Annotated in this window: 78 protein-coding genes, 1 tRNA gene and 9 pseudogenes (1 of these 88 running past the window's edge); 44 read left to right on the top strand and 44 right to left on the bottom strand. The window is 70.6% G+C overall.

The features are described from left to right. Nucleotides 1-247: 247 nt before the first annotated feature. From ACQ614_RS00700 to ACQ614_RS00685, 4 genes are all read right to left on the bottom strand, one after another. Complete coding sequence (locus ACQ614_RS00700) at nucleotides 248-817, bottom strand: hypothetical protein (RefSeq protein WP_431676081.1); 570 nt, start codon at nucleotides 815-817, stop codon at nucleotides 248-250. A gap of 607 nt (nucleotides 818-1,424) precedes the next feature. Next, a complete protein-coding gene (locus ACQ614_RS00695) occupies nucleotides 1,425-3,077 on the bottom strand; it encodes a glycoside hydrolase family 27 protein (RefSeq protein ID WP_431676080.1) in 1,653 nt (550 codons plus the stop codon). 141 nt (nucleotides 3,078-3,218) lie between these two features. Next, a complete protein-coding gene (locus ACQ614_RS00690; protein ID WP_431676078.1) occupies nucleotides 3,219-4,772 on the bottom strand; it encodes an alpha-L-arabinofuranosidase B in 1,554 nt (517 codons plus the stop codon). Between the two features lie 140 nt (nucleotides 4,773-4,912). Continuing rightward, nucleotides 4,913-6,466, bottom strand: a complete 1,554-nt coding sequence (locus ACQ614_RS00685; protein ID WP_431676076.1) for an alpha-L-arabinofuranosidase B — start codon at nucleotides 6,464-6,466, stop codon at nucleotides 4,913-4,915. A 232-nt stretch (nucleotides 6,467-6,698) separates the two neighbouring features. Between ACQ614_RS00685 and ACQ614_RS00680 the strand changes: the two genes are divergently transcribed. Further along, on the top strand, nucleotides 6,699-7,652 hold the full coding sequence (locus ACQ614_RS00680) for a hypothetical protein (protein WP_431676074.1): 954 nt from the start codon (nucleotides 6,699-6,701) through the stop codon (nucleotides 7,650-7,652). 709 nt (nucleotides 7,653-8,361) lie between these two features. Continuing rightward, nucleotides 8,362-9,006 (top strand): hypothetical protein, encoded by a 645-nt coding sequence (locus ACQ614_RS00675; protein WP_431676073.1) that lies wholly within the window; start codon nucleotides 8,362-8,364, stop codon nucleotides 9,004-9,006. A gap of 316 nt (nucleotides 9,007-9,322) precedes the next feature. Here the strand turns inward: ACQ614_RS00675 and ACQ614_RS00670 are convergent, their stop codons facing one another. Continuing rightward, nucleotides 9,323-10,132 carry a leucine-rich repeat domain-containing protein gene (locus tag ACQ614_RS00670; protein ID WP_431676071.1) on the bottom strand — a complete coding sequence of 270 codons (810 nt, stop codon included), beginning with the start codon at nucleotides 10,130-10,132 and terminating at the stop codon, nucleotides 9,323-9,325. A gap of 235 nt (nucleotides 10,133-10,367) precedes the next feature. Continuing rightward, nucleotides 10,368-11,606, bottom strand: coding sequence for an IS256 family transposase (locus tag ACQ614_RS00665; RefSeq protein ID WP_431676069.1), 1,239 nt, complete (start codon nucleotides 11,604-11,606; stop codon nucleotides 10,368-10,370). Between the two features lies 1 nt (nucleotide 11,607). On the opposite strand from ACQ614_RS00665, the gene ACQ614_RS00660 reads away from it, so the two are divergent. Further along, nucleotides 11,608-12,294 carry a helix-turn-helix domain-containing protein gene (locus ACQ614_RS00660; protein ID WP_431676068.1) on the top strand — a complete coding sequence of 229 codons (687 nt, stop codon included), beginning with the start codon at nucleotides 11,608-11,610 and terminating at the stop codon, nucleotides 12,292-12,294. A 96-nt stretch (nucleotides 12,295-12,390) separates the two neighbouring features. Continuing rightward, nucleotides 12,391-13,134 (top strand): SAM-dependent methyltransferase, encoded by a 744-nt coding sequence (locus tag ACQ614_RS00655; RefSeq protein WP_431676067.1) that lies wholly within the window; start codon nucleotides 12,391-12,393, stop codon nucleotides 13,132-13,134. Between the two features lie 644 nt (nucleotides 13,135-13,778). Here ACQ614_RS00655 and ACQ614_RS00650 read toward each other — a convergent pair. Next, the gene (locus tag ACQ614_RS00650) at nucleotides 13,779-14,372 is read right to left on the bottom strand and encodes a TetR/AcrR family transcriptional regulator (RefSeq protein WP_431676066.1); all 594 of its coding nucleotides are present in this window, start codon (nucleotides 14,370-14,372) and stop codon (nucleotides 13,779-13,781) included. Between the two features lie 162 nt (nucleotides 14,373-14,534). Between ACQ614_RS00650 and ACQ614_RS00645 the strand changes: the two genes are divergently transcribed. Then, nucleotides 14,535-15,482, top strand: coding sequence for an alpha/beta hydrolase family protein (locus ACQ614_RS00645; protein ID WP_431676064.1), 948 nt, complete (start codon nucleotides 14,535-14,537; stop codon nucleotides 15,480-15,482). A 557-nt stretch (nucleotides 15,483-16,039) separates the two neighbouring features. On the opposite strand, the gene ACQ614_RS00640 is transcribed toward ACQ614_RS00645, so the two are convergent. The 6 genes from ACQ614_RS00640 to ACQ614_RS00615 all read right to left on the bottom strand — a co-directional run bounded on the left by ACQ614_RS00640 (nucleotide 16,040) and on the right by ACQ614_RS00615 (nucleotide 25,248). After that, entirely contained in the window at nucleotides 16,040-16,459 is a 420-nt protein-coding gene (locus ACQ614_RS00640; RefSeq protein ID WP_431676063.1) for a hypothetical protein, read from the bottom strand. Between the two features lie 337 nt (nucleotides 16,460-16,796). After that, entirely contained in the window at nucleotides 16,797-17,081 is a 285-nt protein-coding gene (locus ACQ614_RS00635) for a hypothetical protein (RefSeq protein ID WP_431676061.1), read from the bottom strand. Continuing rightward, complete coding sequence (locus ACQ614_RS00630; protein WP_431676060.1) at nucleotides 17,078-19,618, bottom strand: Hsp70 family protein; 2,541 nt, start codon at nucleotides 19,616-19,618, stop codon at nucleotides 17,078-17,080. The genes ACQ614_RS00635 and ACQ614_RS00630 overlap by 4 nt, the downstream gene beginning before the upstream one ends. 27 nt (nucleotides 19,619-19,645) lie before the next feature. Next, nucleotides 19,646-20,464, bottom strand: a complete 819-nt coding sequence (locus tag ACQ614_RS00625; RefSeq protein WP_431676059.1) for a nucleotide exchange factor GrpE — start codon at nucleotides 20,462-20,464, stop codon at nucleotides 19,646-19,648. Nucleotides 20,465-20,469: 5 nt separating this feature from the next. After that, on the bottom strand, nucleotides 20,470-20,889 hold the full coding sequence (locus ACQ614_RS00620) for a hypothetical protein (protein ID WP_431676058.1): 420 nt from the start codon (nucleotides 20,887-20,889) through the stop codon (nucleotides 20,470-20,472). 123 nt (nucleotides 20,890-21,012) lie between these two features. Next, nucleotides 21,013-25,248, bottom strand: coding sequence for a hypothetical protein (locus tag ACQ614_RS00615; RefSeq protein ID WP_431676056.1), 4,236 nt, complete (start codon nucleotides 25,246-25,248; stop codon nucleotides 21,013-21,015). Between the two features lie 188 nt (nucleotides 25,249-25,436). On the opposite strand from ACQ614_RS00615, the gene ACQ614_RS00610 reads away from it, so the two are divergent. From ACQ614_RS00610 to ACQ614_RS00600, 3 genes and pseudogenes are all read left to right on the top strand, one after another. Continuing rightward, complete coding sequence (locus ACQ614_RS00610; RefSeq protein WP_431676055.1) at nucleotides 25,437-27,230, top strand: serine/threonine protein kinase; 1,794 nt, start codon at nucleotides 25,437-25,439, stop codon at nucleotides 27,228-27,230. Nucleotides 27,231-27,288: 58 nt separating this feature from the next. Next, nucleotides 27,289-27,775 (top strand): annotated as a pseudogene (locus tag ACQ614_RS00605) (IS6 family transposase); the annotation flags it as partial. Nucleotides 27,776-28,191: 416 nt separating this feature from the next. Then, on the top strand, nucleotides 28,192-30,021 hold the full coding sequence (locus tag ACQ614_RS00600) for a glycoside hydrolase family 15 protein (RefSeq protein ID WP_431676054.1): 1,830 nt from the start codon (nucleotides 28,192-28,194) through the stop codon (nucleotides 30,019-30,021). Nucleotides 30,022-30,487: 466 nt separating this feature from the next. Here the strand turns inward: ACQ614_RS00600 and ACQ614_RS00595 are convergent. After that, a pseudogene (locus tag ACQ614_RS00595) lies at nucleotides 30,488-32,022 on the bottom strand (ISL3 family transposase). A 134-nt stretch (nucleotides 32,023-32,156) separates the two neighbouring features. Between ACQ614_RS00595 and ACQ614_RS00590 the strand changes: the two are divergent. Beyond that, complete coding sequence (locus tag ACQ614_RS00590) at nucleotides 32,157-32,861, top strand: YrhB domain-containing protein (RefSeq protein ID WP_431676053.1); 705 nt, start codon at nucleotides 32,157-32,159, stop codon at nucleotides 32,859-32,861. On the opposite strand, the pseudogene ACQ614_RS00585 reads toward ACQ614_RS00590, so the two are convergent. Next, nucleotides 32,851-34,088, bottom strand: a pseudogene (locus ACQ614_RS00585) (IS256 family transposase). The gene ACQ614_RS00590 and the pseudogene ACQ614_RS00585 overlap by 11 nt on opposite strands. A 538-nt stretch (nucleotides 34,089-34,626) precedes the next feature. Between ACQ614_RS00585 and ACQ614_RS00580 the strand changes: the two are divergent. Beyond that, a complete protein-coding gene (locus ACQ614_RS00580; RefSeq protein ID WP_431676052.1) occupies nucleotides 34,627-35,223 on the top strand; it encodes a hypothetical protein in 597 nt (198 codons plus the stop codon). Then, nucleotides 35,213-35,878, top strand: coding sequence for a Fic family protein (locus tag ACQ614_RS00575; protein ID WP_431676051.1), 666 nt, complete (start codon nucleotides 35,213-35,215; stop codon nucleotides 35,876-35,878). Before ACQ614_RS00580 ends, ACQ614_RS00575 begins: the two co-directional genes overlap by 11 nt. A gap of 194 nt (nucleotides 35,879-36,072) precedes the next feature. On the opposite strand, the gene ACQ614_RS00570 is transcribed toward ACQ614_RS00575, so the two are convergent. Beyond that, complete coding sequence (locus ACQ614_RS00570) at nucleotides 36,073-36,594, bottom strand: hypothetical protein (protein WP_431676050.1); 522 nt, start codon at nucleotides 36,592-36,594, stop codon at nucleotides 36,073-36,075. A 507-nt stretch (nucleotides 36,595-37,101) separates the two neighbouring features. After that, a pseudogene (locus tag ACQ614_RS00565) lies at nucleotides 37,102-37,980 on the bottom strand (IS1380 family transposase); the annotation flags it as partial. 67 nt (nucleotides 37,981-38,047) lie between these two features. On the opposite strand from ACQ614_RS00565, the gene ACQ614_RS00560 reads away from it, so the two are divergent. Next, a complete protein-coding gene (locus tag ACQ614_RS00560) occupies nucleotides 38,048-38,593 on the top strand; it encodes a hypothetical protein (RefSeq protein ID WP_431676049.1) in 546 nt (181 codons plus the stop codon). A 31-nt stretch (nucleotides 38,594-38,624) separates the two neighbouring features. Here ACQ614_RS00560 and ACQ614_RS00555 read toward each other — a convergent pair. The 4 genes and pseudogenes from ACQ614_RS00555 to ACQ614_RS00540 all read right to left on the bottom strand — a co-directional run bounded on the left by ACQ614_RS00555 (nucleotide 38,625) and on the right by ACQ614_RS00540 (nucleotide 42,109). Next, nucleotides 38,625-39,697, bottom strand: a protein-coding gene (locus ACQ614_RS00555; RefSeq protein WP_431676048.1) for an IS630 family transposase whose coding sequence is annotated in 2 segments (ribosomal slippage) — nucleotides 38,625-39,248 and nucleotides 39,251-39,697 — 1,071 coding nt in all. Because the reading frame shifts where the segments join, the coding sequence is not laid out codon by codon here. Between the two features lie 63 nt (nucleotides 39,698-39,760). After that, nucleotides 39,761-40,285 (bottom strand): annotated as a pseudogene (locus tag ACQ614_RS00550) (transposase); the annotation flags it as partial. A 121-nt stretch (nucleotides 40,286-40,406) separates the two neighbouring features. After that, entirely contained in the window at nucleotides 40,407-40,928 is a 522-nt protein-coding gene (locus tag ACQ614_RS00545; RefSeq protein ID WP_431676047.1) for a hypothetical protein, read from the bottom strand. Further along, complete coding sequence (locus ACQ614_RS00540; RefSeq protein ID WP_431683797.1) at nucleotides 40,925-42,109, bottom strand: S8 family serine peptidase; 1,185 nt, start codon at nucleotides 42,107-42,109, stop codon at nucleotides 40,925-40,927. The genes ACQ614_RS00545 and ACQ614_RS00540 overlap by 4 nt, the downstream gene beginning before the upstream one ends. A 601-nt stretch (nucleotides 42,110-42,710) precedes the next feature. Between ACQ614_RS00540 and istA (ACQ614_RS00535) the strand changes: the two genes are divergently transcribed. From istA (ACQ614_RS00535) to ACQ614_RS00505, 7 genes are all read left to right on the top strand, one after another. Beyond that, nucleotides 42,711-44,243, top strand: a complete 1,533-nt coding sequence (istA, locus tag ACQ614_RS00535) for an IS21 family transposase (RefSeq protein WP_431676046.1) — start codon at nucleotides 42,711-42,713, stop codon at nucleotides 44,241-44,243. A gap of 62 nt (nucleotides 44,244-44,305) precedes the next feature. Continuing rightward, nucleotides 44,306-45,079: an IS21-like element helper ATPase IstB gene (gene istB / locus ACQ614_RS00530; protein ID WP_431676045.1), complete on the top strand. Its 774-nt coding sequence runs from the start codon at nucleotides 44,306-44,308 to the stop codon at nucleotides 45,077-45,079. A 197-nt stretch (nucleotides 45,080-45,276) separates the two neighbouring features. Beyond that, nucleotides 45,277-52,641 carry a LamG-like jellyroll fold domain-containing protein gene (locus tag ACQ614_RS00525; protein WP_431676044.1) on the top strand — a complete coding sequence of 2,455 codons (7,365 nt, stop codon included), beginning with the start codon at nucleotides 45,277-45,279 and terminating at the stop codon, nucleotides 52,639-52,641. Between the two features lie 60 nt (nucleotides 52,642-52,701). After that, nucleotides 52,702-53,964, top strand: a complete 1,263-nt coding sequence (locus ACQ614_RS00520; protein WP_431676043.1) for an IS256 family transposase — start codon at nucleotides 52,702-52,704, stop codon at nucleotides 53,962-53,964. A gap of 101 nt (nucleotides 53,965-54,065) precedes the next feature. After that, complete coding sequence (locus tag ACQ614_RS00515; protein ID WP_431676042.1) at nucleotides 54,066-55,352, top strand: hypothetical protein; 1,287 nt, start codon at nucleotides 54,066-54,068, stop codon at nucleotides 55,350-55,352. Next, nucleotides 55,349-58,492 carry an RHS repeat-associated core domain-containing protein gene (locus tag ACQ614_RS00510; protein WP_431676041.1) on the top strand — a complete coding sequence of 1,048 codons (3,144 nt, stop codon included), beginning with the start codon at nucleotides 55,349-55,351 and terminating at the stop codon, nucleotides 58,490-58,492. The genes ACQ614_RS00515 and ACQ614_RS00510 overlap by 4 nt, the downstream gene beginning before the upstream one ends. A 521-nt stretch (nucleotides 58,493-59,013) precedes the next feature. Beyond that, a complete protein-coding gene (locus ACQ614_RS00505) occupies nucleotides 59,014-59,331 on the top strand; it encodes a hypothetical protein (protein WP_431676040.1) in 318 nt (105 codons plus the stop codon). Nucleotides 59,332-59,342: 11 nt separating this feature from the next. Here the strand turns inward: ACQ614_RS00505 and ACQ614_RS00500 are convergent, their stop codons facing one another. Continuing rightward, nucleotides 59,343-60,350 (bottom strand): IS630 family transposase, encoded by a 1,008-nt coding sequence (locus tag ACQ614_RS00500; protein ID WP_431676039.1) that lies wholly within the window; start codon nucleotides 60,348-60,350, stop codon nucleotides 59,343-59,345. Nucleotides 60,351-61,396: 1,046 nt separating this feature from the next. Here ACQ614_RS00500 and ACQ614_RS00495 point away from each other — a divergent pair. From ACQ614_RS00495 to ACQ614_RS00485, 3 genes are all read left to right on the top strand, one after another. After that, nucleotides 61,397-71,368, top strand: coding sequence for a LamG-like jellyroll fold domain-containing protein (locus ACQ614_RS00495; protein WP_431676038.1), 9,972 nt, complete (start codon nucleotides 61,397-61,399; stop codon nucleotides 71,366-71,368). Between the two features lie 21 nt (nucleotides 71,369-71,389). Next, nucleotides 71,390-71,917: an SMI1/KNR4 family protein gene (locus tag ACQ614_RS00490; protein ID WP_431683796.1), complete on the top strand. Its 528-nt coding sequence runs from the start codon at nucleotides 71,390-71,392 to the stop codon at nucleotides 71,915-71,917. Nucleotides 71,918-71,983: 66 nt separating this feature from the next. Next, nucleotides 71,984-72,307: a hypothetical protein gene (locus ACQ614_RS00485; RefSeq protein WP_431676037.1), complete on the top strand. Its 324-nt coding sequence runs from the start codon at nucleotides 71,984-71,986 to the stop codon at nucleotides 72,305-72,307. Between the two features lie 744 nt (nucleotides 72,308-73,051). Here ACQ614_RS00485 and ACQ614_RS00480 read toward each other — a convergent pair. From ACQ614_RS00480 to ACQ614_RS00465, 4 genes are all read right to left on the bottom strand, one after another. Next, on the bottom strand, nucleotides 73,052-74,287 hold the full coding sequence (locus ACQ614_RS00480) for a PP2C family protein-serine/threonine phosphatase (protein ID WP_431676036.1): 1,236 nt from the start codon (nucleotides 74,285-74,287) through the stop codon (nucleotides 73,052-73,054). 182 nt (nucleotides 74,288-74,469) lie between these two features. Next, nucleotides 74,470-75,105, bottom strand: coding sequence for a transglycosylase family protein (locus tag ACQ614_RS00475; RefSeq protein ID WP_431676035.1), 636 nt, complete (start codon nucleotides 75,103-75,105; stop codon nucleotides 74,470-74,472). 348 nt (nucleotides 75,106-75,453) lie between these two features. After that, the gene (locus ACQ614_RS00470) at nucleotides 75,454-75,684 is read right to left on the bottom strand and encodes a DUF6296 family protein (protein WP_431676034.1); all 231 of its coding nucleotides are present in this window, start codon (nucleotides 75,682-75,684) and stop codon (nucleotides 75,454-75,456) included. Between the two features lie 217 nt (nucleotides 75,685-75,901). Continuing rightward, a complete protein-coding gene (locus tag ACQ614_RS00465) occupies nucleotides 75,902-76,411 on the bottom strand; it encodes a helix-turn-helix domain-containing protein (RefSeq protein WP_431676033.1) in 510 nt (169 codons plus the stop codon). A gap of 486 nt (nucleotides 76,412-76,897) precedes the next feature. On the opposite strand from ACQ614_RS00465, the gene ACQ614_RS00460 reads away from it, so the two are divergent. After that, nucleotides 76,898-77,407, top strand: a complete 510-nt coding sequence (locus tag ACQ614_RS00460) for a hypothetical protein (RefSeq protein ID WP_431676032.1) — start codon at nucleotides 76,898-76,900, stop codon at nucleotides 77,405-77,407. Nucleotides 77,408-78,224: 817 nt separating this feature from the next. Here the strand turns inward: ACQ614_RS00460 and ACQ614_RS00455 are convergent. Next, nucleotides 78,225-78,941, bottom strand: a complete 717-nt coding sequence (locus ACQ614_RS00455; RefSeq protein ID WP_431676031.1) for a hypothetical protein — start codon at nucleotides 78,939-78,941, stop codon at nucleotides 78,225-78,227. Between the two features lie 13 nt (nucleotides 78,942-78,954). Beyond that, the gene (locus tag ACQ614_RS00450) at nucleotides 78,955-79,581 is read right to left on the bottom strand and encodes a competence protein CoiA (protein WP_431676030.1); all 627 of its coding nucleotides are present in this window, start codon (nucleotides 79,579-79,581) and stop codon (nucleotides 78,955-78,957) included. Between the two features lie 322 nt (nucleotides 79,582-79,903). On the opposite strand from ACQ614_RS00450, the gene ACQ614_RS00445 reads away from it, so the two are divergent. Both ACQ614_RS00445 and ACQ614_RS00440 read left to right on the top strand, forming a co-directional pair. Continuing rightward, nucleotides 79,904-80,206 (top strand): DUF4193 domain-containing protein, encoded by a 303-nt coding sequence (locus ACQ614_RS00445; protein ID WP_431676029.1) that lies wholly within the window; start codon nucleotides 79,904-79,906, stop codon nucleotides 80,204-80,206. Between the two features lie 187 nt (nucleotides 80,207-80,393). Continuing rightward, a tRNA-Tyr gene (locus ACQ614_RS00440) sits at nucleotides 80,394-80,473 on the top strand. A 58-nt stretch (nucleotides 80,474-80,531) separates the two neighbouring features. On the opposite strand, the gene ACQ614_RS00435 is transcribed toward ACQ614_RS00440, so the two are convergent. Beyond that, a complete protein-coding gene (locus tag ACQ614_RS00435; RefSeq protein WP_431676028.1) occupies nucleotides 80,532-80,858 on the bottom strand; it encodes a hypothetical protein in 327 nt (108 codons plus the stop codon). A 204-nt stretch (nucleotides 80,859-81,062) separates the two neighbouring features. Here ACQ614_RS00435 and ACQ614_RS00430 point away from each other — a divergent pair, with 204 nt between their 5' ends. From ACQ614_RS00430 to istB (ACQ614_RS00415), 4 genes are all read left to right on the top strand, one after another. Continuing rightward, a complete protein-coding gene (locus ACQ614_RS00430) occupies nucleotides 81,063-82,742 on the top strand; it encodes a hypothetical protein (protein WP_431676027.1) in 1,680 nt (559 codons plus the stop codon). Nucleotides 82,743-82,879: 137 nt separating this feature from the next. Beyond that, nucleotides 82,880-83,065 (top strand): hypothetical protein, encoded by a 186-nt coding sequence (locus tag ACQ614_RS00425; RefSeq protein ID WP_431676026.1) that lies wholly within the window; start codon nucleotides 82,880-82,882, stop codon nucleotides 83,063-83,065. A 1,049-nt stretch (nucleotides 83,066-84,114) separates the two neighbouring features. After that, the gene (gene istA, locus ACQ614_RS00420) at nucleotides 84,115-85,719 is read left to right on the top strand and encodes an IS21 family transposase (protein ID WP_431683795.1); all 1,605 of its coding nucleotides are present in this window, start codon (nucleotides 84,115-84,117) and stop codon (nucleotides 85,717-85,719) included. Next, nucleotides 85,716-86,468, top strand: a complete 753-nt coding sequence (gene istB / locus ACQ614_RS00415; protein WP_431676025.1) for an IS21-like element helper ATPase IstB — start codon at nucleotides 85,716-85,718, stop codon at nucleotides 86,466-86,468. Before istA (ACQ614_RS00420) ends, istB (ACQ614_RS00415) begins: the two co-directional genes overlap by 4 nt. A 69-nt stretch (nucleotides 86,469-86,537) precedes the next feature. Here the strand turns inward: istB (ACQ614_RS00415) and ACQ614_RS00410 are convergent, their stop codons facing one another. From ACQ614_RS00410 to ACQ614_RS00390, 5 genes and pseudogenes are all read right to left on the bottom strand, one after another. Continuing rightward, nucleotides 86,538-87,059 carry a hypothetical protein gene (locus ACQ614_RS00410; protein ID WP_431676024.1) on the bottom strand — a complete coding sequence of 174 codons (522 nt, stop codon included), beginning with the start codon at nucleotides 87,057-87,059 and terminating at the stop codon, nucleotides 86,538-86,540. Between the two features lie 151 nt (nucleotides 87,060-87,210). Next, nucleotides 87,211-87,708 (bottom strand): annotated as a pseudogene (locus ACQ614_RS00405) (IS110 family transposase); the annotation flags it as partial. Nucleotides 87,709-88,005: 297 nt separating this feature from the next. Continuing rightward, nucleotides 88,006-88,512 carry a hypothetical protein gene (locus tag ACQ614_RS00400; RefSeq protein ID WP_431676023.1) on the bottom strand — a complete coding sequence of 169 codons (507 nt, stop codon included), beginning with the start codon at nucleotides 88,510-88,512 and terminating at the stop codon, nucleotides 88,006-88,008. Between the two features lie 204 nt (nucleotides 88,513-88,716). After that, nucleotides 88,717-89,184, bottom strand: a complete 468-nt coding sequence (locus ACQ614_RS00395; protein WP_431676022.1) for an FxLYD domain-containing protein — start codon at nucleotides 89,182-89,184, stop codon at nucleotides 88,717-88,719. A 393-nt stretch (nucleotides 89,185-89,577) separates the two neighbouring features. Beyond that, nucleotides 89,578-90,873 (bottom strand): IS256 family transposase, encoded by a 1,296-nt coding sequence (locus ACQ614_RS00390; RefSeq protein WP_431676021.1) that lies wholly within the window; start codon nucleotides 90,871-90,873, stop codon nucleotides 89,578-89,580. Between the two features lie 518 nt (nucleotides 90,874-91,391). Here ACQ614_RS00390 and ACQ614_RS00385 point away from each other — a divergent pair. After that, entirely contained in the window at nucleotides 91,392-92,927 is a 1,536-nt protein-coding gene (locus ACQ614_RS00385) for a hypothetical protein (RefSeq protein WP_431676020.1), read from the top strand. A 220-nt stretch (nucleotides 92,928-93,147) separates the two neighbouring features. Here ACQ614_RS00385 and ACQ614_RS00380 read toward each other — a convergent pair whose 3' ends face one another. Then, entirely contained in the window at nucleotides 93,148-93,909 is a 762-nt protein-coding gene (locus ACQ614_RS00380) for a hypothetical protein (protein WP_431676019.1), read from the bottom strand. Between the two features lie 308 nt (nucleotides 93,910-94,217). Further along, nucleotides 94,218-94,988: a hypothetical protein gene (locus ACQ614_RS00375; RefSeq protein WP_431676018.1), complete on the bottom strand. Its 771-nt coding sequence runs from the start codon at nucleotides 94,986-94,988 to the stop codon at nucleotides 94,218-94,220. A gap of 348 nt (nucleotides 94,989-95,336) precedes the next feature. On the opposite strand from ACQ614_RS00375, the pseudogene ACQ614_RS00370 reads away from it, so the two are divergent. Then, nucleotides 95,337-95,645 (top strand): annotated as a pseudogene (locus tag ACQ614_RS00370) (RNA polymerase-binding protein RbpA); the annotation flags it as partial. A 528-nt stretch (nucleotides 95,646-96,173) separates the two neighbouring features. Here the strand turns inward: ACQ614_RS00370 and ACQ614_RS00365 are convergent. Then, the gene (locus ACQ614_RS00365) at nucleotides 96,174-98,315 is read right to left on the bottom strand and encodes a WD40 repeat domain-containing protein (protein WP_431676017.1); all 2,142 of its coding nucleotides are present in this window, start codon (nucleotides 98,313-98,315) and stop codon (nucleotides 96,174-96,176) included. A gap of 163 nt (nucleotides 98,316-98,478) precedes the next feature. Here ACQ614_RS00365 and ACQ614_RS00360 point away from each other — a divergent pair, with 163 nt between their 5' ends. The 4 genes and pseudogenes from ACQ614_RS00360 to aspA all read left to right on the top strand — a co-directional run bounded on the left by ACQ614_RS00360 (nucleotide 98,479) and on the right by aspA (nucleotide 103,235). After that, nucleotides 98,479-99,210, top strand: coding sequence for a FadR/GntR family transcriptional regulator (locus tag ACQ614_RS00360; RefSeq protein WP_431676016.1), 732 nt, complete (start codon nucleotides 98,479-98,481; stop codon nucleotides 99,208-99,210). Next, nucleotides 99,207-100,649 (top strand): amino acid permease, encoded by a 1,443-nt coding sequence (locus ACQ614_RS00355; RefSeq protein WP_431676015.1) that lies wholly within the window; start codon nucleotides 99,207-99,209, stop codon nucleotides 100,647-100,649. Before ACQ614_RS00360 ends, ACQ614_RS00355 begins: the two co-directional genes overlap by 4 nt. A 105-nt stretch (nucleotides 100,650-100,754) precedes the next feature. Then, nucleotides 100,755-101,747 (top strand): annotated as a pseudogene (locus tag ACQ614_RS00350) (asparaginase); the annotation flags it as partial. A 78-nt stretch (nucleotides 101,748-101,825) separates the two neighbouring features. Further along, nucleotides 101,826-103,235 (top strand): aspartate ammonia-lyase, encoded by a 1,410-nt coding sequence (gene aspA / locus ACQ614_RS00345; protein ID WP_431683794.1) that lies wholly within the window; start codon nucleotides 101,826-101,828, stop codon nucleotides 103,233-103,235. A gap of 292 nt (nucleotides 103,236-103,527) precedes the next feature. On the opposite strand, the gene ACQ614_RS00340 is transcribed toward aspA, so the two are convergent. Beyond that, nucleotides 103,528-104,040 carry an expansin EXLX1 family cellulose-binding protein gene (locus tag ACQ614_RS00340; protein ID WP_431676014.1) on the bottom strand — a complete coding sequence of 171 codons (513 nt, stop codon included), beginning with the start codon at nucleotides 104,038-104,040 and terminating at the stop codon, nucleotides 103,528-103,530. Between the two features lie 583 nt (nucleotides 104,041-104,623). Next, complete coding sequence (locus ACQ614_RS00335; RefSeq protein ID WP_431684125.1) at nucleotides 104,624-104,818, bottom strand: hypothetical protein; 195 nt, start codon at nucleotides 104,816-104,818, stop codon at nucleotides 104,624-104,626. Here ACQ614_RS00335 and ACQ614_RS00330 point away from each other — a divergent pair. After that, nucleotides 104,732-105,364, top strand: a complete 633-nt coding sequence (locus tag ACQ614_RS00330; protein WP_431683793.1) for a DUF6083 domain-containing protein — start codon at nucleotides 104,732-104,734, stop codon at nucleotides 105,362-105,364. The genes ACQ614_RS00335 and ACQ614_RS00330 overlap by 87 nt on opposite strands. Before the next feature lie 144 nt (nucleotides 105,365-105,508). Next, nucleotides 105,509-106,630 carry an ISAs1 family transposase gene (locus ACQ614_RS00325; RefSeq protein ID WP_431676013.1) on the top strand — a complete coding sequence of 374 codons (1,122 nt, stop codon included), beginning with the start codon at nucleotides 105,509-105,511 and terminating at the stop codon, nucleotides 106,628-106,630. Here the strand turns inward: ACQ614_RS00325 and ACQ614_RS00320 are convergent. Next, the gene (locus tag ACQ614_RS00320) at nucleotides 106,582-107,676 is read right to left on the bottom strand and encodes an IS630 family transposase (RefSeq protein ID WP_431676012.1); all 1,095 of its coding nucleotides are present in this window, start codon (nucleotides 107,674-107,676) and stop codon (nucleotides 106,582-106,584) included. The genes ACQ614_RS00325 and ACQ614_RS00320 overlap by 49 nt on opposite strands. Here ACQ614_RS00320 and ACQ614_RS00315 point away from each other — a divergent pair. The 3 genes and pseudogenes from ACQ614_RS00315 (at nucleotide 107,675) to ACQ614_RS00305 (ending at nucleotide 108,934) form a co-directional block, all read left to right on the top strand. Next, nucleotides 107,675-107,989 carry a transposase gene (locus ACQ614_RS00315; RefSeq protein WP_431676011.1) on the top strand — a complete coding sequence of 105 codons (315 nt, stop codon included), beginning with the start codon at nucleotides 107,675-107,677 and terminating at the stop codon, nucleotides 107,987-107,989. The two genes, ACQ614_RS00320 and ACQ614_RS00315, sit on opposite strands and share 2 nt — an antisense overlap. Nucleotides 107,990-108,006: 17 nt before the next feature. Continuing rightward, a pseudogene (locus ACQ614_RS00310) lies at nucleotides 108,007-108,258 on the top strand (IS3 family transposase); the annotation flags it as partial. Continuing rightward, nucleotides 108,209-108,934, top strand: coding sequence for an integrase core domain-containing protein (locus ACQ614_RS00305; RefSeq protein WP_431683792.1), 726 nt, complete (start codon nucleotides 108,209-108,211; stop codon nucleotides 108,932-108,934). The pseudogene ACQ614_RS00310 and the gene ACQ614_RS00305, both read left to right, overlap by 50 nt. A 385-nt stretch (nucleotides 108,935-109,319) precedes the next feature. On the opposite strand, the gene ACQ614_RS00300 is transcribed toward ACQ614_RS00305, so the two are convergent. Then, nucleotides 109,320-109,649: an Imm21 family immunity protein gene (locus ACQ614_RS00300; protein ID WP_431676010.1), complete on the bottom strand. Its 330-nt coding sequence runs from the start codon at nucleotides 109,647-109,649 to the stop codon at nucleotides 109,320-109,322. Next, nucleotides 109,594-110,675, bottom strand: a protein-coding gene (locus ACQ614_RS00295; RefSeq protein WP_431676009.1) for an IS630 family transposase whose coding sequence is annotated in 2 segments (ribosomal slippage) — nucleotides 109,594-110,187 and nucleotides 110,190-110,675 — 1,080 coding nt in all. Because the reading frame shifts where the segments join, the coding sequence is not laid out codon by codon here. The genes ACQ614_RS00300 and ACQ614_RS00295 overlap by 56 nt, the downstream gene beginning before the upstream one ends. Nucleotides 110,676-110,829: 154 nt before the next feature. On the opposite strand from ACQ614_RS00295, the gene ACQ614_RS00290 reads away from it, so the two are divergent. Next, on the top strand, nucleotides 110,830-111,192 hold the full coding sequence (locus tag ACQ614_RS00290; protein ID WP_431676008.1) for an ASCH domain-containing protein: 363 nt from the start codon (nucleotides 110,830-110,832) through the stop codon (nucleotides 111,190-111,192). Nucleotides 111,193-111,197: 5 nt separating this feature from the next. Next, nucleotides 111,198-111,656, top strand: coding sequence for a low molecular weight phosphotyrosine protein phosphatase (locus tag ACQ614_RS00285; RefSeq protein WP_431676007.1), 459 nt, complete (start codon nucleotides 111,198-111,200; stop codon nucleotides 111,654-111,656). A 286-nt stretch (nucleotides 111,657-111,942) separates the two neighbouring features. On the opposite strand, the gene ACQ614_RS00280 is transcribed toward ACQ614_RS00285, so the two are convergent. Beyond that, nucleotides 111,943-112,143: a hypothetical protein gene (locus tag ACQ614_RS00280; RefSeq protein WP_431676006.1), complete on the bottom strand. Its 201-nt coding sequence runs from the start codon at nucleotides 112,141-112,143 to the stop codon at nucleotides 111,943-111,945. A 191-nt stretch (nucleotides 112,144-112,334) separates the two neighbouring features. Between ACQ614_RS00280 and ACQ614_RS00275 the strand changes: the two genes are divergently transcribed. Together ACQ614_RS00275 and ACQ614_RS00270 are read left to right on the top strand one after the other, a co-directional pair. Continuing rightward, nucleotides 112,335-112,922, top strand: a complete 588-nt coding sequence (locus tag ACQ614_RS00275) for a helix-turn-helix domain-containing protein (protein WP_431683791.1) — start codon at nucleotides 112,335-112,337, stop codon at nucleotides 112,920-112,922. Continuing rightward, the gene (locus tag ACQ614_RS00270) at nucleotides 112,808-114,967 is read left to right on the top strand and encodes a hypothetical protein (RefSeq protein ID WP_431683790.1); all 2,160 of its coding nucleotides are present in this window, start codon (nucleotides 112,808-112,810) and stop codon (nucleotides 114,965-114,967) included. Before ACQ614_RS00275 ends, ACQ614_RS00270 begins: the two co-directional genes overlap by 115 nt. A gap of 274 nt (nucleotides 114,968-115,241) precedes the next feature. Here the strand turns inward: ACQ614_RS00270 and ACQ614_RS00265 are convergent, their stop codons facing one another. After that, nucleotides 115,242-115,343 carry the 3' end of a DUF4279 domain-containing protein gene (locus ACQ614_RS00265; protein ID WP_431676005.1) on the bottom strand. Its footprint extends 357 nt past the window's final position, so 102 of the gene's 459 nt are visible here — the last part of the coding sequence; its start codon lies beyond the right edge, outside the window — the gene reads right to left on this strand; the stop codon is at nucleotides 115,242-115,244.

Genomic DNA, 115,343 nt, shown 5'->3' with positions numbered 1-115,343 from the left:
GGGACACGACCGCTGTGGCCGGGAGGCCGTCGCGCAGAGCGACCTCGTTCACCAACGACCAGGGCTTCTGCGGATCGGCGGTGAGGACCGCGTGGGTGCCTCGGCGGGCCCAGACTCGGTGAGTCGGCGAGTTGCTCGGTGGTACGCCTGGCTCGGCGGCTCTGGAGACGCCTTCGGGGATCTTGTCGACGTCCTGGTGCGCTCCCGGTTACCGGGACAGTGCGCTGACGCGATGGGCGGGGGCGTTTCAGTGGAGGAGGTGGTAGCCGATCCAGCCGTTCTGCTGGATGCCGGTCCTCACTCCGGGGGCGAGTTGTATGGGATCGAGCAGAGCTGCGCCTGCGGCTGGGAAGTGTTCCTCGCAGAGGTAGTGGGGGATGCCGCCACGCTCCGGTGCGGTTCCCAGTGCGGTTCCCCGCGCGGCGCGCGTGGTGAAGTACCGGCGGTCCACGATGTCGTGAGAGGAGTGGCTGCTGATGCCCGTGCTCAACCCGCTCCAGACGGTGCCGTCCTCCCTGAGGGCCCAGCCTTGGAGGGAGTCGAACATCTTCCATTCCTCGCCCCAGGGTGCCGCTGCGATGTACCTCTCGCCGGTTCGCTGGTACCTGTATGTGGAGGGTTGATCGCCGAACTCTAGCTCGATGTATCGGTGTAGGAGCGGGGCGCCATGGCGGCGGGCGAAGGCGAAGAACTCCCGCCCTCGGAGGAGGAATCGCTCGTTCTCTCGCGCCGTGTTCTGTGCGGCTTCGGCTTCCTGTGTCGCATGTTCCCGCTGTCGGCGGGCGTACTCCGCGGCTGCTTTCTCCAGGTCCGACATGATCTCCCACCCCCACGCTAGCTCTGGTGAACGCCGGATACCTACCCCTGAGTTAGCCGCGGAAGTCGATCACTGCATCAACGGGGGCCCTAGGGGCCGCCAGGAAGCCTCAGCTAGACCTGTCCGTCACCGTTCCTCGAACACGATGGACGCAGGGGGGCCAAGGCGGCCTGGAGCGCTTCCCGGCTGGGATCGGGCCCTCGGACCGCCGCCGCGGCTGCGCAAGGCTCCCGGGCTGCTTGCGCACCGGCCTGCGCACCCCGGTCGGCCGGCTGCGCACCTGCGCATCTGGTTCCGTGCGCATGCGCGGCCGTCTCCGTGCCGGACGCGCACGCGCATGGGGTGGTTGCGCATGCGCATCGGGCCGGTGGGCGGCGTGCGCACTGGTGGTTCTTCGGGCCTGGCTGGGTGGTGTCCGGGGCGCCGGTTACTCTCCCCGGTCATGGACGAGAGTTTCGACGCGCGGGGCATCAAGGCCGCTGCTGGATTCGACGCGCGAGGGATCAAGGCCCCTCCCGTACCCGGCCTGAACCGCAGCGGAGGCGTGGCCCGGCTGGGCCACGCCTCCGCCGTACTCCCGTTCATTTCTCGCAGACGAGGGGGCGGGTTACCGGAGGGTCGTCCACTTCTGGTTGTTCTGGCCGTTGCAGGTCCACAGGATGACCGGGGTGCCGTTGGCGGTCCCCGCGTGGTCGGCGTCCAGACACAGCCCGGCGTGGACGTTGCGGATCGACCCGTCGGCCTGCACGGTCCACTTCTGGTTGTTCTGACCGTTGCAGGGCCAGATGATGACCTGCGTGCCGTCGGTGCTGCCCTGGCCGGAAGCGTCCAGGCACTTGTCGCCGTAGACGCGGATCTCGCCTCCTGCCCAGGTGGTCCACAGCTGGTTGGCGGCGCTGTGGCAGTCCCAGATCAGCGTCGCCGTCCCGGCCGTCGTGGCGGCCCGGTCCACATCCAGGCAGCGGCCGGACCCGGTGCCGCGAAGCCGTGCGGTGGTGGAGGCCAGCGGGCTGCCGCCGGACACCCTGTATACGGCGACGCCGTGCGCCGGGACGCTGGCCGAGATCTGGCCGGACGTGCTCGACGTGTCGCCGGTCCACAGGTCGGTGAGAGTGAACGGCCCTCCGGTGAGGCCGACCTGCGCGGCCGTGACGGAGACGGTCGCGGTGCCGCTTCCGCGGTTGAACAGGCCGACGGCGACCGAGCCGTCGGACAGGGGCTTGGCGAACACCTCGGTGTCGCCGTCGTCGCGCACTCGGCGCCCGCCCGCGCCGAGCGCGTCCTGGTTCACCGCCAGCAGACGGGGGTTGCGCAGGATCGCGCTCACGTCGCCGGACATGGTCCGGATGTCGTTGCCCGCGATGAGGGGTGCCGAGAGCAGCGACCAGAGGGCGAAGTGGGACCGGGACTCGGTCAGCGACAGGCCGGGGCGGCCGACCACGAGCATGTCGGGGTCGTTCCAGTGGCCGGGGCCCGACTGGGCGGCCAGCGGCGCGTCGATGTCGAGGACGTTGCCCACGCCCATCGGGTAGCTGTTGGTGTTGCCGTTCTGCCAGATGTCGAGCAGGTCCTCGGTCGTCCGCCACAGGTCCGCGACCTCACCCCAGTTGTACGAGGAGCCGGTGATGGCGTGCAGGCTGTTGGGGTTGATGCTGTAGACGATGGGACGGCCGGTGGCGCGGAGGGCGTCGCGCATGAGGGTGAACTGCGCGACCTGCTGGTCCAGCGTGCCGATGGAAGAGCACCAGTCGTACTTGAGGTAGTCCACGCCCCACGAGGCGAAGGTGGTGGCGTCCTGGGCTTCGTGGCCCTTGCTGCCGGTGGAGCCGGAGTAGGAACCTACGGCCTGGGCGCAGGTGCGCTCGTTGGGTGCCTCGTAGAGGCCGAACTTCAGGCCCTTGTTGTGGATGTAGTCCCCGAGCGCCTTCATGCCGCCGGGGAACTTGGTCGGGTTGGCCCGGAGGTTGCCCGCGCCGTCGCGCTGCGGGTCGAACCAGCAGTCGTCGACGATGACGTACCGGTAGCCGGCGTCCTTCATGCCGGAGGACACCATCGCGTCGGCGGCCTGGCGGACCTTCGACTCGTCGACACCGCACCCGAAGCTGTTCCAGCTGTTCCAGCCCAGTGGCGGGGTGGGCGCAGGGCTGCCCGGCGCGGCCTCGGCGGTCGTGGCGGTGGATGCGGTGACGCAGGCGGTGAGCATCAGTGCGGCGGCTGCGAGGAGACGCAGCCGCCGCCCGTGGGACCGTGGGGGGACCATGAAGGGCTTCCTTCCTGGGAGGCGGATTCGACGTGACAGGGAGCCGGCCGATGCCCTCGACCGGCTCCCTGCACCGGCCCGGCCACGGGCCGGGCCTGCGGCCGGGCCGGGCCGGCGAGCTTGCTGAGACGGCGGTGCGGGTCAGCCCAGCGGCTGGGTGACCAGCCAGCTGGTGTCGGCGGCCCAACTGGTGCTGCTGTCCCAGGTGTTGGAGCCGCCGTTACTGGCGATGTAGGCCGTGTAGTTGTAGTGGCGGAGGTACTTCGTCGGGAAGTTGGCGGACCGGAAGGAGGTGCCGGTCCCGCTGTTGCCCGCGGTGGGGCAGAAGGTGGCGTCCTGGGCGAACGCGCCGGCGCCGTTGTCGGTGTTCAGGTTGAGCTGGTAGTTGTAGTGGCGCAGGAACTGGCCGGGGCTGTTGGCGGACTCGAAGGACACGCAGGAGGTGTTGGCCAGGCCGGTGCGGACGATCCAGGTGGCGTCGGCCTTGTCGGTGGCTGGGCTGGAGGAGTTCGTGGCGGAGATGACGACCTTGGTGTCGGCGTCGTCGTGGCGGAGGTAGTGCGAGGTGCAGCAGGGCGCGGTGGTGGCCCGGAGGGAGATCCGGGAGCCGGGGGTCAGTGTGCCGGTGCCGGTCGAGCCGCTGTTGTAGCCGGCGGCGGTGATGTTGGCCTGGACGGCGTTCTCGGTGGCGTCCGTGGGGTAGCCCGAGGTCATGACGCCTTCGTAGAAGGTGCCTTGGGCCCACTTGCTGTTGTCGCCGCCGATGCCGAGGATGATCGCGCCTTCCTTGTGCATCGGGTTGTAACCCGTGGCATTGGGGCGCACGCCGTTGTAGAAGGTGGACAGGCCGCCCGACCGGGCGTCGCCGCCGCGGAGGGCCCACTGGTTCGGGCCGCCCTTGAGCATGGCGGTCAGGAACCGGTTGTTGACGCTGGGGTCGCCGGCGTTGAATCCGCGGTTGACCCCGGAGAACAGGCCGTTCTCCAGGTCGGCCATGACCCAGGGGCCGTTGCCGCTGCCCGAACCCCAGGCCTTGTTGTTGCCGAAGTAGAGGGCCTCCATGTGGCCGTTGCCGGTGTCCAGGCTGTTGGTCTCGGCGTTGCCGTAGTCGAAGCAGCAGCCGTCGTTGAAGTGCGTGCCGTCGAAGATGGCGTACATGCCCTCGGGCTGGTCGCCGGTGGCGATGCCGTTGGTGTTGTTGTTCCGGTAGCCGGTCCCGGGGGCCACGTAGACGCCGTACGCCTTGTGTCCGGCGACGGTGACCGGCGCCTCGAAGGCGTTGGCGAGGTTGTCCGGCCCGCCGGCCGCGCCGCCGGCGGGCGCCTGGGTGAGGTGGTTGCCCTTGCCGGACTGGTCGTAGATGACGGTGATGACGCAGCTGGTGCCGGCGCAGAAGTCGTCCTGCGCGGCGGCGTTGGCGTATCCGCCGGCGCTCAGCAGGCCGATGTCCCTGGTCGCGTTGTCGGAGGCGCGCTTGACCTGGTAGAGCGAGCCGTTGTACGCCCCGTACAGGGCGCGCGTGGTGCTGTGCGCGGCGACGCAGGGGGTGCCGCCGGCGGCGTAGATGTCGCAGGGCCCCTGGGTGGCCGCCTGCGAGGTCGCGGCCGTGGCGGTGAGCATGCCGACGGCGAGTGCGGCGGTCGCGCCCGTCGCGAGGAGAGCTCGCCCGAGCCTACGGATCGACAGTTTGACCATGAAGATCTCCTTCACAGGGTGGGGGTGGGGTGGGCATCCACGAACCTGCCCGGCTGTGCGGACGGCGTGGGCCGCGCTGACGCCTCCGGGTGCCTTCCGGTGTGCGCCGTCTTCGACAGCCGGCCGGCACGGGCCGCTCGTCAGCCCCAGGGGGAGACGGCGAGCCAGCTGGAGTCCTGGGTCCATGACGACGGGTCGTCCCAGGTATTGGCGCCGCCGTTGCTCGCGATGTAGCCGACGAGGCGGTAGTGGCGGAGATACTTGGCCGGGTAGTTGAGGGACTGAAGGGAGTAGCCCGTGCCGCTGTTTCCCGGCTTGGCGCAGAAGGTGGCGTCCGCGGCGAACTGGCCGGTGCCGGCGGCGGGCTGGAGGTGGAGCTGGAAGGCGTAGTGCCTGAGGTAACTACCAGGGGTGTTGGCCGACTCGAAGGAGACACAGGTGCTGTTGGCCAGGCCGGTGCGGACGATCCAGGTGGCGTTGCCCTTGTCGAGGGCGGAACTGCCAGGGGTCACCGGCGCGATCCCCACCTTGTTGTCGCCCGTGTCGTGCCGCAGGTAGTCGCCGGTGCAGCAGGAGGTGGTGGCCCGCAGCGACACCTTCGCGCCCGGGACGAAGGGGTTCGTGGTGTCGGTGCTGTAGCCGGCCGCGGCGATGTTGGCCTGGACTGCGGCGTCGGTGGCGTCGGAGGGGTAGCCCTTGACCATCGCGCCCTCGTAGAAGGTGCCGGCGCTCGCGTTGCGGTTGGTCTGGCAGCAGTCGCCGCCGCTGCCGAGGATGACAGCGCCCTGCTTGTGCATCGGGTTCCATCCGCTGGGCAGCGTGCCGCTGTAGAGCTGGGTCAGGCTCCCGGACTGGGCGTTGGCGCCCTTGAGCGCCATCTGGGTGGTGCCGTTGTTCTTGAGCATCGCGGTGACGAAGCGGCTGGTCTGGGAGACCTGGTTGGGGTTCCACGTCTTGCTGCCGCCGGAGAACAGGCCGTTCTCCAGGTCCGCCTGCACCCACGGCCCGGTGCCGCTGCAACCGCCGAACCAGCATTCGGTGCCGAAGTTGATCGCGTCCATGGCGCCGTTGCCGTCGGCCTTGTGGTCGATCTCCGTGTTGCCGTAGTCGAAGCAGCAGCCGTTGTTGACGTGGGTGCCGCTGGTGACCATGTACTCGCCCTCGGGCGACGTGCCGGTGGGCACGCCCCCGGCAGAGCTGTAGGCGAAGTAGCTGTTGCCGGGCTTGATGTAGAGCGCGTAGGCCTTCTGGCCGTTCACGGTGACCGCTTCGGTGGTCGCGGTGGCCGCCGTGTCGGCGCCGCCGGTCCCGCCGGGTCCTTGGTAGACCAGGGTGTTGCCGCCGCCTGTCTGGTCGTAGAGGCGGGTGATGCTGCACTCGGCGCCCGCGCAGAAGGAGTCCTGCGCGGCGGCGTCGGCGACGCCGCCGGCGGACAGGACCCCGATGTTCTGCAACATGCCGTCGGAGGCCCGCCGCACCTGGTACAGCGGGCCGCTGTAGGAGGCGAAGAGCGCACGGGTGGTGCTGTGGGCCGCGACGCACGGTGTTCCGCCCGCCGCGTAGATGTCGCACGGGCCCTCGGTGGCGGCCCGGGCGGTACCCGCTCCGGTGAGCAGACCGACGACGAGCACGGCCGTCGTTCCGGCCGCCGTCAGCGCCCGCCGGGCGTGGCTCGGCCACGATCGCATGGTCATGAACGAACTCCTTCGCGGGTGGGGAAGGAAGAAGGCGCGGCCAAATTGTTAGCGTTAACAATTTTGCTGGGGAAGGGGTGCACTGCAAGACAGGTCGGACACCCTGGTGGTGCTGCGCCGACCATCACTATGGCTACACGTTGATGTACCGTCAAGGCATTGGACTGTTAACGCGCACATAAGCCAGGGCAGTTCGCTCCGCCGGCCCGATGATCGTCATGGAGCCCTGACGGTGTGGCACGACGAGGACGGCGACGTGATGTACGGCGACACCTACTGGTCGCCGACACCGGAGGAGCCGCTCATCTCGGTGACGATCGACGAGTGGCAGGACGTCTGGGGTAACTACGCCGAGGCCCTCGACTACGCGGTGCGGATCGCGATCCTCGGCCGCAAGGTCGGCATCAGGCTCCGTCTGGTCACCCACCTGCCCACTCTCGACTCCCTCGGCACGCCGAAGCTCCGCCAGCCGCTCACCGCGGGCAACAACGTGGCGTTCCGCACCACCGAGCGCTCCGCCGGGTACGTCATCAACCTGCCTGCCGACCCGAACGACATCCCGTCCACGTGGCCGGACGAGCCTGGCGTGCCGACGTCCGGCATGGGCTACCTCAAGGGCGTCGAGGAGCGCGCGGCGATGTTCCGGGGCTGGGCGCCGGAGCGGGCCGGGATCGCCACCCGCTGGGCCAAGCGCGGCACCCCCGCCGTCATCTCGCAGGAGGCCGCCGAGCACATCGGCCCCGTCTACACCGAGTGGCGCGAGCGACTCGCGGCCCGCCGCCGAGGCGAGATGCCGCCGGTGCCCGGCGTCACCGACGACGCCGACACCACCACCGAGGCTACCGAGGCCGCCCCGGCCACGGGCAGGCCGCAGAAGAAGGGCAGCGGCACGGTCGTCCCGGCGCAGGTGTCCTTCGGCAAGGTCCGGGTCCAAGCCGGGCCGGGTTTCGAGCAGCAGCTCACCACCACCGCCACCGCGGGCGGCACCCCGGCCCGAGGCGACAAGAAGCGGTCGATCCTCGCGTTCCTCGAGACCGAGGGTCAGGCCACCACCGGCATCATCGCCGCCCGGCTCGGCATGCCGCTGTCCACCGTCTCCTCCACCCTCAAGCGCGCCGCCGACAAGGGCGAGGTCGTCGACCTCGGCCACGGCGCCTGGGCCTCCCTCACTGCCGTCGCTGCCTGAACCGCCGTCACCACCACCGTGCCCGCCGCCCCGCACACCCGGGGCGGCGGGCACACCCATCCCTTCCGCATCAGAAAGAAGGCACCCGTGACCACCCACCTGATCGTCGGCCGCCCCGGCTCCGGCAAGACCCAGACCCTCGAGCAGCTCATCGCCGCCGAGAAACTCGCCGCCGGCAACGCCGTCACCGTCTGGGGCATCGAGCCGACCGGCCCCGGCCGCCTCACCGGCACGGACCGCACCGTCGGCGCCGACCAGGCCGCCGACCTGCTCACCGACGCGCTCACCGTCGCCGCCGAACGCACCGCCCGCGGCCGCGACCACGAGCCCACCACAGCCGAGCCGCGCATCACCATCGTCATCGACGGCGCCGAGCCCGTCCTGCGGAGCCCCGCGACGGCCCGACCTCTTGATCCGCCTGGCCGCCACCGGCCGCACCGCCGCCGTCCAGACCATCGTCGCGGTCTCCGACATGACCCTCACCACCTGGGCCCGCCGGCCTGCGCCGCCACTACACCGCCGGACAGGTCACCAACTGCGACCGCCACCCCCGCACCGAGAACTGACCAGGCCTCACACACCCAGCTCCCGGCCTCTCCCAGGGCCGCCGGACCTGCCCCGCCACCGGGTGGGCCCGGCGGCCCAGAAGGCGCCCGGCGCCCTGCAGAACCCCGTTCCCGCCCGCCCTGCCATCCCGAAGGAGGCTGCCGTGAGCAGCATCGACCACACCCCCGCCACGGCCGCCGACCACGCGGCCGACCCGCAGATCAGCCTCCTGGAAACCGGCTACACCCCCGTCATCCTCGACGGCCGGCTCGTCGCCGTCCCGCTGCGCCCGACCGCCGCAACGGAGGCCTTCGTCCCGGCGATCGTTGACGGCCAGGTCGCCGCCGTTCCCGTGCACAACCCGCTCACCACGGCCGTGCCACCGCAGGCCGAGTCCGCCACCGGGGCGCAGCCGACCGGCCCGGCGCAGCCTGTCGCCGATCCGGGTCTGCCGCTGGCGGTGCGGCAGTACGTCCTCTACGGCTCCGTCGCCTCGCTGGCGGCGAGCGGTGCGGTGTGGATGCTCGGCGCGGCCGTGGGCGAGGTCGCCCCGCACGCCGACGACCTCGGCCACGTCCTCAAGTGGGCCGCGATCCTCGTCGGCCTGGTCGTCCTCGGCGTCTGTGGCCTGCTCGGCAAGCTCCGCTCCGTCGCCGCCGGTACCGGGGCCGGGGCGGGCGCGACCGCCAGCGGCGACGGCGCGTCCGCGACCGGCACCGTCCTGGCCCTGGTCCACCGCACCCACCAGACCAACATCGGCCGTCAGACCGCCGGATGGCGCGGCTCCATCACCAACAACAACGGCTGACCGGTCCACCGCTCTCGCCCCCGGCCCGATCCGCCCGCCCCGCCGAACGCCGGCCGGGCGGGCGGGCCGCATCCGGGGACGGGACCGGCCGACCGGCCGACCCGACACAGACAGGAGACCTCGTCCCGTGCGCGCACCCGACCTGGACCCCACCGGCGAGCACCACGGCGGCCTGCCGACCTGGCCCTGGCGCTGGTCCCCCGACTCTTCGGGATCAGCGAGGTCACCGCAGTGAGATACGTCCGTGCCGCCCACCCCGAGCGCACCGGGAAGCCGTTGCGCTGAGCAGCGACCCGGTGTTGCCGCGGTCAGGTGGTCAGTCCCAGTCGGACGCTGGCTGGTCGACGTTGCCGCCCGTGTGCGGGAACTGCACGTAGCCCTCGGCTCCTTGGGGAAGGGCGTCTACGCAGGTCGCCGAACAGGCGTTGACCAGGAGGGGCAGGACATCGGTGGCTACTCTCCGAGAGATCCACACTTGGTGGAGGCCATGCTGCTTGATCGACCGGTCGCAGACGCTGCAACTGCGGATGGCCGCTGTCCCCCAGCGGCCGGCATCGAGCGCCGTCAGGTCAAGGTCCGCGGCAGAGTCCTGAGGCGGCTGGAGACGGGGGAAGGGGGGACGGAGCTTGTAGTTCCCGAACAGCGCGCGTGTGCTCACTGTGCTTCGGGCCAGCTTGGAGCACCTGGTGATCTCGTAGGGGAACCAGTGCAGCCGGTATGAGGTGTACGGGGTGAACTCCTCCAGGCTGGTCATCGCCCCGATCTCGGGCGGGATCCGGACCAGGTTGCTGCCGTAGAGCACGAAACGCTTGACCGCGGTCAGCTTGGCGATGCTCGGTGGCAAGGTCACGATCTGCCGCCGTTCTACTGGGCTGAGCCCAACCAGGGGACGGAACTCCTCCCGTCCGTTGGCCGCGGCCTCGTCAACCAGCTCCAGCAGTCGCTGCCACCCAGGGGCCGAAGTGTCCTGAGACTCGGCGTGGAACCCGACGCGCGCTCGCGAATGCGGCCTGGCCTGGTCGAAGCATTTGCACTCATCCCGATAGGACTGGCCACCAACCGACGCCGGATCCGATGTGTCGCCCCACCGGTTCACAAAGAGTCTCGGTTCTCCCTCATTCGCCATGGGGCCAAGATACGGATCTTCATCGGAGCGACCTAATGTCTTGCGCCGCAAATCACGAGGGTAAGTTGCCACCCTTTTCGGGTGTCACATCCTGGGCCTTCTGCCGTGTCGATCACGTTGTCCGAGGACGAGCGTGCCGAGTTGGTGCGTCGGGCGGCGGCGTGGGACCGGAGAGCTGCCGGGTCACGTCCGCCGGAGTGGTGTATCGACGGCCACTCGGTGATCCGGTTTCAGGCTAGGCGGTAAGGGCTGTCGTGATGGTCTCGTCGGGGGTTTCTCCCTCGATCGGGTGGAGGCGGCAGCGGCCGAGGATCTCGGATCCGATGTAGCGGCGCTGTTCGGCCCATTCGTCGCTCTGCTCGGCCAGGACCGCGCCGATCAGGCGGACGATGGCGGCGCGGTCGGGGAAGATCCCGACGACGTCGGTGCGGCGCCGGATCTCCTTGTTCAGGCGCTCCTGCGGGTTGTTCGACCAGATCGACTTCCAGACCGTTCGGGGGAAGGCGGCGAAGGCGAGCAGGTCCTCGCGGGCGCTCTCCAAGTGCTCTGCGGCTTTGGGGAATCGCTCGTCGAGGGCTGCGATGACGGTGGCCATCTGCTGGCGCACGGCCTTCGCGTCGGGCTGTTCGAAGACGGTCCGCAGCAGGGTGGCGACCCAGGGCTGGGCGGACTTCGGAACCTGCGAGAGCAGGCTCCTGGCGTAATGCGTTCGACAGCGCTGCCAGGACGCGCCGGGCAGGGTGGCGCCGATCGCGTTGACGAGACCGGCGTGGGCGTCGGAGACCACCAGCTTGACCCCGCTCAGGCCGCGGGCGACCAGGGATCGGAGGAAGGCGAGCCAGCCGGCGCCGTCCTCGCTGGAGGCGACGTCCAGGCCCAGCACCTCGCGCTGGCCCTCGTTGTTGACGCCGACCGCGACCAGGCAGTGGACGTTGACGACCCTCCCGCCCTCGCGGACCTTCTGGGTCAGGGCGTCGACCCAGACGAACGTGTAGGGGCCCTGGTCGAGCGGGCGGCCTCGGAACTCGGCCACCCGCTCGTCCAAATGCTTTGCCATGTCGCTCACTTGTGACTTCGACAGCTGGGTGACGCCCATGGTCTCGGCGAGCTTCTCCACCCGCCGCGTCGAGACGCCGAGCAGGTAGCAGGTCGCGACCACGCTGATCAGCGCCTGCTCGGCCCGGCGCCGGCGCTCCAGCAGCCAGCTGGGGAAGTACGAGCCCGAGCGGACACGCGGGATCGCCAGATCGATGGTGCCGACTCGGGTGTCCCAGTCCCGATGCCGGTAGCCGTTGCGGGAGTTGACGCGCTCCTCGCTCGGCCGTCCGTACTCGCCGCCGCAGGCGCGGTCGACGTCGGCGGACATCATCGCCTCGGCGAACGTCTTCACCATCGCCCGCAACAGATCGGGACTCGCCGAGGCGAGGTTCTCCTCCAGCAGGGCGGCGAAGGGCACACTGTCAGGTGCGGTCATCGTGCTGTTCTCCTTCAAGAGCTTGGTCGTTCTCGAAGGATCAGCCGGTGGCCGTCTTACGTTCTCAGGCGACACCCGCTACCGGGACGAAACCCCCGGAACGGGTGGAACCCGTACACCACTTCCCTGGACGCAACCAGCTGCCGAGCGGGCCCGGATCATCCTGGCGTGTGCTGACGGCATGTCGAATGCCGCTGTTGCAGGCCATGTCGGTGTCCAGGCCAAGACGGTGGGCAAGTGGCGTCGCAAGTTCGCGGCCGAGGGGCTGGCCGGCCTGCAGGACGCGGGCCGGACCGGCCGGCCGAAGGCCGATCTGGTTCTGAGCCGAGTATGGAGGCGTACGGTACGAGATCACCAAGGAGCGGTGGAAGCAGCAGTAGTCACGGTGCGAACGACCGTTCTGCATCCACGCCCACTGGAATCGGTAGGTGGACGGCAGGAGTCGTACCAGGGTGAACCCGGGTCCCGCCACGGACTGTTGGGTACCGTCAGCGGCACCCCATCATGGGCGATCGACTGGGCCGACAGCAGTAGCGGCGGCGCCGGCACGGCGGCCCTACCCTGGCGGCAGTCTCGCTCTGCAACCAAGACACCCGGACCGGTCTCGCCACAATCGTGCTCCGGGGTCAACCCCCGAAGTTGTTCGAGCATTGACCACTACCGTAACGGCCTGCCCCGCGATGAGTAATTGTCAAGACCTGTGGACGGCAGTTGCCTCGCAAGGCTTCAGCACGTGAGCGAAAACGAGGTGCGCGCAATCTCTGTTGGTTGACAAGCTGTGCTGGTGAACCGTGAAGAGATGTCCCAGATCGCTCATGCTGAGCACCCGATCAAGTCTCCGCTCGACGACGACTCGGTCGGTCGGCTGCTGGAACGTGGGCTCCCGAGGGGCGACGAGCGTGTGCTCGACCTCGGGTGCGGCGGAGGGGAATGGCTCCTGCGTGCCCTGGCCACACGACCGCACCTGCACGCCGAGGGCGTGGACATCTCCGAGGATGCCCTGGCCCAGGCCGCCGCCTCCGCGATCGACCTCGGCGTCCAGGAGCGTCTCGTCCTTCATCACCAGAAGGCCGAAGACTTCGTATCCGCGGAGCCGTTCGACGTGGTCCTCAGCTTCGGAGCCACGCATGCCTTCGGTGGCCTGCTCCCCACCCTCGCCGCGGCCCGCAGGCACCTGGCTCCCGGCGGCCGTGTCCTTCTCGGTGAGGGATTCTGGGAGCGCCCCCCGGCGCAGGAGGCCATCGAGATGCTCGGGAACTTCACCGACCTGGCAACCACCGTGGAACGTGTCGTCGCCGACGGATGGACTCCTGTCGATGGGCACGTCAGTACACGTCGTGAGTTGGACGACTACGAGTGGGCCTGCTGGGGTTCGCTGGCTGCCTGGGCCCTGGACCACCCTGCCGATCCGGACAGCTCGCACGTGCTCGAGACAGCCACGACCCGTCGCCGGGAATGGCTGAGCGTCTACCGGGACACCTGGGGCTTCGTCTCCCTGGTGCTACGCCAGATGCCCGTCCGCGCCTGAACCAACCTTCTGCCCGCACCGGCCGGCCTTGCACGACACCCGACAGCGTCAGCGCCGACAAGGGCTACAGCAACCGTCGCACCCGCGCCTACCCGCGTGGACACGGGACGGTGTGGACGGTCACGCAGCTTCCCCGGTGGCAGCACCAGGCCGTCCGGCTCGTCGTTCGCGCCGAGCATCGTCGGCAGCTGCTCCAGCAGCCAGTCCGCACCCGGTTCCCCCGCCGTTGCGGCGATGGCACCGTCGGTCGGCCGCGCCCGATCCGCAGCGCCCCCAGCCCTCCCGGGGTGCGCGAGGCCCGCCAGACCGTCCCGCCTCCCGCGGCGCGGCGACGCGATGACCGCAGCCGGATCGAGCGCGTGCGGCGGGCACCAGATCCGCGCTCGTGCGCTGTTCACTGCTCTCACCGCCGTGCCCGTGCTGTCCGCTGCCTCCGCAGTCCGGCGGCACCGGCGCACCCAACGCGACCGGCCTGACGGTGGCCGCCGTCCCGTTCCATCACCGGTCGGAAGGAACTCGGAGGCGCGGAAGCGTGGCCGGCCACCTGGAGGGGCGCGTGCCGCAGGACACGCGTGGCTGCCCTGTGTCATCGAAGCTTGATCGGCATGCTGGTGGCCGCGCCCGGCGAGCGGTTGCCGCCGGCGTCACGCCGACCGAGGGTGCTGCAGTCCGTCCAGGAGCAGTTCGATCAGGCGCCGGGGGTCGTACTGCGGGTCGCCGCCTCCGATGCACAGGTTGCCGATGCCGCGCATCAGTTCGTAGGGCCGGATGCCCGCCCTGATCTCACCTGCCTCGACCGAGGCGTCGAGCAACTGTGCGCAGACCGGCAGCAGGCGGTCGAGGAAGTAGCCGTGCAGCGCGGCGAAGCCGCTGCTGTCCGACTGCATCGCGTCGGCCAGCCCGTGCTTGGTGACCAGGAAGTCGACGAAGAGGTCGATCCACTGGCGCAGTGCGGCGAACGGGGAGTCGGCGCCGGCCAGCAGATTCGGGCCCGCCTCCGCGCACTCCTCGATCTGGTGGCGGTAGACGGCCGTGATGAGATCGGCCCGGGTCGGGAAGTGCCGGTAGATCGTTCCCGTCCCGACACCCGCCTTGGCCGCGATCTGGCGGATCGGCGCGTCGACGCCGGAGGTCACGAACACCTCGGCTGCGGCGGCGAGCAGCACCTGCTGATTGCGCAGCGCATCGGACCGCTTGCTCCGGGTCGACACCTTCCCCGTGAGGCTCTCGCTGGACACGACTCTCCTCCGGTACCTGTTGACAAAGCGGAACAACGTTCCGGATAGTAAATGGGACAGTGTTCCGCTTCAGGTTAGCCGAAGCGGGACGCCCCCGACCATTGCCTGCCGCCGGCCCGGCCGGGGCCGGCCGCGGCACCCACTGCAGAAGGAGAACCGCTCATGAGCGCATCCATCCACACCGCACCTGCCCCCGTCCTGTCGTACAGCCCGGTGGTCCTGCCCGTGCCCGGACGGCCGGTGGACCTCCAGGTGCGCGTCTCCGCACCCGGGACCGGAAGCGGCCTTCCCGTCATCCTGCTGTCCCACGGCCACGGCCCCTCGAACAACCTGTCCTCGCTGAACGGCTACGCGCCGCTCGCCAACTCCTGGGCCGCACACGGATTCGTCGTCATCCAGCCCACCCACCTCACCTCTCGAACGCTGAGTCACCTGGTCGCCGACGCCCCCGGCGCACCGGACTTCTGGCGCTCCCGCGCCGAGGACATGACCCACATCCTCGACCGGCTCGACGTGGTCGAGCGCACCGTGCCGCAGCTCGCGGGACGGATCGACCGGACCAAGGTCGCCCTCGCCGGACACTCGCTCGGCGGCTTCACCGCCGCCCTCCTGCTGGGCGCCGGACTCAACGACCCCGACACCGGGAACGTGGTGCACCTGGTCGAGCCACGGATCAAGGCGGGCGTGCTGCTCGCCGCGCCCGGCAGGGGTGGTGACGCCTTCAACGGGCCCATGGCCGAGCAGTGGCCGATCATCGGGGCCGTCGACTTCTCCACCATGACCGCTCCCGCGCTGGTCGTCGCAGGCGACAAGGACGACCCCCGGCACTTCACCGACATGGGGCCGGACTGGCACGCCGACCCCTACACTCTTGCCCCCGGCCCCAAGTCCCTTCTCACCCTGTTCGACGCGGAGCACGGACTCGGCGGTATCGCCGGATACGACGCCGCCGAGACCACCGACGAGAACCCCGAACGGGTCGCCGCCGTCGGGCGACTCACCGCCGCCTACCTCCACAGCCGGCTCCACCGCGGCAACACGGCCTGGCAGACCGCATGTGAGGCGCTGTCAACCGACCCCGACCCGGTCGGACGAGTCGAAGCCAAGTAGACCCTCCAGGCACACGGCATCGAAGGGTCACACCGAACGGCGGTCGACCGCTTCGGCACGCATGAACAAGCATGAATGCGTAGGCATCGAACTCTGCCGCTCCCCGGCGCCGACACCCGGCGCTCGGCAGCGGCGGGGCGGGGGAGTGGCGGGTGCGGACCCCCGCACGGGGCGGTGCGTTCGTCGACGAGTACGCGCCGATGACGTTCCGCCGAGTGGTTCAGCAGCGATCTTGAAGTAGGCCCTGGTCGGCGGCCGGTCGGCTGCCGACCGACCGGCCGGCCGCCGCCGAGACGCACGGCCGAGGGGCTGTTCTCCCGCCGCTGCCTGCACCGAAGAGGGCGGCGGTCCCGCTCCGCGAACCCGCGGCCCAAGAACCGTGCTCCGACGGAACGTCAGCACACGGCGATTCCACCACCACATGGGACGCAACCGAGTAGTACCGCTCGTCAGCCGATGTCGAGAGCGAGCACGGTGCCCACAGGGCAGCCCTCCACGAGCTCCGCGGGGCGGTATTGCATCCTGTTTCGCGCCCCGGGGGTATCCGATGCGAGCCGCTAGTCAGAAGCTGCTTCGAACCGGGCCAGTGCAGTCCAGTCCAACGGTCGTACGATCTCGGCCAACCGGCCGAAGGGGTCCTCGCCGGCCTGTTGGAACCACACCACGGACAGCTCGCTGTGGCCGGGTTCGGTCACCCCGTCGGGGCACCAGGGCGCGCTCAGCCGGGCCTGCACCCTGGCCCGTGGCAGCCAGGTGTCCACCCGCGCGGCGGCATCGGCCCGGATGCCGTCCAGGTCATGGACATACATACCCTGCGTACCTGTGAGCTGCTTCTCCAACTGCATGATCCTGAACCGACGATGCAGGTACGGTGTGCCCTCGATCATCCCTTCGAGGTCGTCCCACATGTGCAGCCGGCGCAACTCGGCGTGGATCTCGCCCACCTGAAACGTACGCAGCTCAAGATTCCCCGTCACAGCGCGCAGCCTAACGACGGCGCCAGCTGCCGGCGAACGCAATTCGCTTGGTGGCCGTGGGTGGACTGTCGTCGGGCGCTTCGTGCGCGGCAAGGTCTATCCGGATCCGGCCACCACTGCGTGGCTCGAATCCGCGCGGCAGACCGTGCCGCATGCTGCTTTCGACGAGGAGCAGCGCGACCGGGCGCTCGGGATCGTCTTGGACGGTGCCGAACCAAGAGCTGAGCCCCCGGAGTTCCCGCCGGGGTCCGCCCCATGGTCGTCGTAGAAGTCCGTTCCGCGGGGGGCCCCGCACCGTCAGTCGGTGCGGGGCCTCGGCGTTCGTCCCCGGATCTGCTCAGCCGCCCGCCGCGCCGACCCGGGCGGTGACCTCGGCGAGGAGGTCCAGGGCCGGGCGCAGGCCGGGCTCCTGCGCCACCGCGCGGTGCAGCAGCACCAGGGCGGCCGTGTCCTCCCCGGCGCGAACGCGTTCCAGCGCCTCGTTGTAGTCGATCCGTCCCGCGTACCGCAGCCGGACCAGCGCCGCGAGGTCCTCCCGGCAGGACGGGCAGCGCAGGCTCTCCGCGTCCGCGGGCACCGCGCACTGCGGGCACGGCACCTCGATCGGCGGTACGGCCGTCATCGGGGATCGACCTCCTCCGGGCGGACCGGCCCGACCTGCTCCGGCACGCTGTCGTTGCCCATCTCGCGCTGCGCCTGCGCGTACAGGCCCAGCAGTGCCGAGTTGTGGCGGTTCGCCGCCTCCATGTTGGCCGACTCCACGGCGGAGTCCAGCCCGCGCAGTTCCGCCAGGATCCGCTGGCCCAGCGCCGGCGAGACCATGTTCTGGTTGACGTAGATGTTGCACATCGTCAGCATCCGGAAGGTGTGGCCCAGCGAGTCGCACAGTTCGTCCGCGGCGGCGGCCGCCGCCATCGCACCCTCCCAGTCCGCGGCTTCGCGCCGCTGCCGCAGCTCGGCCGCCACCATCTGCAGTCGGGCCAGGTCGCCCTTGTCCAGGTGCTTCTCGCAGTACAGGATGAACAGGCCCAGGTACGCCTCGGTGCTGCGCACCCAGCGCTGCGCGTTCAGCAGGAACTGCGCCCGCTCCAGCGCCGCGTCCACCGACTCCCCGCCCGTCCGGCCGCCGGCCATGTCGTCGAGGGTCTCCATCAGCCGCTGGGTCTCGCGCAGCTCGGCCTCGGTCAGCTCGTTCGCCCAGCGGTCGGTGAAGCTCTCGATCTGCCGCTGCTGCTCTTCGACCTGCACCTTGAGTTCCGGGTCGAGCGAGGCCCGGCCGAGCTTGACCGTCCGCTGCTCGCCGCCCTGGATCCGCACCGACAAGGTGATCGTGCGGTCCTGGTCGAGGCCGAACGACACCTCGACCGGGATCCTGCCGCCGAGCCCGGCGGGCAGCCGCAGGGTGAGGTGACCCATCAGCTCGTTCTGCTGGGCGATCGGCTGCTCGCCCTCGTACACGGCCACCTCGAGGCGCTGCTGTCCGCCGCCGGAGACGACGAACTCCCGGCTGACCGGGGTGCTCGTGGGGTAGCCGGTGCCCTTCGGGATGATCACCGCCAGGCGGCCGTCGTTGAGTTCGATGCCCAGGTCCTTCGGCGTGATGTCGAAGGGGTTGGTCACCTGCATCAGCTGGCCGCACGACGGGCAGATCTCGGTGCCGGGCGGGTTCACCGCCGTGCAGCCGCCGCAACGCAGGCCGATGTCCTGCACGGCCGTGGCCGCCGTGCCGCCCTCGGCGCCGGCCAGCGCCTCCCCGCACAGGCTGCAGGCGGTGGCCCCGGCCGCCGCCGGGGTGCCGCAGCGCGCGCAGTCGCGGGTCTGGGTGACGGCCGCCGCGACGGGCTCGGCCGCCTCGGCCTCCAACTGCTGCCCGCACTTGGGGCAGGCGTCGGCCGTGGCGTCCACCGGCAGGTGACACCCGGTGCAGGTCACCCGGGCGCCGCCCAGCAGCGAGGTCGAGCACTGTGCGCACGAGGCCGCGGACAGCTCGGCAGGCGTCCGGCACTCCGGGCACTCCACCTCGGCCACCAGGGCCGACTGCACCGCCGCGCCCAGCGCCACGCACTGCATCGGGTTGACGCCGCGCCGGATCCGCTTGGGTCCGAAGACCTCGCCCAACCGCCGCGCCACCAGCGGGATCGACGTCGAGCCGCCGACCAGCAGCACCTCGTCGATGTCCCCGACGGTCAGGTTGGCCTGCATGATCGCCTTGTGGGTCAGCTCGATGGTCCGCTCGATCCGGGCCTCGATCAGCTCCTCGAGCCGGGGCCGCTCGAACACCGTCTCCAGCACCAGCTGGCCCGCCCCGAGGCCTGCCAGGACGACGTCCGACGCCTCCTGGTTGGACAGCTCGATCTTGACCACCTCGGCGGCCGAGGCGATCCGCGGCCGGTCCCGCCGGTCCGGCTGGTAGTCCGAGCCGTACTCGTCCCGGATGTCCTCCAGCAGCGCCGTCGTGATGGCGCGGTCGAAGTCGTCCCCGCCGAGCAGGTTGTCGCCCTCGATGCCGAGCACCGACACCGAGCCGGGCACCAGCAGCAGGATCGAGATGTCGAAGGTGCCGCCGCCCAGGTCGTAGACCAGGACGGTCCGCCCCTCGTCGCCGGCCTCGGCCGTCATCCCGTAGGCGAGGGCGGCGGCGGTCGGCTCGTTGATCACCCGCAGCACGTGCAGACCCGCCATCCGGCCGGCCTCCCGGGTCGCCGCGACCTGGCGCTCGCCGAAGTACGCGGGCACCGTGATGACGGCCCGGTGCAGCGGCTCGCCGAGGCGCTGTTCGGCGTCCTCCTTGAGCCGGTGCAGGATGATCGCGGAGATCTCGATCGGCGTGTACGAGCGGCCGTCGAACCAGACGTTCACGTCGCCGTCGGTGCCCGCGGTCACCTTGTAGTCGACCTCGTAGAGTGCCGCCTGCACCTGCGGGTCACGGAACTTGCGGCCCATGAAGCGCTTGACCGACCGGATCACGTTCTCACCGTCGAGGGCGAGCCGGCTCCGCGCGGTCGACCCGACCAGCAGCTCCCCCCGCCGGCCCCGGCCGACCACCGAGGGCGTGCCCTCCTGGTTCTGCCGGTTGAAGACGATCTCCGGCTCGCCCCGGCGCAGCTGGGCCACCACGGAGTTGGTGGTGCCCAGGTCGATACCGAGAGTGCGGTACATGTCGTTCCCCTCTTGTCCCCTGTGTGTCTAGCGCTTGCGTCGTCGCTTGGGCCGCGCGGACCTCGACCAGCCCTTCCGGGCCTTGCCCCCCGTGCCGGCCTTGCCCGTGCCTGTGGGAGCGTTCGGGGCCTGTCCGGTTGTCGTCCGGTGGACGTTCCCGGCGGCCTCGGAGCTCTCGGCGGTCCCGAGACCCTCGGCGGTCCCGAGGCTCTCGGAGTTCTCGAAACCCTCGTCGTTCTCGGCGCTTCCGGCGCTTCCGGCGCTTCCGGCGCTTCCGGCGCTTCCGGCGCTTCCGCCGCTTCCGGCGCTTCCGGCGGTTGCGGTGGTTGCGGTGGGCTCGGGCTGCTCCGCGGACGGCGGCGGGGGAGCCATGGCGACCACCACCTGCGCCCGGCGCAGCACCTCGTCGTTCCAGAAGAAGCCGGTGACCACGCTCTGGACGACCGTTTCCGGCTCCAGTCCCGTGCGGGCCTCGGTGCCGACGATCTCGGACAGGCCCGGATCGGCGGCCATCCCCTCCAGCCGCATCGGGCGCACCCCGGCCTTGGCCAGCTTGCCGAGCAGCCGGCGCCGGGTCGCCTCGATGCCGGAGCTGCGGCCCAGCCGCACCAGCTCCGGGTCCAGGCTCAGCGCCGCCAGGGCGTCGTCCACGTCGACCAGCAGGCCCAGCAGGTCACGCTGCGCGGCGCGGGCGGCGCGAGCCTCGTCGTCCCGCAGCCGCTGCAGCAGCGACGCCCGGAAGAGCAGCTGGCTGAACGCCTGGGCCAGATCGATGTCGAGGGCCCGCTGCGGCACCTCCAGAGGCGCGGCGGTCGGCACCGGTGTGCCGGGTTCCTGGGTCGTCATGGCGTTCACTCCGGGATGTCGATCGGCGGCAGCACCGACAGGTCGGCGGCGAACTGCGCCGGTACGGGCGGTTCGGCGGTGGAGGCGGGGGCGGGCTCCGCGAAGTCGGCGGCGAGCTCCTCGCGGCGGACGACCAGCAGGGCTGCCGGTGACACCGGCGGCCGTTCCACGACCAGCAGCGGCTCCTCCAGCACCGGGTGGAGCAACTCGGCCACCCCGTCGACCGGTTCGGGCGGCAGCAGCTGCTGGATGTCCAGCTCCAGGCGGCGGTCGGGGTTGCGCAGCAGCGCCGCGGCGTCCTGGATCTGCTGGCGGGTGTGGCGGCCCTGCCGCATGGCCGGGCCCACCGCGAGGTTGATCTCGCGCACGCCCGCGGTGGGCGGGAGGCCCAGGACCTCGTACGGTGACGGTTCGTGCAGGGGCATGGCGGCGGTCTCTTCTCCTCCGGCTGCAGACGGCTGCAGGGACGGCTTCGGGGCGGCTTCGGGACATCGTCGGGAGGCCGTCGGGACTCGGGCGGGGACGGTGGTCCGGGGCGGCCGGATCCGTCAGCGCAGGCGGTCGATCCGGTACTTGAGGCTGCGCAGTCCGGAGTCGTTCGGGTCGCGCGCGACGGCCTTGCCGATCAGCGTCCGGGCTTCCCCGAACCGGCGGGCGTTGGCACTGCGTACGGCGTGGGCGCCGTAGACGACGCCCAGCTCCTTGCGGATGTTGGCCTTGACGTCCGCCGGCCCCGCCATCTGCAGGGCCTGCTCCAGCAGCAGCGCGGCGTCGGCGAACCGGTCGGCCTCGAAGTTGCTCGCGGCCTCGCCGCGCCACACGTTGACGATCACCGTCCGCATGTCGGCGGAGTCGTCGTACGTCTGGGCACGGCGCAGCAGGGAGGCGCGCTCGTCGAACGGCCGGTCCTGGTACTTCTCCAGTACGTAGTTGGCCAGCACCACCGAGACCCGGCGCGGGGCCTCGGCGTCCGGGTCGCCGTCGAAGTCCTCGTCGGCCGCCATGGCCTCCGCCATCCGGGCGACGGCCTCGGCGCGCCGGTCGGCGAGGGCGGCGGTGAGCGAGCGGAGCTGGAGCACGTACACCAGGCCCGACCGGTGGTCGGGGTCGTCGTCGAGTTCGGTGAGTTCCTGCCACAGCTCGGTGGCCTCGACCAGGTCGCCGCCGGGGCCGAGGACGCTGACCTCGTTGGCCCGGTTGAGCAGCGCGGCCTCCAGGAAGTGGCGGGCCGTCGGGTCGTCCGGGGCCAGCGCGAGCGCCTTGCGCAGCAGTACCAGCGCCTGTCGGTAGTCCTTTGTCTCGTTGTTGACCTTGCGGGCGTGCTGGGCGTACGCGGCGCCGAGGTTCTCCCGGACCTCGCGGTGGCCGGGGGACAATGCGAGTGCCTGCTCCAGCAGTTCGGCCGCGCCGGCCTGGTCGTCGTCGTGCTCCTTGAGCAGGGCGCGGGCGGCGCGCAGGCCGGCGTCGGCGCCCAGGGCGGCGAGTTCTGCGGTGAGTTCGGGCCCGGGCAGGGTCCGGGCCCGGGTCAGGCACTCCAGAGCCTCACGCCATTCCTGGTGGCGGTGGTGTTCGGCGGCCTGGCTGGTGAGGGCCTCGCGCAGCAGCAGCTGCCGGGTCTCGTCGGTCTCCGCGCCGTCCGGGGCCTCCAGTGCGGAGACCGCCGCGGCGTGCCGCCCCTGGAGCAGCAGGTAGCGCTGCGGCCCGAGTTCGTCGAACAGGCCGAGGGCGTGCGTCAGCGAGTGGACCCCGTACGGTCCGGGCTTGCGCCAGGGGAGTACCGCGTACTCGAACGCGCCCTGCCAGGAGGAGAGTTCGCCGCTGGGCGGGGAGGTCCGCAGCAGCCGTTCGAGGGCCGGGCCGACGACGAGCCGGTGGCTGGTGCCGTCGGGGCGGCCGATCACGACCTCGTCCTCGGCGAAGGCCTCGGCGCAGCGGACCTCCATCCCGAGCCGGACCGCCCAGGCGTCGACCTCGTCGCCGCTCCGGCCGTGGGTCTGGTCGAGTGTCCGCAGGTCGCTGCGGAGCCGGTCGATGAGGGCGGCACGGGCGGCAGCCATCCGCGGCGGTTCGGTGTCCCGGCCGGTGACGTGGGCGGCTGCGTCCCACACGTCGGTCAGGTGCAGGGAGGGGACGAGGCAGCCGATGGCCCAGTGCCACAGATCGGCCCGGTCAGGACGGTCGGCCCGGCCCGAGGCCGTGGGGCCCGCCTGCGCCGCCTCACGAGAGGCCTCCTGCGCCGGTGCCTCCTGCGGCGGTATGCCCTGGGCGGGGACGGCGGCCGCGAGGCGGTAGCTCACCAGGCCGAGCGCGTGCAGCAGCCGCGGGTGCGACGGGTCCTTGAGCAGCAGCGCGTGGTAGCAGTCCCAGGCCTCCTGGTACCGGCCCTCGGCGGCGTGGCGGGCCGCCTCGTGCTCGGCGAGCACCCCGAGGGCCTCGGTCGCGAGGGCATGCCCGGGGGTCAGCCGGACGGCCTCCCGCAGGTCGCCGGCCGCGTCCCCGAACCGCCCTGCCCCGACAGCGCGGGCGGCGCGCCGGACCAGCACCTTGGTGCGGGCCCGGTGCGCGGCGGCGGGGAGGCCGGCAAGGGCGGCATCCAGGTCGCCGTCGTCGGCCCGCAGCAGGCACAGACCCGCGCGGACCGCGACGCCGGCCGGGCTGTCACCCAGGACGGCGGCCCACGCCGCCAGCGTCTGCTCGGCCTCCTGCGGCAGGCCCGCCTGCAGAGCGCAGTCCAGCACTGCGAGCAGGGCCCGCTCCGCGCAGCGGCCGCAGCGCACCGAGCCGTCGCCCGCCGGTCGGTACAGGTGCGCGGCGCAGCCCTCCCGGCCGCAGCCGCCGCAGGCGTCGTCGGCGGCCCGGTCGCAGGGGGTGTCGGCGGCGGCCGCGCAGCATGCGCCGCCGGCCGGTGCCGGTGCCGGGCCGGCGGGGTTCGCAAGGTGGCGCCGGTACCAGTCGAGGGCACCGGTCCAGTTGCCGGCCCGTTCGGCGAGCAGCGCCCGCAGCCGGGCCAGGGCCGGGTCGCCCGCGGGCTCGGGCTCGAGCGGCGCGAGCATGGCGACCGTGCGGACCGGACGGCCGGTCAGCAGGCCCGCCGCGGCCCGGTGGTAGAGATCCCGCGGGCTGTCCGCGTCGGCGGGCAGCGCGTCCGGCCCGGTTGCGGAGCCCCGGGCGAGGGCCAGCGCGGCCCGCAGCCGGCCCTCCCGGGCGGAGGCGGCCGGGCCGTCCTTGCCGGGGGCGGGGGAGCCCGCCAGGGCGAGGGCGTTGGCGGCGGCGTCCAGTGCCTGCGGGTCGTCGCGGCGGGTGAGCAGCAGGTGGGCGGCCTCACGCAGGGCGGCCTCGCGCAGACAGAGGCGCAGGCCCGGATCGTCCGGGGTGTCGAGGACGGCCTGCTGCCACAGGGCGCGGGCCGCGCCGGGGTCGGTGTCCAGCAGGCGGCGGGCGAGCAGGTCGCGCTGTGCGGCCAGCAGGGTCGGCAGGGCCGGCAGGTCGGGGCCGCGCAGCGGCTCCCAGCGGTCCACCGCGCCCTTCGGGTCGCCGCTGCGGGCCAGGGCCAGGCCGTGGTGGAAGGCGGCGGCCGGACTCCAGGGGTGGCCGGCCTCGGCCTCCGCGTGCAGCAGCGGTGCGGCCTCCTCGGCGCGGCCGGCGGCGAGCAGGGCGGCGCCGAGCCGGACCTTGGCGGGCTGCCAGTGCGGGGCCGACTCGAGGGCCGTCCGGTAGTCGGCGGCGGCCTCGGCGGGGCGGCCGGCCCGTTCGTGGAGCAGGGCGAGGCCGAGCCGGGACGGGGTGTGGCCGGGCTGCGCGGCCAGGGCCGCGGTGAAGTGGCCGTGCGCCTCGTCGTCCCGGTCGAGCAGCAGGGCGAGCCGCCCCAGTGCGTAGTGGGTGCGGGGGTCGGCGGGAGCCGCCGCCGCGGCGTTTGCGAGGTCGGTGCCGGCGCCGGGGTGGTCGCCGAGGAACTGCCGGGCCAGGCCGCGGAAGAGCAGGGCCTCGGCGCGCAGCGACGCCCCGCGGGCCCACGGCGAGGGCTCGCCGGTGCCGCGCTCGACGGCGTGGCCGAAGGCCTCGACGGCTTCGGCGTTGCGCCCGGCGGCGTGCAGGTGGGCGCCGTGGCGGAACCAGAGTTCGCCGCTGCCGCCGGGTGCGGCGGCGACCAGGACGGCCTCGGCCTCGCCCGGTCGGCCGCTGTCGCGCAGGAACGCCGACCTGGCCAGCACCGGCCAGTCCCGCCCGGGGAGTGCCTTCAGGGCGGCGGCGGTGGCGCTGTCGCGGTCGGCGGCGGAGGCGTCCCGGCAGCGGTGCTGCAGCCAGTCGAGGACGCGCGTGGCGGACTCCGCTTCCTCGCCGGCCTCCGGGCCGTGGTCGGTGGCGCGCAGGAAGGCGAGGACGGGAGCGAGGTCGGGCCGGCCGGACCGGATCTCCGCCTCCGCGAGCCGCCGCAGGCCCCAGCGGGGGATCTGCGTGTCCGGCGTGCGCACCAGCGGGAAGGCCTCGCGGCAGAATCCGAGGGCGGCCGCCCGGTCGCCGAGCGTCTCGGTGGCCTCGGCCAGGCCGATCAGGGCGGTGCCGCGCTGGGGCTGCAGGGGCGGGGGTGCCAGGGCGAGCCGCTCGGTGAGCCGGGCGTACCGGCGCCGGGCCTGCTCGGGTTGCCCGGCGGCGAGCCGGGCGGCCGCCGCGGCCAGCGCCTTGGCCACCGAGGCGGCGTCGAGTGCACGTCTGCGGCGGACGAGGACGAAGCCCCCCAGGCCGGCGAGTGCCACCGCGATCAGCAGCAGCGCGAACAGCGCCATGCAGTCTCCCCCTGCGGTCCGTTCGGCCGGATCCATGAGCAACTGAGCATGGAATCGACCGTCTTGACGTACTGTCAACCGATGTTCGGGCGAGATCAGGATAGGCGGCCTCCGGGACGTCCGGGCAGGAAAAAGCACTATCGTGGGGGTTCGGGAGGGCAGGGCCGACCGGTCAGGCGGGGGGCGGAGTGTCAGAGTCACGCTGGGTGCCCGGGCTGCGGTTCGGGCCGGAGTTCGATCCCGAGCAGTACGAACTGCTGGAGTTCCACCACCGCGGCGGCGAGGCCGAGGTGTGGCGCGCGGTGCGCACCGGCCGCAGCGGGCTCAAGGAGCTCGTGGCAGCGAAGATCATGCTGGAGCGCGACCCGTCCGAGGTGCGCCGCTGGCTCGGCCGCTGGGACGACGTCTCGCACAACGCCCACCGCCTGGCCGTCACCGACCTGGTGGTGCCGAGCTTCCTGCTCGGCCCCTCGCCGCACCGGCCGGGCAGCCCGCCCGGTGACGGGGTGATGGGTTACCAGATCTCCCCGTGGGTGGAGGGCGTGCCGCTGCACCGGTGGGCGCGGGCCAACCGGGGCGGCCTGCCGGCGGTGGCCGAGGTACTGGTCCGGCTCTGCCGGATCGTCGACGAACTCCACCGCAAGCGCTGGGTGCACCGCGACATCTCGCCCGCCAACGTGCTGGTGGAGCCGGAAGGCCGGGTCAAGCTGATCGACCTGACCTTCCTCGCCCCGCTGGACCGGACGCTGACGGTGGCGGTCTTCACCCCCGGGCACGTGCCGCCGGAGGCCGAGCAGGTCGGCGGCTTCCCGGCCACCGCCAAGGACCTGTTCGCGGTGGGCACGCTGGCCCGCAGCCTGCTGCTGCCCGAGCACGGCCGGCTGGACCAGCGGACGGCCGCCGAGCAGGCCCGCCGCGAACTGGTGGCGGCCGGCTTCAGCGAGGACCTGGCCGCCTGGGCCGCCGAACCGCTGCACCACGACCCGGACCGCCGCCCCGCCCCGCTCGGCCCCTGGGCCGCTCGCGGACGCGAACTCCTGCGCGCACACCGGCCACTGCCGCGCACCTCCTGCCTGGCCGTACTGCCGGACACCGCGGGCCGGCCGCTGGTGGTCTCCGGCGGTTCGGACGGCGTCGGCCACACCGGCCCCGGGCTTTCACCGGCGGAGCTTCCGGACATCCGCACCGACCAGGGCCCGCCGACGGTGCGGGAGATCGTGGCCGGGCGGGCCGGCCGGGCGGCGGAGCTCGCCGTCTTCGCGGAGGACGGCGCGGGTGTGCTCTGGATGGGCAACCGTTCCGGCTGGTGGGAGGTGACGCGTGGTGTCGCCGGTGCGGCCGGTTCGGTCAACGCCTCCGGAGAGCTGGTCGTCTGGACGGCCCGGGCCGGCGTCCTGCAGTCCTTCCGCTGGTCGCCGGGGGTCACCGTCACCGGGCAGGAGCTGCCCGGCTGCCCGGCCGACCGGGTGCTTGCGGCCGCCGAGGAACGCGTCGGGACATGGTCCGTTCTGGTGGAGCACCACGGCCGGGTGCTCTGCTGGCAGGTGGGCTCCGACAGCCGGCCCGAGCGGATCGCCGCACCGGCCCGGGCCCGCGGCGCCGCGCTGGCCCGGTCCTCCGCCGGGCCGCAGGCCGTGATCCTCGGCCCGAACGGCACCGCCTGGCTGTACCCGCTCGGCGGCGGCGCGGCGCCGGTCGAGATCAGCGAGTCCGAACCCGCCCTCGGGGTGGCGATGGCCGGCCACCGCGGCGGCCCGACGATCGCGCTGGCCGGCACCGGAGGCGTCCGGCTGCGCCTGCCGGCCTCCGGCGGGGCGCGGCGGCCCCGCTGGTGGCGGCCCACGCTGCGGCCGGCCACCCGGGTCGCGCTGTCGGTCGGCGACGACTGGCGGCTGTGCCTGGCTGCGGTCGTGGAGGACGAGCTGCAGTGCTGGCAGGAGGACGCCACCTACCGCTGGCAGCCCGTCCGGCTGGACAGCTGAGGCGTCGCGGAGGCGCGCCGTCACGTCGGTCGACCGGGTGGGACGATCTTCGGGTTGCTGGTGCCCGGACGAGGTCTCCATCAGGGTCAACGGCAGGATCAAGTATCTGCGGCGCGCCGTCGCCCAGGACGGCAACGTGCCCGGCATCCTGGTCCGGAACTGCCGGGACAGGGCCGCGGCCGGGTGTTTCCTCCGTCGGCTTCTCGAGCGGACCGGGTCCGTGCCGAGGGTGATCGTCACCGACAAGCTCCGCTCCTACGGCGCCGCCCACCGCGTGCTGATGCGCTCGGTCGAGCACCGCTCCCACAAAGGGCCGAACAACCGCGCCGAGAACAGCCACCGGCCACCCGGCAACGCGAACGCGCGACGAAGGGCTTCCGCAGCATCGGCGGGGCCCGGAGATTCCCGGTCGCCTTCAGCGGCATCTCACCCCACTTCCGCCCCCACGCCACCTCATGACCGCCGGCCGCCACCGCGCAGAAAAGATCATCCGCTTCGCGTCCGGGGGCCGGATCACCGGCGCCGTCGGGGTGCCCACCGCCGCCCGACCGAGGACCGACAGCCGGCCCCGCCATGTCCTGACGCACCGCCACACGCCCACGTCCCCACAACGTGACAACGCCCGGGGCCGACCTCCCCGGCACCAGATGCGGCGCCCTCTCGGCACGAAGAAGGGCCGGAAGATCCGCTACCGCCGCCTCCTTGTCGGGGCACTCGACTTCGAGCGGGTTCCTGCTCCACTCCACGACCTGCTCGCACACCTGTGACCGAAGCGCTGATCGCGGTACGGCCGCATGGCATCGCGCCGGCACAGCCGGACCCGGGCGCGCGGTCGGTTGCAGGGGGCCGGGCCGGGCGAGGGGCGTGCCGGCTGCCGAGGAAGCCCGGCGAGTTGGCCGCCACCCTCACGCAGCGTGTCGGATAGTGGACGGGCCGGAGTCGCTCGCGGGATGGGACGCTGATGGATCGTTATCCGCCGATCGCCGATCACGGACTGGTGGGCGACCTGCAGACCGCCGCCCTGGTCTCCTCGCAGGGCGTGGTGAACTGGTTCTGCTCGCCGAGGTTCGACTCGCCGAGCGTGTTCGCCTCGCTGCTCGACCACGACCGCGGCGGGTACTTCCGGCTGGCACCGGAGCACTCGGACGTGACGTGCAAACAGCTCTACTATCCGGACACCGGTGTGCTGGTCACGCGGTTCATGTCGCCGGACGGCGTCGGCGAGGTCGTCGACTGGATGCCGGCGAACGTCAGCCGCACCCCCACCGACCGCCACAGCCTGATCCGGGTGGTCCGCGCGGTGCGCGGCACCGTGCGCTTCGTCCTGGAGTGCCGGCCGCGGTTCGACTACGGCCGGGCCGGCCATGAGCTCGATCTGCGGCCGCAGGAGGCGGTCTTCCGCGCGCCCCGCATCGCAGGCCACCTGCAGGCCAGTTTTCCGCTGGAGCGGGACGGGCAGGACGTCCGCGGCACGGTCACTCTTGGCGTCGGGGAGTCGGCCGCAGCCGTGTTCACCACCTGCGATGCCGGCGGTGAGGCGCCGCCTCCCCTCACGCGCGAGGATGTGACGGCGCGGCTCTGGCAGGAGGTGGACTTCTGGCAGAAGTGGCTGCACACCTCCCACTACCGGGGCCGCTGGGCGGAGATGGTGAACCGCTCCGCCATCACGATCAAGCTCCTCACCTACCACCCGACGGGGGCACCGGTCGCCGCGGCCACCATGGGCCTGCCGGAACAGGTCGGCGGCGAACGCAACTGGGACTACCGGTACTCGTGGGTCAGAGACGGTGCTCTCTCGGTCCGCGCGCTGCTCGACCTGGGTTTCATGGAGGAGGCGTCGGCCTTCACCAGGTGGCTGGGCGACCGGATGCGGGACAGGGCGGACCTGCCCGGCGAGCGGCTTCAGATCATGTACCGGGTCGACGGCGACCCGCACCTGACCGAGGAGATCCTCGACCACTGGGAGGGCTACCGGGGGTCGCGTCCGGTCCGGGTCGGCAACGCCGCTGCCGACCAGCTTCAGCTGGACATCTACGGCGAGGCCCTCTACGCGATGGCGGAGGGCATGGAGGCCGGCCGGGAGGTCGGCATGGAGCTGGGCTACCACGGGTGGAAGGGCCTGGCCAGGATGCTGGACTGGCTGTCCGACAACTGGGACCGCCCGGACGAGGGCATCTGGGAGACGCGCGGCGGGCGCAACGACTTCACCTACAGCCGGGTGATGTGCTGGGTGGCGTTCGACCGGGGCATGCGGCTGGCGACCGAGCTCAGCCGGCCCGCCGACATCCCGCGGTGGCGGGCCGCCCGCGACAGCATTCTCGACCAGGTGATGGAGAAGGGCTGGAGCCGGAGCGAACAGGCCCTGGTGCAGCACTACGGCGGCGACGTCCTGGACGCCTCCCTGCTGTTGATCCCGCGGGTGGGGTTCCTCGCCGCGAGGAGCCCGGGCTGGCTCTCCACCCTGGACGCGATGGAGCGCAAGCTCGTCTCGGACAGCCTCGTCTACCGCTACGACCCCGCCGCCTCGCCGGACGGCCTGCGCGGCTCGGAAGGCACCTTCAGCCTGTGCACCTACCTCTACGTCGACGCCCTCGCGCGTGCCGGGCGCGTCCGTCCGGCGCGCTACACCTTCGAGAAGATGCACACCTACGCCAACCACGTCGGCCTGTTCGCCGAGGAGATCGGTCCGAGCGGTGAGCAGCTCGGGAACTTCCCGCAGGCGTTCACCCACCTGTCGCTCATCATGGCGGCGTCGACCCTGGACGAGGCCATTGACCGGCAGCGGCGCTGAACCCGCGCCCGGCGGGCCGGCCGCGGACGCACAGAGCCCCGCCGAGTTCCGCCGCCTGTACGCACGCCTGCGGGCGCAGGCGGCAGAGGCCGTGAAGGCGGCCGGCGCGTCCGGTGCGGTGGCCTCCCCGGACGCCGCACCGGTGGACGCGCGGGGGCTCCGGCGGCCATCACGTCGGACCCGGTCCGGCACGCGGCGGCGGAGGTCTGCTCGGGCCCGACGGTGTCACCGACCCAGCGGAGTACGGGGGGCGGGCGGCCGGACCGAACGGCGCCCCGGCCGGGCGCTGGGGCGGCCGCCGGCGCTTCGCCGGGTGAACCCCGGTCAGGGATGCGGCCCGTCGGCCGCGGGCGGTGGTGGCACATGTGGGACCTGGCTCTTCTGGCAGAAGACCGGGATTTCACCCAGGTCGGGGAGTGTCTGATCAACGGGTCTGTTCCGTAGTCGGTGGTGACGGAGGGTGTGGTCAGCCCAGGAGGATGCGGTGGCGGAGGAGGGGGAAGCTCGCGCGGCCGTACATCTGGCGCTTGATCAGCTTGGTCTTGTTGTTGACTCCTTCGGTGCCGCCGTTGTGGTGCGGCAGGGTGAGGGCGGCGTCGACTGCGGCGCGGTCCTTCTCGAGGCCACGGGTGAAGGCATGCAGGTGGGGCAGGTCCTCGGCCTGGGACGAGGTGATCCAGGTGCTCAGCAGGGCGGCATTGCCGTCGGCGGGATCCAGTAGCGCGGCGAAGCCGTGGATGAGGCCGGCCAGAGCGGTCATCTCGTGGCAGGCGGCTCGAGCGGCCTCGATACGTTCCCGCTGGTGGTTCTTGAGGTGGTCGGGGCGGGTGAGGAGGTAGCGGGCCAGGCGCCGGGGCGAGAGCGCGGGCCGGTCGGCCTCGACGCGGCTCCGGTTGATGTAGCGGACCAGTAGGTTCGAGCTGCCGGTGTAGCCCAGTTCCCTGATCTCCTGGAGGAGATGGGTGACGGGGACGGCCGGATTCTCCAGCCGGCGCCGGCGCAGGTGATCGCGGTAGGGATCCACGAGGGTGGGCCGGTACTTGGGGGCGCGGATCAGGCGCTCGGGCTCGGCGACGCGGTCGTAGCGCTTGACCGTGTTGAGAGCCGGGTTCAGGCGCCGTGCGCACTCCAGCAGGCCGATGCCGCGCTCGCGCAGGGCGTGGACCTGCTGCCGGCGCTCGCGGGTGGTGGCGGCCTGTCTCCCCTCGGTCGGGGGCGGGCCGACTTTCGCCCAGCAGGTGCTGTGCGCGGCGACTTCTTTGCGGACGGCCTCGGCGAGGTTGTGCCACAGGTGTCGGCGGTCGCTGATCTGGACCGTGTCAGGCAGGGCGCGGCGGATCGCCTCGGCGTAGGTGGCCGATCCGTCCCGGCGCACGGCCTCGATGCCCGGATGCTCGCGCAGCCAGGCTTCCAGAGTGGCGGCCTCGCGGCCGGGCAGTACCTCGATCCGCTGGCTGGTCTCGGCGTCGATGATGATCGTGGCGTAGGTGTGTCGGCGCCGCAGCGCGAAGTCGTCGACCCCGATCACCCGCGGGATCCGTACCACGGGCACGGGCACGCGCCGCAGCAGCCGCAGGGCGGTGGCGTACGAGAGGGCACGGCCGGCGGCCGGGCGAGCCGGGCTGAGGCCCGGCCGCACAACTCCTTGACGACCTCGGAGAGCTGGCCGGTCAGACGTGTGGTGCGGCGCTGATGGCGTTCCAGGAGCCCGGGGACCTGCCCTCGGAACGTCTGCCGCCTGCAGCCCAGGACCGGACAGACCAGCCGTCGTATCCTCACCCGGAGCACGACCTGTCGGCCGTCGACCGGTACATCCCGCACCGTCCGGTCGTGATACCCGTGGACCCTTTCCGTCACCATCCCGCACACCGGACAGGGCACGGGAACATCCCGGGTCCGAGCCGAAACCCGGACTGTCTCGCCACCGTCCGCCACATCCTCGATGGCCAAGGCCGACAACCCCGAAAACACCGTTCCCACCAGCGTGTTCGCATCATGCACGCCCGATGATCACAGGCGAGGACTCACCGTCACCACCGACTACGGAACAGACCCGATGACCGTACAGACCCGACCGCTGCGTGCATCGCCGAAAACCGGTTGGTACAGGGCCAGGCACTGCTGATGATGGACCAGTGATCAACAAGGATCAGGCGGTGAGCCTGGTGGAGCTGTGGCTCGAACGCGAGCGCGTCCTGGAGCTGCAGGCCTTCCGCTGGGCGCACGACGTCGAGGTGTTCACGGTTGACGAGCGCGAGTTCGGTTGGCTGGTCGTCTGCCAGAGCCGCGAGTACGTCCGCACCCGCGACCCGCGCCATGCCCTGGCCGGCCTGGGTCCCTTCCTGGTGGACGGCCTGGACGGCAGCCTGCACCACATCCCTGTCTCCACCTACCTCGACGACTGGGAACACCTCTATCGCCACGACGTACGCGGCCTGCCGCGCCCCGATCCGGTGGCCGAGCGCATCCGCGAGGTCCTGGCGGCTCGCGGGCGCGTGGCGGCGATGCGCGAGCTGCGCCGTGACGCGCCCGGCCTGGTGCTGGCTGAGGCACGTGCCTATGTGGATGCCCTGCAAGCCGGCGCAGCCCCCGACCCGAAGCTGGCCGCCCGGACCGCGGCACCGGATCCCTGCCCGCAGGTGCCGATCGAGACACTGACCGGCCCCAACGGGCCCGCCCCGCACTCGACCCCGCCACCACGTGCCTTGTACGGCCTCCACCCCAAGCGGCCGCTGGGCCACTACCGCGAACTGTTCCCCGACGACCCGCACGCCCGGTCACGTCCGCCGGAGTGGTGTATCGACGGCCACTCGGTGATCCGGTTTCAGGCTAGGCGGTAAGGGCTGTCGTGATGGTCTCGTCGGGGGTTTCTCCCTCGATCGGGTGGAGGCGGCAGCGGCCGAGGATCTCGGATCCGATGTAGCGGCGCTGTTCGGCCCATTCGTCGCTCTGCTCGGCCAGGACCGCGCCGATCAGGCGGACGATGGCGGCGCGGTCGGGGAAGATCCCGACGACGTCGGTGCGGCGCCGGATCTCCTTGTTCAGCCGTTCCTGCGGGTTGTTCGACCAGATCGACTTCCAGACCGTCCGGGGGAAGACGGCGAAGGCCAGCAGGTCTTCACGGGCGCTCTCCAAGTGCTCTGCGGCCTTGGGGAATCGCTCGTCGAGCGTGGCGATGACGGTGGCCATCTGCTTGCGGACCGCGCCCGCATCGGGCTGTTCGAACACGGTTCGCAGCAGGGTGGCGACCCAGGGCTGGGCGTTCTTCGGGACCTGCGAGAGCAGATTGCGCGCGTAGTGCGTTCGACACCGTTGCCAGGACGCGCCCGGCGGGGTCGCGCCGATCGCGTCCACCAGGCCGGCGTGGGCATCCGACACGATGAGCTTGACACCGCCCAGGCCGCGGGCGACCAGCGACGGGAGGAAGGCGAGCCAGCCGGCGCCGTCCTCACTGGTGGCGACGTCCAGGCCCAGCACCTCGCGTTGGCTTTCGTTGTTGACCCCGACCGCAACCAGGCAGTGGACGTTGACGACACGGCTGCCTCGCGGACCTTCTGCGTCAGGGCGTCCACCCAGACGAAGGTGTAGGGGCCCTGGTCGAGCGGTCGGTTGCGGAACTCGGCGACCCGGTCGTCCAGGTGCTTGGCCATGTCGCTCACCTGCGACTTGGAGAGCTGGGTGACGCCGAGGCTCTCGGCGAGCTTCTCCACCCGCCGGGTCGAGACGCCGAGCAGGTAGCACGTCGCAACGACGCTGATCAGAGCCTGCTCGGCCCGGTGCCGGCGCTCCAGCAGCCAGCTCGGGAAGTACGAACCCGAGCGGATCCTGGGAATGGCCAGGTCGATCGTGCCGACCCTGGTGTCCCAGTCCCGATTCCGGTATCCATTGCGGGAGTTGATCCGGTCCTCGCTCGGCCGGCCGTACTCGCCGCCGCAGGCCCGGTCGACGTCGGAGGACATCATCGCCTCTGCGAAGGTCTTCACCATCGCCCGCAACAAGTCGGGACTCGCCGAGGCCGGGTTCTCCTCCAGCAGGGCGGCAAAGGGCAGACTGTCGGGTGCGGTCATCGTGCTGTGACTCCTTCAAGAGCTTGGTCGTTCTCGAAGAATCAGCCGGTGGCCGTCTTACGTTCTCAGGCGACACCCATCACCGGGACGAAACCCCCGGAACGGGTGGAACCCGTACACCACTTCCCTGGACGCAACCTCGACACCCACCAGTGCACGGTCAGCCAGCCCCCGCCGCGCAGCTCTTGACCGCCGCCAACCACCACCTACGGTGCAACCAACGCCCAGGGGCGCGGTGACCTTCTGCGCCGATGGCCCCTTCCGGACGCCGACAGGCGGCACCGACGAGTCCGCGGCCGCAGGCGTCGGCGCACGCGGGGCTGTGCTCAGGCGGGTACACGTGAACGTGTCGGGTGGCCGTGTCGGCAATGGGTGACAGGTCTCGGCCCGGTGGGCATGATCGGTCGGTTGTTCCGTCACGTCCGACTTCCGGGGGTACGCCGCGTCCATCCACCGCGAACGAGCTCGAGACCTGCCATGGTCCGCCGCCGACCCAAACCGGAACGCTTTCGACTGGGACGACGACGAGGCGGCACGGTTGACGGCCCTGGTCGTCCCGATGGTGCCCTCCGAGGCCGACCGGGCGGCTGATCCCGACCGAATGGCGGGCTGGCGATTCACCGACCGGGTCACCGTGCTCCTGGTGTCCCGTTACGGCCGGTGGGCCTGCGGCTGGGACCATTCGACCCACCACGGAGGTCCCGTCGAAACCTGGTGCTGCGTTTTGGACTCGGTCGGAGAGGCGGAGGAGACCGCCGAACGCGTCGTGACCTGCCTGCTGGAGTGGCGTGACTGGCTGGAGGACATAGCCGAGCGGTTCGAGCAGATCGCACCGCTTCCCGACGCGGACGCCGAGGACCGCAGCTGGCATCTGGAACGCGCAGTGACCCGCCTGGTCACCACGGTCGTCGATAGCACCCATGCCGAATCATCCTGGTACGGGCTCTGCGAGACGACACTGACCTGGTTCCTCACCTCCACCGGCCTGGCACCGGACGAGGCGCGGAAGGCGGTGGAAGCCGCCATCGGCGGCCGCTTCAAGAGCCGCGTCGCCCCCGCCACGACCCTGGTCGACACGGTAGGAGAGGACCTGGCGATCAGCCTGACCGGCCGCGGGTTCTACCGTGAACGATGACGCGTTGGCCGCATGGTGCAAGGTCAGGGAACAGGTCGACTGGTCCTCTGCCGCGAGCGTGAGCCCGACCTCGGTGCGCCCGGCCGTGGACGGACTCACCGCATGGTTCGACGGTCCGGTTCGCCGCCGCGACCCGGACCGCGCCGATCGGTTGCTCGCCGCGATGCGCCTGTCCCGCACCGCGGCCTCCCGGGGAGAGCCGCTCACCCCGGCCCTTCTCGCCGGTTGGCAGAAGCTGGTCCTCGGCGTGAACGAGGTGCACCTGCGTCAGAGCGACGCCTTCGCCAAGGGCGGCCGGGAACGATACGGGCTCACGCCTCACACCTGGCAGGACTTCGCGGCCTGCCTGCACCAGGCCACCGACCCGTCGGTCCCCCTGCCCGCCCGCGCGGCCCGGGCGTACCTCGACATCGCCTTCTTCCATCCTTACCCGGACGGCAACGCTCGCCTGGCACTGCTGGTCCTCACCCATGTCCTGGAGAGCGAAGGAGTACGCCTGGACGAAGTGGGACCGCTGCAGACCACCCGCTACGCAGACGACCCGGACGGCGCCCTCGACCTGGCAGCTCTGGTCACCGTACTGATCCGCGCCACGCACCGCAGGGCTACCAGTGAGAGAGGGATCCTGCCAAAGCTGACAGGTGAGCATGTTTAGCAGTACGCGGTTGAGCACTTATCCGTGTACGCCGACACAAGGGGAGTGCGAGCCGCGCCCTGCAGCATGAAGCGGGCCCCACGCCATCGTCGGCGCGGAGCCCGCTTCATACGAGGTCGCGGCTGGCCGCGACCCTCCCATGATCGCCCGGCTCGTGCGGGCGGAGGAGGACACGGGCCAGACCGGTCCGCGGTTCAGCGCGGACCGGTCGGCTCCGGCACGTCGAACGTACGGTCGGCTGCCGTTGTCGTCACCCACTTCGGGAACTGCGCTATTGCTATGGCCGGGGTGGCGGGGAAGTGCGGGCCGAGCGCTCCCTTCGGGAGGAACGTCACCCGGCACCGTCGGCACAGCCAGGCCGCCTGCCAAATCCGGTGGCACCGCTCCCAGATCGCGTGCCACGCTCTGGCGCCGTCCTCGGCCACCTGGACCCGCCGCCGCTTCGTCGCCAGTTGCACGATCAGCCCGGCCAGCGCCAGGGGCACGATGAGGATCAGCGGGCCGAGGAGATAGCCCATGATGTAGGCAGTGTCGGCGTCCTCCAGGTCCGGGACGCCGCGGCTCACGTTCATCAGCCACAGGGCGGTGATCACGCCCGCCACAGTGTAGAGCGCGGCGGCGGGCTTGCTGCGCTCGACCGTTGCTGGCGCCTGCGGCGGTGGCGGCAGGAGCAGGCCGCGCTCCGCCGCCCCGAGCGGGTGGCCGGTGTCGGTCAAGGCATGCGGCACACCCACGGTCCGGTCGGACTTGGCACAGCGGGGACATTCAGCGTTCATCGGCCGGTACTGCTCCTGGTTCTGAGGTTGCACTCGTAGGTGGTGCGTGGACGGCGTGACAGCGCATTGGAGCACAGGTGTCCGACCATGCGTCACATCATTTCGGGACGCGGACCCGACCGGGGTATCGGCACCCACACCGCTGTCGCTCCGCTGCGGTCCGCGGTGGAATCTGAGTCCACAACGGGGATCTCGAGCCGCTCCCCTGCAGCATGAAGCGGGCCCGCGCCGACGGTGGCGCGGGGCCCGCTTCATGCTGTTCGGCAGAACCACGCCGGGCGGTGGCCTAGCCTCCGCGTTTCGGTTGGGGTGGTTGAGCTGGGTTGATCTTCCGGGTCGGTCGTGATGAGGCTGCTGTCGAGGAACGGGCATGCTGAGGGCCCGGCGCGATGGCCGGGTGCTCCTGTGGGTCTTCGGGTCGTGGGTGGTCAGTGGCGGTTTCGTCTGTCAGGTGGCCGGTCGGGGCAGTGCGATCAGGCGGCTGAACGCTGCGGTCAGTTCGTGTCGCCAGGGCCAGGTGGCGGCGATCCGCAGGCGTAGGCGGCGGGCTCCGCGGGTGATGCGGGCGGCGTGCAGGAGGCGGTAGCGGAGCTTCTTGGGCTCGGCGGTGGCCAACTCGCCGTCCAGCAGCAGGGTTCGGGTCCAGGCGAGCAGGTCGATGGCGGTCAGGGACAGCTCCAGCCAGGCCTGGTTGATCGCGAAGTGGCGGGAGGGGAAGCGGCCGAAGCCGGAGCTCTTGCCGCAGCGGATGTGGTCCTCGACCCGGGCGTGGGCGCGGTGGCGGACCTCCAGATGCTGCAGTGAACCTTCGCCGGCGGGCGTGTCGGTGAGGAAGACCTGGTGGCGCATGCCCTCGTCCTGGTCGAACAGGGACAGCTGGGCCCCAGGGTGGGGCCGCTCACGGCGGACGATGATGCGGGTGCCGTCCGGGTGTCCGGTGAGGTCGACCAGGCCGGTCAGCTCGGCGACCTCGGCCCCGGCACGGAGGGAACCGTCCTGTTCCAGCGCTGGGTGCCAGACCTGTTCGGGCAGTGCGCGAATGGCTCTGCGGACCTGGTCGGTGACGGCGTGCCCGACCGAGAACGTGGTCCGGATCCCGCGTTGCCGCAGGGCTCGCAGGTGGGCGAGGAAGGCCTTGGCGCCGCCCGCGCTGTCGGCGCGGACGAGGACCGGGGTGCCGTGGCGGTGGGCATCGGGGATCTGGGCGAGGGCCTGGTCGAGGACGGTGATGTGGTCGGCGGCGGTGTTCGCGCCGGCGTTGCCCGGTCGCAGGAGACCTGCCAGGGCCTCGCCGGTGTTGTCCAGGAAGCACAGCATCGGGTGGTACTCAGGTTGAACTCGCGATGTCGGTGATCGAGATCAGGCGAGGGGCGGCTGTGGCATGCTCGTCCGCGTGATCGATGCGCCGAACGATGACTGGTCGTTTGCAACAGCGCGGGAGCCGGCCCGCTTCGGTGCCTGCGAGGTGAACGGCGTTCCCGGTGTCGAGCATGCGGCGGGCGGGCGCGGGACGCTGTGCGGCATCTCAGCCCGGCATACCACCCGGTATCTGCATCTTTTCGTTCCCGGCGCCCTGCAGTCGTGCCGGCGGTGTGGCCAGGAGGCTGACGCGTCCCCGACGCAGCCGTGTATCCAGGAGCGCCTTCACGACCGGGTCCTAGAATCGGCCAAGGGCGCGATGCGTGACGAGTTGCTCGCCGCGCTTCGCAAGGGGGCGAACGTCCGATTGTGGCTCAACGGCCGCTCCACAGATCTGGAGAAGTTCTATGCAAGGCTCGATGAGCTGACGGACGGTGCCGGGCCTGCTGCCGAGGCTTTCGCGTCCGCGGCGACAATCGGATTGGCGAACGTCGAGTACGACCTCTGGCGGTTCCTCGTCGTCCTGCCGCAGGACGGTGGCTCGCCGATCATCGCTCGCGGACCACGTGGCGTTCGCTGATCCGTTCAAGACCTGCCGGGGTTGGACGCGATCACGGCAAAGCAGTGGTCAGCCCGGTCGCGGTCAGGCAGCCGTCGATGAGCTGCGGCCGATACTGGATCTTCCGTAAGCCGCGTCTGACCGTCTGCACGAGGTGGTCGGGATCGGCGAAGGCGACGTTGGCCAGGAAGCCGCGTCGCAGCAGCGACCAGATGCCCTCGACCGGGTTGAGGTCGGGCGCGTACGGGGGCAGCTGGTAGACGGTGAGCCAGTCCTGGGCGGCGATGAACTCCTTCATGCCGACGGCCAGGTGAGTATTCAGGTTGTCCCAGATCAGCACGATCGGCCCGCCGAGCTGAGTGTGCGCCGCGATGATCAAGTCGCGATAGTCGGTCCAGGCGAAGCTCTTGCGACCCTTGCTCTTGCCCTGGCCGTCGTCCAGCCGGGGCCGGTAGATCAGTCGGGACCGCTCTCCGGGCTTGTAGCAGGTCAGGGCGGCGATCGAGATGCGCCGGCGGGAGCGGCCGCGCACCCGGACGACGGGCGTTCGGCCGCGGCGTCCCCAGGTGCGGGCCCGCGCCGGCGTCATCGAGACCCCGGCCTCGTCCTCGAACACCAGCCAGGCCCCGAGCGCCGCCACTAGGCTTTTACCTGCGGCCACACCTGCTTCTTCCACACCTCGACCGCCCCCTCGTCACGCTCGATCGCCCGGCGGACCGGCTGCTGGCACGACCACCCGTTGCGCCGCAGGAGCTTCCACACGCCCTGGACGGTGTAGGAGACGTGGAACCGGCGGCCGATCAGAGTCTTGATCCGCGCCAGCGTCCACCGCTGGTCCTCCCAGCCGTGAGCGAGCGGCCCTTTCTCCAGCTCCCGCTCCAGCTGGGTGAACTGCCGCTCACCGAGCCGGGGCACGGACTGCGGCCCCTTCGACTCCAAGCCGGCCGAACCGCCCTGCCGCCAGGCCTGACGCCACCGCTCCACCGACCGCACGGTGACCCGCAGGTCGACCGCGATCACCCGGTTGCCGTCGCCCCGTTCGAACCGCTCGGCGGCCTCCAGCCGCACCCGCTCCCGACGCTGTTGCTCCTGGGCGGTGAACCCGCCCCCCTGCGCGTATCGCACTCCGATGTCGTACCGCAGGGATCAAGGTCCGTCAGCGCCTACGACAAGACGAGTTCAACCTGAGTAACCGAAGCCGCGTTTGTATGTGGCGGCGGCCTGTTCCTTCTCGGAGTGGCAGGTGACCAGGGTGGCGTCGATGTCCAGCACCAGACCCGGCAGTTCACGTCCTCCGGCATGCGATGCGGGTATCGGGCGTCCGGTCTCGCCGGCCTGCAGCCAGGCGACCTCGCGGGCCCTGGCCCGCGCTGCCCGTAGGGCGTTCAGGGCTGCCGCGTCGATGCCGGCCAGCACGCGCCAGGCGGTCGGGGTGGAGGCGACGGGGCCGAACACCTCGTGCTGGTCGCGCAGTACGGCGAGGTCACAAATCGCCTCGCCGCCGTCGGCGAGCATCACCGCCAGGTCCACCGCGACACGGCCGGGATCGTGCCCGGTCCCGCGTGGTCGCAGCCGGTGCAGGGCATCGGAGAAGGCACTGGTCAGCGTGGTGGCATCAGCCAGATCCGCGAGCAGACGCGAGCCGGCGTGGCTGACCACCCCGTGCCCGTCGGCGCTGACGACAAGCTTGGGACGTGAGCGGGTAGGGTGCACGCAGAAAGTGCCTTCCTGCTGGAACGACTGGGACCTTAGACAAGCCTCATCGTTGCAGCTCAGAAGGCACTTTCTCTTTTTCGATCATGATCCGGACGCAACCCCAGATGAAACGCGCAGGCTAGGGATGTTTCGTGAGGTCGCGCACCCGTTCGGCAAGCTGCGCGGGGGCGTCTTGGCCCGAGAGCTGAGCTATGCGCGGATTGTGGAGATCGATCCCGGCATTGATCACGATGAAACGAGTGCCGGAGGCAGCGTTGAGGAGATCGGGAACAGCGGTTGCGAACGCGGGGCCGACGGTGACGATCAGTGTGCAGTGCTGAGCGATGAGGCCCGCCAGATAGGGAGAGGCCTCTTGACGGGCGGCGGCCTGGACGGTCAGCTGCTGAACATTGACGCGCAGCCCCTTGGCGGCATTCTGCATGCTGAGCCACGCGTTCCGTGCGTCGGGTTGGGCGTCCTTGTCATCGCTGGAGGCGAGGCAGGCTGATGGACGGCCAGAGTAATCGGAGGCCGGGACCAGCGGGGGTGCGCTGTCGTGAGCCCAAGGCTTCCATAGGAAGAGGGCGATCAGGCTTGCGAGTATGGAGCCAACACCTATCACGACGGCGCGGGTACGTAGAGGGGCAAAGGTGATCGTCATGCGCGCTTACGTCCCTTCGGCGTGGCTGTGGCTCGTGGCCTGTGCGAGGCGTTGTGGGTGTGGACTGGCCCGCCCCTCGGATGGCCTGCCGGGGCGTGAGTCCGGCGCCGCCGGCGAATGATGGTGATCAGGCCCAGGCCCGCCGCGACAAGAGCTGCGAAAGCGGCGACGGTGCTGACCAGGACCTGCGTCATCGGGCTGCTTGCCTCGGCGGGAATCGCCTTGCTGGCCAGCAGCGGGTTTCGGGTGTTGTGAGGAAGCGGGGCGGTGTCGGTCAGCGCCTGGAGGGGGTTCACAACTCCATAGCCAAATTTTGGGTCTGGCTTTTGGTGATGCTGTGACGTAGTGTCAATAATTCGTTGGATTGCTTGGTGTCCCGTCAACTCTGGGTAGCGCTCCAGTAGTAGGGCGGCAGTGGCGGCTACGTATGCTGCCGAGTAGCTTGTGCCTGCGACTGTCCTGGGGGAGCCCTGACTGTCTGTGGACGATATATCGGCTGCGGGCGCAGCGAGAGTCACCCAGTTCCCCGACTCGCTGGGGGGCCAGAACTCGCCGCTGCTGTTGACGCCGGTGACCGCCACCACGCCAGGGAAGGCTGCCGGATATTGGGCGGGATTACCCTGCTCCCCTAGGTTTCCGGCGGCGGCAACCACAATGACGTTCTTTGCAATCGCGTATTCGACCGACTTTCGGAGCATCGGATCTGGCTGATCCGATCCCATGGAAACATTGATTACGCGGGCTCCGTGATCGACCGCCCACGCGATGCCGTGTGCCACGTTCTGGGGAGTGGCTGCACCGCTGGCAGTGACACGAACGGGAAGGATTCTACTGTCCTTCGCGAGTCCCGGCGCGCCTGAGCCGGCGTTAGCGGTCGATGAGGCGATGACCGCTGCGACACTCGTCCCGTGAGAGTCGGGCGAAGTGTCAGAGAGTCCGTTGCTCTGATCTCCCAACACACTGCTACCGGGCAGGAGCTGGTGATCTAGCCCGGGGTGAGACGCGGCCACGCCACTGTCGACGACTGCCACCGTCACCCCCTTGCCTGTGCTGAGCTGCCATACCTTTCCCGCGTTGAGGTGCTGCTCGTCCAAGGGCCACGAAGTTGTGGGAGTCGCTGGCTCGGCTTCGGCACTTCCTGGAAGGGCTAGCAGGGCAAGAGCGGTCCAAGCGCAGATCATCAGTGCCGTGGCGTTGTTTGATCGCGTCAGGAGCATGGCTGAAGGTGATCCTCTTGGACTAGGTGAGGGCAGAGGCTTCTCTCTGACCCGTCGCGCGAGCCCGTGATGCTATCGCCAGTGGGCGGAGTTGACAGTCGCGGGGCCCTCGCCGCGGACCGCGATGGCCGCATGCGACGGGGAAGAATCAGGCCGGTGCGGTCGAAAGGTCATTTGGCACCGATGCTGGACGATATCTGCCGTGTCAACCCCTGCGTGAGGGGCGGCTCCCTTGATCACGTCGGTGCTGAGATTTGGCAACGAATCGGGCTCCGACTGTCACCCTATGTCTGAGTTGATCATAAATCGCCGCGGACGGAGTGGTTCCTGACCTGCTATGAAGTCCCGTCATACGGGCCCGGGTCGAGTGGTCCGTCCGCTCGCTCATCAGGGGGACGGCTGTGCGCCGGTTGCGGTTCCGCGCTTCTGACGGCGGCCGTGTGAAGCTCCTGGTGGGCGGCCAGTTGAGTCCGGGCTGATGGCCACGAGAATTCCTGGTGGATGGCCAAGCCGAGTGTTCCTGATCACGCCTGTACGAGTGCGGCCCCTCCGGTCCGTTTTGCTGATGTTTCCACGCATTAGCAACCGACCGGAGAGGCCCGTGACCAAGTCTGACAGAGAGATCATGGAAATCCTTGCGGCGTACGACCTCACCCGGACGTTCTGGTCCGCGGCCGAGCTCGCCCGGTGCGACCCGAAGACCGTCAAGCGGTATGTCGAGGCTCGGGACGTGGGTCAGAACCCGTTCGAGCGGGCCCCGCGACCGAAGCTCATCGACCCGTTCCTGGAGAAGATCCAGGAGTGGGTCGACCAGTCGAAGGCGAAGATCCGCGCCGATGTCGCCCACGAGAGGCTTCTGACCTTGGGCTATGCGGGCAGCGCCCGCTCGACGAGGCGGGCGGTGCACGCGGCGAAGACCGCTTGGCGGGCGGGCAAGCGCCGCACCTACCGGCCCTGGATCCCCGAGCCCGGGATGTGGTTGCAGTTCGACTGGGGCGAGGGCCCCAAGATCAACGGCCGGCGGACCTGGCTGTTCTGCGCATGGCTGGCCTGGTCCCGCTTCCGGGTGGTGATCCCGGTCTGGGACTGCACGCTCGGCACTTTGGTGTCCTGCCTGGACACCACGCTCCGCCGGCTCGGCGGGGCGCCGACCTACCTGCTGACCGACAACGCCAAGACGGTCACCGTCGAGCACGTCGCCGGCATTGCCGTCCGCCACCCGCAGATCGTCGCGGCGGGCCGCCACTACGGTTGCCAGGTGGAGACGTGCGTCCCCTACGACCCCGAGTCGAAGGGCGGCGCGGAAGCCACCGTCCGCATCGCGAAGGCCGACCTGGTCCCCACGCAGGCTAATCTGCGAGGCCAGTACGACAGCTTCACCGAGCTCGCCCAGGCCTGCGACCACTGGTGCGAGCAGGTCAACAACCGGCGCCACCGCTCGACCGGACAGATACCCGCCGACCGGCTGCACGTCGAGCGCCGCCGGCTGCACCGGCTCCCGGACGAGCCGTTCGCGCTCGCGCTCGGCGAGGAGCGACTGGTCAACGACGACCAGACGATCAGCTTCGGCTCGGTGCGCTACTCGACCCCGCCCGGCCACGTCGGGACCAAGATCTGGTGTCGGATCGTCGGCGAGGAACTCGTGGTGACCGCCCGCCGAGGCACCGATCTGGTCGAGATCGCCCGGCACAGGGTCTCCACCCCGGGCGCCCCGCGGATCCTGGACGAGCACTACCCCGGCCACCCGTCCGGCCGCAGCGTGCACCGCCCCGTCCCGAAACCCCGCACCGAGGCCGAAATCGCCTTCCTCGCCATCGGCCCGGGCGCCGAACGCTGGCTGATCGAGGCCGGCCCCGCTGGAGTCGTCCGCATCCGCGCGAAGATGGCCCGCGCGGTCGAGCTCGCCGCCCTGGTCGGCACCGAGCTGGTCGACCAGGCCCTCGGACTCGCGGCCATGCATGGCCGGTTCGCCGACGACGACCTGCCCGCGATCATCGACCACCTGGACGCGGCAGCCCAGGTCGGCATCACCGTCCGCGCGGACGAGGCCCACTCCGTCCAGCCCGGAACCAGCGGCTGGCAGGCCCTCGGCCAGTGACCCGGCCAACGCCGGCCATCCCTTCACCAACTCGTCCCCACCGACAAGGATTCGGCACACCCATGACCTATCCCAGCCCGCCCGCGATCCCCGACGAACTCGACCGGCTCCTACGACGGATGCGCCTGCCCTACCTACGAAAAGCCGCCCCGGACGTGCTGGCCACCGCCCGCGCACAACGCTGGGACCCTGCCGAGCTCCTCCGCGTCCTGATCAACGAGGAGGTCGTCGGCCGTGACGCGGCCACCCGACGCCTGCGCAGGTCATCGGCGAACTTCCCGACCGGCAAGACCCTGGGCTCCTGGCGGCCGGAGGACTCCACCATCCCCGAGGCCACCCAGAACGCCCTGTCCACCCTCGAGTGGATCGGCCGGGCGGAGAATCTCGTGATCGCCGGCCCGTCCGGCACGGGCAAGAGCCACTTCACCGAGGGCCTGGCCCACGCCGCGATCGAAAAGGACCTGAAAGTCGCCTGGTTCACTCTCGAGACACTGACCGCCACGGTCAACAAGGCCAAGGTCGACGGCTCCACCGCCCGCACCGTCGCCAAAATCTGCCGATGTGACCTGATCGTGGTCGACGACATCGGCATGCTCCCGGCCGGCGAGGACGCCGCCGAGGCGTTCTATCGGATCGTGGATGCCGCCTACGAACGCCGCTCCATCGCGGTGACCAGCAACATCCACCCTTCCGGGTTCGACACGATCATGCCCAAGACCCTCGCCACCGCGACCGTCGACCGGCTCCTGCACCACGCTCACCTGGTCCTGACCAAGGGCGACTCCCACCGTCTCGCGCAAGCCCTCGCCGGCAAGGGCGTCGTCCCCCTGGGCTGACCGCCCACCCGGAACACCACGGCCGTCAGCCTGGAATTCTGATGGCCATCAGTCCGGACAACCGCTGACCACCCAGCTGGGCAACTACATGGCCGTTGACAGCTTCTTCATCGTTGGTTGCGAATGCCTGGCGTGTGCACACCGCCAAAGCTGCACACGGGCCGACGGGGCGGCACCAGGTGCGCTCCCGGCGCCGCATGCCGTACGTGCGTGTGCTTGTCACCAGCTTTGCGCTGCTCATCGCGGTGGCGACCCAGGATGCGCTTGCGTTCGCTGCCACGCACGCGCCGCAGAGCTTCTCCGCACCGCGCAGTCCCCAGCAGCGGGCGGGCGATGCCTCCGGGCGTGCCCACCAGGTGCCTACTTCGGCCACCGACAAGTCTCAAGGAGGGAAGTCTGCCGCGCACTTGCCAGGGGCTGGCGAGCTTGCGGAGGTCAGCCCCGACGAGCATGCGGGAGCGTCACATGTGGCGGGAGGCGTCCGCGGGACACAGCCCGTGCGTACCACCGAGCCACCTGACTGGATGCGCCGACGACCCAAGGCCGGCCCTCAGCCCAGACAGGCCCAGCCCACTGCGAAGGCGAGCGCGCCTGCCTCTGCCAGCAGAGAGCCGTCGACGGCAGGGGGAATCACGACTCCCGATCCCGAGGGTGACACAGGCATCGAGGACGTGGCCGCGCGCACGGAGAACACCTCGGTCTTCCGCAACTACGACGGCACCAAGACCACGCGTGTCTACTCCCGCCCCGTGCACTACAGGAAGCCAGACGGGACGTTCGCCCAGATCGACACGGCACTGTCCCTCGGCCGTGACAACCGGTGGCACGAGACGGCCAGCAACCAGAACCTGAGCTTCGCGACATCCGCGGACGCCCGGTCGCTGGTGACTATGACTATCGACGCCGACCACGTGCTGTCGTACGGCCTCCAGGGTGCGACCAAGGTGGGCGGCAAGGTCAGCGGCAACACCGTCACCTACCCCGGGGCGGCGCCGAAAACCGACCTGGTCTACAACGCACTGGCCGCAGGGGTGAAGGAGACAGTTGTCCTCCACGATGCCACGGCGCCCACAAGCTGGACCTTCCCCCTGAACCTGACCGGCCTCACTCCCTCTATCGGCAGCGAGGGCGAGATGGCTTTCAAGGACGACAGCGGCACTGTCCGGGCCGTCATTCCCACGGGCTCCATGGAGGATTCCGCTAAGGACTCCCGCTCCGGTGTCGGTGCGATGAGCGACGGCGTGAAGTACTCCCTGGTCCGCGACGGCGGCACCCCCGCCCTGCGGATGGATCTGGACGCCGCATGGCTCCACGATCCCAAGCGGGTCTTCCCCGTACAGGTTGACCCCACGAGCTCTGCCCAGATCGGCGCGGGCAAGTCGACGTACGTATACAGCGGGTTCTCGGCTAACAACTCCACCGCCGGTGAACTGCGCGTGGGCACCTACGACGGCGGCGGGCACGTCGCGAACACCTACCTGACCTTCCCCGGCGTTGCCAACATCGGCGCCAACTTCGTACTCGCCGTCGACCTCAAGATCGCCAACACCCACTCCTGGTCATGCGACCGCCGGTCGGTGAACGTCCACGAGATCACCAGCCCGTGGAACCCTGACACCATCCGCAACTACCCCGGCCTGAACATCGGCCAGTGGCTGGGAAGTGAGTCCTTCGCCGGCGGTGACACCTGCGGCGGCATCCAGTGGGCGACAATCCACCTGGGATCCGACCAGACCAGCCCCGGCTCTGTGCTGGCGAACTACTGGACGCACGGCGGCGCGAACTACGGGCTCGCGCTGACCGCTGACCCATGGGACAACTACGCGTTCAAGAAGTTCGACAGCACCAACACGGGCTACCCGCCCTACCTCGCGATCACCTACACGGACTGGGCCGCAACCTACAACTCCGTCAGCAACTACATCCCGCCGACTGCCCTCCAGGCAGGATCGGCCCAGGTAACGCTGCGGAACGAGGCCGCGAACTGGTGGAACTCCTCCAGCATGCAGGTCCGGGCCCGCGTCTTCGACGCGAACTGGAACGAGGTCGCGGTCAACGCACCGCTCACCGGTGTTTCCGGACTGGTCAAGACCGGAGAATTGGCGGCCGTGACCGTCCCGATCCCGCCGCTGCCAGTTGGCCCCCAGTACCAGGTCTGCTGGGACGGCTACGTCTATGGCAGCGCGTCACTCCACGACTCGTACGGTGTGAAGTACGGAAACTGCATCTGGGTCTCCTCGCAGAACGTCCCGCCGCAGCTCGACACCGTGGAACCCCTTGGCAACACCGTTGTCGGAGTACTCTCCCCGCAGCTCTACGCGACGGGCCACGACCCGGATAACAACCCCGGCACCGGCCTTGACTACCAGTTCCTGGTGTACACCAACCCGAAGTCCGGCAGCCCCGAGGTCATTGCTGACTCTGGGTGGCAACCGAACTCGTCCTGGACGGTACCGGCCGGGAAACTCTCCTGGAACCAGACCTACCTGTGGCGCGTGAAGATCGGCGACCACCAGGGCGAGAGCCTGCTGACCGACTACACGCCCTTCACCACGGCCGTCCAGCAACCCGTCATCACCTCACGCCTGGGTGGGACGGCCGGTAACGGCACCACGCGGACCTTCGACGCGCAGGCGGGCAACTACACCACCTCCGCCACCGACGCCGCCGTGAAGGCCGTCGGCCCCGCCCTCGGCGTCTCACGCACCTACAACTCCCTCGATCCGCGGACCACCACTCTCTTCGGCTCAGGCTGGTCCTCCGCCTACGACATGAGCGTCGTCCCGGACGCCGACGGCACCGGATCGGTCGTACTGACCACCGGCAGCGGTCGAAGCGAACGATTCGGCCGCAACGATTTCCAACTCACCCAGCTGGCCGGCATCGGCGACCAGACCGGCGACGGTGTCGACGACGCCGTGACCGTCGACTTCAGCACCGGAAAGCTTTGGCTCTACCCCGGTCCCGACTTCTCTCAGGCCAAGCGCAGGTGGCTCGGCGAGGGGTGGAACGGCATCTCGCAGCTCACCGGCGGCGACGTCACGGGCGACGGCATCGGCGACGCCATCGGCGTGGTGAGCTGGAACGGTTCCCTGCGGTTGTTCCCGGGCAAGTCCGGCGGCGGCTTCCTCGATCCGATCACCATCGGGGACTCCGGCTGGAACGACATGGCGTTTCTCACGGTGACTGCGCCACTCACCGGTGACGGCCGAAAGGTCCTCCTCGCGGTCGAGAAGTCGAGCGGCAACCTCTACGCCTACCCGGTCAACACGGACGGCTCCCTCGGCGCGCGTGCCTCCCTCGGCGGGGGCTGGAACTCCATGGCCGAACTGGTCGGCGGGGACTTCAACCACGACGGCCGCGGCGACGTCATGGGAATCGAGACCAGCACCGCCAAGCTCTGGCTCTACCCAGGCACCGGCGCCGCGACGCTCGGCACCTCCACCCTCGGCACGCGCACCCAGATCGGCACCGGCTGGAACACCATGCGCGACCTGGCCCCCGTCAACGGTCTCCCCGGCGACCCCGGCACCGACATTCTGTCGATCAAGAAGGCGGACGGCCTCCAGTACCTGTACCACAGCGCAGGGCAGTGGACCGGCACGACCCGGACCACCACCGGCATGCCGCTGTACACCTCACCCTCGGGCGAGTTCGAGACCCTCGCCGCCAACGCGGGTGGGGGCTGGATCCTCGCGGACAAGTCCGGGACGGTCTACACCTTCAGCCAGAAGTCCGGTTCGGGATACCTGCTGTCGCGTATCACCGACCGGGAGCAGCACAGCCAGGCTCTGCACTACACCTCCGGGAAACTCGACACCGTCACGGACGAGGTCTCGGGCCGGGCGCTCCACTTCACCTGGACGGCCGACGGCCGCCATATAGCCCAGGTGGCGACCGACCCCGCCACGGGCGCCGACGCCTCCACGGCCCTGGTGTGGACGTACGCCTACGACGCCGCGAACGCCGACCAGCTGGCGCAGGTGTGCACCCCGCCCGCCGGTAGCAACAGCGCCAGGCCCTGCACCACGTACTCCTACACGCCCGGCTCCCACCTCCGCTCGGCGGTACTGGACACCGCCCCGTCGTCATACTGGCGACTGGGTGAGGCGTCCGGCACCACGGCGAACAGCGAGGTGATCGCTAACCAGGGCAGCGACAAGGCGACCTACACCAACGTCGCCCTCGGCTCGGCCCCCGGCCCGCTGTCGGGCGCCGCCACGACCACGGCGACCTTCGACGGCACCGGTTCCTCGGTCACACTGCCGAACGCATCGCTGCGCAACAACTACCTGGCGCTCGGCCTGTGGTTCAAGACGACCTCGCCCGGTGTCCTCGTGGGTTACCAGAACACCCCGCTGGCCGGCACGCCCTCCCACGCCTCGTCGCCGTTGTACATCGGTACCGACGGCAAGCTGAGGGCCGAGTTCTACGGGCCGGCGATCGGTTTCAACCCGCTCACCTCCTCCGGCACGGTGACCGACGGCGTGTGGCACTTCGCGGTGCTCTCGGGCAGCGGCGACAGCCAGACGCTCTACCTCGACGGTGCCGCGGTCGGAACCCGGACCGGTGCCATCGACCCCCTGGACACGGACTACACCTATCTCGGTGCCGGCTACACCCAGGGCATCCCCTGGCCCGCGGCACCGGCTGCAGGAGCGGACGGCAACAACCACTTCTCCGGCCAGATCGCCGAGGTCGCGCTGTACCCGCAGGCACTCGGCGATGGAACCGTCAAGTCGCAGTGGGCGGCCGGCCGGACCGCATCGTCCCAGCTGACCACACTGAAACTGCCATCGGGCAAAACCAAGCTCGACGTGGTGTACGACGCCGTGCAGGACCGGGCAACGCAGGTGACCGACGCCAACGGCGGCGTGTGGAAACTGAACACGCCCTCGGTGTCGGGCTCCGAGCAGGAGTACCGGAGCGCAGTGATGGGCTCGCATCCGGCCGGGTACTGGCGGCTCGCCGAGAGCTCCGCTAGCCAGGCCGCCAACATGATCTACTCACCAAGGCCGACGCCCAACAACGGCACCTACTCCAACGTTGCGCTCGGCGGCGTAGGCCCGATGACGGGATCAGCCGGAGCCGCGACCTTCGACGGCACGACGTCCTGGGCCGAAATCCCGGCGGCCTACGCCCCGACCTCCGGCCCGGGCGCCCTCGGCGTGTGGTTCAAGACCACCTCTCCGGGCGTCCTCATCAGTTACCAGTCCTTCCCCATTGGCGGGCAGGCGGCGTCAGGCGACCAATGGAACCCTGCGCTGTACGTCGGTACTGACGGCAAGCTGCACGGGCAGTTCTGGACCGGAGCCGCATCGAACACCCTGGCGTCCTCCGCGTCAGTCACCGACGGCGCGTGGCACTTTGCCCTCTTGTCGGCCGACAACCCCTCCTCGCAGACTCTCTACCTCGACGGTGCCGCCGTGGCGGGACCACTGAACGCCACTATCAAGGCCAACGGGGACAACAACGTCTACGTTGGTGCAGGCAACGTCAGCTCCGGCTGGCCGGGCGCGCCGACGGACAAGACCGGCCACTTCAAGGGCCAGATCGCCAACGTCACCGCGTTCGACCACGGCCTGCTCTACGGTGACAAGGTCCGCGATATGTTCCAGGCCGCCGCGAACGGAGCAGCCGCCTACGACAGCGCGGTGATCGACGCAAGGCCCACCGGCTACTGGCGCCTTTCGGACCAGGCCGGCAATCAGGCCAGCGAGGTGCTCTCCTCAGCGGCGCTTGCCCAGAACCAGGGCGCCTACAACAACGTCACCTTGGGCACGGCGGGCCCGTACGCCACCGGCGGTACCACCGCTGCATCCTTCAACGGCACGGACTCCCACGTGCAGCTTCCCGCGACCGCCGTACCCCGGACTGGTGGCACCGCCACCGTGGAGATCTGGTTCAAGACGGCAGAGCCCGGCGTGCTCTACGGCTACCAGTCCTTCCCCCTCGGTGCCAGCACGACCGGTGGCAAGTGGACCCCGGCCCTGTACGTCGGCACCGACGGCAAGCTCTACGGCCAGCTGTGGAATGGCAGTTCCGCCAACACCGCCGTGTCCGCCGCGACCGTCAGCGATGACAAGTGGCACATGGCCACCCTCGTCGCCACCAGCACCGACGGCGTGATGAGCCAGCAGCTGTATATCGACGGTGCCGCCAGCGGCACGCCCGTTACCGGCACGAGTAAGTACAACGGCGACACCTACGCCTACCTCGGAGCAGGAACGGTCAAGAACTGGCCCTCCGCTCCCGCGGACGCCAGCGGTCACTTCAAGGGAGCACTCGCCGACTTCTCCTACTACCCCTACGCCCTGTCGACGAGCACCGTCGCGCGTCATTACGCGACAGCCACCACGCAGCCCGGCCAAGCCGTCACGCACTCCGCCAACTACCGCGCTGCCGTCGTACTCGCCAACCCGTCGGCGTACTGGCGCCTCAATGAACCCATGGGCACCACCACCGCCCAGGATCAGCTTGGCACCGCACTCCCCAACCAGGACCACGGCACCTACACCAACACCACCCTCGGCACAGCGGGACCCTCCGGTACGTCGGACGGCACGGCCGCGACGTTCAACGGCACCACGTCGGTGCTGCAGCTGCCCGCGTCCGCAGCCGTGGTCAAGGGCCCCAACACCGTCGAGTTGTGGTTCAAGACCACCACCGCAGGCACCCTGTACAGCTTCCAGTCCTTCCCCCTCGGCACAGCCCACACCCCAGCAGTCGACCAGTGGAATCCCGCGCTGTACGTCGGCACTGACGGCAAGCTGTACGGCGCACTGTGGACCGGGGACGGTGTGAACGCCCTGGCCTCCTCCCGCACCGTCAACGACGGTGCCTGGCACCACGCTGCCCTTGCCGGCGACGATAGTGGCCAGACCCTCTACTTGGACGGCGCCGAGAGCGCCACCAGCAGTACCCCGCGCCAGATCTACTACAACGGTTCCGCGTTCGTTTACGTCGGTGCAGGTACCGCGGACGGCGGGTGGCCGAACCATCCCACCAGCCCCGACGGCCGCTTCACCGGCTCCATTGCCCAGGTCGCGGTCTACCGCACACGCCTCGACACCGAAGCAGTCAGCTCCCACTTCAAGGCCATGGGAAGCGCCGCCAGCCCGACAAAGATCACATACGTATCAGTCAAGGACCCTGACGACCACACCCTCAGCTGGCGGTGGGACACCCGCACAGGCAAACTCGCGGCTACGGTCGACCCGACCACCGGCATCACCCGCTACACCTACGACACCCACGGCTACCTCTACAGCGTGACCGACCCCAACGGGCACACCGTCACCACCGGACACGACGAGCGCGGCAACACCGTTTCGACCACCACCTGTACCACCGCAGCCGAATGCCACACGGCATACGCCACCTACTCCATCGACACGGTCAACCCCTTCAACCCCACCAACGACCACCAGACCACCTACAGCGACGCCCGGTCCAAGGACGCCTCCGACGACACCTACACCACCAGCTACACCTACAACAGCGCCGGCGAGAGCAATGCTCAGAACCTGTGGATCGGGCCCGAGGAGGTACTTTCTCGGTGATCGATCGGTAGGTCCTCGAGCGAGACCGGTTGTCGTTGTGCCGGTCGGGAAGGCACGTTCGTGCTCACCGTTGTGAATGACGGAACCACCGGTGGTGGGGCATCGTTGCTGGACGAGATCGTCCGGGAGGGCGCGCGCAGGATGCTGGCCGCCGCGCTGGAGGCCGAGGTCAACGCCTATATAGCCGAGCTGGCCGATCACCGGGACGAGAGCGGTCGCCGCCTGGTCGTCCGCAACGGCTACCACCAGCCAAGGAAGGTCACCACCGCGGCCGGATCGGTCAAGGTGCGGGCCCCGCGAGTCAACGACAGGCGCGTCGATGCGGCCACCGGTGAGCGCAGGCGGTTCTCCTCGGCGATCCTGCCGCCCTGGGTCAGGAAGTCCCCGAAGATCGCTGATGTGCTGCCGCTGCTCTACCTGCACGGCCTGTCCTCGGGTGACTTCGTGCCCGCGCTGGAGCAGTTCCTCGGTTCTTCCGCCGGCCTGTCCCCGGCCACCGTCACCCGGCTGACCACCCAGTGGCAGGCCGACCATGCGCTGTTCCAGAAGCGCGACTTGTCCGGCGCCGACTACGTGTACGTCTGGGCCGACGGCATCCACCTGCGGATCCGACTGGAGGAGGCCCGGGCAGCTGTTCTGGTCGTGATCGGGGTGCGCGCGGACGGCACCAAGGAGCTGGTCGCCATGGCCGATGGCTACCGGGAATCGTCCGAGGCCTGGGCCGACCTGCTGCGCGACTGCGCCCGCCGCGGCATGCGCGCCCCGGTCCTGGCGGTCGGCGACGGTGCGCTCGGCTTCTGGAAGGCTCTGCGCGAGGTCTTCCCGGCCACCCGCGAGCAGAGGTGCTGGGTCCACAAAACGGCGAACGTCATGGACGCGCTACCGAAGTCCGCACAGCCGGCAGCGAAGAAGGCCCTGCAGGAGATCTACAACGCCGAGGACCGCGAGCACGCCGAGCAGGCCATCGAGCTGTTCGCGAAGCTCTACGGGGCGAAGTTCCCCAAGGCCGTCGCGAAGATCACCGACGACCGGGAGGAGCTGCTGGCGTTCTACGACTTCCCACTCGAGCACTGGATCCACCTGCGGACCACCAACCCGATCGAGTCGACCTTCGCCACCGTCCGGTTACGGACCAAGGTCACCAAGGGCGCCGGCTCCCGGGCCGCCGGGCTCGCCATGGTCTTCAAACTCGTCGAGTCCGCCCAGTCCCGGTGGCGGGCGGTCAACGGCGCCCACCTCGTCCCGCTGGTCCGGGCCGGGGCCCGCTCGGCCGCTGGTCCGGGCCGGGGCCCGCTTCGAGGCGGGGCTTCTGGTCGAGCGTGACGGGCCGCGAGAAGAGCAGCTGCCGGCCGCTGCCTGACGGCGGTCCCCGGCCGCACACCATCGAGCCAACAGGGGTGCGCGGATGTGACAGGCTTGCGGGTATGCCGAAGAGCCGTGGCCGCCGCAAGTCCTCCGGTGGCAAGAAGCAGCACAAGCCGGTCCGTCGTTCACCGCTGCCGCTGAGGCTGTCGGACCAGGTGATGCGCGATGCCCGGCGGCAATTCGGCGGCAGCGGCGAGCTGCTGACGGCGGAGGCGTGGGCCAGCAGCTGGCTCGGCCAGGCGTGGCTGGACGCCCCGATCACCGAGCGGGAGCCCGAGCAGCGGCTGTGTCTGGAGGTGGTGGGCCGGGCCTCGACCACGCCGTCCCCGGCCGGCCTTGCCGCCGTGGCGGCGCTGGAACGGGTGGCGCCCGTCGACAGCAGGCCGATGCTGACCGGCACCGTGGCCATCCTCGCCGAGACCCAGCCGCTGCCCGCCTGGCACGCCGCATCAGGCCATCACCCGGTGCGGGCCTGGCGCGCGGTGGACGTCTGGGACAGCGAACGTGTGCTGTTCATCGCCTACGACGGCCCCACCCCGCACACCCTGATGGCCCAGATCATCGAGACCGGCGGCACCATGGTCGACAAGCTCGGCCTCCTCACCCCGGACGCGGCCACCGCCTGGTCGGACATGCGGGACGACGACGATATCCCCATGCCCCTGACCGTCCATGACGTGTCCGCGGCCCTGACCGATCTCGCCGCGGCCCTGCGGACCACGGACATGACCTGGCCCCGCCACGACGACGAGGACTTCGTCGAGCTGCGGGCGCTGGCCTGGACCCGATGCCGCGACCACCTTCCCGACTGGCCCGACCACCAGCCGCTGCCCGACACCGAACGCACCCGTCTCCTGGACACGTTCACCGCAACCGCCGCGCGCGGCACCGGGCCGGAAACCGCCGACACCATCCGGTCGCTGGCCGAACTGTTCCTCGACTACGGCGAGAACTACATCACCACCGGCCCCCTGGCCTGGAGCCCCGGCCAGGCAGCCCTCTTCCTCGCCGACTGGCTGCCCCGCAAGGCCGTCCTCGATCCCGACCAGCGCACCCTCCTGCCCGACGTCCTCAAGCAATGGGTGCACTTCGCCCTCACCGAACGCGGCGTCGAACCGCGCTGGATCGCCCCCGTCATCGACGCCGTCGACCTCCACCTGCACGACTTCCAGGACGCCTTCGACGACCACACCGCCTGGGGCCCCGCGAAACAGATCACCGCCCTCCTCACCAGCCGCGGCATCGGCCCCACCGATCAGGACGCCGTCGACGCTGCCCTCCGCACCCTCAACGCCGAACGACTCGCCCGGCAACTCATCCAGCACCCTCCCATCCACAACTCTTGACAATTCCTCCCACCACCGAGCTGGTCCGCCGCACCGGAGCACCCACCGACTCCTACACCACCACCTACAGCTACGACGACGCCGGCAACCAGTCCAGCGCCACCACCCCCACCGGCGCCACGATCAGGCGCGCCTTCAACGCGGCCAGCGAGCAGACCAGCATCACCGACCCGCTGCTGCGCACGACTATGACCACCTACAACCTCGCAGGCCAACCCACCAAGCTGACCCTGCCCGGAGATGCGGCAGGCACGAACGGTCCCTCGATCGTCCTGGCCTACGACCAGGCCGGCCACCCCACTCGGACCGAGCAGCGATCCAGCGCCGGCAGCACACTCGCGGCCACCACCACCGCCTACGACGCTTTCGGCAACCTCGTCGCCAGTACGGACGCCGATGGCCACACCACCACCATGACCTACGACGCGCTCGGTCGTCCCAAGCAGCACACCGAGCCCGTCGCCACCGGTCAAAGCATCACTACCGACTTCGCCTACGACCTCGCTGGGCACCGCACTGCCTACACCGACGGCAACCGCAACACCACCTACTACACCTTCAACACCCTCGGCCTGCCCGAATCCACCATCGAACCGGCCACGTCCGCCTACCCCAACCTCTCCGATCGCACCTATACCACCGCATACGACGCACTCAGCCGCCCCACCACGCTGACCGAACCCGGCGGCGTCACCATCACCAGCAGCTACGACGCCGCAGACCACATCACCAACCAGAGCGGCACCGGCAGCGATGTCCCCACCCCCACCCGCACCCTCGGCTACGACCTCGACGGCCGCCTCACCTCGAACTCCAGCCCCAGCGGCACCCAGACCTACACCTACGACGACCGTGGCCTGCCCGCCACTTCCGCCGGCCCCACCGGCAACGCCAGCTACACCTACGACGCCAACGGCCAGCTGACCACCTTCACCAACCCCACAGGCATCACTACCTACACCTACGACACAGCCGGCCAGCTCAAGACCCTTGCCGACCCGCTCACCGGAAACACCCTCACTTACAGCTACACCAACCGCGGGCAGGTCAACACCGTCCAATACGGCACCGGCGACACACGCACCTACACCTACGACGACCAGGGCAACACCACCAGCGACACCCTCAAGACCCCCTCCGGGACGACCGTCGCTTCCCTGGCCTACACCTACTACCCCTCGGGTCGTCTCAAGACGAAGGCCACTGCAGGCGTCGCAGGGGCAACCAGCCATACCTACACCTACGACCAGGCCGGCCGCCTCGGTACCTGGAACAACGGCACCTCCACCACCACCTATGGCTACGACGGCAACGGCAACCTCACCGCCAACGGTGTGAATACAGCCACCTACAACGAGCGCAACCAACTCACCACCACCGGTACCAGCACCTACACTTACACGCCCCGAGGTACCCGCTCCACCGTCACTGCTGGCAGCAACACCACCATCAGCGCCTACGACGCCTTCGACCGCCTCGTTGGCCAAGGCGGTCAGACCTACGCCTACGACGGACTCGGCCGCCTCATCCAGAGTCCCGGCCACACCTTCACCTACGACGGAGCCACCAGCACCCTCACCTCCGACGGCACCGAGAACTACACCCGTGCCCCGGGCGGAGCTCTCACCGCCCTCGGCACCGCTGCGACCGCCGCCTTCGCCTACACGGACCGCCACGGCGACCTCATCGGAACTTTCACCGCCACCAGCACCACTCCCGCCGGATCTGCGGCGTACGACCCCTGGGGCAAGCCCACCAACGCCGCCGGCACCAGCCACAACGTTGGCTACCAGGGCGGCTGGACCGACGCCACCACCAACCAGGTAAACACCACCAGCCGCTGGTACGACCCTGCAACGGCAGGATTCACCAGCCGTGACACCGCCAACCTCGCACCAGAGAGCGCCACAGCTGGGAATCGGTACGCCTATGCCAACGCCGATCCGCTGACCTTTGCGGATACCAGCGGACACAGCCCGTGTATATCCGTTCCCCCCTACCTGAGGGGCGGCGGCGGGAACGGAGGCAACGGCCCTGGCTATAGCCTGGTCGAATTGGACCCGAGGAGATACACCACACCCACACGGCACCGAGATGACCCGGATGACTTCAGGCGGGCTGCGTCGACAGCCCTGGATATTCAGTCGGCCCTGGCGAATGCGTATCAGTATCAGATCACTCACGGCTCTAGCGGCAGTTACGACTACCTGAATACCATGAGCACGTATGGCGGACTGGGCGGTGCAGGCGTCGGTGCGGTCGGCGCAGGATACGGATTTTTCGGCGCGGTGGGGGCAGGTATCAGCTCTCTGGGGTCGGGATTTAGCTTGGTCGGCTTTGCCGCGCTGAGCCCGCTTTCCTATGACTCGTGCGAATCCCCCTCGAAGCCAAAGCGGCTGGACCGAACCGAGATAGAGCCAGGTTCCGGTCACCTGAACAGCGACAACACGCCCGCTCAATCCAGCCTCAATGGCCAGGAAGTCGGAGCCACTAATTCCATCACTCCCTCTGCGATTAACCCCGGGGCAGTGGCGCAACCCTTCCAGGTCGCACAGGCTGCCGAGGCTCAGGGTCGTGGATCGTCAAATCGACGAGACGAGGATGACGGGCTGACTTGCCTGGATGCCCGGCGCGAGGGAGCCGAGGACAACGGATCAGGGTGGATTTACTATGCGCCACTGGACGCCACCACCAAACGTTCGCAAGGCGCAGTCGCATGTTTGACTCCAGATCACGGGGTAGGTACATCCGCGCAGGGGAACATTGCGGGATGGGAAGAAGCAAATAAGAAGGCTCTACAGAGCTTTCCGGACGGAAAGAATCTGGTGGATCGCTGCCACCTCATTCCGGCAGAGCATGGAGGGCGGGGAGTGGCGAGGAATCTTGCACCATGCTGGTCTTACCCAACAAATAAGGGCATAGGCAGTCAGTATGACATCCAGTTGGAGGTCAACGGCCAGCTTTCCCAAAACAGGATTGTCGAGTTTTCCGTTCTCAATCGCCACAAGTATCCCAAGAGCACCATTCCCGAATCGTTTGAATATGAAATCGTCGCCTGGGATCCAGATGGCACGCAGAGATATTTCCGCAATAATATATTTGTGGTTAATAGGAAGGGATTTGTTGATCTCTCCAACTAGAGGTAGCGTGTTCAAGAAGAGCGTGAACGCCCAAGTCTCCGGGTGACGGAAAAGGGGCGTACTGAGCCGATGGGCAATCGCAGCAGCCTCTGGGACTGCAGCCGCGCCTAAAACATGCATTGCGGGCTCCGCCCCACAGCCCACGGCTGTAGGGCGGAGCCTGTCTTGCGGCTCCTCGGACGGTACGCTCCGCGCCGCCTTGAACGCATTCCAGACCGTACGCGGTGACACGCCAGCGGCACGGACAGACTCGGCGATCCGGCCCGAGGAGGGCCGGATCGCCGCCGCGTGGCCGCGCAAAGGTCGCCGATCTGCACCGCAAGGTCCGCGGGCAGTGTCTCGACCACGCCCACAAGACCGCCCTCGGTCTGGTCCGCGCACACGACTTCATCGCCCACGAAGACCTCAGAAGCCGTTGCTTTTCCGAGAGTGACGGGCGCGTTTTCGCTGGTCAGGCGTAGGACCGGTGGTTCGGCGGGAGAGACGGGGTGTCGTGTCGTCTCTTCGGTGGAGGTGCCGGGATGCCGTCGGTGATGGGGTTGCTGGAGGAGCGCGAACGCGCCGCGCGGCAGCGGGTAGAGGCCCTTCAGGCCGAGCTTCGAGAGGCGGAGGCCGCGTGGGAGCGGTTCGTGATCGCCCGCGAGACGGTGTTCGAGGTCCTTGCGCAACCACGCAGAAGCGGGGAGGCGCCGCCTGCCGTGGTGGCCGACGAGCGGCCGACGCGGGCCGCGGCGGCGGTGCCCGGTTCGGTGGTGCCGCACTGGCGGAACGGGCTTGCTCCCACGGTCCTGGCGCCCGACTACCAGCGGATCATGGACGTCTGTGAGTTCTCGGTCTGACGCTGTATTGATCAGAAACTCAATTGGTTCTCGTCGAGGGTGTAGCGCACGTGCGGGGCGTGGAAGTAGCCGCGGACGATGTGGGGCTGGCGCTGGCGGCGACGGAAGAAGCGTCGTGCTTCGGCCGCGAGCTCGGCCTGGTTGCGGGCCCGGTGGCTCATGGGCAGGCTGCGCTTGAGGTCGGAGTTGACCAACTCGTCGGGGTTCAGTTCGGGCGAGTACGACGGTAGGAAGTGCAGCTCGACCTGGTCGGCGTGGTCGGCCAGCCAGGCGCGGACCTTCCGGGAGCGGTGGGCCGAGTGGCGGTCCACGACGAGGTGGACCTTGCGGTCGAAGTGGCCGACGAGCCGGCCGAGGAAGCGGCACATGACCTGCGCGTTGAAGGTGCCGGTGAAGACCATGAAGTGCATGCGGCCCTTGGTGCTGATCGCGGACATGGCGTTGACCGAGAACCGGTTGCCGGTCCGGCGCACGATCGGGGTCCGGCCCTTCTCTCCCCAGGTGCGGCCGGTGACCTGGTCGGACCGGATGCCGACCTGGTCGGCGAAGAGCACCTCGGCGCCCTCGGCCTTCGCCTTCGCGCGGATCGCCGGCCAGGTTTCCTCCAGCCAGCCGCGCACCGCCTCGGGGTCCTGCTCGACGGCCCGTTTGTCCGGACGCTGGAACGACAACCCCCAGCGCCGCAGGTACTTGCCCACCCCCTGCTCGGTCAGCCGGACCCGATACAGCTTCGCGATCAGCGCACCCACCTGGGAGCGCGTCCACAGCTGACCGGCAAGCCCCAGGTCACAGGGCTGGTGGTCGAGCACGGCCTGCCGCACCGCCGCCTGCTCGGCCTCGGACAGCACCTGATGTTCCCCGATACGCCGCCCGCGCGGGCGCCCGATCAGCGCCTCACGACCGCCGTCCAGCCACTTCGCCCACCAGCCGTCCACCGTCTTCAACGAGACCTTGAACACCGCCGCGACCTCTTCTCGGTCCCGGCCCTCCAACAGCGCGGCCACCGCCCTGAATCGCAACGCCTCCTGCGCCGACGGTGACAAGTGCCGCGCGTCTCCCACCAGTTCACTCACGCGGTGTTCAACGAACCGGAACCCCAACCGTTTCGGATCAATAACAACGTCGTCCCGCGCTGTCGTCTGGTTCGGTGTTTCCGATCGTCCAGAACACCGGGAACAGTACAGGCGGTCATGTGGCTGCTGCGGACCGAGATGCCTTCGCAGAGCAGAGGGATCAGGTGGGAGGTCACCGGTCGGTCCTCGAAAGCGGCGTTGCACTGTGCCGGAGGCGGCATCTTCAGGCGGGGGTGGTTTGTGGGTTTTCGACCTATCAGAATGGATTTATGTGTGTGATAATTTTCACTTACTTGCCTGCAGGTTTCCCTTTTCGTTGCCCTCCTGGATAGAAGTCTGCGGATATTCAGATCCGTTGTGGGGGCAAGGTGTTGACGTTCCGTCGCTCGGTGGCATTGCTGACGTGCATCAGCCTGGCCGTGCTCGGCGCTGCAGACGGCGCGGCCGCTGCTTCGCATCGGCCTGACCGTGCCGTGGTCGATCCCGGCGTTCGCCCGCATCAAGCGGCAGGGAATGCGGACGGGCGTGCCCACGGGGCTTCGGGTGACAGCACGGAGGCGGAAACTTCCGGCGGGAGGTCCGACCATGCCCCGGCCGGCGGCGAACTCCCCGAAGAAGCCTCGCCGAACTCGGACCAGCCTGCGGTCGGACTCCGAGCACCACTGGCCATTCCGCAGACGAAGGAAGTCCCCAACGCCGAGCTTCCTGCCCGACCGGACTCGTTCGACCCGGCCCGGAGCACCGGACTGCCCGGCGAGTGGAACGCACAGCAGCAGACCTACCAGAACCAGGACGGCACCCGAACCACCCGCTATTACCCGGTCCCTGTCAATTTCCGCGGTGCTGACGGAACCTGGCACCCCATCGACACCACGCTCGTCCCCACGAGCGGATCCTCACTGGGAAGGTCGGCACCGGGCCAGAGCGGCTGGACCACGACCTCTGGTGAATACGAGCTGAACCTTGCGCAGAACGCGGCCGCGGACCCGCTGGTGCGCCTGCAGCTTGCGCCGGGTGCATCGGTGGCCTACTCGCTGCAGGGGGCTTCCCCGGTGGACGGCACCGCATCCGGCAGCGCTGTCACCTACAAGGACGTCAGGCCCCAGGCCGACCTGGAGATCATCGCAGGCAGCGACTCGTTCAAGGAGACGCTCCTGCTCCGGGACGCCACTGCGCCCACCGAGTGGCTCTTCCCCCTTTCCCTGAACGGTGTCAAGGCGTCTTTGAACGCGCAGGGCGATGTCCTCTTCACCGACTGGGCGGGCACGGTGCTCGGCCGCATGCCCAAGGGGTGGATGCAGGACTCCGCGTTCGCCCCGAACACCGAGGAGGGCGCGAACTCCAGCGGTGTCACCTACGAGCTCCTGGGATCCGGGGCGGACCAGGTGCTGAAAGTGAAGCTGGACGCCGACTGGCTCCACGCGCCTGAGCGGGTCTTCCCGGTCCGGGTCGACCCGTCCGTCATCTCCGTGAAGTCGACGGAGAGCACGTACGTCCAGAGCGGCTACACCAACGACTATTCGACCGACACCATTCTCAAGGCCGGCACCTACGACGGCGGCAGCCACAAGGCGATCTCCTTCATCAAGTTCCCCGGCGTCGAGAACACCCTGAAGAACGCCACCGTCGTCAGCGCCCGGCTGGCGCTGTACAACTCCTGGTCCTACTCCTGCAACGCCCGGCCCGTCACGATCCACCCGATCACCTCGGGATGGTCCGCGAGCTCCGTCCGCTCCTGGCCCGGCCCCTCGATCGGCAACGCCCTCGTCTCACCGAGCTTCGCACACGGCTACCGCCCCACCGGCACCACCAACTGGAGCTGCGCCCCGGCGTGGGAATCGATCAGCCTCGGCAACGACGGCAAGAACCTCGTCAACGCGTGGACGCACGGGTGGGCCGCGAACAACGGCCTTGCCGTCAAGGCTGACGACCGGGATTCCTACGGCTGGAAGAACTTCGGCAGCAAGAACTACCCGAACGGCGTGCCGAGCCTGGACATCACCTGGTCCAAGTACGGGGCGGACTACGAACTGCAGGGCTGGCAGCAGCCTGTCACCGCGACGCAGGAGGGCATCTACCGCATCCGGGTGTGGAACCGCGGCCAGGAGACCTGGACCCCGACCAACTCCTACAAGATGTCGTACCTGCTCTACGACCAGGCAGGAAACAACATCACCAACTACGGTACGAACATTGCCTGGACGGCGATGCCCAACGACGTACCGCCGGGCGGCAGTGCTGTCGTCGACGCCCGCATCCGCACCCTCCCGCAGGGCACGTACACGCTCGCGTGGACGATGGACGACTACCAGCACAGCAACTTCGCGGCGGACACGGGCATCGCTCCGAAGACCATCCAGTTCTCTTCGGTCAACATGCTGCCGTACCTGACCGCCCTGGCCCCGGCCTCGAACTCGATTACGTCGCTGCTGCAGCCCACCCTCACCGCCGACGCCGCAGACCCGGACCGCTTGCCCAACCCGGTCCTGGACTACCGGTTCGAGGTCTGCCGCGTGGCGGGCCAGGACGCCCGCGTGGACTGCAAGCAGAGCGCCTGGCTCAAGGGGCAGCGCACCTTCGTCGTCCCGGACGGCTGGATGACCTGGAACCAGCAGTACGCCTGGTACGTGGAAGCCGGCGACGGCGCCGGTGCCAGCCCCAAGTCGCAGCCCTCCTACCTGCGCCCCACCGTGCCCCAGCCCACCCAGTACACCGGCCCCGCCGACAAGGGCCGTGACTTCAGCGCCTCGGTGGGCAACTACGCGACCGCTGCCACCGACGCCGCGCTGCCCACGGTCGGCCCCGAGCTGTCCGTGACCCGCAGCTACAACTCGCTTGACCCGCGTACGAGCGGGGCGTTCGGCGCAGGCTGGACCAGCCGCTGGGACATGCGCATCGAGGTCGAGTCCAGCACGTGGCTGTCGCTGCCCGGCAACGTGGTCGTCACGTCCGACAACGGCACCCGCACCCGCTTCGCCTGGGACGCCGCCAAGAGCACCTATATCTCGGGAGGGGGCGTCACCGCCGACCTGCGCAAGGCCAGCGGCGGAGGCTGGACCCTCACCGACCGCAACGCCACCGTGCACGTCTTCGACGCCGCCGGCCGACTCGTCAAGATCACCGACGGGGCCGGACGCATCCAGGAGATCACCTACGCCAACGGCCGCATCGCGCAGGCCAAGGACACCCTTTCCGGCCGCTACCTGGACTTCACCTGGAACGGAGCCCACGTCGCCTCCGTGACCGCCTCGGGCGCCACCGGCGCCTGGAACTACCTCTACGACGGCGACCGTCTGACCAAGGTGTGCCCGCCCGGCGTCGCCACGACCGCGTCCACCGGATGCACGGTGTACGAGTACGGCACGGGATCGCGCTACCGCACGGCCGTGCAGGACGCGGGCCCGGTCGCCTACTGGCGGCTCGGTGACACCGAGGGCTCCGCCACCGTGGCCAACGACGCCCGCGTCGACCGGACCCCCGGCAAGGCCTACGACGTCACCTGGAACAGCTCCGGCGCCACGACGGGCAGCGGAAGCGGCAGCGCCGTCTTCGACGGCACCGCCACCTCCTACATCGAACTGCCCGCGCGCACCATCAGCTCCTCCCCCTCCCGCTCGGTCGAGCTCTGGTTCAAAACTGCAGGCCCCGGCGTGATCCTCTCCCACCAGAACACCGCCATCACCCAGGACCCCTGGCTCTACACCCCCAACCTCTACGTCGCGGCGGACGGCAAGCTGCGCGGCGAGTTCTGGCAGGGCGCAGGCACCCCCATCACCTCGGCGACCCCCGTCAACGACAACACCTGGCACCACGTGGTGCTCTCCGCCGCCGTCAACACCCAGGCGCTGTTCCTGGACGGCGTCCAGGTCGGCACCCTCACCGGCACCGTGGACCACCTCGGCGAGGACTTCACCTACCTCGGCGCCGGCAAGGTCACCGGCTGGCCCGCCGCCGCCGGCACCCCCAACCGTTTCACCGGCCAGATCGACGAGGTGGCGGTCTACGACTACCCCCTCACCGAGAAGACCGCCGCCGAGCACTATGCCCTGCGTACCGGCACCACCCAACTCGCCAAGGTCACCCTCCCCTCGGGACGCACCAGCGCCCAGGTCGGCTACAACCCCGTGACCGAGCGCATCACCACCGTCACCGACGCCGCCGGCCAGCCCTGGAAGCTCTCCGAGCCGAGCTACACCGGCGGATCGTTCCTCTACCGCAACGCCGTCCTCGCCAATTCCCCGGCCGCGTACTGGCGCCTGGGCGAACAGGACGGTGCGGTCGCCGCGAGCGAGGCCGGCACCGGCACGGCCGCAGGCTACGGCGAGACCGCTCTGCTGCGTGCTCCCGGCGTCTTTGCGCCGACCGACGACACCGCGGTCCAGCTTGCCGGGACGTCGCAGGTCGAGCTCCCGGACGAGGTCCTGCACGCATCGCCGGACGTCGCGGTGGAGCTGTGGTTCTCGACGACCAAGCCCGGCGTGCTCCTCGGTGACCAGGAGCGGGCGATCGACGACGCGGCCGGGGTCGGCGGCGCCTACGCGCCGGTGCTGTACGTGGGTGCCGACGGCAAGCTGCGCGGCCACTTCTACACCGGCTCCGGTTCGGGCACGGCTGCCGGTCCCGTGTCAGCCGCCGCGGTGACCGACGCCGCCTGGCACCACGTGGTCCTCTCCGTCCAGGGGGCCACCCAGACGCTGTACCTGGACGGCGCGGCCATCGGCACCTTCCCGGGGGCCCCGAACTACCAGGGCGCCGTCCACACCTATCTCGGTGCCGGTTTCGCCAAGAACTGGACGCAGGCCCCGGCCGACCTCAGCCGCTTCACCGGCACCATTGACGAGGCCGCCGTCTACCAGCACCCGCTGTCCGCGGGCGATGTTCTCGCGCATTACCGGGCCCGCAGCGCGCAGGTCGCCGGGCAGGGCATCGGCTACCGCGGCTCCGTGGTCGCCGACTCCCCAGCCGCCTTCTGGCGCCTGGACGAGACCACCGGTGCCACGGTGTTCAGTGAGGTCGCCGCCAACAACGGCAACGGCACCTACGCAAACGGCGCCCAGCGCGGGGCACCGGGCGTGTTCGGCGCCGGGGACGGCCAGGCCGCCGCCTTCACCGGCGCCACCGACTCCCTGGCGGAGGTGCCGGAAGGGATTCTGCACGCCTCCAAGGACCTCGCGGTGGAGCTCTGGTTCAAGAGCACCAAGCCCGGGGTGATCCTCGGTGACCAGAGCCTGAAGATCGACGACCCGGCCGGCCCGGGCGGTACCTGGACCCCCGTCCTGTACGTCGGCAGCGACAACAAGCTGTGGGGCCGGTACTGGGGCGCCGCGGGCAGCATCAGCTCGCCCGCCGCGGTGACCGACGGCGCCTGGCACCACGTGGTGCTCTCCGCCGCGGGAACCCAGCAGACGCTGTACCTCGACGGTGCACTCGTCGGCACCCAGACCGGCGCGGTGAACCACGCCTCCAACGTCCACACCTATTTTGGCGCCGGCTTCGCCAAGGGCTGGCCCTCTGCCCCCGCGGACGTCAGCCGCTTCACCGGCAGCATCGACGAGGTCGCCTTCTACCAGCACCCGCTGGGCGCCGACCGCGTCGCCGCGCACTTCCAGGCCCGCTCCGTGTCCTCGGCGACCATGCTCGCATCGCGCGTCACCGTCACCGACCCCTCCGGCACCACCTCCACCGACGTCCACGACGCCACCCGCGGCATGCGCCTGATCTCCCGCACCAACCCCGCCGGCGGCACCACCACCTACTCCTACGACACCGGCGGCTTCGTCCACACGGTCACCGACCCCAACGGCCACAGCACCGTCACCGGCCAGGACGCCCGCGGCAACACCATCTCCACGACCACCTGCCGCGACTCCAACTCCTGCTGGACGAGCTACACCGGCTACTACCTCGACCCCAACAACCCGACCGACCCCAGGAACGACAAGCCGACCGAGCTGCGCGACTCTCGCTCCAGCGGCCCCGGCGACAACCGGTACCGCACCACCATCGCGTACAACACCAGGGGCCAGGTGGAGAGCACGACCCTGCCCGACGGCCGGGTCACCCGCACCACCTACACCGCCGGCACTGAACCCGCCGCTGGCGGCGGCACCACCCCGGCCGGTCTGGTCGCCACCCACACCACCCCTGGTGGCGTTGTCACCTCGTACAGCTACCGGGCCTCCGGCGACACCGCGCAGACCACCGCGCCGTCCGGCCTCAGGACCGTCTACGACTACGACCCGATGGGCCGCAAGATCTCCGAAACGCAGTACGCGGACACCCAGCCGGCCGGAGTCAAGACCACCTTCGCCTACGACGCCCTCTCCCGGCCCACCGAGGAGACCGGACCCCGGATCACCGACGTGGTGTCAGGGGCATCCCACCAGGCGAAAATCACGCGGCAGTACGACGAGGACGGACGCCTGCTCAGCACGGCCACGGCCGACATCGCCGGCACCGACACGACCCGGACCGCCACCAGCGCCTACGACTCCGCGGGACGCCTGGAGACCACCACCGACGCCGAGGGCGGCCAGATCCGCTACGGATACGACGCGCTCTCCCGCACCAGCTCCGTCACCGACGAACTCGGCCGCATCACCCGCTTCACCTACACCCCGCTCGGCCAGCCGGCCACGACCGTCGTCGAGGGCTGGGACGGCGACGGCCAGGCGCCCCGCGACCTGACCGTCGAATCCAGGGCCTACGACCCGGCCGGTCGCCTCGCGTCCGTCACCGACGCCATGGGCGCGACCACCGCCTACCGCTACTACGACGACGGTCTCCTCGCCTCCACCACCGCCCAGGCCGTCACCCAGGCCGACGGCAGCACCCACCCCGTCGTCCTCACCTCGAGCGAGTACGACGGAGCCGGGCACCTCACCAAGCAGATCACCGGCGGCGGACGCACCACCACCGCCTTCACCGTCGACACGACCGGGCGCACGACCGCCACCGTGCTCGACCCCGGAGGCCTGAACCGGACCTCCACACTCGGCTACGACGCGGACGATCGCATCACCAGCACCACCCTGAAGGTCAGCGACACCGAGAACAGCGTCCAGACCGCCACCTACGACACGGCCGGCAACATCACCCGCAGCGAGACCTCCTCCTCCAAGGGAGGACCCACCGCGGTCGCCACCTTCCGCTACGACCAGCGCGGCCTGATGACCGAAGCGACCTCGCCCAACGGCAACGCCCAGGGCGCCGACCCTGCCGCCCACACCACGACCTACACCTACGACGAGCTCGGCCACCTCACCGCCACGAGCGCCCCCCAGGTCGCCACCGAGGCCAACGGCCAGCCCGCCCAGAACATCCACCCCGTCACGGCCGCCGGCTACAACACCTTCGGAGAACTGGTTACCGCCCGCGACGCCAACGGCGCCGTGACCACGCGCACTCTCAACCGCCTCGGGCGCGTCACCGAAGTCAAACTCCCCGACTACACCCCGCCCGGCGCAGCCACCCCGCTCACCGCGGTTGCCCGCACCGAATACGACAAGCGCTCCCGCACCACTGCCCTCTTCGATGCCGCCGGCCGTAAGACGACCTTCGGCTACGACCGTCTCGACCACCAGACCACCCGGACCGACCCCAACACCCTCGGCTACCTCCAGCCTCCCGTCTACGACAGCGCCTCCGTCTGGTCCTCCACCTGGACCCCGACCGGCCTCCAGCTGTCCGCCACCGACCCCACCGGAGCCCGCACCGAAGCCACCTACGACCAACTCGGCCGCCCCCTGACCGACACTGTCGTCGAACGCAAGCCCTCTCTGCAGAACCTCACCACCCGCCACACCTGGGACGACGCCGGAAACCAGACCGCGGCCACCACCCCTGTGGGTTCCACCAGCAGCGCCACCTTCAACGCCGCCGGCCAGCCCGTCACCACCACAGACCCCGCTGGCCGCGTCACCCGGATCGACTACGACGGCCTCGGCCGCCCCACAAAGACCACCGAGCCCCTCGGCGAAGCCGCCACCATCGCCTACGACGCACTGGGCAACCCCGCCAGCACCAGCGACCTCGACCCGGCCGGAACCGTACTGCGCACCGTCTCCGCGACATTCGACCTGGAGGGCCACCAGCTCACCGGCACCAGCGCATCCGGCAACGTGACGTCCACCGCCTACAACGCTCTCGGGCAGATAGTCCGGCTCGTCGAGCCCGTCGCCGCCGGCACTTCGATCACCACTTCCTTCGGCTACGACACCCTCGGACACCGGACCCGCCTGACCGACGGGAAGGGCAACACCACCACCTACACCTTCACGCCCTGGGGCCTGCCCGAGTCCACGATCGAGCCCGCCACTGCGGCGCACCCATTGGCCGCCGACCGTACCTGGACCACCACCTACGACGTGACTGGCCAGGCCGTGAAGGTCACCGAGCCCGGCAACGTCGTCCGCACCAGCAGCTACGACCCCATGGGCCGCCTCACCAAGGAGACCGGCACCGGAGCCGAAGCCAGCACGCAGGACCGCACCCTGCGCTACGACAAGGCCGGCCGGATCACCTCGGCCAACGGCGCCGGCGTCAGCAGCCAGGACTTCACCTACAACGATCGCGGTCTGCCCATCGGCGCCACCGTCTCCGGCGTGCCCCAGGAATGGGCGTACGACAAGGAGGGCCGGATGATCGACCGTTGGGACAGCGTCACCGGCTGGGCCTCGTACGGCTACAAGGCCGACGGGCAGCTCGACTGGTCTGAGGACCAACTGACCGGTTCCCAGTTCTGGTACGGCTACGACGGCAACGGCCGACTCAAGACGCAGTACTACGTCAGCGCCGACGCTGCCACCCCCGACGGCTGGAAGGTCACCTCCGGCCGCTACCTCGCCTACGACGCCCTCGGCCGCCTCAACAGTGACCGGGTCGTCAAGGAGGACACCGAAGGCACCCCCGTCACCGGCACCGCCTACGAGTACGACCTCGACGACCGCCTCACCCGCAAGACCATCACCGGCAAGCCCGGCGACCCGACCACCGATAACCGCTACACCTACGACCAGGCCAACCGCCTGACCTCCTGGACCATCGGCACCGCCACCACAACCTATGAGTGGGACGCGGCCGGCAACCGCACCAAGAACGGCACCGCCGTCGCCACCTACGACCAGCGCAACCGCCTGCTCTCCGACGGCACCAGCACCTACCGCTACACCCCTCGCGGCACCCTCGCCGGCACCACGACCGGCGGCACCGAGCAGACCGAACAGTTCGACGCCTTCGGCCGACTCGTCAACGACGGCTCGACCACCTACACCTACGACGGCCTCGACCGCCTCATCCTGCGCGGCAGCACCAGCCTCTCCTACGACGGAGGCACCAACAACGTCATCTCCGACGGCACCTGGCGCTACGCCCGGGACGCCTCCGGCACGGTCACCGGCGCGGCCGACGCGAATGGCGCCAAGCGAGTGCGCACCGACCGGCACACCGACGTGACGGCCACCCTCAACACGGCCGGCACGGCCGTGGGTTCGAGCACCACCTACGACCCCTTCGGCAAGCCGGTCGCCAGCACCGGCAGCAGCACCAGCCTCGGCTACCAGAGCGGCTGGACCGACCCCGCCACGGGCCAGGTCAACATGCACGCCCGCTGGTACCAGCCCGGCACCGGCGCCTTCACCAGCCGCGACAGCTGGCAGCTCGACCCCGACCCGTCCATCCAGGCCAACCGCTACACCTACGGCAACGGCGACCCGATGGACGGCGTCGACCCGACCGGGCACGCTGTCCTCGCACCCGAGAGGTATCAGGCAAAGCCCGCGAACATGACCCCCGCCATCCGGGGCGTCAGCTTCGGCCTCCGCTGGGGAAAGAGACTGAACCCGCTCTTCGGAGCTCTCGACATCGGCACTGACTACGCTGCCGACTACTTCATTCCCAACCTGAACACCACCCGCGCGTTCAACAAGGTCTACCCGACGATCGAATTCAATGGCCGGCCGACCGGCAAGAACATGTACTACGGCTACGTTCACCAGGGTTCCGGCCTCGGTACGGCCATGGCACCCGAAGACAGCCCGCAAACCGCGACCACCCCGGGCGGGGGCAGGGGCGGCGGGTCCGGCGGTGGCGGGGGCAGGAGCGGCGGCTCCACGAAGCCTCCGAAGCCAATCATCCCGCAGAACCCGAACAGGGGCCCGAAGCCTGTCCCGGCGCCGGATCGCCCCGTTCCCCTGCCGGACTGGCTCGGTCCTTGGAGCTGGGCGCTTGACGGCCCGATCGACGCTCTGTACGGATCGGCGGAACTTCAGTCCATGCTGGCGGCAGGCCAGAATGTCACCCCGGATCAGGCACAGATCCCCCAGACCCACGGTGCGCCCGGAGCGAACCCTGGAAGCAGTACTAAATCGGGTCAGCCGCGTAGCTGCCTCGATAGGCGTCCGGCAACGGCCGAAGACGATTCCAAGGATGGGACCATGGGGTCGGGATGGATCGATTACTGGAACATGGAGAATGTTGCAGGAAGCCCTGGGGTCCAGCGCCCGACTGGTGCAGAAGCTTGCCTGACCGGCAAGCCGTCGGCGAAGCGTGGTACGGGTGCCCAGGGAGACATCACAGGCTGGGCAGAAGCCGAGACGTTGGCCAGAAACGCAGGAGCTACGATCAGCGGCAGCGTTACTCCACTGGCGCGTTGCCATTTCATTGCGAGAGAGTTTGGGGGTCGCGGAAAGGCTGAGAACCTGGCACCCTGCTTCCAGGTTGGTGTCAATACCACAAAGGAGGCCATGCGGGGATTTGAGGTGATTGTCGGGAAGGCCATGAATAACAATCAGATTGTGGACTATTCCGTCATTCCGATTTACAAAAATCCCGCTAGCAAGATTCCGCTAGGGTTCTCGATGATGGCCTATGGGCAGTACCCTGACGGCTCGCCTGGGCTGATGGCTTTCAGGTATGTTCCGAACGAGAAGGTCATCGGCGGTACGCTAGTTAAACTGGGTCAGTGAGAGGTGCTGAAATTGCGTTCCATGGATCGTCTTCGGGAAATTATGGGAGAGTCGGGTAGGCCTTGCGTCCGGGTGAGGTGGGAGCTGGCTCCCCAGCAAGTGGGTGTTCAGTTTCCGTCCGATTTTCGAGACTTTATTGAAGCCTATGGGTCGGTGGAATTCTCTGGCGGTTTGGTTGTGGTGGCGCCGCAGCTCGGAGAGAAGGCAATCGATGCCTATATTGACGACAATAAAGCGGTCGGTGAATCGCTAGAGCAGTGGTATGGTTTGCTGCCTGAAAATGGGCGGCCATATGAGCCGTTTCCGGCGCCTGGGGGGCTGCTGCTCTGGGGGAACGACCTATCAGCAAACTATTTCTTCTGGGACACTTCGGATTCTGATCCGGAGCGCTGGCCGGTAGTTATCTGGTACTACGGATCTGAGCCATTGGAGACATTCAACGGGGGCGTATCCGATTTCTTGACTTCACTGTTGACTGGTGCTCACCCGGAGTCCGACGAACTGATTGATCAATCTCCTGGCGCGCCGCTGTGGCGTCATCGAGTCTGACAGTAGTCGTGTCGCAGCTGGGCTGTATTGACCCGAAATGGCAGGGTCTGGGTCGTTGAACACCGCGTGAGTGGACTGGTGGGAGATGCGTGGCACTTGTCGCCGCCGGTGCAGGAAGCGGTTACGGCCAACGCGGTGCACGGGAAGACGGTGCCGACGGCGGAGCCTGGCAAGCGCGGGCGCCGGTTGAAGTACTGTTCGACGGCGTGCAAGTCCAAGGCGGCCCGGAACAAGGTCAAGGCCGACGCTGTCCGGTCGGTCGAGGGTGTGCGGGCGGAGGTTCTGCGGTGCGCGGAGGCGTCCGTGGACGCTGCCCGCGTGTTCCTGGACGCGGTGGCCGCCGATCCGGTGGCCGCGTACGAGGAGTTCCGCCGTCAGCACGGGCGCTGAGCGTCCGGGCGGTGGAGGCCGCGGAGGACGCGCGGGACGAGGTTCGCTGGCCCGGCCTGACAGGACCGGAACGCGAGCTGCGTAGGGCCGAGGAGATGCTGAGACGACCGGACGTCCTGGCCCGGGTCGGAGCCAAGGCCCGGGCCGAGCAGCCTGCTGCCCCGGCTGTTCAGATCGGTCCGAAAAGGCACCCGACCCGGCCGGGGCGGCGGCACCGGCTGATTCGAACCGGTCCGAGTTTCGGGCGCCTGCGCGGGTGTTGGCACCCGCCGTTGCGGCCGAGTAGCGGGCGGAGGACTTCGAGGCGCTGCGCCGCGCCGCGTGCACCGCCCCGACCGTCCGGTTCGGCGAGCCGGACCGCTTGGACGACCTGAGCGTGACGTTCGGTGAGGGCTGGCTGGTGGCTTCCTGGGACGACCCGCGGGCCGAGACGTTCACCAGCTGCTCCACCGGGGCCCGGCCGGTCGGTTGGACCGCGCCGCTGCCGGACGGATCGTGGGGCCAGGCCGGGCACATCGCTGCCGAGCACCCGGGAGAGCAGGGCGCCGGCATCCTGACCGACAGCGCCAGTGGGGGCCCGCACCCACCGCACCGTCCCGCGGGCGTGCTCGTCTGCGGCTTGGGAGTGCTGGTGCCCGTCCGTGTGCCGGCGTGTGTGACCCGGCGGTCTGCCCCGTCCCTGGGTCTCGGGCCGGCGCCGGCTACGGCCTCACCGGTGTCGGTGCCGTGCGGCCGGACGATGCGTCACAGGCAGACGATGACGAGGGCGGTGTCGTCGGTGACGCCGCCTGCGGGCAGCAGGTCGGCGAGGACGGCGTCGGCGAGGTGGTCGGGGTCGAGTGTGTCGGGCGTGGAGGCCGCGTGGTGGCGTGCGAGGGAGTCGGTGAGGGTGGTCAGGCCGGTGTCGATGTCCTGGCCGCGGCGTTCGATCAGGCCGTCGGTGTAGAGGGCGAGGACGTCGCCCGGGTTGAAGGCCACGGTGGCTTGGGGGCGTGGGGTGGGTTCGGGGTGGGCGTCCAGCGGCGGGTCCGTCGCCGCATCGAGCAGCACCGCGGTGCCGTCGGCGTGGAGGAGGACCGGGGGCGGGTGGCCGGCGCTGGAGTAGGTGATCGTGCGCTCGTCCCAGTCGAGGAAGCAGGTGACGGCGGTGGTGGATTCGGCGCCGTCGAGGAAGTGCGCGTAGCGGCCGAGGGCGTCCAGCGCCCGGGCGGGACCGGTGGCCACGAGGGAGGCGGCCGAGAGGGCGCTGCGGAGCTGGCCCATGACGGCGGCTGCGGCCAGGCCGTGGCCGACGACGTCGCCGACGGTGACCGCGATCCGGTCGCCGCCGGGCAGGGGGATGAGGTCGTACCAGTCGCCGCACACGTTCAGGGCGGCGGTGGCGGGCCGGTAGCGCACGGCGGTGCGGTGGGCGCGGATCGGCCGGGCCGGGGGGAGCATGGCACTCTGCAGGGCGAGGGCGACCTCGCGTTCGCGGGCGTGGGCCCGGCGCAGGCGCTGGTTGACTTCTTCGAGTTCGCGCAGCCGGCTGTACAGCTCGGCCTCCACGCGCAGCTCGGCACCCGGCCCGCCCACGGCGCGGATCAGCGCGGTGACCTCCTCCACCCGGTGGATCACCAGCACCACCCGCCCGTCCGGGGCGAACACCGGGGCGTTCACCGGGCTCCAGTACCGCTCCTCCCACCGGCCCGGGGCGGCCTCGACGTCGTAGCGCTGCACCGCCATCACGTCGCTCTCCCCGCCGGCCAGCACCCGGCGCAGCGACGCCTCCAGATCCCGCATGCGGGAATCGTCGGCGTCGTGAGGCTGGCGGGGGAACGCGTCGAACAGGTACCGGCCGACCACCTGATCGCGGCTGCGCCCGGCCTGGCGCAGGAACTTCTCGTTGGCCTCGGCGAACACCAGCTGCGGGGTGAGCAGCGCGACGGCGCCGGGCAGCGCCTGGAACACCGCCGCGAAATCGACGTCCGCCTCCGCCATAGGTGCTGCTGCCTCCGCCGTGGGTTGCTGCTGTCCGGCTCCGGCACAAGCGCGCGGGGGCGGTCGCCTTCGCCGATGCTTCGGGAGTTCCCGAGGTCGTCGGCCTGGAACCCGTCCGGCAGCGACTTTCCCGCCACCCCAACGCTGCCCCGCCGGTCGGCCCGGAGGCGAGCCGCTGGGTGTCAGGGCAGACGGAGGGTTTGGCCTGCGAGGATGAGGTCGGGGTCGTCGCCGATGGTGTCCTGGTTGGCCTCGTAGAGGGCGGGCCAGCCGCCGACCACCTGCAGGCTCTGGGCGAGGCCGTCGAGGGTGTCGCCGTCCTGGACCACGATCGTGCCGTCGTCCCCGGGCTCGGTGGCCGTGTCCGGCTGGGCAGCCGTGATGCTGCCGACGGCGGGCTCCTGGGCGGCGGCCGGCTGCTGGGCGGCTGGCCGCTTTGCCGGGCGCGGCGCGGGGACGGTGGTGTGGTGACCGGTGGTTCGGCCGGCGCGGGCACCGCAGGCGGGCCAGGGGGCAAGTCCCCGGCGGGCAGCGAGGTGTTCGGCGACGGCGATCTGCTGTTCGCGGCTGGCGAGGTCGGCGCGCGGGGCGTAGGCGGTGCCGCCGTTGGCGCGCCAGGTGGACTGGTTGAACTGGAGGCCGCCGTAGTAGCCGTTGCCGGTGTTCAGGTGCCAGCGGCGGCCGCTCTCGCAGGCCGCGATCCTGTCCCAGTCGATCCCTGCCCGGCGGCCGGTACGGCTTCGGGCGCCGCGTTCGCCGCGGTGGCGGTCGTCGTGTGCGCGGGGGCGGCCTGTGCGGGGGCGGCGAAGGCTGTCCACAGGCCCGCGGCGCAGGCGAGGGCGAGGAGGAACTGCAGGATCCGGTGTGCGAGGGACACGACGGGCATGGCGGAGCACTCCCCGAGAGGTCGGCGATCGGGCGGCCGGCGCCCCGGGGCACCGCGCTTCCACCGTTGGCACACCCCGCAGCCGGTGCCCGGCCGACATTCCGCACGGGTCACCCGCCCGGCCGCGTGCGGCCACCCGCCCGCACCACCCCGCCCCGGGCAATCGCTCCCGGCTGCCCGCATCCGGGCCCGGGCCGGGATGCGCCCCGCGGCCCGTCCACCGGGACCTGCGCGTGTTGTCCGCTCGGCCGCGCCGGTCCGCCGGTCCGCCGCGGGGCGGTCAGGGGAGAGGTTCGGCGTGCAGCGGGCCGTGGTGGAGCGGGGTTGGGGTGAGGAGCCGGGCGGTGCCGTGTCCGGTGATCTCCACGCGCAGGCGGCCGGTTTCGTCGGTGTAGACGGGGTGGCCGCCGGGGCCGGTGCGGCCGGTGGCGGTGACGACCGTGCCGGTCTGCGGGGCGTGGCAGCCCGGCCGGCCGGGGAGAACGATCAGGTAGCGGTGCACGAGCGCCATCTCGACGCTCCCTTCCACGTCTGGCTGCGCCGCACATGGGGGCGGTGTCCAGACACTACGCCCGGGCAGGCCGTCGGCGGATGCCGTGCCGGTACGGCCTTACGCGTCGTGCGGCGGGTCCAGGGAAGGGTGGTGCGCCACGGGACGGGACCGGTTCCCCGCCCTGCGGGGCGGGCAGTGCGCCGGTCGGTCCACGAAACCGGCCGGGCGCCCGGCCCTATGCCTGGTCGGCCCGTGTGTGCGGGGCGGGCCGTAGGCGGCGCCAGGCCCGGTGCACCGTGGCGACGTCGTGCCCCAGCTCGCGTGCGATCTTCCGGAGCGGCTCGGGTGGTGTCAGCGTGCGGCGCCGGAGGATCTGGGCCTCGTCGTCCGCCGAGAGCACCGTCCAGCCGCCTGTCACCGCCCGCCGGGCCGGGGGCTCGGTGACGTGCCGACAGGTCATCCCCAGGACCGCCTGGCGGACCGTGCTCTCGGAGACTTGGTGCTGTCGGGCCAGTCGGCCCAGTGTCGTGTGCCCGGCGCGGTAGGTGCGGCGCATCCGCGCCACGGTGGCCTCGTCCAGCCGCGCGTACGCAGGCGCGAGGTTCTTCACCGCCAAGGGCGGCGCCACGGGGGCGGGGGCGGTCACCGAGCGCCACGTCCAGCCGTAGGCGGCGCCGGCCACCGTGGTCCAGCTCACCGACAGATCCGCCGCCCACCGGGCCACCGCGGCATGGTCGCGGGCCACGTCACGGCGGATTTGCGCGACAAGGGAACGGCTCAGCTTCGTGGGACGGGCCGCATCGGGGGAGGAGGTCATCAGCATCTCCAGCACAAAAGACAAAGGCTGCGGGCGCCGCACCGCTCAGGGCGCCGCTGCGCCGGCCGGCGCGAGCCCTCCGGGGCTGATGACCCGATCACGGTAGCGCGCACAGACCCGGCCCGGGGACGGTCGAGCGAATCGCCCCGGCCCGCCGCGCCGCCGCCCCGGCGCACCGCCTGCCCTTGCGCTGCCGCCCGGGCCGTGTCCGGGCAGCCCGGCATACTGCCGTCCTGACCATCGAAGGAAGCGAGGAGCGGGTAGTGGCGGGCCAGGACCAGGTGGCGGGGGCGCGGCCGTCTCGCCGGCCGGCCCCGCAGCCGGGTCCGCCACGGGCAGGCCTCCTGCGCGGACTACGGCTGCCTGCGCGCCGGCTGCCGCCAGGCGGCGCTGCGGGCCCGCCGCCGCCGCGAGATGGACCGCGCCCAGGGCCTGGCCGCCCGCGTCGACCCAACACCAGCGGCGCTGCGGGCCGCTGTCCTGGTCCGCCGCGGCATGTCCGCCCAGGACATCGCGGATGCCTCCGGCATCTCCGTCACCCTGGTGCGCCGCCTGCTGCGCCCGGCCGGGCGGCGTCCGGCCCGGATCGCCCACAGCACCGCGGAGGCCGTCCTCGGTATCCCGCTGCCCCGCCGCGACCAGCCGCCCGGACCCGGCCGCGGCCTGACCGGCGCAGGCCCGGCGGCCGAGGCCCTGGCCCAGCTCGCGGCCCGCGGCTGGCCCGCCACCTACCTCGCCGCCCGGCTGGACACCAGCACCGCCACCGTCGCCGCCGTCCGCGACGGCTCCCGCCGCCGCATCTCCGTCGCCCTCGACCAGCGCATCCACCACCTGCAGCGGCACCTGGCCGACACCACCCCCACCGCCCAGGGCATCCGGGCCTCCGATGCGGCCCGCACCCGCGCCTGGGCGCTGCGCAGGTAAGGCACCTGATCCCGTCCCGCAGACAGCCGCCTGGCGGCGGTCTTGTCCCATCAGCGGGGGAGGGCATGCCCGCGGGCAGGATCGCTTCCGCGGGGAGGCCGCCGCGCAGTGCGTTCTCGTTCACCAGCGACCAGGGCTGCTGCGGATCCGTGGTGAGGACGGCGTGGGTGCCGCGGCGGGCCTGCTCGCCGCGCCGGTAGTCGGCCGCCAGCGGGATCCCGAGATACAGAGCCGCATAGCCGTCCGGGAGTGAGGGGTCGGCGACCGCGCCGTCGCGCAGGCACCAGGCATGGTCGAAGACCGGCCACTGCGTCAGGCCGGGCACCAGGACGAAGCCCTCGACGTAGACCGCGCCGGTGGCCTCCGCATACGCGGTGGCGGCCGCGAAGCACCGGCTGGGCGCCCACTGCTTGCGGTCCCCGGGCCACGGCGCGGGCTGCTGCAGGACGCCGAGCTCGCGCACGGCCTGCGCGAACGACCGGTAACGCCAGCCGTCCTCGCCGACCCGCAGCTGGGCGTAGGTGGCCACCCAGCGCAGCAGGGTGCCCTCGACGTCCGCTTCCTGTGCCATGTCCGTCCCTCCCTAGACGTGAACTGACCTGCTCGGGGCCAGCCACCGGCCCGGACCTCCGGGCGGCTCGTCCACCATGGCAGCGGCAGGAAGCCGGTCAAGCCCCTGACCACGGCGTCCTTCGGACCGCCACTCCGGCCTTGGCTGCGCCCTGTCGGCTGCTCGGTGCAGGGGCGCTCGAGGCACGTCGGTCGGGCAGGAGGGCCGGCCAGGTTCCGGACCGCCCGTCGCCGGCACCCGGGTGTGTCAGCCGCAGATCTGGTGTTCCACCCGGTGACGCAGGTACTCGTCCGGGTGGGAGCGGGCGATCGCGACCGCCTCGTCCACCAGGGGGTGCAGCTCGGCCGGGTAGGCGGCCGCCCACAGGGGCAGGCCGGGCAGGATGCAGCGGCGCACGTCCAGGTGCTCGTTGTCGACGAACTCCCGCAGCGCCGCCTCGTTCCACTCCCGCACCGCGACCGCGGCGTCGTCACCACCATCGCGGTCCCCGGCCGCCCCGGCTGCTGCGGCTGCTCTGATTCGGGGGTGGTTGAGCGGTAGGGCCGTCCAGTACCAGGCCCGGGCGGCGCCCGCCCGCTCCGCATCCGTGCCCGCCTGCAGGTAGCCGATCAGCCGGGCGCGCACCCGCCTGCGGCCGAACGCGTTCAGGGCCGCCTCGACGAACCACCGGTTGAAGCTCGGATTCCGGTCGTACACGGCCGCGCGCAGCAGCACCTCGAACGACTCCCCGGGGAACGCCGTGCCGCGCTTACAGGCCTCGCGCAGGGCCGCCCGGACGTACTGGCCCCACCTGCGCTCGTCGACACCCGGCTCCTCTACGACGTCGAGGCCGAGGACCCGGACCACGTCCTCCAGGCACCGGCGGAAGGGATCGCCGTCCGTCGCCTCCGGCGCCGGCAGCGCCGTGAAGACGCGCACACCGCCGCCCTCGCCCGTCTTGCGCGTCGTCCCGTCCTCGCCCATGACCGTCCCCTCATTACCTTCTTGGTGGCCCCGAACCTGACCGCCTGCCAGCGTAGTCGCGGCCGTGCTGGTGCCTTCTGCGTCTCCGCAGGCCGGCGGACGGGGCCCGGCGCCCGTGATGGGAAGAGACCGGCGCGCGGGGCGACTGGTCAGGGAGTTCTAGCCACCGCCGGGGCCGACTCGCCACCCAGCACACCCCGATCCCCGCAGCCGCGTACCGCTCGGTGCGCGCCCGTATCTCGTCCTCGGTGATCGCCGACAGCTGCGCCTCCCACGCAATGCGGCGGGCCCCGTTGGGGGAGGAGGCCATCACGTCGGCGCGCCAGGTGCCGTCCGGTGCGCGGACCTCCAGCTCGGCGAGCCAGCCGGCTGCCCGGATCTCGCCGGCGAGCTGCAGCTTGAGCAGGTGGTGTTCCATCGACTCCCCGGCCAGCGTGCACTGCGGCGCCCCGGCGTCGTGGGCGAAGAACCGCATCCGGGCGGGGGAGAGCTTGGCGTGCACGCCGTGCCCGCACTCCGGGCAGGTCAACGGCACGCGCGGACGCGCCCGGTGGACGGCCGCCCAGGCCCAGCCGCACCCGAGATCGTCCCGGCTGGCATCCAGCCGCCCCCGCTCCGCGTGCATCGCGGTGAACGCCACACCCTCCCCCTTCCCGGACGGCGCCGTGGCGCCCCCGGCCCCTCCCGATTCCGAGCCCCGCACCCAGGCCCTTCCCCTGCCCGCGCCCGGTCCACCCCACCAGGTACGGCACCGCGTGCCCGGCTGCCGAGGTCCTGCGGTCACGCCCGGCGCCGGCCCGCCGCGGTGCGGCCTCGCGCACCGGTCGGCCTGCAGGTGGGAGGGTGGTGCGCCACTGGACGGAATCGATCACAGCCGTTCCCGGTTGGCACCCCCGCCGACGGGCTCACGGCAGCGACCCGACCCGCACGAGGCATCCCCTGACGAGGAGAAGGCACCGACCTTGGCAACCGACTACGACGCCCCCCGCGACACCGGCGACGGCGGCAGCAACGACGACAGCGTCGAGGCGCTGAAGGGGCGGCGCGACGACAAGCAGAGCGGCGCGGTCGACGCCGACGTAGAGGCCGTCGAGGGGCTGGAGCTTCCGGGCGCCGACCTGTCCGGCGAGGAACTCACCGTCCAGGTCGTGCCCCTCCAGGCCGACGAGTTCACCTGCATGACCTGCTTCCTCGTCCACCACCGCACCCAACTGGCCGGCCAGGACAAGAACGGCCAGCCGATCTGCCGCGACTGCGCGTCCTGACGCCGCCCGTTCCTCCACTACGGCGGGCGGCCGGGAAGGACGCCACGGGCGAGTGAGCGGGCCGCCCGGGTGGCCCGGGGCTACCGGATCTCGACGACCTTCCGCTGCTTGTCCTCCGGCAGGTCGTGGAGGAACCGGGCATCCCCGTAGGCGGCCTGTTTGGCTTCGAGGTCTGCTCCTCCGCCAAGGGCGAGCTGGGCATCGGAGAGTTCACGGGCCTGTAAAGCCCACGCTTCGGCTGTAGCGGTTCGAATCCGCCCTCGCCCACCTGCTGCCGCACCCCGCGGCACCATGGACGCAACCCACACCGCGCAGCGCCGACTGCTTACGACTCGGCGTCGGCCCGCGGCCACTGCGGCGGCTCGCCGACTCCCGCGACATTCAGGTGTCCCGTCTCGTGGTCGAAAGCGTTAACGCGGAAGTCTCCACGGACGCTGCCGGCGACGATCAGAGTGCCGTGGCCGGCATGGCTGACGGGCTCGAGTGACGGGCCGTCGGCCACCGGATCGATATGGGCGCCCCACCCGGGAGTGAAGCCGGGCCTGCTCATGTCGTAGATCACGGCGGTGGCGGGCAGCACCGTGCCGTCGGCCAGGGCGACGGCGACAGTTCCCCTGGGGCGGTACGGCTTCGTGTCGGGGGTCTCGTCCATGGATCCACTGTCCTCCGGGCTTCTGCTGTCAGCGTGTGCGACACGAACTGCCATGGGGGTCCCGGGCGGAGCCTGGCCGCCGTCCTCATACAAGAGCCGATGGTCAGGCGCTGCGCCGCCCGGCCGCAGATCACGACCGGACCCGGACTGCTCAACTTCGCGCTCCCGCCCCCACCACCCCACTGCGCCCCGGACACTGGCCAGGTGCCCGCTCACAAGGAGACCAACATCCGGCTGCCGTACTGCGCCCTCGAGGCGCTGGCCGCCATCAGGACACGGTGGGGGACCTCGCGGGACGAGGCGGTGCGTCGACTGCTCGCGGACCACGTCGAAGCCCAGGAACAGCTCGAGTCCGAGGACCGGCTCACCCACATCTCCACCGTGCTGCGCTACCCGCCGCCGCCGCGCTGGCGACGCGATCCGAGACAGGACCTGCCCCTGCGGCTGCGCGCCCCTGCCGATCTGTTGGAACGGGCCCGCGCCGTGTCCCTCATGCTGCCCGGCCAGTACCAGCGGGCCTACCGCGACTACCAAGGCCGGGCACTGACCGACGCGGTGACGACCGCGATCTGGCACGCCGAGCCCTTCACGGACGAGTTCCTGGACGGCCTGCTCCCGGTGCTGCGCCACGGCTCCGCGCTCGGGCTGTGGCGACTGATCACGGTCACCACCGGAACCAAGCCGGAGAAGGAGCTGCTCCGCGAGGCCGAGACCATCCGGGCCCGCAGAAAGCACCAGACCCAAGCACTCCCCGATGACGAGGCCGTCGACGAGCGGTATCTGCTCCTGGCCGCGGAGGCCCTGGAGCGGGACGTGGGCTGGCACTCCCCGGCCCGCTTCCAGGCCGCCGCCAACCTCGCCCGCCACGTGCTCACCGGCCCGCGTGCCAAGGCCAACGAACAAGCGCTCTACGATCAGGACCGGCCCTGGTCCTCCGCGTACCGGCAAGCACTCCTGGCCACCAACCCGCCGCCGCGTGCGTGGGGAGCGTCATCGACGTACGACTGGTCGGGACGCGGCGGCACGGCGGTGTGGCGGGCCTACCGCAAGACCGAACTGCAGGACTTCGAGGAGTGGCTGGTCGACCGCGAGGAAACGGACCCCGCCGAACGCGACATGACCCCGCCCGGCTGGCTGATCCGCACACCCGCCACCTGGCGAGCCCACGCCCCCGCCTCCACGGCCCAGCAGCTGCCCGAGCCATACGCGACCTGGGCGGCCGCCGGCAGGGTGCTCGCCTTCCCCTACAAGAGCAGGCAGGCCATCTGGCCGCTGCAGGGCTGCCCGGGCGGCTGGGAGCCCGTGCCCGGCATCGAGCCGCTGACCGCCGCGGCCGCAGGTCTGCGACCCGACCGGATCAGCGGCTTCATCGAGGCCGTCCTCGTCGAGTGGAACCACGAGTTCGCCGAGGAGCCTCCGATCCGCATTGCCCTGTTCCTCCCGGCCGACAAAGCGTGCGCCTTCGGCCTCATCACCGTCGAGGAACAGCACGAGGCCATGGCCCAGGCCCGCGCTGCGACCCGCAGACGCATGGACGCCGTCATCGACGCCTTCAAGGACGGCGGGCTCGAGGAGCACCGGCTTCGGCAACTCCAAGAGGCCCGAAGCAGCGGCCGCCTGTTCCGGCGCCTCGCCGTGCAGTTCGGCAGGCAGCTCCCGGGGCGGCGACCGGGCGGCATGTACATCGGATCGGACTTCTACGTGAGCCGGGCCGCCTGGCAGTGGCCCGGCCGGTCGATGGCCGGCGAACTCCTCGCCGGCACTCCTGGCCACCTGGTGGAGGGGCTCGCCACCGCCGCGCACGGGCAGTGCGGTCTGATCCTGGAGCAGTCGATGCAGATCGCGTGGCAGCGAGCCTTCGACCGGTACGGGCGCCGGGTGTGACACCCACCGATACGCCGCGAGGGGCGGCTTCGCTTCTTCTTCCTGAAAGGTGGGGGATGCAGATCCGCGCACGACAGCCGGATCCCCGACATCCCGCGCACCACCTCGGTGCGCCCACCCGGAGGGGGAATCCCCGCATGCAGCCCGCACACCGACCTCTGATCACCTCCGTCGCCGCCGGCATCGGCGGGACGGCGCTGGCCCTGGCCGGAGCGCCGTGGTGGCTGACCGCCAGCGCCTTCGGCTGCTTCGCCCTCGGCCTGGTCGTTGTCGCCCTCCAGACCGTCATCCCACAGGACTCCGCGCACCGGCTGGCCTGGTGACGCGCCTACTGGCGCCACCGGCAGCTGCGCCGCCAGACCCCGTCCGGCGGCCGCCCGGCCCAGGCCCGCAACGAGGACCACGCGCCTGGGCCGGGCGGCCGCACCGGGTGACGGGGCCGCCCACGAAGTGACCCGTCCCGACTGCTGAGGCCGGCACTGCGGAGGCCGGGTTCGGCGCCGCCATGTGTGTCCCCCGTCGACCTTCGATGAACCCAGCTGCCTGTTGCCGGCCATCGGGCCCGGGCCCTCCGGACGGCTGGTCCATCGTTGCGGCGACCGGGAACCGTTCAAGCCGTTTCGACCAGGCATCCCCCCGGAGCGGGGGAACCACAACCTCACCCGCACAGGAGAGCTTGGCGTCGGCCTCGCGCACGGACCACCGGCCGGAGGCCGAGCGGGGACCTCTGTCGTGCTTCCGGGCGCCCCCTGTGGCCCGGCATGGGCCGCGGCCCGTACGGAGAGAGCTGTCGGAGGCTGTCCGGCCCAACCGCGAGGAGATCCTGATGAGCCGTCCGTAGCACCCGCTGCCCACCCCGGTCCAGTTCCTGATCGCGCCACGCATGATGCGCCGGATGGGCCTGTGGATGGGCGACCACGGTCTGACCTTCGAGGAGGCCCGGCGCTGGCACGTGGCCTGGACGATGCTGCGCCACCATCTGGCGACCACCTACGGACGCAGGTGGCGCCGCACCGCGCCCGCGGAGCTCCGGGTCCACGCGAACCCCGTCTACTTCGACCCCCGGAAGCTGCCCGAGGGCACGCCCTGTGAACGGTCAGCGATTTCCCCCACTTCTGAGGCTTTGTGGTCACGGAATTGGCCAGGGTCGTGGTCACGAGTCCCCAAGGGGAACTTGACCATGGGGAAGCCTCGAGTACCCCAGATCAGGTGGTTTGACCTGCGAGTGATCGTTCCATCCGAATCGTTCAGGTTCCCCCTGGGCATCCCCGAGCCGGGTTGAGGGTCCTGACCGTCTCGGAGTCGTTGCCGTCCCTCGACCGACAGGCCGAGAGGTCGACGGACACTCTGGATGGCAAGGAGAACGTTCACCGTGGTCGACATCGTCGAGATCTACGTCCACTGGTACGCGGGCCGGTCGAAGAACCAGCTCGCGGCCTCGTTGGGGGTGGACCGCAAGACCATCAGGAAGTATCTGGCGCCGGCGGAGGCGTCCGGGATGACCCCGGGCGGGCCGCCCATGAGCGAGGCGGACTGGGGAAAGCTGATCAAGAACTGGTTCCCGGAGCTGGCCCGGCGCCGACTGAACCAGGTCACGTGGGCGGAGATCGAGCCGCACCGCGACCTGGTCAAGGGGCTGCTGGAGACGACCACGGTGACCACGATCCATCAACGCCTCAGGGATGAGGGGAAGTTGGCGGTGTCGTTGTCGACGTTCCGCCGGTGGGTGACCGAGAACCTCCCGGACGAGTCGGCCCGGTCGAAGGTGACGGTGCTGCGGGACGACGTCGAGCCGGGCTCGGAGGCCCAGATCGACTACGGCTTCCTGGGACAGTGGATCAACCCGTCGACCGGCAAGAGGCACCGGATCTGGGCGTTCGTGATGGTGCTGCCCTGCTCGCGGCACATGTTCGTCCGACCGGTGGTCCACATGGACCAGCACGCCTGGACCCAGGCCCACGTCGAAGCGTTCCGGTTCTTCGGCGGTGTCCCGCGGCGGTTGGTGCCGGACAACCTGCGCACGGCGGTGGACCGGCCGGACCTCTACGATCCGAAGATCAACAAGTCGTATGCCGAGCTCGCGACCTACTACGGCGCCCTGGTCGACCCGGCCCGGGCGGCGAAGCCGAAGGACAAGCCGCGGGTCGAGCGGCCGATGCCGTATGTCCGCGACTCGTTCTGGAGCGGGCGGGAGTTCACCTCGGTCGAGCAGATGCAGGCCGAGGCCCTGACGTGGTCGACCGGCACCGCCGGCCGCAGGCAGTGCCGCCCGCTGGGCGGTGCGAGTCCGCTGTCGGTGTTCGAGGCGGTGGAGGCCAAGGCCCTGCTGTCGTTGCCGGACAAGCCGTTCGTGCTGGCCCGCTGGTCCACCGCCGCAGTCGGCCCGGACATTCACATCAAGGTCGGCCGCACCCTCTACTCGGTCCCCTGGAAGCTGATCGGCCGCAAGGTCGACGTGCGCTCCACCGCCACCATGGTCCAGGTCTTCCACGAGGGCGAGCTGGTCAAGACCCACGCCGCACTCGACCAGGGCAAGCGCACCGACAGAGGCGACTACCCGCCGGAGAAGATCGCCTTCCAGATGAAGACGCCGATCTGGTGCCGCAGTCAGTCCTCCGAGGTCGGCGACGCCTGCCGGGAGGTGATCGACCAGCTGCTGGAGGTCAACGCGCTCTACCGGCTCCGCGCTGCCCAGGGGATCCTCGGGCTGCGGAAGAAGTACGGCGACCAGCGGCTGGAGGCGGCCTGCACCAAGGCCATCGCGGTCGGCGACCCCTCCTACCGCACCATCAAGGGCATCCTGATCGCCGGCACCGAGACCGACCCCGAGCCGGAGACCGGCGACGCCGGGGCCGCGGCCTTCCTCCACGGCCCCGAGGGCCTGTTTGCCACGAGCATCCCCTCCCAGACCTCCGGCGAGCCCGAGGGCACCCAGGGCCACGCTGACGCCGACGACGCCGAGGAGGCTGCTCGATGAGCGTGATGGACACCGCCCTGCGCGAGTCGCTCAAGGCCCTTCGCCTCTCCGGGATGCTGGAAACCCTGGATGCGCGGCTGATCCAGGCCCACGGCGGTGAACTCGGCCACCTGGACTTCCTGCAGGTCCTCTGCCAGGACGAGATCACCCGCCGCGAGACCGTTGCCTTCCAACGGCGCTTGCAGAAGGCGAAGTTCGAGCAGCAGGTCACTCTGGAGGAGTTCGACTTCGCTGCTTCCCCGAAGCTGCCCGCGGCCCAGATCCGCGACCTGGCCGCCCTGCGCTGGCTCCATGCCGGCGAGTCGGTGATCTTGTTCGGACCCGTGGGCGTCGGCAAGACACACGTCGCCCAGGCCCTCGGTCACCTCGCCGTCCGCCAGGGCGCGAACGTCCGCTTCACGAAGACCAGCCGGGTCCTGGCCGAGCTCGCCGGCGGCCACGCGGACCGCACCTGGGACAAGCGGATGCGCGAGCTGATCCGACCCGATGTCCTGATCCTGGACGACTTCGCCATGCGGCAGCTGAGCGCAGGTCAGGCCGACGACCTCTACGAGCTGGTCTCCGAGCGGCAGGGGCGCTCGCTGATCATCACCAGCAACCGGGCTCCCAGCGACTGGTATCCCCTCTTCCCCAACCCTGTCGTCGCCGAGTCGCTGCTGGACCGGCTGATCAACACCAGCCACCAGGTGATCATGAACGGCCCCAGCTACCGGCCGAACAAGCGGCCCAAGAACCCGACCGACAAGTGACCCGTCCCACCGGGCCTGGCCGGTCTGATCAGCTTGATCAGCAGTACTGATCAGGCTGGCCGGGTTGCTTCACTCGTAGACGCGGGCCGCACCGAGCTGCCACGCCACGGACGCCCAGGTCACCGGCTCGATCGGTGGGACGCCCGGGAACGCCGGTGGCCTGCCGAGCCCGGGCTCAAGCCACGACTCCCACGACTCCAGGAATTGGGCAATCGAGCCGCTCGCCCAGCCACCCCCGTCACCGGCCCACAGCCCTCGGGCCAGCCTGTCTGCCCTCCAAGCGCGGTCCCGGGCAAAGTCGGCGGCCAGGGCCAGCAGCAGGACTCGTAGCTCTCCGGGAGAAGCGACCGGCGGCTCGTCTCCGAGGGGCGCGGGCTCGGCGAGCCCGGCCGGCGGCGCGTCCAGCGCACCGAGCAGCTGGTCGGCCAGGCCCTGCCAGCCGGGCTCCGGACCCTCGTCAGGCAGGGCGCCGACCCAGCGGAGCAGGATGTCGTCGATCTGCGGCGCATCGGCGCCGAGGCCCTCGAAGCGCCGGCTGAGACACCGAAGCAGAGCACGGAAGTCCTCGCCAGTCTCCACGTTGTTCGTCACCGCGCGAGAGTAGGGCAACGGGCTCCGGCCCGTCGACCGGATATCAGGGCGGTCAGGCATTGCCGCGGCGCACCTTCCGCCTGCGGCCCGAGGCATCGAGCCGGTGGGGAATTATCTGGCGTTTGACCTGGGAATTCGCTGACCGTCGACACGGGTGGATCTGGGTGAGCAGGCCGCGCAGGCGGTTGGCGATCCTGGTGGCCTCGCCGGCCAGGTCGTCGTCGAAGCCGACGATCATCTCCAGCTCGGCGATGGTCTCGTTGGTGAGCTCGATGCCGCGCAGGGTGTGGGGCATGGTGCGGGCGGCATCCGCGATGACCGCCGCGTCGCGGGCGTCGGTCTTGGCCTCGCCGGGGTAGGGGTCGGCGAGGCGGCGCATCGTCAGGCCGGGCAGGTAGGCGACGCGGCAGCCGGCGTCCCGGGCGACCGCCAGGGGCAGGGCGCCGATGGAGGCGGGTTGGTCGACGACGACCAGGACCGTGCCGTGCTTGGCGGTGAGCTTGTCCAGCACGGCCCGCATCTTGGGCTCGCTGTTCGGCAGCCGCTTGTCGAAGACCCGCTTGCCGGCCCGGGTCACCGCGGTTCCGTGGTGTTCGCCCTTGCCGACGTCCAGGCCGAGGAAGACGTCCACATCACCGGTGTCGATCACACTGGTCCCTTACGAGGTCGTGCTGTCCCGGCCTCGTTGGCGTGGCACCAGTCGCCGGCATCCACGTTACGAAGAGCCTCCCAGCACGCTGGTGGTCCTGCCTCTATCAGCGGTCTACCGATGCCTCCGGCCCGGTGACACCACCCCCCGGATCATGCGAACTACAGGGGGGAACAGTCATGCCGGACCGGAGGCCGGGAGCCCCGTTGCGGGGCCACCAAGAAGGTAACGGGGGGGGTAGGCGCCGCGGCTCGCCCCCGACGCCCGCCTCCCACCCGGCCCACAGACCGCGGCCGCTCACCCGAGCCGCGGTGCAGTGGCCCGGGGCAGGAACGCTGCTGGCGGGAGGCCGTCGCGCAGGGCATCCTCGTTCATCAGGGACCAGGAGTTCTGCGGATCGGTGGTGAGTACGGCACGGGCGCCGCGGCGGGCCTGTTCGCTGCGCCGGTAGTCGGCGGCCAGCGGGATGCCCAGGTACAGGGCCGCGTGGCCGTCGGGAAATGACGGATCCGCCACCGCACCGTCGCGCAGGTACCACGCGTGATCGAAGACCAGCCACGCCGCCAGGCCGGGTACCAGGACGAAGCCCTCGACATATGTCGCCCCGGTGGCCTCCGCGTAATCGATGGCGGCCGCGAAGCACCGACCGGGCGCCCACTGCTCCCGGTCTCCCGGCCACAGCGCGGGCGGCTGCACCGTGCCGAGCTCGCGAACGGCCTGCGCGAACGACCGGAACCGCCAGCCCTCCTCACCCACCTTCAGTTGCGCGAAGGTGTCCACCGGCGGGGCGGGGGGCCGGTTCATGCGGCTGGCCCTGGCCGGCGAACGGCAGATGTGGCAGCCGCATCCGGCCGGCCCGGCCGACGGGAACCGTACGCCCGCCCACCGGCCGCGGAGGTCGAACGCCCGACAGGATGTGTTCTATTTGCCAGTGCAGGTATCCGGGAACCCGGGAACGACGAACCGCCCCGGCCTCCAGGGAAGAGCGGGGCGGTTCGACGGCGGCTGTCAGGGGGCGGCGTACCGGGTCACGTCGATCACCCGGCAGGAGAGTTGGCCCTTGGCCTCGGTTGCGCCCTGGGCCTTCTGCATACTTTTCTGGTTCGGGGCGAGGCCGTTGGTCGCGGCGATGCCCTCGCCGATGCGCGTGCCGCTCGCGTCCAGGAACTCGACCTGCACCATGTAGTTGCTGGCCTTGCTGCTGTGGTTGGTGATGGTGAGCTCGGCGGACGGCCAGTGCAGGACGGGATCGGCCGAGCACTTGGTGATCTCGACGTCCTTCGTCTTGTCACCGTCGCCGGCCGGTGCGGGCGCAGCGGCATCGCCGGCGGGCGCGCCGGCGGACGGGGCACCGGCGGCGGGCTGGGCGGGGACGGCCGCTGCGGTGGACTTCTGGGTGGGGCTGGCCGGGGGTTCACAGGCGACGGCACCGGCGAGCAGGCAGGCGGCAGCCACGGTGAGGGTAATGGGGCGCATGGGGTCCTCTGTGGGATCAGTGGTGAGGGCCCGAACGTATCGACGTACCCTACGGTAGGTCGGGGGTTGCCGTTCCGTGACCGCTGCGCGACCACACGGTGACGCACCGTCAGGCGGGGGAGGATGCGTCGGCCCCTGCCGCGAGGCCGCACGGCAGGAGCCAGTGCAGCCCTCGAGAGCCTCTACTCCGCGCTGGTTCAGTGGGGCGCGGTGGCGCCGCCGCCCTTCCTGACGGCTTCGAGCATGGCCTGGTGAACGGCCTGCAGGTCCTTACCCGAGGAGATGGCAGCGGGGCTGTCTTGGACGGTGTACCACTCGTCGGCGTCGTCGTACTGGATCTCCAGGGCGGCCCGGTGGGGGCCTCAGTGACTGGTGTATCTCGTGTTGTGTGAGTTACCGGCGGCCGACGGAGAGTCGGCCGTCGAAGGCGATGTCGAAGGCCTGGAGCGCGGGCTTCCAGCGCATGGTCCAGCGCTTGCGGCCGGTGCCGGTGGGGTCCAGGCTCATGACGGCCATGTAGACGCACTTGAGCGCGGCGGCCTCGTTCGGGAAGTGTCCCCGGGCGCGGACGGCCTTGCGTATGCGGGCGTTCACGCTCTCGATCGCGTTGGTCGTGCAGACGACCCGGCGGATTTCCGCGTCGAACTGCAGGAACGGCACGAACTCGGCCCAGGCGTTCGACCAGAGCCGAACGATCGCCGGATACTTGGCGCCCCATTCCTCCTGGAACTCCAGGAAGCGTTCCTCGGCGGCGTCGGCGGTCGGCGCGGTGTAGATCGGCTTGAGCGCGCGGGAGATCTTGTCCCAGTCCTGGCGGGCCGCGTATCGAAACGATGCCCGCATGAGGTGGACCACGCAGGTCTGGGTGATGGCCTGCGGCCAGACCGTCGAGATGGCGTCCGGCAGTCCCTTGAGGCCGTCGCAAACGACCATGCACACGTCTTCGACGCCGCGGTTCTTGATCTCGGTCAGGACCTGGAGCCAGTACTTGGCGCCCTCGCCGCCGTCGCCGGCCCACAGGCCGAGGATGTCGCGGGTGCCGTCCACGGTCACCGCGAGGGCGACGTAGACCGGCCGGCTGGCGACCTGCCCGTCGCGGACCTTCACGTGGATGCAGTCAATGAAGATCACCGGGTAGATCGCGTCGAGCGGGCGGTTCTGCCATTCGGCCATCCTGTCCATGACCTTGTCGGTAATGGTCGAGATAGTCGACTTGGACACGCTCGCCCCGTAGACCTCGGCCAGGTGCGCGGAGATGTCACCGTGCGTCAGACCCCGTGCGGACAGGGACAACACCATCTCGTCCACACCCGTCTGTCGCCGCTGGCGCTTCCTGACGATCTGCGGCTCGAAGCTGCCGCCGCGATCTCGGGGCACGTCGATCTCGACCGGTCCGACGTCGGTCAGCACAGTCTTGGACCGGACACCGTTGCGGGAGTTCCCGCTGCCCGCGCCGGCCGGATCGTGCTTCTCGTATCCGAGGTGGTCGGTGATCTCGCCTTCCAGGGCGGACTCCAGCACGCGCTTGGTCAGCTGCTGCAGCAGTCCGCCCTCGCCGGTCAACTGCAGACCCTTCGCTCGGGCCCGGTCGACCAGCTGCCCGATCAACTGGTCGTCCAGCAGGTCCGCCGACAGCTCGACCCGCCGGACCTCTTCAACCGCCTCAACCGAGGCGATCACGTCGCTCATCAGGTGCTCTTCCTTGATCGGGAGATACACCGGTCACCGTACAGACCCCCTGCCGACGCGCTGGAAATTCCTGCGCCGTCCGGCGTTGCACTGCCCCCGTCAACCTGTTCTGCCCCACCACAGAACAGCTGGCCCGAGTCGGCCGCGCCCTCACCGCCCGACACGGCCCCCAGTCCAGCCCAGCCCGGCCCGCCCGCCCAGCGAGGACAGGGCTACGGCGACAGGCGACGCGATACCAGCAAACCCCAAGGACCTTCAGCCGCCGGACCTGGTCCCGGCTGCCACCCCCCGGACGCTGGTAAAGCCTGGAGACCGCCGGATTGTTGGTGTGCCGATCAGGCCTGGCCGACTTGCCTGAGCGGCCATCAGGTTCGCTGATCGCCGGTACACCCGTGTGAGGTCGGGTCGGCCCGTCCGCGGGGGATGAGTGATGCCGACGGGGAGGAGAGGTGTTGTCGGCCACGGCCGGCACCATGGCGGCGCCGAGTGGTGTCGGCGGGGGCTTCTAGGCTGCCCATGTGGACATGGACGATCTTTGGCGACGCGTACAGGATGGGGAGGGAATTCCCCCGCAGAAGGTGGGGACCCTTCTCGAACTGGGCCATGTGGACCTAGTGGTGCAGATGGCACACGAGCGGGGGGACTGGTTCTGCGCCCAGGCGGCGGTGCGCGGCCTGTGCGAGGCCGGTGAGTTCGAGTGGGCCTGGACCGCCCTGGCACCGTTCGTCGAGGCGGGACCGCCTGCTGCCCTCCGGGAGGCTACCGAGGTTCTGCTCCGGTGGAGGCGGACGGAGGAAGCGCTGGCGCTGATCCGTCCGAACGAGTCGGACGAGACCATGCGGGAACTGCGCCGGATCTGCCGGGATTTCGCCCAGCGGCTGGTGAGAACGGGACGGGTGGAGGAGGTGGTCGAGTTGCTCGAATCCTCCGGGGAGAAGTCCGCACTGTTGTCGTCGCCAACCACGTCGATTGCGGGACAGAGCGACATCGAGCGGATCTTGAAACTGCTCGTTCCACCAGCAGCCACGGCAGAACAGGGCACCAACCGGAGTTCCGGATCGTGGCGGGGCGGCGGGGGTGTTCCCCACGTACTGGACGAGGGCGGGGCCGAATTCCACGCGGGCACGGACCAGGACGTTCGCGCAATCGTGGCTGCCCTGCCCGCCGCCGCCAAGGACGGCTTCCGCTACGATGCGGTGCCCTTCGACCTCTTCGACCACAACTGCGGGTCCGGCTCCGAAGTACCAGGCCTGTTGGAAGAACTGCGTACCGGCGACATGCAGACCGCGGACCGGGCCCTCGGGGCATTGTGGGGCAGTGTCTGGCACCAGGGCACCAGCTCCGCGGCCGGCGCGCTGGCCGTCCCGTTCCTGATCCGCATCGCCGCCACACACCCCCACCACCGCGCGGACGTCCTGCTGCTGATCGCCGCAGTCGCGCGCCGACAGCATTTCGGCGACGGCACCCGGACCGGCCTGCTGCGCGCCGCTCACCCCACCGAAACCATGTCCATCGAGCCGAGCGGCTATCTGGCGAACTGGTCCGTGCAAGCGGCCCGCGAGGCGGTGGCGGCGGACGCCAACCTGCTGCTGACCCTGCTGGACGACCCCGAACCCGTCGTCCGGAGCAGTACCGCCTACGCACTGGCCGCAGCCCCGGCCGCGCCGCCCGCCGTCCCGGCCGCGCTCAACATCCGCCTCGCCGCCGAGGACAACCCGGTGGTGCGGGCCTGCCTGGTCCTGGCAGCCGGCCAGCTCGCCTTCGAGAATCGCGATCCGGCAACCACCGAGCTGATGCACGCCCGCTGGCAGGACACCGCCCGGCCGGTCGACGTCCGCATGAGCGCCGCCCTCGCCTGGCTCTGCCTGACAAACGACCCCATCCCTGCCGACCTGGACGCCTTCCTCGACGAAGCAGCCACCGACGATCTCAACACCCTCCTCGCACCGGTCCCGTGGCTGCGCGACGTCGACGACGACGCCGGACTGCACCTCTGCCTCAAGCAGATGCGCAACCCCGCCGACTACCCCTGGCTGACTGAGCTCCGGCACTGAACCACCCCACCGCAGGCATCCGACAGCCGACCGGCACCCGCCCGCATCACCCCGCCACCCACCAACCGGTCACCGCAGCAGCCCGTGAAGAGCGGCAGGACGGCCACCAGCAGCCGAGCCGAGGGCCGAGACAGCCACCACCGTAAGAACCGGCGGCGCCCTCATCGGGAACCGAGCACACGAAGACCAGGCGGCGGTCGGGCCGAGGACCCAAGGGTAGTCATTGTTGTACGAGGTGGCTTCCGCCCCGGGCTCGTTCCCGGGTGGCATCCCAGGGCTCGGGAGGAGGTGCCTTCTGGTTGTTCAGCCACGCGCCGAGGCCGACATGGACGACCTCGGTGCTCTCCTGGCCGCCGGGGCCGATCACCGCCACCTCCAGCGGCTCCTTGTGTGGGCGCGGGACCCGGACGTGGCCTTCCCGCTTGACGACGCGGCGAGGGCGGCCAGGCCTCTGCTGGAAGCGGTCCGTACAGGACGTCTTCGGCCACGCCTCGGCGGCCTGCCACGCCGCGGCCAGCTCGGCGTCCGGCTCGACGCCGATCGCGATGAGCAGGTCCTGCTGATCCGCCTCCAGACCGGGCCAGCCGGCCCGCTGCACGCTCTCCCAGAACGGGTGCGCCCACACGACCAGCGAGGCCTCCTGCTCGGCCGCCAGCAGCCGATGGCTCTCCCGGCGCTGCTCCTCGTCCCAGCCGGGTTCGGCCGGGACGACAGTGCCGTCCGGCAGGATCCGCTCGGCGACGGGCTCCACCCACTTCGGGGCGGAGGCGAGGAATGCGAAGCGCGCAGCCTGCGCGACTTCCAGCGTGCGCTGCGCATCCTGCAGGTCGTCGGGATAATCGAAGGTCGTCTGCTTGCCTACGGCCGGAATCGTACTGACGTTCGACGATCCTGCGGTGCGTGGCCCGCCGGAGAGCCCGGAACGCTGCTCAGCGTCCCGCTCGCCGGAGCTCGCCAGGCGGCGGCCGGGCCGGGTGATCACCCGGCCCGGCTCAAGCGTGATCTTCGTAGGCCTACGGAGATCACGACGAGGCCCGCAGCCCAGTGGCGCCCGGAGGCGGACTACGACCCGGCCTGCCGACTGCATCTACTGTCAGTGGATCTGCAGGCGGGCTGCGACGAAGCCCACGACTGCCACTAGGGCGACGGTCCCGATGCTTCCGCCCTGCACCCGGCCGCCGCGCAGTACGCGGCTCGCGCCATCGACCCGGGGCAGCCTTCGGGTGAATGGCTGGCGGTGGTCGGCCGTCCGGCGGGGAGAGGGCTCTCATTGTTCGGCCATAGATGTTGTCAGTTGGTGGGCTGTGCGGTGGTGGTCGGGCCGAGGGCTTGGTGGATCTTGTCAACGGCTTGCCTGTAGTAGGCAGAGGCCAGTTGAGAGGAGCCGCTGCCAACCTGGAAGTAGGCGAAGGTGAGCGCCACAGGTCCGAGTCGTTCGATGGCGAGGTATCCGTTGACCTGCACGCCGCGGTAGGTGGCGTCCATACGCGCTGCCGTCGAGCCGGGGCCGCCGAAGTTGATGGGGCTCAGGGTGAACACCAGGGGCTCGGCAGCGGTCGGAAAGATCAGGGTGCGACAGGAGGCGAGGGCCCCACGAGCCTGGGCGTAGTCGGAGGTCAGAGCTTCTGGGCTCTCGGTGAGAAGCGATTCCGCGACGAAGGGTCCGGTGTCGCCGGCGGTGAGAAGCACGTTCTGGTGAACCTGCTGGGTGGTGCTCGGAGCACCGTTCAGCATGCCTGCCAGCGGTTCGCAGCCCGCGACGGCTTCGCTTCTGCTGTCTGCTGTGGCGACTGGACTGCTGGAGACCGTGAACGCCGGCCCCAGCTCGGCCGCCGTGAGCAGGGCAGCTTGCAACTGCGATGCGGTCAGCAGTGCAGCCGATGCCGTGGCTTGAGCCGACGAGGCGACGGAACTTGCCACGGTGACGCCCGAACCGGCCCCGGCCGGGGTTCTCGAACCGGTACCGCAACCCGCTGCGCCCCCGAGCAGGACCAGTGCCGCCGCCGGAACGAGCACGTCCCGGCTGATGTGCAGGCGGTGAACTCGCGCAGTGTGAGCCATGAAGGTCTCCTCAGTGCCAGTGAGGACCGCTCCAGTCTTCATTCTTCTCCCGCTTGGCGCGCTGCGCCCGCAGCGCTGAGCTATGCACGCCAGTAGGACTTCCCGAGGATGTCACTGCGCCAAGCAGCTGCGGATCGGTCGAGTTTCGCTGTCTACGCACGACGAGAAGGTGCGCTGGCCGGTGGCCGGGGGCGCGCCCGTGTCGATGCACGGGGCGCCGCTCCTGGCCTGCTGCTGGGTGGCGTCCCACGGGTGGCCGCGGTGGCCGTACGCTGGGCGTCCCCATGCACATCCGAGGCGTGGACATCATGGCCGAGGAGAGCGATCGTGGCACAGGGACGTGGCGGCATCAGGGGTGCGCGGATCGGATCGGGGCCGATGGGGGAGTCCGAGCGCGGCGATCTCGCCCCTCGTACAGCGGTGTCGTTCTGGTGCGGCAACGGCCACCGGACCCAGATCAGCTTCGCGATCGAGGCGGTCGTCCCGCAGGTGTGGGACTGCCGCAGCTGCGGTCTGCCCGCCGGCCCCGACCCCGACGACGTGCCCGTCGCCCAGGGCCACGCCCCCTATAGGACGCACCTGGGCTACGTCCGGCAGCGCCGCAGCCAGGAAGACGGCGAGATCCTGCTCAACGAGGCACTGGCCAAGCTGCGCGGGGGCGCTTTTTCTGACCAGGGTGGGGTGAGCTGGGCTGATCGGTTCCGGGTGCCGATCGTTTCGGGGCGCCGTTTTGGCTGCGGCACCGGTGGGTGGCTCGGTCGTCTTCCGGGATGCCCGTTCGACCTGGTGGTTTGTTGGGTTGCGGGCGCGCTGATCGGGTCCGGTCAGGTTGTTTGAGCGGTGGTCAGGTTCGCTGATCGTCGGTAGGTCGTGGCTGGGGGCGGGTCTCCGGACCGGGACGGGGCCGGGCGGTGCGCCGGACGGGTCGCCCGGCGCGCCGGGCCGTACCGACCACCAGGAGGCAGAGGGCTGTTCGGTTCGGGCGGGGGACCCGCCCCGGCAGCGGGGCAGCGGACGCCCGCGTCCTGCAGCGGCCGGCCGTGCAGCACGTCGGACGTCGCTGGCCGCACACGCGGCGTCCCTCGGAGTCCCGGTCAGCCCCGGGCCGTACCAAGACCCGGCCGACCCGGCCTGGCGCGGCCTGGCGCAGGCGGACCGCTGCGGCCGGTGTCGTCCACCACCCGCTCAACGGTGGGTCAGGACCGCGATGTCCGAGCCGAAACCGACCACCAGCCGCCCGTCCGGGGCCACCGCCATTGCGCCGATCGCGGCGGGGAACGCGTACGTGCCGATCTGCCGCCCTGTGGTGGCGTGCCACACGCGCACGGTTCCGTCGCCGCTTCCGGCGGCGACGATGAGGCGACCGTCCAGCATCCCCGCCGCGCCGGCCGACACCGTGCCGGTGTGCCCCGTCATGGGCGGCCCTGTCTGTTCACCCGTGGCCATGTCCCACAGCTGGACCGTTTCCGTCCTGTGTCCGGTCAGGATGACGTTGCGGCCTTCGAGCGTTTCCAGGGCCAGGGCGCCGCCTTGCTTCGGCTGCACTCCGATCCATGCACCCGCGGCAAGGTCCCACACGCGTCCTTCCGAGGTCACGGCGACGAAGCGACCCTCCACTGCCGCGAAGGACCGGATGAACGGGCTCGTGTACTCGCTCGTCGACCGTCCGTGCAGCTGTTCCCGGGTGGCCAGGTCCCAGACGTGCACCGTCTCGTGCCGGTCGCGCGTGAGGAGGGTGGGCCGCCCCTCCACCGTGCCCACCGTCAGCAGGTCCACGGCGGCGGTGTGGCCGGTCAGGGGCGCACCGAGCTGTGCCCCACCGTCGAGGTCCCAGATCCGCACCTTCGTGTCCGAGCCGCCGGTGACGATGACGCAGCGGCCGTCCACGACTGCCGCGGTGACCTTCTGCACGGGCCCCGCATGACCGGCCGGCCGGCTGTCCGCCTCCTTTTCACCGTCGAGGTCCCAGATGCGAACCGATCGGTCGTCGCCGCCGGTGACTGCGAGGTGGCACCCCTGCACTACGGCCGTCGCCGCTCCCCGCACGGTCCCTTCGTGGCCGGTCAGCGGCCGGTGCAGGTGCCTGCGGGCGGACAGGTCCCACACCGCGACCGGCCCGCGCAGGGCGAACCCGACGAGGGCGGTGGGGCGGCCGTGGAGCACCGTCAGGGCCGCCGCCTGCGCGAACCCCGGACCGGGCTCACCCACCTGCTCGCCCGTGGCCAGGTTCCGGACGTACGTCGCGTAGGTGTTGGCGCCGATCGCCACCGGGCACTCGAACGCCGGGTCCGTTGCCAGGAGGTGCGTCATGGCGTTGATCTCCGGGGTGACGCAGCGGCGCATCCCGTCGCCACCGCCGTTGCCTCCGCCGGCGGCCGTCGGGCGGTCGGACGCCGGATCGGTGACGGGGCGGGAATCCCCGGCGTCGTCGCCCCGGGTGCGCAACTCCCGTCCCGTGATCAGGTCCCACCTGCGGATGGCTCCTTCGGCGTGGCCGGTGACGGCGACGGGCCGGCCGTCCACCACCGCCGTCGCAAGAGCCTGCACGTTGCCGGTGTGGATGGTCAGGAGCTCACCGCTGCGGGTGAGGGCGGCCAGGTCCCACACCCGCAGCATGCCGTCGGTGCTGCCGGCGACCACGACGGGCCGGCCCTCGACCGGTGCGGTGGCGAGCGAGACGATTCGGCCGCCGTCGTCGGCGCGGACCTCGCCGACCGGTTCTCCCTCCGCGAGGTCCCATACCCGGACCGTCCCGTTGGAGCCGCCGGTCACGGCGACGGGCCGGCCGTCCAGCACCGCCGTCGCCAGATCACGCACGCCGCCGGTGTGATCGGTTGCGGCCCGGCCGAGCTTTTCGCCCGTGGCCGGATCCCACCAGTGCAGCGTGCCGTCCTCGCAGCCGGCGACAGCGAGTCCACGGCCCTCCACGACCACGGTCGCCACCGCAGTCACCTCGGCCGGCGCAGACAACGCATACCGCAGCCGGGAGTCCAGGCCGGTACCGGTCGCCCACTGCACGGCCCAGGAATCGTCCTCCTCCTGACGGAGCGGCACCTCGGTGAGGCCTCTCACCAGCTCCCGGTTCCCGTACCGTGCGGCGTCCAGCGCCAGCAGCTGCCGCCGCACCTGTGCACCGGCGTCGCGGTGCACATGCCCCGACGCCCGGTACACGGCAGCCGCCGCCACCTCCTTCGGCCCGACAGCGCCCTCCAACGCCGCCATGACCTGCTCCGGGTCGCCTTTCACAAGCCATCCCGGATCGGTCAACCGCCCGCGCACCGACGCAACTCCACGGACCGGAACATCGCTTCGGAAATCACCGGACATGACCGGCACCCTAGTGCCCGTTGATGAACGCGAGGTCCACCGCGGACGCCGGCTCGAGCGCGCCGTCGAGCGGAGGGCACGCACGAAACGGAGCCCGCCCGGGAGCCCTCCTGCCGACGCCGGTGTCTTGACACCGCCGTGCCGCAACCTCCATGATCGCCCCGTGAACCTGTCAGACAGCCAGACAGGTGGTGCGGTCCCGCGGCGCGTCAGCGCGATGGAAGCGGTCTTCGGCCACCTGCGCAGCGCCATCGAGCGCGGTGAGTACGCCGTGGGGGACAAGCTCCCGTCCGAAGCCGAGCTGTGCCGGACCCTCGAGGTCAGCCGGCCGGTGCTGCGGGAGGCACTCCGGGCCCTGCAGACGATGGGCCTGACCGTCTCCAGGACCGGCAAGGGAACCTTCGTCGTGGCGAACACGGTCGAGGACCCCACCTTCGGCGACTACGCCGCGAGCGACCTGCTCGAGGTACGCCGCCACGTCGAGATCCCGGTCGCCGGCTACGCGGCGCTGCGCCGCACCCCGGAAGACCTGGACCACCTGGCCCACCTGCTCGACCGGATGGAGCGGGAGGCCGACACCACCGCATGGGTCGCGCTGGACACCGTCTTCCACCTGGCGGTGGCCGAGGCTTCCCGCAATCCGGTCTTCCGCCGGGTCATCGAGGAGATCCGGGACGCACTGGCGCGTCAGTCGACCTTCCTCAACGAGCTGGGCGGTCGGCGTGAGCAGTCCAACTGCGAGCACCGGGCGATCGTCGAGGCGCTGATCGACGGTTCCGAACACGACGCGGTCGAGGCCATGTCCCACCACCTCCACCGGGTCGAGACCACCCTCACCGACATCGTGCGCCCCAAACGCACGGAGTCCCCCACGGAAGGCATACCCGAGGCGTGAGCGAGCAGTTCCTCAAGGACGAGAAGCGCCCCACGACCCGTCACGTCGACGCCGGGGACACCGGCTACAGCAAGTCCCTGAAACCCCGGCACGTCAACATGATCGCCATCGGCGGAGCGATCGGCACCGGCCTCTTCCTCGGTGCGGGCGGACGCCTCGCCGACGCCGGGCCCTCCCTGTTCGTCGCGTACGCCGTCTGCGGCCTCTTCGCGTTCCTCGTCGTGCGCGCGCTCGGCGAGCTCGTCCTGTACCGGCCCTCTTCCGGCGCCTTCGTGTCGTACGCCCGGGAGTTCCTGGGGGAGAAGGGCGCGTACACGGCGGGGTGGATGTACTTCCTGAACTGGGCCACCACCGGCATCGCCGACATCACCGCGGTGGCCACGTACACCCACTACTGGCACCTGTTCTCCGACGTCCCGCAGTGGGTGATCGCGCTCGTCGCCCTGGCCGTGGTGCTCACCGTGAACCTCATCTCGGTGCGGATCTTCGGTGAGCTGGAGTTCTGGTTCGCCGTCGTGAAGGTGGGCGCGCTGCTGGTCTTCATGGGCATCGCGATCTTCCTGCTGGTCACCCGGCACCCGGTCGACGGTGCCGTACCCGGCCCGTCCCTGATCACCGACAACGGCGGCGTCTTCCCCCACGGCCTGATGCCGATGCTGCTGATCATCCAGGGCGTCGTCTTCGCCTACGCCTCGGTGGAACTCGTCGGCGTCACGGCCGGGGAGACCGAGAACCCCGAGAAGATCATGCCGAAGGCGATCAACTCGATCATGTGGCGCGTGGGCCTGTTCTACGTCGGCTCGGTCGTCCTCTTGTCGATGCTGCTGCCGTGGAACAGGTACGGCGCCGGCCAGAGCCCGTTCGTGACCGTGCTCTCCCACATCGGCGTCCCGGCGGCGGGCGGCGTGATGAACCTGGTCGTCCTCACCGCCGCCATGTCCTCGCTCAACTCGGGCCTCTACTCCACCGGCCGCATCCTGCGCTCCATGGCCGTCAACGGCTCCGCCCCGCGGTTCACCGCCCGTATGAGCCGCAGTCAGGTGCCGTACGGCGGCATTCTGCTCACCAGCGGCATCTGCGTTCTCGGCGTCGGCCTCAACTTCGTGGTCCCGGCCGATGCGTTCGAGATCGTGCTGAACTTCGCGGCGATCGGCATCCTCTCCACCTGGGGCATGATCATGGTCTGCCACCTCCTGTTCTGGTGCAAGACCCGCGACGGCGAACTGACCCGCCCCGGCTACCGCCTGCCCGGCTCCCCGTGGACCGAACTCGTGACCCTGGCCTTCCTCGCCTCGGTCCTGGTCCTCATGTACGCCGACGGCGGGGCCGCGCGCACCACCGTGCTGTGCGTGCCGCTGATCGCCGCAGCGCTGGTCGCCGGCTGGTACGCGATCCGCGGCCGCCTCGCGCGCGCCGCCGCCGCCGCGACCGACGGCTGAGCCGGCGAGGCCGGGCACGACCGATCCGGCCGGGCACCCCTTCGGCGAGGCCGTCGCGTGCCCCGCACCGCGGCCGGCAGCAACCAACCACCGAACGAGGCAGTGATGCGCAGCAGTTTCCCCGCGGACGCGCCCGCGATCCGTGAACCCCTGCACGCACCCGTCGCCCACGTCACCCGGGGCGGTGTGGTCGAGGGCATCCACTACGGCTCCGTCGTCGTCCTCGGTGACGACGGCGAGGTCGGGTTCCGCATCGGCGACATCGAGGCGGCCTGCTACCCGCGGTCGGCCCTCAAGCCCGTGCAGGCCGTCGCCATGGTGCGGGCCGGGCTTTTGCTCGACGGCGACCTGCTGGCCCTCGCGATGGGCAGCCACTCCGGTGAGGACCGCCACCTCGCCGGCACCCGGCGGATCCTCGAGCTGGCCGGCGTCACCGAGGACGACCTGCGCAACGTCCCGGACCTGCCGTACGGTCAGGCCGCCCGCGACGCCTGGGTGCGCGAGGGCCGCCCGCCGTCCCGGCTCGCCCAGAACTGCTCCGGCAAGCATGCCGCGATGCTGTACCTCTGCACGCTCAAAGGCTGGCCGCCAAAGACCTACCTCGACCCGGCCCACCCGCTCCAGAAGGCGATCGCCGAGGTCGTCGAGGAGCTCACCGGGCAGCGCATCGCGAACGTCACCGTCGACGGCTGCGGCTCCCCGCTGTTCTCGGTGTCCCTGCACGGCCTCGCCCGCGCCGCCGCCCGGATCGCCGCGGCGCCGCCGGGCACGGCCGAGCGCCGGGTGGCGGATGCGCTGCGCGGCCACCCGGAGATGGCCTCCGGTGCAGGGCGGGACGGGGCCGGGCTGATGCGCGCGGTGCCCGGGCTGCTCGCCAAGGACGGCTTCGAGGGCGTCCAGATCGCCGCACTGCCGGACGGCCGCGCTGTCGCCGTGAAGATTGCCGACGGGGCGGACCGGGCGCGCGTTCCGGTGGCGGCCGCCGCCCTGGCGCGGGCGGGGGTCGACCCGCGGCTGCTGGCCGATTTCGCCGGCGAGCCGATGACCGGCGGCGGCCGGCCCGTCGGCGGAATCCGGCCGGTGGCGGCGCTGGACCCGCACACCGTGTTCACCCCCGCCCGACCCGAACCACGCCACGACCCCGCTCACCCGGCCCAGGAAGAGGACCCGCACGCCATGACCGCCGCCACCCGCAGCGAACACGACCTGCTCGGGGACCGGGACGTCCCCGCCGACGCCTACTGGGGCGTCCACACCCTGCGCGCCACCGAGAACTTCCCCATCACGGGCACGCCGATCTCCGCCTACCCGCACCTGATCGACGCCCTGGCCGCCGTGAAGGAGGCCGCCGCCCTCGCCAACGAGGAACTCGGCCTGCTGGAGCCCGAGAAGGCCGCGGCGATCGTCGCCGCCTGCCGCGAGATCCGCGGCGGCAAGCTGCACGACCAGTTCGTCGTCGACGTCATCCAGGGCGGCGCCGGCACCTCGACCAACATGAACGCCAACGAGGTGGTGGCCAACCGGGCGCTGGAGCTGCTGGGCCACGCCAGGGGCGAGTACCGGCACCTGCACCCCAACGAGGACGTCAACCTCGGCCAGTCCACCAACGACGTCTACCCGACCGCCGTCCGGATCGCGACCGTCTACGCGGTACGCGGCCTGCTCGAGGCGATGGCCGTCCTCCAGCACGCCTTCGCCCGCAAGTCCGTCGAGTTCCGCGACGTGCTGAAGATGGGCCGCACCCAGCTGCAGGACGCCGTACCGATGACGCTCGGGCAGGAGTTCTCCGCCTTCGCCGTCATGCTCGACGAGGACCGCAGCAGGCTGGCCGAGGCCGTCGAGCTGATCCACGAGATCAACCTCGGCGCGACGGCGATCGGCACGGGCCTCAACGCCCCCACCGGATATGCCGAGTCCGCCCGCCGCCACCTCGCCGACATCACCGGGCTGCCCCTGGTCACGGCGGCCAACCTGGTCGAAGCCACCCAGGACTGCGGCGCGTTCGTCCAGATGTCCGGGGTGCTCAAGCGCATCGCCGTCAAGCTGTCCAAGACCTGCAACGACCTGCGCCTGCTGTCCTCCGGCCCCCGGGCGGGCCTCGGCGAGATCAACCTGCCGGCGGTGCAGGCCGGTTCGAGCATCATGCCCGGCAAGGTCAACCCGGTGATCCCCGAGGTCGTCAACCAGGTCGCCTTCGAGGTGATCGGCAACGACGTCGCCGTCACCATGGCCGCCGAGGCCGGCCAACTCCAGCTCAACGCCTTCGAGCCGATCATCCTGCACTCGCTGTCGAAGTCCGTCACGCACCTGAGCGCGGCCTGCCTCACCCTCGCCGAGCGCTGCGTGGTCGGCATCACCGCCAACACCGAGACCCTGCGCGCGACCGTCGAGAACTCCATCGGCCTGGTGACCGCCCTGAACCCGCACATCGGGTACACAGCCGCCACCGACATCGCCAAGGAGGCCCTCGCCAGCGGCCGGGGCGTGGCCGAACTCGTCCTGGAGAAGGGCCTGCTCCCGGCCCAGACGCTCTCCGCCCTGCTGCGGCCCGAGGTGATCGCGGGAACCGGCGCAGCCCTGGCCTGACGACGGGGCCGCCGCAGGGCACCGCCCACAAACCGGGGGCGGAGACCGCAGGCGACCGCCCCGGAGCATTGGTGCGGCAACCTGCGGCTTTCCGGCGGCTCCGGACTCCGCCGTCGCCGGGAAGGGGCCCGGTCGCCGCCCGACCCGGTGATGCGTGAGCGGCGTCCGGGCGGTACGGCAGGCCGGAATCCCGAGCTGTTGCGGGCGCCTGCTCATCCGAGCTGATGCCTTCGCCGAGTCCGCACAGGGGGACCGCCGGCCCGCCCGCGCGGCCCGGCGGCCGGCGGTACGGTCAATGCCGGGCGAACTGGACTTTGGCCGGCTGGGCGACGTCCGGCCGCAACGCGATCCCGTCGACGGTCAGCCGTTCCCCGTAGATGTCGGTGACCCTGATCGGTCCGCCGCACCCGCTGCCGTCCGGGGAGAGGAAGTAGTTGTACTCGGTGCGGGACAAGTGCCGCCAGCCGCCGCCGGCCCGGACCTCCAGCGCCGCCACCGGGTTCCGGTGGCCAATCACCTGGATCCCGCACCACCACCGGGTGGACCCGCTCTTGTACCGGATCGACATCGCCTCCGGCGCGCCGGGGCTCAGCAGCGTCCAGGTGACCGGGAGGCGGCCCACCGACAAGTCGGCGATCTCGGCGAACGCCTCGCGGCTGAGGTCGAGCTGCCCGGGCGCGCAGGGCAGCGGGCACTCGTTGACGATCCGCACCGTGATGCTCGCCCCGCCGGCGGCGCGGACGAGCACGTACGCCCCGCACGCCCTGGACGACTCGTAGTCGGTGTGGTTCATCGCCGCGATCATGAGATCGCCGGACGGGCCGTACAGGCAGGCGCCGTCGCCGTCGGCCGCGTGCGACGCCCCGGTAGTTCGTCCCGGGCTTGATCCGCCCCGGCAGGGGCGCCGCGGTGGACGCCGAACGCACGCTTCGGGCCGCGGAGGGCGACGGAGTATCCGCGGCCGGTGCCGGCAGGGGGCTCGTGACCGACGGCCGGGCCGCTGACGCCGTGGCACCGGCAGGGGTGCCGGCGGTGGGCGGCGCGCTTGTCGGGGTGGCTCCGACGGATGCTGCGGCCGGCCGGCGGGAGCCGCCTCCGCTCCCCGGCAAGAGCACGACGGCCAGCCACACCAGCACCCCCATCGCTACCAGCGCCGACGCAATGCCCATGCCCAGCCCCCGCCCGCGCCCCGCCCCCCGCCCGCGGGACGGCGTGCTTCGTTGCCCTCATGTCCGTCCGATCCGGTAGGTCGAGTCGACGTTGCACCACTCAGTGGCCGCAGAGGACGGAAAGGTTGCCGTTTCGGCCACGACTTTCCTGCACCCCTGCGCGGCCGGCCCGAGGGCGCAACGGCACAGTCCCCCCGCACCGCCCGCGGGCCACCACGGTCAGGACCGGTCGCCGTACACCACGCCGCAGCCGTGGCCGCCCAGGCACACCCGGTCGTACACGTCGAGGCCGCCGGCGATGACGGGGACGGCGCTGCCGCCGAACCGGTGCCGGCCGTCGTCGATCCGGACCCGACTCGAGCCGCCTGCCGGTCCTGCGGAAACCCCGTCGAACGGTGCTACCGCACCGACCACCGCCCCCTGCCCCCTGCACCCCGCCGAACTCCCCACCCCCACGTCCCCGCCGACGCCTGCTGGAACACCGCCGCCGGCCTCGCCCACCCCACCGCCGGCTGCCAGCCCCGCATCTGCCCCGCCCAACCAGTCGACCCCAACCGGCCCACCACCCGCGAGCTCGACGCCCTGCGCCGCCAACTCGCCGCGCTCACCCACCCCCTGACGGACCGGCAGGACCCTGGGCACTCGAGCAACTCGCCCCCGCGCCCGTCACCCCGGACGTCCAGGCCGCCGCCGACGCGCCCCCGCCACTGGACAAGCCAAGATCATCGGACTCGCCGACCTCCCCGGCGCCCGCATCGTCCTCGCAGTGCGAGCCGGCCGCTGCGAAGCGCAGCTGCTCCCGGCGGCAACCGCCCCGGCGGCAGGCACCGGACCAACCAGTTTCGGCGCCCCCGGGCCCACCGGCGAAATATCCCCGACGACCGACCGCAAGGAATTCCCAGGAGGAATTTTCGAAGCCCCCTATTGACCCGAAACGGTAAATTTCCGGCACCTCGGTGATGTCAGGGCTGTTGCAAGGTCGATGTGATCTTGCAAAGCGCCTGGTCATCGGGGGTGTGACCGGAAAGACCGAAGCTCCGTTGGTGTGAGTGACCTCTCAAGTCGCTTACTACCAACGGAGCTTCGGTGTTCTGTGAGTCTTCCATGCCCGCGGCCGTGCTGTCGTGCGTTGTCACCGGTGCGGGTGACGGGCCCGAGGCGTGGGACCCGCGGGATCGGCGCGGACGGCGGTATCCACTGCTCGCACTGGTCCGCGCGGCGGCCTGCGCGGTGGTGGCCGGGGCCCGTTCGTACGCGGCGATTGGTCAGTGGCTACGGCGCGCCCCGCAGCACACGCTGGAGAGGCTGGGCTTCCCGCCGCGCGGCGCGCTGGGCGTGCGGCCGGCGGCGTCGATGGACACTGTGCGCCGTGTGGTCGAGAAGCTGAACCCGGCCGGGCTCGCTGTCCTGCTGCAGCCGGTCGGCGAGCCGGGTCCCCGGCCACGCCGGCTCGCGGCGGACGGCAAGAGCGCGAGGGGCTCACGCACCCGAGACCGGCAGGCCGCCCACCTGCTCTCGGTCGTCGACCAGGACGACCGTCTGCTGGCTCAGCTGCGGGTGCCGGACGGGACGAACGAGATCCCGTGCCTGCGGGACCTGCTGGCGGCGCTGGACATCTCCGGTACGGTCGTCACCGCCGACGCCCTGCACACCCAGGTCGAGACCGCCCGGTTCCTGGTCGAGGACAAGAAGGCCCACTTCGTCCTGACGGTGAAGGCCAACCAGCCGACCCTGCACGCCAGCTGCCGGGCCTTGCCCTGGAAGCAGGCCACCGCCAAGTACTACGACCGCAGCCGGGGCCACGGTCGCACCGAGACCCGGGTCGTCCAGGTCCTCACCGTCTCCCACTTCGCGTTCCCGCACGTCAGGCAGGTCGCCCGGATCACTCGTCACCGCACCGAACAGGCCACCGGCAAGCGGACCCGCGAGACCGTCTACGTGGTCACCGACCTGCCCTCGTCGCGGGCGAAGCCCGAGAACCTCGCCCAGGCCGTCCGCGGGCACTGGGGCATCGAGAACAAGATCCACTACGTTCGTGACACCCTCTGGGACGAGGACCGTTCCCAGGTCCGCACCGGTCACGGCCCGGAGAACATGGCCGGCTTGCGCAACACCGCGCTCAACCACCTGCGCGCCGACGGCGCCACCAACATCGCCGCGGCCGTCCGCGACCTGTCCTACGAACCCTTCACCAAGCCCCTCGACCTCCTCGGCATCCCCCGTTGACCAGCGCGAATGCCAGAGAAATCAGACCTTGCAAGAGCCCTGTCGGTGATGTAGCGGACGTGCGGGCCGTGGAAGTAGCCGCGGACGATGTGCGGCTGCTTCTGTCGGCGGCGGAAGAAGCGGCGGACCTCGTCGGCGAGCTGGTCGGCGTTGCGGGCTCGGGAGGCCGGCAGCAGGGTCCGTTTGAGGTCGGCGTTGACCAGCTCGTCCGGGTTGGTCTCGGGCGCGTACGCGGGCAGCAGGTGCAGGGTGATGCGGCCGGGGTGATCGGCGAGCCAGGCACGGACCTTCTTGCTGCGATGGACGGAGTGCCGGTCGACGACGAGGTGGACCGGGCGGTCGAACTGCCTGTTCAGGCGGTCGAGGAAGTCGCAGAACACCTCGGCGGTGAACGATCCCCGGTAGACCGTGAACCACATCCGGCCCCGCGGGCTGATCGCGGACATCGCGTTGACCGAGAAGCGGTTGCCGGTCCGGCGCATAGTCGGCGTCTGGCCGCGCAGGGCCCAGGTCCGGCCGGACACCTGGTCGGAGCGGACGCCGGTCTGGTCGGCGAACAGCACCTCGGCGCCTTCCTCCCGGGCCTTCGCGCGGATCGCGGGCCAGGTCTCCTCGCGCCAGGCGCGGACTGCTTCCGGGTCCTGCTCGATCGCGCGCTTGTCCGGGCGCTGGAACGACAGCCCCCAGCGCTTGAGGTACTTGCCCACGCCCTGCTCGGTCAGTCGCACCCGGTAGAGCAGGACGATGAGGTCGCACACGATCGCGCGGGTCCACAACTGCCCACCCAGGCCGAGGTCTTCGGGGCGGTGGTCGATCAGGGCCTGTCGGACGCACTGCTGCCGGTCCGGATCGAGCACCTGGTGTTCGCCCACCCGCCGGCCACGGGTCCTGGACACCAGCGCCTCCCGGCCGCCGGCCTGCCAGGCGGCCCACCAGTCGGTCACCGACTCCACGGTCACGCCGAGGAGTTCGTTGTCGCGCGTCAGACTTTGTGGCAGGGCTCGTTTCTTGCGGGTCCTGCTGTGTGAAGGAGTCTGATCGATCATGGTGAGACCACCGGCGCTGCCGCCGGAGGAGAAGGTCCGGATCGTGCTGTCGATCCTGGCTGGTGAGATGACCGTCGCTGAGGCCGCACGGCGGGCGAAGGTGTCCGAGCAGTCGGTCGGGACCTGGAAGCGCCAGTTCCTGGAGTCCGGCCGGGCCGGGCTCGCGGGCAAGTCGGGACCCAGCACCCGGGAACAGCAACTGGAAGCTCAGGTAGCCGATTTGACCCAGGCACTGGGTGAGGCGGCAGTCGAGCTACGCGTGTGGAAGAAGTCCGCGGAGGGCCGGCTGGGCCCTTCGAGGACCTCGAGGTGATCCGCACCGAGGCGGGCATGCCGACCGCGAGGTTCTGCCGGCTGATCGGCGTGCCCGAGCGGACCTGGCGCCGCCACCAGGCCCGCGCCCGCCAGGGCGCCGGGCCGCGGGGGCCGTGGCCGCGCCCGGCCCGCGAGAGCGTCCGGGAGGCCGCCCGCCGGCACGCGCTCGCGCATCCGGCCTGGGGGCACCGGAAGGTCTGGGCGATGTGTCGCCACGATGGCCACCGCGTCTCGCAGGCCACCGTGCTGCGGCTGCTGCGGGACGAGGGCCTGCTGCTGGAGGCGAACTACCAGCGGGAACGGCGCCAGCTCGCGGCCCGCCGCAAGGCCGCGTTCGCGACCGAGCCCACCGGCCCGAACCAGGTCTGGCAGCTCGACTTCTCCGAGTTCGAGACCGCCGCGGGCGGGACCTGGCGGCTGGCTGGCTGCCGGGACTACTGGTCGAAGTACGAGCTCGGCTGGCACGTGTCGCCCACCGCGAACCAGCACGACGCCGTCGCCGCCATCGAGCTCGCCCTTCAAGAGGCCGAGCGGCTGGCTGGCTCCCGTCTGGTCGACCTGGCGCCGCGCGACGCCGACGGCGCGATCCGGCCGCTGGTCACGATCGTCACCGACAATGGAGGACCGTTCCGCTCCTTCCGCTTCGAGGCGTTCATCGCCACCCGCCCGGAGCTGCGGCACGTCCGCACCCGGGTCCGCACCCCCCGGGCAGAACGGGTCACGCGAGCGCGGCTTCGGCTCGCTCAAGTACGAGAAGCTGTTCCTCGAGGAGATCCCCGACGCCCTCGACCTCGTCAGGCACGCCGAGGACTACCGGCGCGACTACAACACCGTCCGACCCCACGAGGCCCTCGCCTGGAACCGGCCCCACGACGTCCACACCGGCGCCGCAGACCCGCTCATCCCCAACTTCCCCGAACCCGAAAACCTGCCAACTGCTTGACGCGGGACATCCACCCCGGCACGGGCGAGCCGTGGCGCCCACCCGACCGCGAGGCGAGGGTGGTGCCGCTGGACAGCGGAGTCTGGGCGTACCTCGCCAGCCCCGGGGAGGAGACCTCGCCGACGCCCGCCACCGGGGTGCTCCCGGCGGGTGTCCTGCGCGACGACTACCCACTGCCATCGCGCCCCTGGTATCCCCTGGAACCACACGACGGAGCCTTCAGGAACACCCTGGTCGGGCTGCCCGCGATCCGCGGCCCCAGGCTGCGCAGGTATCACGCCGCCGCGTACCGATCGTGAGCGCCTGATGGACGCTGGGGGCCACTTCGAGTTGTCCCAGCGTCCGTGACAGTCCCCGGGTTGCGGGTGCGGGATCGGCGTTCGAGTCAAGGAGCCGTTGTCGACTGGCCGTCGGCCTGCGGGAGGAGTTGAACCACGCTGATCCAGGGGGAGTCGCCGGTCTTGTGGAACGCGCGGACTCTCCAGCGTCCTGCGGGCAGGGGGACGGGGGCCTGGTCCGGCTCGCCGCTGCCGTCCGGGTAGGGCATGCCGAGGTTCTTGCCCGCCTCGGCCGAGTCCATGAGGATCGCCGGTCCGTCGGTCTCCCAGAGGCCGCATTCCTCCCATGGCGTCGCCGGGTCGTTTACTGACCTTGGCGCTTCAAGGTGATGGCGGTGGGAGGTCGAGAGAGAGTCCGGTCCCGGTGAGGAAGCCATCGAGGATGTCGGAGCGGTATTGCAGTCGCTTGAGGCGGTTCCGGACGAGGGCTTCGAGTCGGTCGAGGGCAACGCTGGTGAGGTTCGCCAGGCTTCGTTTGACGTGGGCCCACAGGTACTCGACCGCGTTCAGCTCGGGTGCGTATGCGGGTAGGACGAACACCGTCAGCCAGTCCCGTGCGCCGATCAGGTCGCGCATGGCATGGGAGACGTGGGTGTTCAGCCGGTCCCACACCAGCACGATCGGTGCCCTGACCAGCTGGTGCACCCCGTCGATCAGGCTGATGTAGTCGTGCTCGGACAGGCTGCGGCGCTCGCCCTTGCGACCGCTGTGTCGCAGGACGCGGTGGCACAGCCGGGTTCGCGAGCCCGGTCGCATCGCGAGCAGCCCGGCGACCGAGATCCGCCCGGAGCCGCGGCCGCAGACCTTCACTACCGGAGTGCTGCCACGTCGTCCCCATGTACGTGCTGTGGGCGGTCTGCGGGTGAACCCGGCTTCGTCCTCGAAGCAGAGCCATCCGTCGCAGGCCGCCCGGGCGCTTTTACCTCTGCCCACGTCGCCTCCCTCCACGCGGCCACGGCCTGCTCGTCGCGTTCCGCGGCCCGCCGCACGGGGACCTGCGGAGTGAAGCCGAGCCGGCGCATCAGACGGGTGGCCCCCGAGACGCTGTAGGAGACATGGAACTTGCGGCCGATCAGCGTCGCCACCCGCGCACCGGTCCACATCTGGTCCTGGTCCCAGCCGTGAACGGCCGGCCCCTGCTCAAGGTATTCGGCCAGCTTCTCCTGACACCGCGCCGACAGCTTGCACCGCTGCCCACCCGGCCCCCGTGAAGCCAGCGCCCCGGCCCCGTCCTCCCGCCAGGCCTGGTGCCACTGGTAGACCGATTTCGCGGTCACCCGCAGCCTGCGAGCCACCTCCCTCGGCGGGACCCCGTCTTCGAACAACCCGGCGGCCTCCAGCCGCACCGACTCGCGGTACTGACGTGCCTTCGCCGTCAGACCGCCCCCATCCGCATAGCGCATACCAACGGCATAGCGCGCAGATGACCGCCGGTCAGCTACGCAAACAGGCCAATCACCTTGAAGCGCCAAGGTCAGTATGTGGCTGGTCGGCCTGCTGCTCACCGACCCGAAGCACTTCTTTCGCTCTTTCACCGCACACGAGTTAGGACGACTCATGGCCTCCCGTCCCGCCGACCTCGCCACCGCCAAGCGCGCCCGCGACATGCCGATCTACAAGCGGTACTACGACCTCATCGCGAACGGCACCAAGACGATCGAGGTCCGCGTCGCCTACACCTCCATGCAGCGCATCAAGCCCGGCGACCACATCCGCTTCACCTGCCGCAACGAGGCCACCCTCACCCGCGTCAAGCGCGTCGCCCGCTACCACGACTTCGACGACATGTTCGCCCACGAGAACCCCGCGGCGATCAACCCCACCGCCACCCCCACCGAACAGCTCCGCGCGATCCGCGAGATCTTCCCGCCCGAGAAGGAGGCCCTCGGATGCCTCGCCATCGAGATCGAGAAGGTCTGACCGCCATGGACGACACCCGAACCGGGCGGCCGCGGCGGATCCTGACGGTCTGCAAGGGCGGCCACTGCCGAGCCCCGCTCGCCGCCGCCGTCCTCGCCCGCCACGGCGGCGCCGCCGTGGAGACCCGAGCCGCCGCGATCCGCAACTGGCACATCGGCGAAGCCGCCCACCCCACCATGGTGGAGGCCGCCGCCCGGTGCGGCTACGACCTCACCGGCCACCGAGGCATCCAGGTCAGCCCCGAACTGCTCGACTGGGCCGACACCGTCCTCGCCATGGACCACACCGTCCACGACGCCCTCACCACGCAGATCACCGACCCGTCGACCGCCGCCAAGGTCCGGCTCTACCTCGACGGCCAGGACGTCCCCGACCCGTGGGAGCAGCCCGACGAGGCGTTCACCGCCTGCGTCACCGTCGTCGAGGCCGGCGCCGACCGCCACCTCGAACCCGCCACCACCTGACCCCAGCCACCACAGCAGCGTGCCGGGCACCGTCGTACGGTGCCCGGCACGCCCGTGTGCGAGAGGAACTCTCCCCGCCGGGCGACGCGGAAGGCCCGCCGGGCAAGGTGTGCGTCTCGTCCCGGCGGGCCCGCAGAAAAACCTATCCGGTCCACCGACAACCGGCGGGCCGTGCCGCGGCGTCCTCCAGCACACCAGGGGCGGACGCGGATTCCGGCCCGTCGCGGACACCGATCCCGGGCGGCCCAAGACAATACGGCACCGCCGGGCCGCGGCGTGAGGGCCGTCAGGCAAGCAGCTGGGCGAGTACGCCGGTGACGGCGGCAGCGAAGGTGAGGACGGCGGCGAAGGCCACCGCGGCGCGGCCGAGGGCGGCCGGATAGGTGGCGCCGTCGAGACGGGCGAGCATGCCCGCGGCAGCGGCCGCCAAGACCGCGAACACGACGATCAGGGCGGCGGTGAGCAGGACGACGGCAACGCGGTTCACAGGGATCTCCCAGGAGAAGTCGAGGTGTTGGCGTCTCGACTTTCCTGGAACGGGTGTTGAGCAAGGTTGATCTGGACAAAGCTGGACACCGTTGGGCACCCGACGGTGGAGGACAGTTGAGCACGGAGGACCTTGGGCCTGAGGCGGCGCTCGTCGAGCTGCGCCGCCGGTTGGACGCCCAACGGGCTGCGATGCGCCTGACCAAGACCCAGCTTGCCGCCAGGGCGGGACTGAGCCGCGGTACCGTCCAGGGAGCCTTCACAGGAGGGGTTGTTCCCACGGCGGATACGGTCGCGGTGCTGGCCCGAGCGCTGCGGTTGCTGGATGTTCAGGACGAACTGCTGGAGCTGCAGCGCATTGCTGCCGGGAAGGCCGGCCAGGCGGCGGTGCCGCGCCCCGCGCAGGCAGACCGATCGCCACCGGTGCAGCAGAGGTGCTGGAGCCGCGCCTTGGCAAGCCGATTGCCGAGTGGGATCCGCACGATCTGGAGGTCCACCCTGCCGGTACCGGCTTGGTCGGGTCGGGGCGGCTGCCCCGCTACGTACCGCGCGCCCACGACCGGGCCCTCAACAACGCCGTACGAGAAGCGGCGGGGGGCTGCAGTCGGATGCTGGTCCTGGTGGGCTCGTCCTCGACCGGCAAGACCCGGGCGTGCTGGGAGGCCGTGCAGCCGCTCGCCGCCGACGGGTGGCGGCTGTGGCATCCGTTCGATCCGACCCGGGCCGAGGCCGCACTCGCCGACCTCGAACGCATCACGGCGCGCACGGTGGTGTGGCTGAACGAGGCCCAGCACTACCTTGGTGATTTGCAGGCAGGCGAGCGCATCGCCGCGGCCCTTCATGCCCTGCTCACCGATTCCGGCCGCGCCCCGGTTCTGGTGCTGGGCACTTTGTGGCCCGAGTACGCCGACCAGTACACGGCGCTGCCGCGCCCCGGCAAACGGGACCCGCACAGCCGGGCCCGCGAACTGCTGGCCGCACGCACCCTCAGCGTCCCCGAGACCTTCGACCGGGACGCGCTGGCCTGCGCCGAAGCCCTCGCCACGGGCGGGGACCGGTTCCTGGCCGACGCCCTCAGCCGCGCCGATAGCCATGGCCGTCTCGCCCAGGACCTGGCCGGCGCCCCGGAACTCCTACGCCGCTACGAGCACGGCAGCCCGGCAGTCCGGGCACTCCTGGAGACGGCGATGGACGCCCGCCGCCTCGGAGTCGGACTGTACCTCCCGCAGGCCTTCCTGACCGACGCAGCCGCCGACTACCTCTCCGACCAGGACTGGGACCAGCTCGGCGACGACTGGGCCGAAGCCGCCTACGCCGACCTCGCCCGCCCCGTCCACGGCAAACAGGCCCCCCTGCGCCGCAGCAACCCCAGACCGGCCCGCCGGCCCCCCGGCCAGCCGACGCCCGTTGTGGGGGCGGGGACATCGGAGGCAGCGTCAGCAGGTCCGGTGTTCCTGCTCGCCGACTACCTCGAACAGCACGGCCGCACCACCCGCCGCAGGCTCTGCCCTCCCGCCTCGTTCTGGCATGCTGCCCACGCCCACCTCGCTCGCCCCGACGACCTCAACCGGCTTGCCGATGCCGCCGAACGCAGGCACCGCCTGCAGTGGGCCCACCATTTCCGGCAGCGGGCTGCAGACGCCGGCCACCCTGGAGCCCTGTTCGAGCTGGCGCGGGTGCGGGCGGGGGCGGGGGACTGGGAGGGGACGGAGGTCTACGCTCGGCGGGCCGCCGACGCTGGCCGGCCTGATGCCCTGGTCGAGCTGGCGTGGATGCGGGAGCGGGCAGGGGACTGGGAGGGAGCGGAGGCCTACGCCCGGCCGGCCGCCGACACCGGCCACCCCTACGCCCTGGCCGTGCTGGCACGGGTGCGGGCGGAGATGGGGGACTGGGAGGGAGCGGAGGTCTACGCATGGCGGGCCGTTGACGCAGACCACCCCAACGCCCTGGCCGATCTGGCTGAGATGCGGGAGAAGGCAGGGGACCGGGAGGGTGCGGAAGCCTACGCCCGGCAGGCCACCGAAGCCGGCTACTTTGGAACCCTGTCCGAGCTGGCAGGGATGCGGGAGTGGGCGGGGGGCTGGGAGGGTGCCGAGGCCTACGCCCGGCGGGCCGCCGACGCCGCCGGCCCCGGAGTCCTGGTCGAGCTGGCGTGGATGCGGGAGCGGGCGGGGGACTGGGAGGGCGCCGAGACATACGCCCGGCAGGCCGCCGACGCCGGCGACCTCGGAGCCCTAGCCATGTTGGCGCGGGTACGGGCGAGGACGGGGGACTGGGAGGGTGCCGAGGCCCTCGCTCAGCGGGCCGCCGACGCCGGCAACCGCGGAGCCCTGTCCGAGCTGGCACGGATGCGGGAGCAGGCGGGGGACTGGGAAGGCGCCGAGACATACGCCCGGCAGGCCGCCGACGCCGGCGACCTCGGAGCCCTGGCTGAGCTGGCGCGGATGCGGGCGAAGGTGGGGGACTGGGAGGCTGCCGAGGCCCTCGCCCGGCAGGCCGCCGACGCTGACCACCCTGGAGCCCTGTTCGAGCTGGCACGGATGCGGGAGCAGGCGGGGGACTGGGAAGGCGCCGAGACATACGCCCGGCAGGCCGCCGACGCCGGCACCACCAGTGCCCTGGCTGAGCTGGCGCAGATGCGGGCGAAGGCGGGGGACCGAAAGGGTGCCGAGGCCCTCGCCCGGCAGGCCGCCGACGCGGGAGGAAGCCTGCCCTATCTGTCGACCAACTGGCCGTACGGGCTGGACCCGGACGGGTCCCCCACTTCCCCTTGGAGCACAAACACCCTGGACAAGCGGCACCTGAGCCCGGCGCCGAAGCCATGACCTGACACACCATCTGGCCCCGCCACCCAACGACGCGCCGACTCTGCACCAGGCGCTGCCTTTGCCGCCGATCCGGCGCGTCGTCGGGTGGCAGAAAGATGTCGAGCCCGAGGATGGTGAGGATCTCTGAAATCGGCCAGGTGGCGTTAACGGTTTGGTATGGCCCCACCTTTCCGGTCTGAACTGGCCCCGGCTTGCTGCGAGGGGTCCTTGTGTTCCGGCCCGGAGTGGCCCCGCTTCCGGTCTGTAGTGGCCCCGCTTCGAAGGGGCGGTGTCAGTCGTCGCTGGGCGTCATGTCGTATTCGCCGACATCCAGATCTGCGCCGGTTGCTGCGAGGAAGTCCACCACCGCGCGGTCCAGGTGCCAGCCGAAGAG

The organism is Kitasatospora dryopteridis (genome assembly GCF_050749075.1).
Taxonomy (GTDB): domain Bacteria; phylum Actinomycetota; class Actinomycetes; order Streptomycetales; family Streptomycetaceae; genus Kitasatospora.
This window is presented reverse-complemented; position numbering and strand designations above follow the sequence as displayed.

What these genes read in the sequence shown, in the direction of transcription:
- ACQ614_RS00700 (WP_431676081.1), bottom strand. Translation starts at nt 817, where the DNA reads ATGTCGGACCTGGAGAAAGCAGCCGCGGAGTACGCCCGCCGACAGCGG.
- ACQ614_RS00695 (WP_431676080.1), bottom strand. Translation starts at nt 3,077, where the DNA reads ATGGTCCCCCCACGGTCCCACGGGCGGCGGCTGCGTCTCCTCGCAGCC.
- ACQ614_RS00690 (WP_431676078.1), bottom strand. Translation starts at nt 4,772, where the DNA reads ATGGTCAAACTGTCGATCCGTAGGCTCGGGCGAGCTCTCCTCGCGACG.
- ACQ614_RS00685 (WP_431676076.1), bottom strand. Translation starts at nt 6,466, where the DNA reads ATGACCATGCGATCGTGGCCGAGCCACGCCCGGCGGGCGCTGACGGCG.
- ACQ614_RS00670 (WP_431676071.1), bottom strand. Translation starts at nt 10,132, where the DNA reads ATGGCGAATGAGGGAGAACCGAGACTCTTTGTGAACCGGTGGGGCGAC.
- ACQ614_RS00665 (WP_431676069.1), bottom strand. Translation starts at nt 11,606, where the DNA reads ATGACCGCACCTGACAGTGTGCCCTTCGCCGCCCTGCTGGAGGAGAAC.
- ACQ614_RS00645 (WP_431676064.1), top strand. Translation starts at nt 14,535, where the DNA reads ATGAGCGCATCCATCCACACCGCACCTGCCCCCGTCCTGTCGTACAGC.
- ACQ614_RS00635 (WP_431676061.1), bottom strand. Translation starts at nt 17,081, where the DNA reads ATGACGGCCGTACCGCCGATCGAGGTGCCGTGCCCGCAGTGCGCGGTG.
- ACQ614_RS00630 (WP_431676060.1), bottom strand. Translation starts at nt 19,618, where the DNA reads ATGTACCGCACTCTCGGTATCGACCTGGGCACCACCAACTCCGTGGTG.
- ACQ614_RS00625 (WP_431676059.1), bottom strand. Translation starts at nt 20,464, where the DNA reads ATGACGACCCAGGAACCCGGCACACCGGTGCCGACCGCCGCGCCTCTG.
- ACQ614_RS00620 (WP_431676058.1), bottom strand. Translation starts at nt 20,889, where the DNA reads ATGCCCCTGCACGAACCGTCACCGTACGAGGTCCTGGGCCTCCCGCCC.
- ACQ614_RS00615 (WP_431676056.1), bottom strand. Translation starts at nt 25,248, where the DNA reads ATGGCGCTGTTCGCGCTGCTGCTGATCGCGGTGGCACTCGCCGGCCTG.
- ACQ614_RS00600 (WP_431676054.1), top strand. Translation starts at nt 28,192, where the DNA reads ATGGATCGTTATCCGCCGATCGCCGATCACGGACTGGTGGGCGACCTG.
- ACQ614_RS00545 (WP_431676047.1), bottom strand. Translation starts at nt 40,928, where the DNA reads ATGACGATCACCTTTGCCCCTCTACGTACCCGCGCCGTCGTGATAGGT.
- ACQ614_RS00540 (WP_431683797.1), bottom strand. Translation starts at nt 42,109, where the DNA reads ATGATCTGCGCTTGGACCGCTCTTGCCCTGCTAGCCCTTCCAGGAAGT.
- istA (WP_431676046.1), top strand. Translation starts at nt 42,711, where the DNA reads ATGTTTCCACGCATTAGCAACCGACCGGAGAGGCCCGTGACCAAGTCT.
- istB (WP_431676045.1), top strand. Translation starts at nt 44,306, where the DNA reads ATGACCTATCCCAGCCCGCCCGCGATCCCCGACGAACTCGACCGGCTC.
- ACQ614_RS00525 (WP_431676044.1), top strand. Translation starts at nt 45,277, where the DNA reads ATGCCGTACGTGCGTGTGCTTGTCACCAGCTTTGCGCTGCTCATCGCG.
- ACQ614_RS00515 (WP_431676042.1), top strand. Translation starts at nt 54,066, where the DNA reads ATGCCGAAGAGCCGTGGCCGCCGCAAGTCCTCCGGTGGCAAGAAGCAG.
- ACQ614_RS00505 (WP_431676040.1), top strand. Translation starts at nt 59,014, where the DNA reads ATGCCGTCGGTGATGGGGTTGCTGGAGGAGCGCGAACGCGCCGCGCGG.
- ACQ614_RS00490 (WP_431683796.1), top strand. Translation starts at nt 71,390, where the DNA reads ATGGATCGTCTTCGGGAAATTATGGGAGAGTCGGGTAGGCCTTGCGTC.
- ACQ614_RS00480 (WP_431676036.1), bottom strand. Translation starts at nt 74,287, where the DNA reads ATGGCGGAGGCGGACGTCGATTTCGCGGCGGTGTTCCAGGCGCTGCCC.
- ACQ614_RS00470 (WP_431676034.1), bottom strand. Translation starts at nt 75,684, where the DNA reads ATGGCGCTCGTGCACCGCTACCTGATCGTTCTCCCCGGCCGGCCGGGC.
- ACQ614_RS00460 (WP_431676032.1), top strand. Translation starts at nt 76,898, where the DNA reads ATGGACCGCGCCCAGGGCCTGGCCGCCCGCGTCGACCCAACACCAGCG.
- ACQ614_RS00455 (WP_431676031.1), bottom strand. Translation starts at nt 78,941, where the DNA reads ATGGGCGAGGACGGGACGACGCGCAAGACGGGCGAGGGCGGCGGTGTG.
- ACQ614_RS00435 (WP_431676028.1), bottom strand. Translation starts at nt 80,858, where the DNA reads ATGGACGAGACCCCCGACACGAAGCCGTACCGCCCCAGGGGAACTGTC.
- ACQ614_RS00425 (WP_431676026.1), top strand. Translation starts at nt 82,880, where the DNA reads ATGCAGCCCGCACACCGACCTCTGATCACCTCCGTCGCCGCCGGCATC.
- istB (WP_431676025.1), top strand. Translation starts at nt 85,716, where the DNA reads ATGAGCGTGATGGACACCGCCCTGCGCGAGTCGCTCAAGGCCCTTCGC.
- ACQ614_RS00400 (WP_431676023.1), bottom strand. Translation starts at nt 88,512, where the DNA reads ATGAACCGGCCCCCCGCCCCGCCGGTGGACACCTTCGCGCAACTGAAG.
- ACQ614_RS00395 (WP_431676022.1), bottom strand. Translation starts at nt 89,184, where the DNA reads ATGCGCCCCATTACCCTCACCGTGGCTGCCGCCTGCCTGCTCGCCGGT.
- ACQ614_RS00390 (WP_431676021.1), bottom strand. Translation starts at nt 90,873, where the DNA reads ATGAGCGACGTGATCGCCTCGGTTGAGGCGGTTGAAGAGGTCCGGCGG.
- ACQ614_RS00375 (WP_431676018.1), bottom strand. Translation starts at nt 94,988, where the DNA reads ATGGCTCACACTGCGCGAGTTCACCGCCTGCACATCAGCCGGGACGTG.
- ACQ614_RS00365 (WP_431676017.1), bottom strand. Translation starts at nt 98,315, where the DNA reads ATGTCCGGTGATTTCCGAAGCGATGTTCCGGTCCGTGGAGTTGCGTCG.
- aspA (WP_431683794.1), top strand. Translation starts at nt 101,826, where the DNA reads ATGACCGCCGCCACCCGCAGCGAACACGACCTGCTCGGGGACCGGGAC.
- ACQ614_RS00340 (WP_431676014.1), bottom strand. Translation starts at nt 104,040, where the DNA reads ATGATCGCGGCGATGAACCACACCGACTACGAGTCGTCCAGGGCGTGC.
- ACQ614_RS00325 (WP_431676013.1), top strand. Translation starts at nt 105,509, where the DNA reads ATGCCCGCGGCCGTGCTGTCGTGCGTTGTCACCGGTGCGGGTGACGGG.
- ACQ614_RS00315 (WP_431676011.1), top strand. Translation starts at nt 107,675, where the DNA reads ATGGTGAGACCACCGGCGCTGCCGCCGGAGGAGAAGGTCCGGATCGTG.
- ACQ614_RS00320 (WP_431676012.1), bottom strand. Translation starts at nt 107,676, where the DNA reads ATGATCGATCAGACTCCTTCACACAGCAGGACCCGCAAGAAACGAGCC.
- ACQ614_RS00305 (WP_431683792.1), top strand. Translation starts at nt 108,209, where the DNA reads ATGGCCACCGCGTCTCGCAGGCCACCGTGCTGCGGCTGCTGCGGGACG.
- ACQ614_RS00300 (WP_431676010.1), bottom strand. Translation starts at nt 109,649, where the DNA reads ATGGCTTCCTCACCGGGACCGGACTCTCTCTCGACCTCCCACCGCCAT.
- ACQ614_RS00290 (WP_431676008.1), top strand. Translation starts at nt 110,830, where the DNA reads ATGGCCTCCCGTCCCGCCGACCTCGCCACCGCCAAGCGCGCCCGCGAC.
- ACQ614_RS00285 (WP_431676007.1), top strand. Translation starts at nt 111,198, where the DNA reads ATGGACGACACCCGAACCGGGCGGCCGCGGCGGATCCTGACGGTCTGC.
- ACQ614_RS00275 (WP_431683791.1), top strand. Translation starts at nt 112,335, where the DNA reads ATGCGCCTGACCAAGACCCAGCTTGCCGCCAGGGCGGGACTGAGCCGC.